Genomic DNA, 113,442 nt, shown 5'->3' on the forward strand with positions numbered 1-113,442 from the left:
GCGGGGGCGCCACGTGCTGCTGTCCAGTGACCGGACAGCGACAAGGCTGGCTGCGCTGGCTGCCGAACATGGGGCTGTCTGCGTGGGTTTTGCGGATGATCTGCCCGATGGGGAGCACCCGGCCCATATGCTGGTCCTGCCCCCGCCCGACGGTTCGGGGGTAGGCTGCCCAAAGAACCCCGCCATCGATGGCGAGCGGCTTGTCGCCATCGTGTTCACCTCGGGCAGTACGGGGCAGCCGGTTGCGCATACCAAGCGGTGGGGCGCACTGGTGGTGCGCAGCATCGTGGCGCGCGTGCTGCTCGACCCGGTGGAACAGGCCTCCACCCTGGTCGGCACGGTGCCGCCCTACCACATGTACGGTTTCGAGACCCTGGTGCTCCAGGCCATTCACACGCGGTGTGCTGTAGCGAGCGGGCCTGCCTTCTACCCGTCGGACTGGCGGAAAATGCTGGAATTCTCGCCCGCACCCCGCGTGCTGGTCACCACGCCGTTGCAGCTTCGCCTGCTGCTGGGTGCCGAACTGTCCTGCCCCGCCATTGCGCGGATCATTTCCGCGGCCGCCCCCTTGGGTGAGACCCTGGCCCGGCAGGCCGAAGACAGGCTTGGCGCACCGGTCATGGAAATTTATGGCGCGACCGAGATCGGCTCCGTCGCCATGCGCCGCACCACGGCGGGCCCCGGCTGGGAACTGTACGACACGGTCGAACTGGCGCAGGACGGGGACGACGCCACCATCGCTGCCCCGGGTGCCCCGGCCTATCCGCTTTCCGACCTGGTGGAAAAGGACGGGCCACGGCATTTCAGGCTGATCGGGCGACGCAACGACATGGTGAAGCTGGCCGCAAAACGGGCGTCGCTTTCCGCGCTGAACACGGCGCTGACAGCCCTGCCCGGGGTGGAGGACGGCGCGTTCCTGCCGCCCGAGGGCGATGCGGAAAGTGCCTTCGCCAGGATGCGGGTTTTTGTCGTCGCCCCTGCCCTGAGCGCGGAGGCGGTGATCGCGGGGCTGCGTGGTCGGATCGACCCGGCCTTTCTGCCCCGCGGCGTCGTTTTTGTGGACGCGCTGCCGCGCAACGGCGTGGGCAAGCTGACCGTTCAGGCCCTTCGCCAGTTCGCCGCCCGCCTTGCGCAGGGGAAGGAAATCGGCACGGCGGTCATTCCGGCCAGCCATCCCTGTCTTGCCGGGCATTTTCCCGGCCGGCCCGTGGTGCCGGGCGTCGTGCTGCTTGAAGAAGGCCTGGCCCTGGCGGGGCTCTGCCCCACGCGTATCGAGCAGGTGAAATTCCTCCGCCCCGTCTCCCCCGATGAAACGGTGACGTTCTTTGCAAAGCACGAGGCCGCGCGGATCCGGCTGAGCGCGTATGTACAGGGGCAGGTCGTCCTGCGCGCGGTCATAGGCCATGGCCCGCAGCCATGACCGCGCGGGGTGAGACCTGGCTCGCACCCGAGCGGGGGAACCATGCCGTCATGGCCATCATGCTGCGGCTTGCCGGGTTGCTGGGGCGGCGCAGGCTTTCGCGGCTGATCTGGCCCATCTCGCTCTATTACCTGCTGAGCGACGGCACAACCCGGCGGGGGTCGCGCACCTATCTGCGGCGCGTTCTGGGGCGGGAGCCGTCATGGCGCCTGATCTGGCGGCATATCCATTCCTATGCGCTGATGACGCTCGACCGGCTGTTCATCCTCGATGACAAGGTGGCCTCCCCGCCCATGTCGATCAGGGGGACCGATGCGGTCGTTGCCGCGCTGGACCAGGGGCGGGGCTGTATCCTGCTGGGGGCGCATATCGGCTCGTTCGATGCGCTGCGTTCGGTCGTCAGGGCATCGCCCCGCCAACTGTCGCTGAAAATTCTCATGTACCGGCAGCATACGGGGGACGCCACAAGGCTGATCGAAGCACTGGACCCCGGTTACGAGAGCATCCTGATCACGCTCGGCCAGCCCGACACCATGCTGCGCGTGGCCGAAAGCCTGCAGGCGGGGGATATCGTCGCCATTCTGGGCGATCGTGCACATGACATGGGGCGCAGCCTGCCCGTATCGGTCCTGGGCAGGGACGCGCCGCTGCCGACCGGCCCTTTTCGGATCGCGGCCATAACCGGTGCGCCGGTTGTCCTGTTCAGCGGGCTGCGCTGCGCGGACGGGCATTACGATATCCGGTTCGAAAGCCTGGTGGACCGGCTGGAACTGAAGGGCCCGCGCGCCGGCCAGGCGGGGGAGCTGCGCCTGTGGATGCAGCGTTATGCCGACTGGATGAGCGACCTTTGCCGCCGGCATCCTTTATCATGGTATAATCTTTACGATTTCTGGAAGGAAAGATCATGAAGCTCCGGCCCGTCATGCTGCCTTTGTGCCTGAGCGTCCTGTTCTTTCCGCTCCTCTGCGGTCCCGCCCGCGCACAGGACCTTGCCGATGCGATCGTGACCGGGCTGGGGCAGGTGCACCAGCGCCAGAATGTCTTTCATGAAGAACGTGTGATCGGCGCATTGACCCAGAAGCTGGAAAGTGCGGGCAACCTGTCTTATCGCGCGCCCGGGCATCTGGAAAAACTGACCCTGACACCCCGGCGCGAAGACCTGGTCATCGACGGCGACATGGTCACCATCGCGCGCGGTACTGCGGCCCCCCAGACGCTTGACGCCAGCCGCGAACCTGCACTCCAGCTTCTGGTCGATACGCTGCGGGCCCCCTTGGATGGGGACGTGGAACGGCTCAAACGCGCCTACCACCTGCATGCATCGGGGGATCTGGGTGGGGGTTGGACGCTGGAGATGACCCCGGCGAATGACGACGTGGCAAAACAGGTCCGCACCGTGACATTCACCGGCAGGAACAACGCCATTCTCGGCCTGCGTATCGTACAGGCCAATGGCGATACCCAGAGCCTGACGATCACGCCCTGATGCGTCGCAACCCCAAACGACTGGCCTTTGCCCTGCTTGTCTCGGCGCTGCTGGCGGCGGTTGTCTTTGCGTGCATTCCCCTGCGCGTCGACATGGCGGGCTTTCTGCCGCAAGGGCATGACGCGGGTTCGCGCTTCCTGTTCCGCGAAGTGCGTGGCGGGGTTGCAGCCTCCATCATCACAGTCGGGATCGATCGGGCCCCCCCGGCTGAACTGGGGCGCATCAGCCGAGCCATGCAGGGGGCGCTGTCGCAGGATACGCGTTTTTCCGTTGTCCTGAACGGGTCGTTCCCCATGGCGGATAACGCATCCCTGCGCGACGTGCTGTTCACATACCGCTACCTGCTGGCCCCGGACCCCGCGACGCGCGATTTCTCGTCCACCGCCCTTGCAGGCGCGTTTGCAAGGGCGCTTGACGGCCTGCAATCCGCGGCGGAACCGCTTTTTCTGGAACTGGCACTGCGCGATCCGACCGGGGCCCTGTTCGACGTGCTGCGCCATCTCCAGCCCGATGTGCATGCGCGCGTGCAGGATGGCGTGTGGTTCGCCCAGGACGGCAATCGCGCCCTCATGCTGCTGCGCACAAAGGCTGCGGGCATGAACCTGGCCGCCCAGCAGGCCGCGCAGGATGCCATTCGCACGGCCTTTGCCACGGCCCGCCCCGGCGGGGCGCGGTTGCTGCTTAGCGGTCCGGCCATTTTCGCGGTGCAGAGTGCGCATGACATGCGGGCCGATATCGAAAAAATATCCATCCTTTCGCTGTGTCTTGTCATTGGCGTGCTGTACTGGCGTTTTCGCTCCCTGTGGGTTCTGGCGGCTATCGGGGTACCGTTCCTGCTCTCGCTCGCGGTGGCCATGGTGGTGGTGCGCGTGTGTTTCGGCTCGGTCCACGGGATCGCCTTTGGCTTCGGGATGACCATGCTGGGCGTGTCGCTCGACTATCCCGTGCTGCTGATCGGCCATCGCGACGCAGGCGAGGGGCCACAGGCCACATTGCGGCGCATCGCACCCAGCCTGCGGCTTGCGGTCGCCACCGCCGTGCTGGGCCTGACCGGCATGATCCTGTGCGGCCTGCCCGGCATTGCCCAGCTTGGCACCTTTGCGGCAGCGGGCCTTGTCACGGCGGCTGTCGTGACCCTGTTCATCATGCCCCGCCTTATCGTTGCGGCCGATCTGGCGCCCTTTATCAGCGGCCCTTCGGCGCCACTGGCGCGGGCCGAACGGTTGCGGCGCTGGCGTGGCCTGTGCGTTCTGCCCGTGCTGGGGGCGTGCGCCATCTTCCTGATCCGGCCTTTGGTGATGGAAACCGACCTGACCGCACTCAGCCCCATCCCGCCATCTGCCCGGGCGCTGGATCAGGAATTGCGTCGCGGGCTGGGCGTGCCCGATTCCTCGCACCTGATCGTCGTGCGCGGTGACAGCCCCCAGGCCGTTCTGCGGCAGGAGGAAGATCTGGCCCCGGTTCTTGCCAGCCTGGCCGCGCACGGCGCGTTGGCGGGGGTGGAAGATGCGGCCCATATCCTGCCCTCCGCCGCCATGCAGGACCAGCGTCGTGCCCTTTTGCCCGATGATGCGACGCTGGCTGCGGCCATAAGCAGCGCGCAGGCGGGGCTGCCTTTCCGGCCGGGCAGTTTCGACCGGTTTCGCGCCGATGTGGCAGCCGCGCGGGCATTGCAGCCTTTGACACCCGCAGGTCTTGCCACCACTGCGCTGGCCCCGGCTCTCGAACCCCTGCTTTTCCAGCGTGACGATGGCTGGTGGGGCATTGTCCTGCCCGAAGCGGTCGCGGATTATGCGGCCATCAGGGGGGCGCTGGCGCCTGTCCCCGGTGTGATGGTGCTTGACCTGAACCAGGAAATTTCTGCCCTGACCGCGTACCACACCCGCCTGACCCTGCGCTGGACGGCAACGGGCATGGCTGCGGCCCTTCTGCTCCTGCTATGGGGGCTGCGGGATGTGGGGCGTCTGTGGCGGGTGCTTTCGGCCGTCGGGGCGGCCATGGTGGTGCTGCTGGCCATTCTTGCCGTGCGGGGCGTGCCCCTTTCGCTGATCCACCTGGTTTCGATGCAGTTCGTGCTGGGGGTTGGGCTGGACTACGCGCTGTTCTTCGCCCGCCCCCAGCTTGACGATGCGGAACGCGCCCGCACGATGCGCACATTGCTGACCTGCAATGTCATGACCGTGCTGACCTTCGCTCTGCTGTGCCTGTGCCACACGCCGCTTTTGCGCGAGATCGGCTGGACCGTTTCATGCGGCGCCCTGCTGTGCCTGATATTCGGCTTCATGCTGGCTGGACAGGCTGCGCCCAATTCGGCAACACACAGCCTATGACCCCGCTTGTCGTAACCGCAGGAACGGCGCTGAGCGCCATCGGGCCCGGGCTTGACGCAACCCGGCAGGCCCTGCTCGCACGCCGTTCAGGGCTGCAACCGTGCGATTTCGCGGGGGTCAGCAGCGGCTATGCGGGGCGCGTGGCCGGGGTCGAAACCCATGTCCTGCCCGCATCCTTGCGTATTTTCGACTGCCGCAACAATCGTCTGGCGGATATGGCCCTGCGTCTCGACGGCTTTGCGGACCATGTGGCCCAGGCCCGGGCGTTTTATGGGCCGACCCGCATGGCCGTGGTCATGGGCACATCGACTTCGGGCATTCTCACGACCGAAAACGCCTATGCCCGCCGGGATGTCGCGCACGGCACACTCCCCGCCGATTTCGACCAGGAACACACGCAGGACCTGTTTTCCCTGCCACGCCTTGTGGCCGGGGCACTGGGTCTGGGCGGGCCGGTTCTGAGCGTATCCAACGCCTGTGCGTCATCCTCACGCGCGTTCGTCGATGCCTGGCACATGATCGAGGCGGGCCTGTGCGATGCGGTCGTGGTCGGGGGGGTGGACAGCCTGTGCGGCATGACCCTGCGCGGGTTTGCGGCCCTGGGGCTGATCGCCGCAGGCCCCACCCGCCCCTGCGATGTGGCGCGCGACGGTATTTCCGTGGGGGAGGGGGCAGGGTTCGTGCTGCTGGAACGCCCCCATGCGCGGGTCGGGACCGGGCTGGCCCGGTTCCTGGGCTTCGGGGCCAGTAGTGACGGGCATCATATGTCGTCGCCCGATCCTGCCGGGCGGGGGGCCATTGCCGCCATGCGCCACGCTTTGGCCCGCGCACGGCTGAGCGCGGCCGATATCGATTATATCAACCTGCACGGCACCGGCAGCCAGGCGAACGACGCCATGGAAGACATGGCCGTGTACTCCGTCTTCGGGGATGGCGTGCCCTGTTCGTCCACCAAGGGCTGGACAGGCCATACGCTCGGGGCTTCCGGCACGGTGGAGGCTATCATTTCCATCCTGTGTCTCCAGCACGGGTTTTTGCCAGGCTGCCTGAATGTCGGGCAGGTCGATCCGGGCTTTCGCGCACGTGTTGTCACGACCAATGCAGCCGCGCCGCTGCGCCATGTGCTGAGCAACGCATTCGGTTTTGGCGGCACGAATTGCAGCCTTGTCTTCGGGGTGGCGTAATGCGCGTTGTCGTAAGATCGGCCTCCGTCTGGGGGCCGGGCCTGCCCGGCTGGGCGCGATCGGTGGCGGTCCTGCGCGATCCGTCCCTGTGGGATGGCACCGTTGTCGCTGCCCCCTCCGCTACCGCCCTGCCCCCTAATGAACGGCGGCGGGCGGGCCCCGTCACGCGCCTGGCCCTTGCCGTGGCGCAGGAGGCCTGTGCCCTGGCACGGGTGGAGCCGTCCGAAATAGCGGCCCTGTTTTCAAGCGCCAATGGAGATGGCGGTGTCATAGATGCGATCCTGAACGCCCTGTGCACGCCCGGGGCGGATGTTTCGCCCACCCAGTTCCATAATTCGGTGCATAACGCCCCGGCGGGGTACTGGACCATCAGCCATGGCTCCATCGCCCCCGCAACGGCTGTCAGCGGGTTTGACTGGTCGTTCGGGCAGGGGCTGCTCAAGGCCGCGGCGGAAGCGGTGGCGGAAGCACACCCCGTGCTGTTCGTAGCCTATGACCTGCCCATACCCGGCCCGATCGGCATGGTGCGCGTCACGCAGGAAGCCTTTGCCTGCGCCTTCGTGCTCGACCCCGATCCCGAAGCACCGGGGCTGGCCACCCTGAGCATGACCTACGACGCCACGACGAGTGAGGGGGACGCGCCGGACAGTGCGGCCTTCCGCCAACTGGCCCGGGGCAACCCTGCCGCCTGTGGCCTGAACCTGCTTAGCGCCCTTGCGCGGCGGGACGAGGGGTGCATACGTGTGGCGTGCTTTAACGGCCAGTTGAAAATTGAAGTGAGCCCATGCTTGACCGCGCCGCAATCCTGAACCTTGTTCCGCATCAGGGGGCAAGCTGTCTTCTCGACCATTGCGAGACATGGTCCGATCACGCGCTGCGCGCAGTCGTGCAGGACCCGTGCGACCCGCGTAATCCCCTGCGGCGCGATGGCAGGCTGGGGCCGGTCGTTGCGGCTGAAATCGCCATGCAGGCGGCGGCCCTGCATGGCGCGCTGACCGGCCGGGCGACAGGGCGGCCGGGTTATCTTGCGGCGCTGCGCGGTCTGGAAATTCTTTGCGACAGGCTGGATCATCCGCAATACGGCGCGCTTGTGGTCGATGTCGCGCGCGAACATGCAACGGCGGACGGACTTGTCTATACATTCCAGGTGGCCTGCGCGGCCGGGATGCGGCTTGCCAGTGGCGCAGGCACCGTGCTGTTTCCCGGCATGGACAGCACGGAAAGACCGGCATGAAGCGCGCGCTGGTCACGGGTGGTACCAGCCCCATCGGGGCGGCAATCTGCCGCAGGCTGGCGGCTTCTGGCCTGCATGTCATCATCCACGCCCATGCCTCGGTGGAGACGGCGCGCGCATTGGCGGCCGAATTGGGCGGGCAGGGCCATAGTGCCACAGCCTGGCAGTGCGACCTGTCCGATATCGCCGCGACACAGGCGGCGCTCGCCCCGCTGATCGAAGGGGGTGTGCCGCAGGTGGTCGTGCACAACGCCGGAACGCATGACGATGTGACAATGGCGGGCATGAACGCCGCGCAATGGCGTGACGTGATCGGTGTTTCGCTCGACGGGTTTTTTGCCGTGGTGCAGCCCCTGCTTTTGCCCATGACCCGGACCCGCTGGGGCCGGATTATCGCGCTGTCTTCCGTCACGGCGCGCATGGGCAATCGCGGGCAGGTCAATTACGCGGCGGCCAAGGCAGGGCTGGAAGGGGCCGTGCGCTCGCTTGCACGCGAAGTGGCAAGCCGGGGCATTACCGTCAATGCGGTCGCCCCCGGGGTGATTGATTCCCCCGCCACCGCCAGGGTCATGGACGCGGCACAGATCGCAGCCCTGGTGCCGGCGCGCCGTGCTGGCACGCCTTGCGAAGTGGCGGAGCTTGTCGGGTTTTTGGCATCGGAACAGGCCGGCTACATCACGGGCCAGACGATCGGGATCAATGGGGGCATGGTATGACTGTTCGCGACAAGGTGGTTCACGACATGGCTGTTCACGCATGCGACGTTCTGGTTATCGGGGGCGGTCCGGCGGGCAGCACGGCGGCAACCCTTCTGGCGCGCGACGGCTACGATGTTGTCATTGTGGAAAAGGACGTGCACCCGCGCTTTCACATCGGGGAATCCCTGCTGCCGTGCAACCTGCCGATCCTGCGCGACCTGGGCGTGCTGGAGCAGGTCGCGGCCATGGGGGTTTACAAGCCGGGCGCGGAATTTGTTTCCGATACGGATGAGCGCTGCGTTCCCTTTCCCTTCCGGTATGCCATCGGTGCGAAAACGGACCACGCCTATCAGGTGGTGCGGGCCGATTTCGACGCGCTTCTCTTCCGCAATGCGGGCCAGCATGGTGCAAAAACCTGTGAGAATACGCGGGTCTTGTCCGTGCAGTTCCAGCCGGGGCAGCGTGCGCGCGTGCTCACGTGCGATGGCGCGGGTGTCGAGCAGGCCTATGCCCCCCGCTTCGTGCTGGATGCGTCGGGGCGCGACGGGTTGCTGAGTGCCCAGACGGGGCGGAGACAGGCGAACAAGAAGAATTCGACCGCCGCGATATTCGGGCATTTCCGAAATGTCCCGCGCCGTGCTGGCGATATGGGGGGGTATATCTCCATTCATCTGGTCAAGGATGGCTGGTTCTGGATGATCCCCCTGCCTGACGGCGTGATGAGTGTCGGCTTTGTGGGCGACAAGGTGGCTTACCGCGAACACAAGGGCCCCGTGATCGACCTGTTCTGGAAAAAGGTCGCTCAGAGCCCAAGTGTTGCCCAGCGGATGCGTGACGCGCAGGCGCTCGCCCCGCTGTCCACCACCAGCAATTATTCCTACTGCGCGCAAAAGGTCTGGGGGGATGGATATTACCTGATCGGTGATGCTTATGCGTTCCTGGACCCGGTGTTTTCATCGGGCGTGCTGCTGGCCATGCGCAGTGCGTATCGTGGCGCCAATGTCGCGCGGGCATGGATGCGCGACCCGCTCGAAGGTGCGCGGGTCGCGGTGCGGGCCGAACGCCGGACCCAGCGGGAAATGCGGCGCATTGCCTGGCTGATCTATCGGATCAACACACCTGTCCTGCGCATGCTGTTTCTGAACCCGCGCAATATCCTGCGCATGCGCGATGCGATTATTTCCCTGCTTGCGGGCGATTTTGCAGCGGGCTGGCGTGTCATGGTGCCATTTGGCGCATTCAAGGCCATAGTCGGAATAACGTGGCTGAAGAAAAAACTCTTCACGAAATAGTCTGTAGATAAAAGTTTTTGGTGAAGCTTTTTTCAAAAAGCTTAGGGGAATGTCCTCTTTTTGAAAAAAGGCGATACCTCGATAATCTCCTGCCACGTGCCGCGGGTCATTGCGTGTGATTGGACAATTCCTGCCCCCGGTGCTGGAATGCAGGGTCTGGGTCGGGGGTTTGTTGAATTTTAACAAGGATTTTTTCATGTCGTTTTCCACGAAGACCGTACGGCTTTCCGCAGTCGCTACCGTTCTGGCACTGCCGCTGGTGGGCTGCGCCAGCCCCGAATGCCAGAGCAAGCATTATGAATGGGACGCCCCGCGCCGCCCGCTGAGTGCCGCGGTCGAGAATATCCGCCAGCGTACCGGCTGCACGGTAACGGTCGATCCGGACCTTCTGACCGGGAAGACGAGTGCTGAAATTCATGGCAACTATCGGCCCCTGCAGGCCACGCGGCATGTTCTGCGTGGTTCGGGGCTGAAGGTCGGGCGGACGGAAGGGGGGCTGATCATCGTGGCCCGCCACCCCCAGAAAAGCGGCACCGCCGCATCCCACGAAGACGAAGACTGATCCCACCCGTTCGCGCATGTCGCTCGACCGGCGATATGCGCGAAGTCGGCTGGACGTATTTCCCGCCCCCCGGTCCGGATGCCATTAAGGGCACGGGCAAACCCTGCCGCAAAAGACCCGCGCGCCGAGCGTTCGGACAGGCCGGGCGATGCCCCGTGCTAATCTCAAGCAGCGTTAAGACATAAAAACCTGCGGGTTGCGCAAGCAAACGCAGCGAGATGCCGGTTTGTTCTTTCTGGCCGAATGTGCGGAACGAGCGGCCGTGGCGTGTTCTGTCGTCCTGAAGTCCCGGATCACGGGTCCGAGCATACCGCATTCTTCCCCCCGAACACGTATTCGTCATGACAGTGGCCTTCGGGCAAATGGCGGCACGAAGCCTATGGGCAAGAGCTTGATTTATTTGTAATGAAAGCGGAACGATATGGGCTTGGGGCCAGTCCCGCATGGTGGGTGAGAGAAACGGCCCGCCATGCCCAATGGCGGGGCGCAGGCAGGGTGTGGCTTTGTGGATGAGCGGGAAAAAGGGGTGCAAGACAGTATGAAAAACCTGTCATGCCGGTGGTCTGGTGCCCAAGGCCCGTTTCGGTCGCGGACGCGGTCGATTTCGGAATAGTAATATAACTTTTTGTGGCAAGAAAAAAGACGCGTCTGAGAGACATTCTGTGCAAGATAAAGAATATTACGTTTCGTTAGAGAAATGGAATGGCAAAGGGCTCGCTTAGCTATTGGAAAGGGCAGGGCAGAATGATTTTTTCACTGTTTCGGCGTTCACTGTCCGGTTCGCGGTCATACCGGACATATGAACCGCTTTTTTGTGGCTTGATTCTGTGTTCGACGGCATCCTGGGTCGCGCCGGCCGCCTATGGCGCGACCGCGACAAAGGACGCGAGCACCGCGGAAACAGCCCACCCCGTTGCAGGGGCCCCGGCCAAGTCGACAAAGCGTGCGAAGGCGCCCCAGAGTATCAATGCCGGTGCCGCCGAGGAAATGAGGGTACGCGGCCGACGCGAAACCCATGCCGCCCAGACGATCGTGACCATGAAGACGTTTGCCAACGCGGTGCCCGGCACCAGTGTCATGAAGGCCCTGGAGCAGGTGCCCGGTGTCATGTTCGCAACCGATGACGCGCAGGGCCTGGACCCCTCGGGCACCCAGTTGATGATGCACGGGTTCGACCAGACCCAGATCGGCTTTACGCTCGACGGTGTTCCCCTGGGTGAGACGGGGTACCGCAACTATAACGGTCTGAACGTCTACCAGGCCGCGTCGTCGGAAAATATCTCGCAGATCGAAGTGTCGCAGGCGGCGGGCGCGCTTTCCATGCCCAGCACCAACAGCCTGGGTGGCGGTATCGAAATCCGCACGCGCGATCCGTCCCACAAGGCGGGGGGATATATCTCCCAGACCTTTGGCAGCTATAATATGTTCCACACCTTCATCCGCGCGGACAGTGGCGACCTGACGCCCTCGGGCACGCGGTTTTTCGTGTCCTACATGCGCAATGACGGTGACAAGTGGAAAGGCTATGGCGACCAGTTCGTGCAGCAGGTCAACGCCAAGTTCCTGCAACCGATCGGTGAAAACAGCAGTGTTTCCGTCTTTTTCGACTGGTCCAATCTTGCGCAATACGCCTATCAGGCTGAATCGCTGGAGATGATCAACAAGCTCGGCTCGCGGGTGGATTATTATTACCCGGACTATCATTCGGCCTATCTGGCCGCGCAGGGGGTTTATTCCCATCATGAAAACCTTGTCAGCGATGCCAAGGACGTTTCGTGGTATACCGGCACGACTGCCGAGACGGATTACCTGGGCGGGCTGAACCTGCATTTGCAGATGACGGATAATTTGCGGTGGAACACGGTCATTTACGGCCACGGCGAAAAATCCGCCACCGAATGGTCCGACCCTTATCTGGCGTCACCCGGTACGGGTGCGCCCCTGTCCGAAATCGTTAAGATGCCGCAGATCGAGCGTTTCGGCCTGACCAGCAACGTGGAATACGATATCGACAAACATCATATGCGTGCGGGCGTATGGTATGAAAACAACAAATATATCAGCAATATGTACGGCTACGACGATCCGGTATGGGCGCCGGGCGTGCAGCCCAACCCCTATCGGAGCTGGAAAAACCCGTTCGCGGAACTGTGGGGCCAGACCTACAACACCAACACGTTCGTCGGGTTTATCGAGGATTCCTGGCGGCCGGTGGATTCCCTGATCCTGCATGCCGGTTTCAAATCCATGCTCAGCACCACGCGCGTTTCCGCCACGGGGAACACCCCCTCCTATACGGGCACGGACCAGCTTGCCGGGGGTGTGGGCCTGACGGCGGAAGATGCCTTTTTGCCGCATTTCAGCGCCGAATGGCATTTCCTGACCTATAACAGCCTGTTCTTCGACGTTTCCAAGAACATGCGCAGCTACCCCGAAAGCGGCTACCATCTGGCAGCCTCCCCCTTCGCGGTCTCGCAGGAGGCGTTCGACAATGCCCGCAGCAGCATCAAACCTGAAAAGGACTGGGTGTATTCGGTCGGCTGGCGCTTCAATCATCCGATCGTTTCGGCGTCCGTGATCGGTTACCACGTCGACTTCTCAAACCGTCTGCAAGCCAGTGTCACGGGGTCTTCGATCGATCCGGTGACAACGGTCATGAACGTGGGTGGTGTGACGATGAACGGGGTGGATGCCGGTGTGACGGTGCGGCCGATCAAGGGGCTGAGCATTTTCAACTCGATCAGCTACAACCATTCGACATATGACAACAATCTCAACCAGGTCGGGACCATCTATCCCATCAAGGGCAAGAAGGTCATCGATTATCCGCAGCTTATGTACAAGACGAGTGCGACATACGAATACCGTCATGCCAGCGTGCACCTGGATGTCAATTATGTCGGTCGTCGGCCGCTCAGCTACCTGAACGATACCTCGGTACCGGGATATTGGCTGGCCACGCTTGGCGCCAAATATGACTTTGGCGACCTGTGGCATCTCAAGGGGTTGACCGCGTCCTTCAATATCAACAACCTGTTCAATACAACCTATGTTTCCATGATGGGCGGGCAGGGCGGCAGCCCGATGTCGGGCGATTACCAGACCCTGCTGATGGGTGCGCCGCGCATGTTCTTCGGAACCATCAGCACCGGTTTCTGAACATGATGCGCAAGGGGGCGGCCATGCAGGGTCCAACACGGCAGGCGGCAGCATGAACGGATCGCAGACAACGCAGGCCCCCGCCACAGGCCATGTCGGTGGTGGGGAAGACCTGGTCGAGCAGTACGGCATTCAGCCGATCCCGCTTGCGGACAGGGCTTCCACCCTTGGGGCCGTGGCTGTCATCTTCTTCAATATCTGCCTCAACCCCGGTGCCATCATGCGCGCCGGGCTTTCCGTGTGTGCGGGCCTGCCCTATCTGTGGGCTGTGGGCGTGCAGGTGCTCGGCACGTTCAGTGCGGCCATATTCTGCATTGTTCTTGCGCGGATCGGGTGCGACTATGGCATTCCCGGCCAGGTTGCGACCCGTTCGGCCTTTGGGGTCATGGGGGCGCGTTATTTCTGTTCCCTGACACGGGTTCTTGCCTCCATCTACAATTTCGCGTTTCAGAATCTGGTGGGCTGCCTGTCCATACAGGAATTCGTCCGGCTGACGACCGGGCACACCGTATCGCTGACGGTGTTCGCTGTCCTGTTCGGTTGTGCGCAGGCCCTTGTGGGTATTTTCGGTTTTCGGGTTCTCAAGAACCTGTCCGGCCTGGCCACGCCCATCAAGGTTGGCATCATATTTTTCCTGATGACCCGACTTCCCCTAGGGTCGCTGTCATTGACCGCCCAGCCCATGACGGGGGTTATCGTCTGGCCGTCCTGGCTGCTGATTGCAACCTGGGTCGATGTCTATGCCAGCGTGTGGATGACCCTTGCACCCGATGCCGCCGACTTTACCCGGCATATGAAAAGCCGACGCGGCCTGTACCTGACCATGACGCTGTCGATTATTGCCGGCAGCCTGCTGGCTTCGGCCTTCGGGGCGCTGGGCCCGGCGCTGAGTGCAGGCAAGGACGCCAACGTGTTGAGCGTGGTCATGGATGGCGGGGCGGGGTTTCGGACGAACTGCCTTGTCATATTGCTGGTCGTTTTCGACAACTGGACGATCAATGCACTTAATGTGTACACATCCGGCTTGTCGCTGTGCAACCTGCTGCCGCGTATCAGCCGGTTATTTGCGACCATTATCGTCGCCGTTCTGGGGCTGACCCTTTCCATGCTGGGCAATGCCCTTTCGGACCTGGTGCAGTTCCATGCCTGGATCGGCACGATCTTCGCGCCCGTGACGGGTGTGCTGATCGCGGATTACCTGGTCGTGCGTCGGCAGGCGCTGGACGTGCCGGCCCTGTACACGCGGCACGGCCAGTATTGGTACACTGTGGGGTTCAACCCCCGGGCCATCGCGGCTGTGGCGGTCGGGGTCGTGGTTTTTCGTTTCCTGCCTGAAAGCACATTGCGCCCCCTGGCCTGTTTCCTGATTGTCGCCCTGTGTTATCTGGCACTGTGCCTGGCGGCCCGCCGTGGGGCAGGGCAGGGCGGTCTTGCGGATGGTCTGCATGCCCCGCGATGAAAACAGGCTTTTCCAGGCCATCAACAGGCGTATCCTCCCGCCCCTTTTCGCGGCCTATCTGCTCAATTCCATAGATCGCGCCAATATCTCCTTCGCGTCATTGCGTATCCTGCACCATTATCGTCTGAGCGGGGCGGATTTCGGATGGATCGGCGGAATTTTCTTCATAGGCTACGTGCTGTTCCAGGTTCCGGCCTCGATTCTGGCCCTGCGTGTCGGCCTGCGTCCGTTTCTGGGCATTATCATGGTGGCCTGGGGGCTGTTTTCGGCCCTGATGTGCTGTGTTGACAGCAAGCTGGGCTTTTATACCTGCCGCTTCCTGCTGGGTGTGTGCGAAGCAGGGTTCGCGCCGTGCTGTTTCCATTATCTGTCCTGCTGGTATCCGCCGCATCGCATTACCCGGGCCCTGACTTTTCAGCAGATATCCGCCCCCCTTGCCGCCGTGATCGGCGGCCCGCTATCCGGGGCGATCATGTCCGGCATGGACGGTGTGTGGGGGCAGGCCGGGTGGCGGTGGATGTTCCTGCTCGAAGGGCTGCCCGCCGTCGTGCTGGGGGTGATCGTCATGGCAACACTGCCTGAAAACCCCGAAAGTGCCCAATGGCTCACCCCGGAGGAACGGCAGGCCCTTGCCGCACACCATGATGCGCCGGTGGTGCGGGGCGGTCGCGTTTCAGCGCGTGCGCTTGCCATTCCGGCGGTGTTCTATTTCAGCCTTATTACCGGCATGTACGCGGTCAATCTGTGGCTGCCACAGATTATCGCAGCGCATGACGGCGTTGGCCTGATGGCGACAGGCTGGCTCTATGCCGTGCCTTATGCGGCTGCCATGATCGCCATGCTGCTTTTCACGCATTCCCACGAGCGTATGCGGTGCGGTGCGTGGGGGCTTGCCGCCGCCCTGGCCCTTGCCTGTTCCACAACTGCGGGAGCGGGGCTTGCGATACAGATGGCAAGCCTAGCCTGCGCCATGGCGGCGCTGTATGTTGCCTACACCATGTTCTGGGCTGCAACGATCAACCAGGGGCGGTCCGGGCCGGGGGCGGTGGCGTTTGCCGCCGTCAACGCTTTTGGTCTGCTGGGCGGTGTCACGGGGCCGGTTATCGTGGGGCATCTCAAGGACATGACGGGCACCACCGGCACGGGCTTGCGGGCGATCGCGCTGCTGATTGTCCTAACCGCCCTGTTATATGCCCTGCTGCGCCCGGGCGCGCGTCGGGCCACTTTTTCCCCACAGGAGCCCTCCCCCTCATGACCGATGCTCTCTGGCGCTGGAGTGCCACCCGGCTTGCCACCGCCATTCGCGCGCGTGACGTGTCCTGCGTGGAGGTCATGACCTCCGTCCTGGGCCGGGTGCGGGCAGTCAATCCCCGCATCAACGCCTTGCCCGAGGTGCTGGCGGATGCGGCTCTTGAGGCAGCACGCCGGGCGGATGGCGCCGTCCTTTCCGGTATCGACCTGCCGCCGCTGCATGGCGTCCCGCTCAGCATCAAGCTCAATATCGATCAGCAGGGATGTGCGACCTCCAACGGAGCCGTCGCCCTGAAAGACCGCATCGCGGCCCATGACGCGCCGGTCGTGGCCCTGCTGCGCCGGGCCGGAGCCATTCCATTCGCGCGCGCCAATGTGGCCGAATTTTCAATGCGCTGGGACAGCGACTGCGCCCTGCATGGGCGTGTCGTCAATCCGTGGAACGCCGCCTATACCGCCGGTGGGTCCAGCAGCGGGTCGGCGGCGGCGGTCGCGTGCGGGCTGGGGCCTGCCAGTATCGGCAATGACAACGGTGGTTCGATCCGTTACCCCGCCCTTGCCTGCGGTGTCGTGGGGCTGCGGCCGACACCGGGGCTGGTTCCATTTTTCAACGACACCGACACCGCCGAACGCGGCATGATCGGGCAGATGACGAACGTCAACGGACCGATCGCGCGCGAGGTGGAGGATGCCCGGCTGATCTTCAGCGCGATCCGGCGCGAAACCCCCGAAGATCCGCTTGGCATTCCGGCAGGTCCGATCCCGTCCACCCCGCCGGCCCGGACACCGGTGGCACTGTTTACGGGTGAGGCGGCAGGCTTTACCCCCGCACCGCGGGTGCGCGCCGCCCTGCTGGCCGCGGCACGCCGTCTTGAAGCTGCGGGCTACGTGGTGGAGGAAGTAACACCCCCCTGTTTCGCGGAAGCGGCGGAACTGTGGTGCAACCTGACTTATGACGACCGGCACCGGGGTGGTTTCGATGCGCTGCTTCAGGCGGGCAGCCCTGCCGTGAAGACGCTGATCGGTTATATCCAGCAGCATTTTCCCCCGCGTGACGCGGCGGCAAGTCTGGCAGGCTTTGCCCGCAGGCTTGGCATATTAAGGGAATGGCGCGCCTTTCTTGCGCGTTGGCCGCTTCTTCTCATGCCCGTGTCCTGGGACGATCCCATCCATCCGGATGCGGATATCGTATCAGTCGATGGGCTGGCGGCACTTGTCCGCGCGCAAAGCCCTTTGCTGGCGACATCGCTTCTGGGCTTGCCCAGTGTCGCGGTTCCCGTCGCACTGGCACCTGACTATGGGGACGGCCTGCCGGCCGGGGTCCAGATCGTGGCCTGGCGGTACCGCGAAAACTGCTGCCTGGATGCGGCCACCCATGTGCGCGCACCCATCCACTTTCCCTTTGCCGATCCTTATGCCGCAGACATGCCATGAAACTGTTTATCGCGACCCTGCTGACGGAAACGAACACGTTTTCCCCCATTCCGACCGGCCTTTCCAGCTTTACGGATAACCCGACATGGTCCCGCCGGGACGGTAGCCGTGCCGCGCCGAACCTGGCCAATATTCCCCTTATCCGCTGGCGGCGGCAGGCGGAATCGCGCGGCATGGAGGTGGTCGAAAGCCTGTGCGCCTTCGCCCCCCCGGCGGGGACCACCACACGCGCGACCTACGAGACACTGCGGGGCTTCATTCTGGACGATCTGCGCGCGGCCGGGCCGGTCGATATGGTGCTTCTGTTCCTGCACGGCGCCATGGTGGCCGAGGGGTATGAGGATTGCGAGGGGGATATTCTGGCCCATGTGCGCCAGATCGTGGGGCCGGGCGTGACACTGGGCTGCGAACTTGACCTGCACGCCCATTTCACCCCCACGATGATGGAGAATGCGGATATTCTTGTCAGCTACAAGGAATATCCGCACACGGATGTCGATGCCATGGCCAGCGAGGTGTTCGACCTGTCCCTGCGTGTGGCCCAGGGGCAGGTCAGGCCATGCCGCGCGGTGTTCGATTGCGGCCTGCTGGGTGTCTGGCGTACGCCGGTCGAACCCGTGCGCGGCCTCGTCCAGGCCATGCGGACCATAGAAAGGCAGGCGGGCATCCTGTCCGTTTCCTTCATTCATGGTTTTCCCTGGGCGGATGTCGAACATGTCGGCGCGCAGGTGCTCGTGATTACCGATGGGGATGCGGTGCTGGCCCAGATGACGGCCCAGGATGTGGGCGAGCGCATTCGTGCGCTGGAAAGCCCCGAAGGTGCTGGATATACGCGCCTGGCCGATGCCCTTGCCCTGCGCGCGCGCACACCCGAAAGAACCATGGTCCTTGCCGATGTTTCGGACAATGCGGGCGGTGGCGCGCCATCGGACAGCACCTATATTCTGGAGCATCTGCTCAAGGCCGGGGTGCAAAACGCCGTTCTGGGCTGTGTGTGGGACCCCGTGGCCGTGGATATGTGTTTTCTGGCGGGCGTGGGTGCCACGCTGCCCCTGCGCCTGGGCGGCAAGAGCGGCGTGTGTTCGCATGTTCCGCTGGATGTGACGGCCCGGGTGCTGTCTCTTTCCCCCGAACTTGTCCAGCATGGCTATAGCGGTGATCGCACGGTCATGGGGCGGGCAGCGCGGATCGCGGTGGACGGGGTAGAGGTCGTTCTGGTCTCGGTCCGGCGGCAGACCTATACGCGCCAGGCGTTCCTGGACATGGGGTGCAAGCTGGAAGGGTGCCTTGTCGTCGTGAAATCGGCTCAGCATTTCTACAAGGATTTTTCGGTGCTGACCAACACCATCCTCTATGTTCCCGTCCCCGGTGCGGCAAGCCCCGATTTCGCGAAACTGGCCTTGTCCACCAGCCGCCGCGACAGGCTGGGCATTCCCGCGGGCCAGCGCCTTTAAAGCCTGTGTTCGGGCGGCCTGCGCGCTATTGCGTGGCGCTCAGCCCTTTCTGTTCAGCCGGGTCGAAAGAAGGATGGAGGATGTCGTGCGCCGCACGCCCTCCAGTTGCCCGATCCGGTCGATCACATCGTTGATCTTCTCGGTCGATGGGCCGGCGATGACCGCGATCAGGTCGATTTCGCCACTGACCGCATGAAGTTCACGAATTTCCCCGATCTGCTGCAACGCGGTTTCCACCATCCGTGACAGGCGCGGCACGACCGTGATCATGACATGGGCTTTGACGACCTCATCCGCTTCGGGGATCGTCTGTATCGTATATCCCAGGATGACACCGGCCTGTTCAAGCCGTTCGATGCGGCTTTGCACCGTGGTTCTCGACATGCCAACCCGTTGCGCCAGAGCAACAGTGCTGATGCGGGCGTTCTTGCGCAGGAGGGCGATCAGGGTCCGGTCGACAGTGTCAGGAGTCATAATGGCGATACTACCATGCATAATGCCGAAAGAAAGGGGCGCTCGCGCAGCAGACTGTCAATTGATTCCGGAAGCGTTTCCTTGTCCCATGTTTTCGGCGGGCACTGATGCTGGAAAGGTTCCGATGAAAAAGATACTCGTGATAGGCGCAGGCAAGATCGGCGCGACCATTGCCGCCTTCCTGTCTGGAACGGATGACTACGCTGTCACACTGGTCGATCACGATCAGGCCAGGCTGGATCGGGCAGAGGCTGCGGGCATTGCACGGTACCGTGCCGATATCGGCACGGATGGAGCTCTCGACACGGTCATCGAGGGTCATTACGCCGTGCTGTCCGCAGCCCCGTATGCCCTGACGACGCGGATCGCGAGTGCCGCCGCCAAGGCAGGCGTGCATTATCTCGACCTGACGGAGGACGTCGCCAGCACCCGCGCCGTGCGGGAACTGGCACGTGGCGCCACGACGGCGTTTATTCCGCAATGCGGTCTGGCACCCGGCTTCGTGTCCATTGTCGCCCACGACATTGCCCAGAAATTCGACAGGCTGGATACGATCCATCTGCGGGTGGGTGCGCTGCCGGAATTTCCGTCCAATGCGCTGGGATATAACCTGACCTGGAGCACGGACGGCGTCATCAACGAATATATCGAACCGTGCGAAGCCATTGTCGACGGGCAGCGCCGCCTTGTGCCTGCGCTGGAGGAGTGCGAGACACTGGGTGTCGATGGTGTAACGTATGAGGCCTTCAATACCTCGGGCGGTCTGGGGTCCCTGTGCGAAACATATGAAGGTGCGGTCAGGGAACTGAACTATCGCACTATCCGCTATCCGGGCCATGCCCAGATCATGAAAATTCTTTTGCAGGATCTCCGTCTGTCAGAACGGCGCGCGGTCCTGAAGGATATCATGGAACACGCCGTGCCCCTGACCAGCCAGGACATGGTGCTGATTTTCGTGTCCGTAACCGGCTGGAAGGGCGGGCAGCTTACGCAGGAAAGCTTCGTGCGGAGCGTTTATGCCGGTATCGTCCAGGGCCAGCCGCGCACGGCCATCCAGATCACCACCGCAGGGGCGATCTGCGCGGTTCTCGATCTGCTGGCGCAGGGTCAGATACCAGGCCGCGGCCTGATCCGGCAGGAGGATATTCCCCTGTCCCTGTTCTTGGAAAATCGTTTCGGCGGGTTTTACCAGGGGAACAGGGCAGGCCGTCTCAAAGCTGCCTGAACGGGACATGGGCCGCAATGGTCCGTGTTGGAATAATGCCATCACCAAAATTGACTGGAAAATTTCGTGTCTGACATGTCCATGCTCTGTCCATCGATTTTCACAGATACAGGACGCAACATGCCACGCATGGAACGGTGGGCGGAATTTTCGGCTGCCACCAAACTCGACGGGATCGGGGTTTCAGAAATCATCAGGATCGGCGCGCAGGCCCGGGCCCTTGTGGCAAAAGGGCATGACGTGATCATGCTCAACGCCGGGGAGCCGGATTTTCCGACCCCCGATAACATCAAGCTGGCGGGAATTAACGCCATCCTCACCAACCAGACCCGGTATACCGCACTGGATGGCACGCTGGCGTTGAAGGCGGCCATCAGGCGTAAATTCCTGCGCGAGAACGGGCTGGATTTTGCCGATGACGAGATCAGCGTGGGCGCCGGGGCGAAACAGGTTCTCTTCAATATCCTGATGGCGACCCTCAATCCGGGGGATGAGGTGATTGTTCCCCTTCCATGCTGGACCAGCTACCTGGACATGATCAAGCTGGCCGGTGGTGTGCCGGTCTGCGTATCCTGCCCGGAAGATGCGGGGTTTCGCCTTTCGGCTGACGCATTGCGCGCGGCCATTACTGAAAGAACACGCTGGCTTCTTCTGAATTCTCCATCCAATCCAACCGGCGCCATTTACAGCAGTGCCCATCTCCACGCCCTTGGCGCGGTCCTGCGCGATGCGTGTCGCGTTGGGGTGATCGCCGACGATATTTATGAACATGTCCGTTATAGTGACGTGCCGTTTGCAACAATGGCGGCTGTCTGTCCGGATCTACGGCCCCGGGTGGTGATCGTGAACGGCGTTTCCAAAGCCTATTCCATGACAGGCTGGCGGATCGGTTACGTGGCGGCCCCCGCCCAGATGATCGCCGCCATGGCTGTCGTGCAGAGCCAGTGCTCGTCCAACCCCTGTTCCATAAGCCAGGCGGCGGCGATCGAAGCGCTCGACGGACCGCAGGACAGCGTGCGGGCGCATTGCAGGGATTTTCAGCAACGACGCGATATGATCGTCGATCTTCTTAATTCAATTCCCGATATACGATGCACGCTTCCCGACGGCGCATTCTATGCCTTTGCTGATGTCAGAACACTTCTCGCACGACCCTCGGTCATCGGTCAGGGCATAACCGACGACATGGCGCTGTGCCAGTTTTTCCTGAACGAATGCCATGTCGCCGTTGTGCCGGGTTCCTGTTTCGGGGCACCGGGTTACATGCGGCTTTCCTATGCCTCATCCGAGAGCATGATCGCGCTCTCCCTCGCACGCATGAAGGCGGGCGTGGAACGCCTGCTCGCGCAATGAACGGATCACATCTGTGCCGAAACACCCAAAGAGAGGCTTTGCACGCCATGAGATAAGGTGAATGATCGTGTGATTCAAAGGGAAGGCGGGTCGCGCAGGCGGTGCTGCTGTCCAGTTCAGCGAAGGGAGTCATCATTCATGGATCTGCAACTTGCCGGTCATAAAGCTATTGTTTGCGGTGCCAGCCGGGGTATGGGGCGGGCGATTGCCATCCAACTGGCGGCGGAAGGCGTAAGCGTGACACTGGTCGCCCGCGATGCGGACAGGCTTGCGCAAACCGCGGCTTCCATAACCGCCATGTCCGGCGTGCCGGCCCAGTACGTGGTGGCGGACCTTACGGATGATGCGGCGCGGGCCAGGGTGTTCGAAGCCTGCCCCGAGCCCGATATTTTGGTGAATAATGGTGCCGGCATGCCACCGGGGGATTTCAGGGCATGGGACAGGGCCTGCTGGCTGGAAGCGCTGGATATGATGATGCTGGCGCCCATCGACATGATCCGCCGTGCGGTTGACGGCATGACGGCGCGCGGTTTTGGCCGTATTGTCAACCTTGTCTCACGCAGTGTCAAAAGCCCGCAGGCGGAAATGGGACTTTCCAATGGGGCGCGTTCTGGCCTTGTCGCGTTCTCATCCGGCCTGGCCCGCCAGGTCGTTGGAAAGAACGTGACAATCAATAACGTCCTGCCCGGTATTATCGATTCCGACGCCCAGCACGCCCATGTGCGCGAACTGGCACATCAGACCGGCCGGAGTTACGAATCCCTCTGGCAGGAAAGGGCCGCGGCCAATCCGGCCAAAAGATTCGGAAAGGCTGAAGAAGTGGCGGCAACTGTTTCCTTTCTCTGTTCCGTGCAGGCTGGCTTTATCACGGCCCAGAGTCTTCTTGTGGATGGTGGGGACTATCGTGGCGTGTTCTAGGGTTTTACGCCCTATTCTATATTGGAATGATTCCCCAACGGCTTTTCTCCCAAACGTCGCAACGGAGCGTGCATGATGGATACGAAAGGAACTAATCCTGTTCTTGAAAGGATTTTTCCTTTTTTATCTCACACAGTATGGAAAGAAAACATGACGTTTCTGTGGAGTGGCGATCAGCCCCGGGTTTGTGTCGCCCATGCTCATTACGACCTTAAGGGAGAACTGGAACGCAGGCCCAACCCGCCGCCATGCGTGCAGGTCCAGACACTGGACGAACTCGAAAAAGTTGCTGCTGATGCGGATGTTCTCGTAATTTCCATGCTCTGGAAGGATCGTATCCTTGACTGGGCGCCCAGGCTGAAACTGGTGCAGTCGGTCAGTGCGGGGGTCGACCATTATGGGCACGACCTGTTCCGCGCACGGGGTGTGCATCTTTGCAGCGCGCAGGGGGTGAATGCCAATGCTGTCTCCGACCATGCGCTCGGCCTGCTGCTGAGCCTGTCGCGCCGCCTGTACGAGGCCCGGGACGACCAGGCGAAGCCCTACTGGCGGCCGACAAGCAGCGACCCTGCAACCCGGCTTCAGGAACTGAGCGGGAAAACCGTCCTGGTCGTCGGGTATGGCGGCATTGGCGCGCGGGTGGCGCAGTTGTGCAAGGCCTTCGACATGAATGTCCTGGCCATGCGCCGTACGGTTTCTGCTGCTTCGGACGGGGGCATTCGCATGATCGGCAAGGATGACCTGCTGGCGACCCTGCCCGAGGTCGATGTGGTGATCCTGACATGTCCGCTCACCCCCGAGACCTTCGGCCTTATGGGCACGGAAGCATTTGCGGCGCTGCGGCCCGGTGCCGCACTGATCAATGTCGCGCGGGGCAAGGTGGTCGATCAGGCAGCCATGATCGCGGCGCTGAATTCCGGGCGGCTTGGTGCGGCGGCGCTGGACACGTTCGTGGAGGAACCCCTGCCCGCGTCTTCCCCGCTCTGGGGAATGGAAAACGTCGTGATCACACCCCACGCGGCGGGCGAGACGCAATTTTATGAACGCAATGTCATCGATATCCTGCTGCACAATATTCATGCGCTGGAACATGGTGGCAAGCTGAAGAACCAGATCGTCTAACCACGCTCTGGGTCGATAACGACCGAGGCGGGTTGTGGGGCACCCTGGAGGAAAGGAGGCGGACCGATGAGCGTTTTCCGGTTTTCCAGGGCGATGCCAGAAGGCAGATACGGGATTTTCCCGAACGTGTGGAACTGAAGAAGGCAGGATGATGGATCAGGTGGAAAGGATTGCCGCAGGTTCGCATGTTGTGGTTGTGGGCGCGGGTATTGTGGGCGTGACCGCTGCACTGGCGCTACGGCGGCGCGGTTATGAGGTCAGCGTTCTCACATCCGCCGAACCTGGGGCGGAGGAGGCTGCCAGCTACGGCAATGCGGGATGGCTCAACCCCGGTTCGGTCGTGCCGCATTCCATGCCCGGTATGTGGAAGAAGGTACCCGGCTACCTGCTGGATACGCATGGCCCGCTGCGGATCAGGCTTGCCGCCGTGCCGCAGGCCTGGTCCTGGCTGCTGAGATTTGTCACCTGCGGGGCGACGGAAGCCAGAGTGCGGCGGATCGCGCGGGCCTTGCGCCCGTTTTTAAGTGACTCCCTGGATCGGCATGCCGCACTGGCGGCCGAGGCAGGGGTGGCGGAACTGATCGAAGGGAAGGGGCTTCTGGTCGTCTATCCGGACGAACAGGCCTTTGCGGGGGATGCCCTGGGCTGGGAATTGCGCCGTGCGAACGGTGTGCGCTGGAAAACGCTCGATCGTGCGGGGTTGCTGGCATTATGTCCGGGACTGGGTGAGAATTACCGTTACGGCGCGCTGATCGAAGGGGGCGGTCACTGTACAGACCCCGGTGCGTACGTTGCGGCCCTTGGCCTCCATGCCGTGCGCCAGGGTGTGCATTTTCTGACGGCCCGTGCGGATGGTTTTGTTGTCAAACACGGGGTGCTGCATGGGGTCAGCCATGCAGGGGGTATCCTGCGCTGCGAAAAAGCCGTTATTGCCGCGGGGATCGCCACAAGGGAACTGGCTGCGCTACTGGGCGATCCTATCCCCCTTTTCAGTGAACGGGGGTACCACGTGCAGGTTCATACCACAGATCAGGCGCCGTCCGTGCCGCTTATGATGTCGGACATGAAATTCGGCATTACCCCCATGCGCGCGGGTGTGCGGGCCGCCGGGCAGGTGGAATTTGCACCCAAAGGCGCGCCACCGGACTGGCAAAGGGCGCGCATTCTTCTTGATTGCCTGCGCCGTGGCCTGCCGGGCATGACGATCGCCCATGGCGATGGGGTGCGGCGCTGGTGGGGGAACCGTCCGTCCACGCCGGACTGCCTGCCGGTTATCGGTCCTTCTCCATCCGTAAAGGGCGTGTTTTATGCCACGGGCCACGGTCATCTGGGCCTGGTCAGCGCACCCTGGACGGCGGAGCTTGTGGGGCGGATGGCAGACGGCGAAACCGTAGAGGAGGCCGCAGCCTATGCCCCGTCGCGTTTTGGAAAATTCAGGTTGTGACATGGTGTCACGTAAAAATGGCCCTGCATTGGCGGGCATGTCATCCAGGATCGAACCGGCACGAACCGGATTTTCGGATGTCCTGCCGGTCGGATATGAGGCCGATACAACCCGCATGTTGATATCGGCATGTGTTATGGAGAGGAGGATATGATGCTGCTACCCCGCCGTCTGATACCGTCCATACCCGAACTGGTTGCCTTCGAAGCGGTGGCGCGACACCAGAATTTCAGCGCTGCGGCGGAAGAACTCTGTCTGACGCAAGGTGCGATCAGCAAGCAGGTCCGTAATATGGAAATAACCCTGGGTGTTTCCCTGTTCGACAGGCGGCGCAAGCGCCTTGTGCTGACACGGCAGGCGCAGTCCATCCTGCCTTCGGTCACATCGATCCTGGAACAGATAGCGGGAACGACCTATCGCGTCCTGTCATATGGAAGTGGTGAAAACACGATAAACCTGCATATGTTTTCCAGCTTTTCTTCAAGGTGGCTTGTTCCCCGGCTGCCACGCCTTTTCAAGAAGCATCCAAAATTACGCATTAACGTCAAAACGGTTTTCGAATCCTTCAATTTTGAAGGAACGGGGTGTGACGTGGCCGTGCATTACGGTGCACCGGTCTGGCCTGGCGGATACCTGCACCACCTGTTCGATGAAACCCTCATTGCCGTATGCAGCCCGGCCTACAAGGCGGAAATGCGGCTGCAGAGTGCGGCTGACCTGCAACGCGCGCAACTGATCCAGCTTACGACGCGGCCCGCCTTGTGGGAATACTGGTTCGAGCATATGGAAATCGACATGGCATCCTCGTTCAAGGGGCATGTTTTCGATCAGTTCAATGCCGCGGTCGAAGCCGCTGTGGCAGGCGTGGGTGTGGCACTTGTCCCGGCCATATTTGTGGAACGCGAACTGGAGGATGGTTCACTCTGCATAGCCGTTCCGGGAAAAATCCGATCACGCGGATCATACTATGTTGTGACGCCAGTCGAAAAATCGCACGACCCGGTCGTTAACATGTTTATTCGGTGGATCTGTTCGGAATGTTCAGAATACAGCGATGAGATCATTCCCGTACATACGGCAGCCCATTTCAACGATTACGAGGCCCTGAGAAGCTGAAAACACCGCCCCCTGTCGGTCGTGCGGCCCTGTTGTTTTCGCTCTGGAGACCGCGTAGCCCCACGCTTGTCCTTCACCCCTGAGCGTCCGGCGTTTCGATATCGCCCCACACGGTGTGGAGCGGCATCCCGCCCACCCTGGAAGAAAATGATGGGCGAGCCGCCATGTGAGCGGTGACGTGATGCCGCGTTCCTTGCCAGCAGACAGCACGGCCCATAGTCCCGCGCCATGTCCGCGGGTGCCCGGGTTTCGTCGATGCGGACCAGCCGCGGGAGCGAGACCGGGCTGGGCATCGCATCGATCCTGGCGTCGCGGCTGAAGGTCCGGGCGGTTCTGCGCCACTGCGTGAGTGGTCTTTTTTCACATGACCGGTAAGCCTGCGTGGTTGGGTCGTCCTGTTCGGTTCGGGGGTTCGGTTGCGCGAACGGCCCTTCGTACGCCATTAAGGCGCCAGAATGTTCGTCATAACCCAACAGTCCAGCGCCACATGACCACCTATGCCCCTGCTATCATCGGTTACAGCACGGCTGTCACCTTTCTGATAGGGCTTGTTTTTCTCCTATCGGGGGGAACCCGCGGGAGGTTTTCCACGGCTCACTGGCTGGCGGCACCTTTCCTGATTGGTGGGGCGGCGGGCGCTCTTCTGACGGTGCCGTGGATCCTGCCCGGTGCGCTGGGAATACCGGCGGGTGGGTTCTTGCTGACTTTGGCCTATGGCTTTGGATGGCTGGCCATTCGCGTTACGGTCGGGCGACGCCCACGGATTGCGCCCACAGTTCTGGCCTGTTTAGGGCCGGTCGCCCTGTCCCTCGTTATTGAGCCGGGAAGAACCAGCGAGGTTGTTTGTTCGATCGCGCGTATCCTGGTGATTGGAAGCTTCAATGCCCTGGCCGCCCGTGACGTCTGGCAGGCACTGGGCAAGACGATCCCTGCGGCGAGACTGCTGGCCCGCCTGCTTGGCATTTACGCGGCGATCGAATGGGGGCGCATTCCCTTCGCCGCCTGGCTACCGAAGCCCCTTGGTGCCGAACCTACCACGTTTTGGGCGGTCGTTATATATAACGCGCAGGCGATGATCGAGGTCCTGCTGCTCACGGCTCTGCTGATCGCTCTCCCGCGTGAGCGTCAGGCGGTGGAACATCTCCGTCTTGCAAGGCGCGATCCGTTGACCGATCTGGGAAACAGACGCGCCCTGGACGAATGGCTGGCCCGCCGCGACGGCTGCCCAGGCGATATTGCAGTCCTGATCTTTGATCTGGACCGATTTAAATCAATCAACGATACGCACGGTCATGCGACCGGCGACCAGCTTCTCATGGTAGCTGCTGACGTCGCCCGCCGCGTGCTGCCGGACAGCGATACCATCTATCGTATCGGCGGTGACGAATTCCTGGGTATTTTCTCCGCGACGGCTGAAGAGGACGTCCGCCTGATTTCGAACCGCCTGAGGGCCGCTTTCCAACACGATGCACGCCTGCTGCCGGGAAAGCCTATCGATGCGACACTGAGCGTCGGCACGGCTCTATCCCGGGGGCGACCGGTCCCCTTGGAGGTGCTCCTGGAACGTGCTGATGCCTCGCTCTATGCGGCCAAACGGGCCAGGGGTGAAGCGGGGGTGTAAGCCCGCTCAGGTCCCGCGCATTTTTTGTCTCGACGCGTGGGGGCTTCTCCGCAAGGTTCAGCTTTGCTGATGGCGGAAGATCCTGAGGATCTGGGCTGCAATGTCCGCGCGGGAAAGACGGCCTTCGCGGAACCAGCCATCGGCCGAATTCAGCAGGCTGAGCAGCAGGATGCGGTAGAGATTCTTGTCGATATCCCCATCAAGCGGCAGGTCAGCGACCAGCTCGCGGAAAATCTTTTCAAAATCGTCGCGCTGCTGGATCAGGACATCGCGCACAGTGTCGGGCACGCTGCGCAGGTTGTTCATGATCGGCAAGGTCAATGACCCGGAATTGAGCTGGATTTCCAGCATTTCCAGACAGGCCGCCTGCAGGCGCGCCCATGGGTCCGTCAGCCCTTCCAGCGCGTTGGTGATACGCGTTGCCGCCGCGGCCAGCGCCGTGTTGTGGATCTCCACGAACAGGGCTTCCTTCGAGCGGATGTGATAGTAGAGCGATCCGGCCAGCAGGCCGGCCCGTTCCGCAATGTCGCGAATCGATGTGGCCCGGTAGCCCCGTTCCGCGAACAGCTCCGCCGCTATTTCCAGAATTTCATGCCGTCTGTCCGCCTGCTCCTCTTGCCCGGGGGGGCGGGGTTTTCCGCTTTCCGGCTGGGTTCGTGCGCGGGCGGGCGCGTCTTTTGCGTGTCTGGTGCGCGGGCTTTTGGGTGCGGCAGCGGGCAGGGCGGATCGTTTCATCGGCAACCGGAAGAAAAGGCGGATACGTGCCGCAGAAGAAGGCGGGAACGCGCCTGCTCATACAGCTGTGAACCATGTCTATGTGCATTTTCTCTCGACAGCACGCAAAAAATTGCCTTCCTTGCATTCTAACAAATGTTTGGTTGTGAATCGGGAACGCAATTCCCGGCTGGAAGGCGCTGGCAATGGACGAAGTGACGCAACGCGACCACGTGACCTGCGACGTGGTGATTGTAGGGGCAGGCCCCGCCGGGCTTGCGGCGGCCATCAGGCTGAAGCAGCGCGCGGCGGATATATCGGTCATTGTCGTGGAAAAAGGGGCCGAACCTGGGGCGCACAGCCTGTCCGGCATGGTCATGGATCCGTCCGCCCTGGATACGCTGGTGCCCGACTGGCGGAGCGACCCCGATCGCCCGCTGACGATAGAGGTCACGCAAGATCATTTTGCGTTCCTGACATCCGGGCGCGCCATTCCCCTGCCCGAAAAGCTGTTCCCCCCTTTGATGAGCAACAAGGGCTGCTTTATCGGCTCCCTGGGCACGGTGGTGACCTATCTTGCAAAAAAAGCCGAAGATCTTGGGGTCGATATCTACCCCGCCATTGCCGCGACGGAACTGCTGTTCGATGCCGCAGGGCGCGTCACCGGTATCGTGACGGGGGATATGGGCGTCAACAAGGATGGTACCCATTCTAAAAACTACACACCCGGCATGGAATTGCGTGCACGGCATACGCTGCTTGCCGAAGGGGCGCGCGGTTCGCTGAGCAAGATCGCCATCGCGCATTTCGGCCTGGATGCCCAGTCAGGATTCCAGAAATTCGGCACAGGGCTGAAGGAAGTCTGGGAACTGCCGCCCGGGCGGGTCGTGCCTGGCCGCATCGCGCATACGCTCGGCTGGCCCCTGGACCGCAAAACCGGTGGTGGTTCCTTTGTCTATCACGGGCAGGGCAATCTGCTGACCGTAGGATTTGTCGTGCATCTGGACTACCAGAACCCGACGCTCTCTCCCTTCGATGAATTCCAGCGTTTCAAGACCCATCCGAGCATGCGCGCTTTGCTCGACGGTGGCAGGCGGATCGCCTATGGCGCGCGCGCTTTGACGGAAGGCGGCTGGCAGGCCGTGCCGCGCCTGACTTTTCCCGGCGGGGCGCTGATCGGTTGTGCGGCTGGTTTCATGAACGTGCCCCGCATCAAGGGGTCGCACAATGCCATTGCCTCGGGCATGCAGGTGGCCGACGCCATCGTGGCCGATCCCGATGCGGTGGAACTGACCGCCTGGCGCGATGGCTGGCAGGACAGCCCCATCGGGCGGGATCTCTTTGCGGTGCGCAACGTCAAGCCGCTGTGGTCGCGCCACGGATTGCCGACGGGTGTGGCCCTCGGTGCAGCCGACATGTGGTGCCACACGCTTTTCGGAAAATCGCCTTTTGGTACGCTGCGCCATGACAAACCCGACTGGGCGTCGCTCAGGCCGCTGGCGGAGGTGACGCCCATCACCTATCCCAAGCCCGATCATGTCCTGACCTTCGACCGGCTGTCTTCGGTCTTTCTGTCCGGCACCACCCATGCGGAAAACCAGCCCTGCCATCTGAAACTGGCCGATCCTGCCGTTCCGTTGGCGCGCAACCTGCCGCTTTACGGCGAACCCGCCCGGCTCTATTGCCCGGCCGGCGTATACGAAATCGCAAAATTACCAGACGGAACGGACAGTTTCGTCATCAATGCGCAGAACTGTGTGCATTGCAAGACCTGCGACATCAAGGACCCGGACCAGAACATTACCTGGACCCCGCCCGAAGGTGGGGGTGGGCCGATCTATGCCGGCATGTAGGCCAGGGCTGAACACTCCATAACCCGCAAGGAACAGGACATGTCTTATCAAGGCGATAAATTTCGTAAATGTGGTGTTATCGGCGCCGGAACGATGGGTTCGGGCATTGCAGCCCATATGGCCAGTTGCGGTGTGGATGTGGTCCTGCTCGATCTGGACGGGCAGCTTGCGGCCGATGGTGTTGCGCGGCAGGTGAAATCGGGCGGGTTCATGATGCCCGAATTCGCCGCGCGGGTGGCGACCGGCAGCACCAGGACGGATCTGGGTCTTTTGCAGGATTGCGACTGGATCGTGGAAGCCGTGGCCGAACGGATCGACATCAAGCGCGCTCTGTTCGCCCAGATCGATACGGTGCGCAGGCCGGGCTGTATCGTGTCCTCCAACACTTCCACCATCCCGCTGGCCGAACTGGTCGCCCAGGCCTCGCCCGAACTGGCGGGCGACATGCTGATCACGCATTTCTTCAACCCGCCCCGTCATATGCGGCTTCTGGAACTGGTATCGGGGCCGCGCACGAAACATGAAACCGTGGAACGCGCCACCCATTTCATGGACCACGTCCTGGGCAAGACCATTGTCCCGTGCAAGGACACGCCGGGATTTATCGCCAACCGCATCGGCTGCTACTGGCTGGCTGCGGGCCTGGGCGAAGCGCTGAAGCTGGGCATTTCGCCCGAACTGGCCGATGCGGTCATGGGCCGGCCCTTCGGCTTTCCCAGTACCGGCATGTTCGGGTTGTGGGATTTGATCGGCATTGACCTCATGCCCGGGTTGATCCGCTCCTTGCAGCACGCCCTTCCCGCGGGGGATGCCGTGCAGGCGTACGAGGCCGAGCCCGAACTGGTGGCGGCCATGCTCGCCCAGGGGTTGAAAGGCAGGAAATCGGGTGGGGGGTTTTACCGCCAGAGTGTTGATCGGCGCGTAAAGGAAACATTCGACCCCGCAACCCGTACCTGGCGCCCGCGCGAAACCCCGGTCCTGCCGCAGACGGGCGCGGCGGCCCTGATCGCGTCCGACACGCTGGCGGGCCGCTACGCCTGGGCGGTGATGTCGCGCACGCTGGCCTATGCAGCCGCCCTGGTGCCCGACATCGCGGACCGCCCCGATCAGGTCGATACGGCCATGCGGCTGGGTTACGCCTGGCGGGCGGGTCCGTTCGAACTGATCGATCAACTGGGACCGGCGGCTTTCGTAACCCGTCTGGCCCAGGACGGGCAGGCCGTGCCCCCCTTGCTGGCGGCGGCCGGGGCAGATGGGTTCTACGGCCAGGCCCACGGCCAGCGCACGGTGCTGGTTCCGGTCGGGGCAGGGGCCATGCGCCAGCCGGTTGCCCAGCCCCCTGGCGTTATCGCGCTGCCCGCCCTGCGCCTGGCCGGGTCACCGGTTTTCAAGACGGAGGCCGCAGCCCTGTGGGACATTGGCGAGGGCGTGGGCCTGTTCGAATTCCGCACGCCGATGAATGTCTTTACACCTGCCCTGCTGGAAGGCCTGCGCCAGGCCCTTGTTGAAACGCCCAGGCATTTTCGTGCCCTTGTGGCGGGTAACGATGGGCGCGTGTTCAGTGCGGGGGCCGATCTCAAGGGCATGCTGGCCATGTCCGAGAAGAATGACAGGGCGGGTCTTGCGCATTTCATTACCGAGGGTGTGGACACCTTTACGTCCCTTGCCGCGGCACCATTCCCCATTGTCGGGGCGGCGGGTGCGATGGCGCTGGGTGGTGGCTGCGAATTCCTGCTGCATGTCGGCGCGGACGCGCTGCATGCGGAGGCCGGGATAGGCCTTGTCGAAAGCCGGGTGGGCCTGCTGCCGGGCTGGGGTGGTGTCGCGCGCTGGCTGCTGCGCCATCACGAGGCGGGATTCCCGCCCGATGAGGCTGCGAAACAGGTCTTTGCCGGGGTCATGCGTGGCGTGGCCGCTCCCTGCGGCTTTGCGGCCCAGGCCCAGCACCTGATCCGCCCGACCGATCGGGTGGTGATGAACGCCGACCGCCTGATCGCTACCGCGCGCGACTGGGCGATTGACCTTGCCGCCGGCTTTACCCCTGCCGCGCCGCCTGCCGTCATCCTGCCACACCGCACAGTATTGGCCGAGGTACTGGCGCAGCAGCAGGACAGCCTGCCCCCCCATGACCGGGTTCTGGGGGCCATGCTGGTGGAAATCCTCTCGGGCGATGCAAAGACGCCTGTCCCGCTGGCCGAGATAACGCGTCGTGTTACCGAGAGTTTTCTCGAAATCGTTTTGACCGGGCCCACGCGCGCGCGCATCGCGCACATGCTTGAGACCGGAAAACCCCTGAAAAACTGAACTTCCCGCTCGAACTGGATCCCAATCATGCCGCACTACAAAGCCCCCGTCGAGGACATGATGTTTCTCCTGCGCGACGTGTTCCGCGTGCAGGACATATTTGCCGAACTGCCCGAGCAGAAAGAGAACGATCTTGAAATCATAAGCAGTATTCTTGAAGAAGCAGGTAAATTCTGTTCGGAAATCCTCTACCCGCTGAATGCTGCGGGCGATATCGAAGGATGCCGTCTGGAAAACGGTATTGTCCGCACCCCCAAAGGGTTTGCCGAGGCCTGGAAAGCCTTTTCCGAGGCAGGGTGGGGTGGTTTGTCTGCGCCTACGGAATACGGGGGGCAGAACCTGCCGCGCACGGTGCAGATTCTGGTCGATGAAATGCTTTCGGGCTCCAACCTGTCCTTCGGCCTGTTCCCCGGCCTGACACGCGGCGCCTGCGAGGCGATCGAGGCGCATGCCAGCCAGGCGCTCAAGGATACCTATCTGCCCAACATGGTCAGCGGTGTCTGGACGGGGGCCATGGCGCTGACGGAAGGCAATGCGGGCTCCGACCTCGGGCTGCTCAAGGCCACGGCCACACCGCGTGCCGATGGGTCGTGGACCGTCACGGGATCGAAGATTTTCATCTCCTCGGGCGATCATGACATGGCGGAAAACGTCATTCACCTCGTGCTCGCCCGCATTCCCGATGCGCCTGCGGGCACAAAGGGCATCAGCCTGTTCCTGTGCCCGAAAATCCTCGTCAATGCCGACGGTACGCTCGGGGCGCGGAATGCGATTTCCGTCGGCGCGCTGGAACATAAGATGGGTATTCACGCCCAGCCGACCTGCGTGATGAATTATGACGGCTGCCAGGGCTGGATGGTGGGTGAGCCAAATCGCGGGCTTGCGGCCATGTTCACCATGATGAACGCCGAACGCCTGTTCGTGGGCGTGCAGGGGCTGGGTGTGGCCGATGCGTCCTGCCAGACGGCACTGGCCTATGCGCGCGAGCGCATGCAGGGCCGCTCCCCCGATCGCGCCGGCACTGTGCCCATCATCGCCCATGCGGATGTCCGCCGCACGCTCTTGTCCATGCAGTCCTTCATCGAAGCGGCCCGTGCCATGGTCGTCTACACGGCGCTGGAAATGGACCGCGAGAAATTCCACCCCGATGCAACAATCCGCCAGCGTGCGGGCGAAAACGTCGCCCTCCTGACCCCCGTCATCAAGGCGGCGCTGACCGATTTCGGGTTCGAAGCGGCAGTTGCGGGGCAACAGGTGCTGGGCGGGCATGGCTATATTCGCGAATGGGGGCAGGAACAGTATGTGCGCGATGCCCGCATCGCGATGATCTATGAAGGCACCAACGGTATCCAGGCGCAGGACCTTGTCATCCGCAAGCTGACCTTGGCCGAAGGCCTGCCGGTGCGCAGCTATTTCGCCCAGATCCGCCAGACACTCGCCGTTGCCGCAGCGCATAGCAATGCCGCCCCCCTGGCGGAACCGCTTGGTGCGGCGCTGGACCTGCTCGAAGGTGTGACGACACGGCTCATCAGCGGGGATCTTGCCGGGCCGGATGACCGTAACGCTGCCGCCGTCGATTACCTGCGGCTTTTCGCCCTGGTCAGCTTCGGCTGGATGTGGGTGCGCATGGTGCTGGCCTGCGCACCCGGCCAGCCATTGCCGGATGCGCTTGTGCAGCACAAGCGCGCGGCCGCGACCTTTTTCATGCAGCGCGTGCTGCCGCAGGCCACCGCGCTGAGCCAGCAGATCAGTGCCGGTGCCGGCTCCATCATGGCGCTGCCCGATGAGCTGTTCTGAACCGGATGCAACAAGACAGGACATAATGCCGTGAAAAAAATTCTTGTTCCTATAAAGATGGTTCTGGATGCCAATATGCGCCCGCGCGTGAAGGCGGATGGCACCGGCATCGATCTGTCGGGCATGAAGCTGTCGATCAACCCGTTCTGCGAAATCGCGGTCGAGGAAGCCGTGCGGCTGAAGGAAAAAGGCCTGGCTGAACAGGTGGTGGCGATCAGCATCGGCCCGGCCAAGGCGCAGGATAGTCTGCGCCAGGCCCTGGCGATGGGGGCGGATAGCGCGCGTCTGATCGAGACGGATGGGCCCATCGAACCGCTGGCCGTGGCAAAGCTGATCCGCATGGTGGTGGATGAGGAAAAGCCCGAACTGGTTATTCTGGGCAAGCAGGCCGTGGATGATGACTGCAACCAGACTGGTCAGATGCTGGCAGCGCTTCTGGACTGGCCGCAGGCGACCTTTGCTTCCGCCTTGCGCGTGGAAGGGACGGTCGTGCACGTCACGCGGGAGGTCGATGGCGGGCACCAGACGCTCTCCCTGCCGCTGCCTGCGGTCGTGACCACCGATCTGCGCCTGAACGAACCGCGCCATTGCTCCCTGCCCAATATCATGAAGGCGCGCAAGAAAGCGCTGGATGTCACGCCGGTTGCGGCCTGCGGGGTGGATACGGTGCCACGGCTGAAGGTGCTGGGCGTAAAGCCCCCCGAACCCCGCAAGGCCGGACGCCGCGTAGCAGATGTGAGCGAACTCGTCGGGGACCTGCGCGCCGCCGGAGCGATCTGAGCCCCCGCAGCCCGAACGGAAAGACCAATGACATGACACTTCTTCTTCTTGCAGACCATGACGGGCATACGCTCAGTGACGCTACAGCCCGCGCCGTCAGTGCCGCCCGCGACATGGGGGGTGCTCTCCACCTGCTGGTCGCGGGCGAGAACGTGGAGCCCGTGGCAAAGGCCGCGGCGGATCTGTCCGACGTGGACAAGGTTCTTATGGCCGATGACCCGGCACTGGCGCATATGCTGGCCGAACCGGTGGCGGAACTGCTGGTGGGGCTCAGTGCGGATTATACGGCCGTGATCGCCCCGGCCACCTCCATCGGCAAGGATATCCTGCCCCGTGTCGCGGCCCGGTGCGACGTGATGCAGGTTTCCGACATAACCCGGGTGATCGCGCAGGACACGTTCGAGCGGCCGATTTACGCAGGCAATGCTATCGAGACGGTGCAAAGCACGGACCGGCTCAAGGTCGTCACCATCCGTTCTTCCGCTTTCGACGCCGCACCACCTGGCAATGCCTCAGCCCCGATCGCGCGCGTCAGCCTGCCAGCGGGGGCGTGGAAAGCACGGTTTGAGAGCGAGGAACTGACCAAAAGCGAACGGCCCGAACTGACATCCGCGCGGATCGTCATCTCCGGCGGGCGGGGGCTGGGATCGGCCCAGGCCTTCCAGACAGTGCTGGCGCCCCTGGCGGAATGCCTGCACGCCGCCATCGGGGCATCCCGCGCGGCGGTGGATGCCGGCTACGCACCGAACGACCTGCAGGTGGGCCAGACAGGCAAGATCGTGGCCCCCGAACTTTACATCGCCATAGGCATTTCCGGCGCGATCCAGCATCTGGCGGGCATGAAGGATGCGAAAGTGATCGTGGCAATCAACAAGGATGCCGATGCCCCCATCTTCCAGGTCGCGGATTTCGGCCTTGTCGGCGACCTTTTCACCCTTGTTCCGGAACTGGTGCACGCACTGGGCTAAGCCCGCGGCACCCCGAGGAGTCCCTGAAAAATGACTGTTTCCGATCCTGTCGTCATCGTTTCGGCAGCCCGCACGCCCATTGGCTGGTTCCAGGGCGATTTTTCCACCATAGAGGCACCCCATCTGGGGGCGACCGCCATTCGCGCCGCTATCGCGCGCGGCGGCGTGGACCCGCTGCTGGTTGATGCCGTATTCATGGGCTGTGTGCTGAGTGCCGGCCTGCGCCAGAACCCGGCCCGCCAGGCCGCCCATTACGGTGGCCTGCCGTTCAGTGCCCCCACGCTCAGCGTCAACAAGCTGTGCGGTTCGGGCATGATGGCGATGGGCCTGGGGTATGACGCGCTGATCGCCGGTTCGGCCAGCCTTGTCGTGGCGGGCGGGCAGGAAAGCATGACCAACGCGCCCTATCTGCTGAAAAAGGCCCGCAGTGGCTACAGGCTGGGCCATGGCGAAATTTACGACCACATGTTCCATGACGGTCTGGAAGACGCTTACGAACCCGGCCAGCTTATGGGGCATTTCGCGGAACTGACAGTGCGCCAGTACGGCTTTACCCGCGCACAGCAGGACGATTACGCCATCCAGACCCTTGAGCGGGCCCGCAATGCGGTGCAAAGCGGTGCCTTCACGGCGGAAATCGCCCCGGTAACCGTCAAGACCCGCAAAGGCGATGTCCAGATCGATCATGATGAAAATCCGCCCAAGGCCGATCCGCAAAAAATTCCTACGCTGCGTCCTGCTTTCGGCAAGGACGGCACCATCACCCCGGCCAGTTCGTCGGGTATTTCAGACGGCGCGGCGGCCCTGGTCATGACCCGGCGGAGCCAGGCCGAAAAACTGGGCCTGCCGGTTCTTGCGACCGTCAGGGGGTATGGCGTGCATGCGATGGCACCGCGGGATTTTACGATAGCCCCAGTTCCCGCCATGGAAAAACTGCTCAGCCATGTTCAGTGGAGCGTGGCGGATGTCGACCTGTTCGAGGTGAACGAGGCGTTCGCCGTCACGGCCATGGTGGCGCAGAAAGAACTTAGCATTCCGCACGACCGGTTGAATGTCAATGGCGGGGCCTGTGCGCTCGGCCACCCCATTGGCGCGACCGGCGCGCGGCTGATCACGACACTGATCCATGCGCTGAAAGCCCGCGGCCAGCACAAGGGGGTGGCTTCGGCCTGTATCGGCGGTGGCGAGGCAATCGCCATGGCTGTGGAACTGCCCTGATACAACACGGAACGCTCCGGGTCCGGTCGGGCCCGCAGCCAGCGCGAAAGTCTGACAGAGAATGACAACAGAACGGATCGGATACCACGCGTTCCGCGACAAGGTGATGACCGCCGAGGAAGCCGCCCGGCTGATCGGTAATGAGAAGACCATCGCCACCAGCGGTTTCGGGGCAGGGGGCACGCCCAAGGCCGTCCCGCGCGCGATTGCCGCCATGGCGAAGGACCGCCACGCCCGGGGAGAGCCATTTTCGGTCAGGCTGTTCACCGGGGCCTCCACCATGACTGATGTCGATGGGGTGCTGGCGGATGCGGATGCCGTCAGCTTTCGCATGCCTTATATGAGCGATCCGGCCATGCGCAGGAAAATCAACGCGGGTAGCATTGCCTATGTCGATACGCATCTCAGCCGCATGGCGCCTTGGGCCCGGGCCGGTTTTTTCGGCAAGATCGACGTGGCGATCGTCGAAGTGGCCCTGATCCGGGGGGATGGCGGTCTTGTGCCCACTTTCGCGGTCGGCAATGCGCAGACCTGGCTCGACCTGGCCGAGACGGTGATTATCGAGGTCAATACATGGCACACGCCCCAGATCGAAGGGCTGCACGACATCTGGAACACCGCCACCCCGGCCGCTGCCGCCACCCTGGCGCAGATTACAACCCCGGACAGACGCGTGGGCCAGGAAGTCCTGCATGTCGATCCCCACAAGGTTGTGGCCGTCGTGCTTACGCATGAAGCCGAGCAGAGCATTGCGTTCCGCGCCGACCCGGACGCGGCCACCATTGCCGGGCATATCCTCGATTTTCTTCAAAACGAGGTCGCGCGCGGTCGCCTGCCGCGTGCCCTGCCCCCCCTGCAATCGGGCGTGGGCAATATTGCCAACGCGGTCATGGGTGGGTTGGCCGATGCCCCGTTCGATAACCTGACCGCCTATACCGAGGTGATTCAGGACGGCATGCTGGACATGCTGCGAAGCGGGAGGATGACAGCCATTTCAGGGGCGGCACTTTATCTCAGCCCTGCCTGCGCGGATTTTGTAAACACGCAGATGCACAGCCTGCGTGACAAGATCGTCCTGCGTTCCCAGGAGGTCAGTAACAACCCCTCCGTCGTGCGCGCCCTGGGTGCGATCGCCATGAATGCAGCCATCGAGGTCGATATTTACGGTAACGTGAATTCGACCCGTGTCGCGGGCTCACGCGTGCAGAACGGGATCGGTGGCTCGGGCGATTTTGCCAGAAGTGCGATGCTGTCGATTTTCATGACACCGTCCATTGCAAAAAATCGCGATATTTCTTCCATCGTTCCAATGGTGTCGCATGTCGATCATATCAGCCAGGATGTGCAGGTCGTGGTGACGGAACAGGGACTGGCCGATCTGCGCGGCCTGTGCGCGCGGGACCGGGCGCGGCAGATCATCACCCATTGCGCCCATCCTGATTACCGCCCATTGCTGCTGGATTACATGAGTCGCGCCGAGCGCCATCCGGGTGGGGACACACCGCATATCCTGTCCGAAGCGCTTTCGTGGCATCAACGCCTGATGGACACAGGTGCGATGATGCCGCGATAACCCTGCGCTATATTGCCACATGATAGACCTTTTCGCGTTGCCACAGACAAGGAATGCACCATGTCCAGTTCCTTTCCGCCCGACATCATTCCGACCCTGCGTGTGGTCGCCATGCCGATGGATACAAACCCGGCGGGGGACGTGTTCGGCGGATGGCTGATTTCCCAGATGGATCTCGCGGCCGGTACTACGGCTGCCTTTCGGGCGCGCGGGCGGTGCGTGACGGTGGCCATCGACAGCTTTACGTTTCACGAACCGGTGGTGGTGGGCGATGAGGTCAGCATTTACACGAAAATCGCCCGCATCGGCCGCACCTCGATCACCGTGCATGTCGAAACATGGCGTCGTGCGCGCAACACAACTGATCGCTACAAGGTCACGCAGGGCAAGTTCACCTTTGTCGCGCTGGACGACAGGCGCCAGCCCCGCCCCCTGCCACCCGAAGACGGGTTCAACACCCTTGCGGAATGGGACCAGGATAGCCTTGCCGGCCTGCCCGATAATGCAGTACCCCGTAAGTCGCTGCCGGGCAACGGCGGTTCAGGGCAAAAATTCAGCAAACCCTCGGGCGATCTGACGGTTCGGGTCATTGCCATGCCGAACAACATCAATGCGGCCGGAGATGTATTCGGCGGCTGGGTCATGTCGCAGATGGACCTGGCCGGGGGTTCGATGATGAGCATGCGGACCTGTACAAAGACCGTGACCGTCGCCATTGATCGCGTGTCTTTCCTGGCCCCCATGATGGTCGGGGATGAACTGTCCGTCTATACTGAAATCGTGAAAATAGGCCGCACGTCCGCGACCATTGCAGTCCAGGCCTGGCGCCGTCCACAACGCCAGCGTTGCCTGCAACTGGTCACGCACGGAACATTTGTTTTCGTCGCCCTCGATGATAATAACCGCCCCACACCCATTCCCGCGTTCCAGCAATGAAACACCGCATGGTGGGAGAAAATCGGCGCGCACGAAACATGTGGCGAGATTGCCCTTTCAAGAAGCAGGTCGGTAGCGCCGAGGGTCCCATCAGGTCGAGGACGGCGGAAGGTAAGGTATTTACGGTCATCCCGCCAAACTCCGTTCAGTGTGACGGGTTCTGGCGTTTCGGCATGGATGAAGTCCACGGCCTGTGATAAGCAGAAGGTCGGCATATCAGGCAAAGCATATACGGTTTTATCGTGATATTTTTGAGTTGTCGGTTCCAATATTCAAGCGGTTCTGTGCGTTTTCAGGGAAAACTTTATTTCCTGCTCGCCCTTTTCGCGGCGCAGTTGTCCCCGGCCTTTGCGCAGGCCAAGTCTGTCGAAACACCACCTGTTGCAACAGAGCAGCAAAACCTGCAGTTGTCCAGTAGCCAGGTTTATAAAAAAGCCCTTGAAAGCTGGATGAACAAAAGAATCTATCTACCGCCGGAATGCGCGTCTTCGGCTTGCCCGCCGGGCACGGCAGTCTTGTTGGTGACATTAAATAAAAACGGCCATACGCAGGCGACCTCGTTAAGGCAAACGAGCGACACCGTAGTTCTGGATTCTGCAGCGCTCGGAGAATTTTACCAAGCGACATTGCCCGTTTTACCGAAATCCTTTCCGGACGTGCTCTACACACTGAGAATAGAAGTGCGTTATTTTTACTCAACAGTCGTCCCCCATTTCCTGACAGCCCATTATGCTCTCCTAAAGCCTGAGACCAGCGACATAGAGCAGACCGACCCCACGTACAAGAAAACGCTGCAAGCCTGGATGGATAAGAAACTGCATTATCCCACAGGAACCCGGGCGCAGGGTTCGTGCTCTGTGCATGTGGTCATGGATCGCGCTGGCCATGTCAAAAGTGTTACTGTTATACATTCCTCGGGATCTTCCGATCTGGATGCTGCAACACGAGGCTTGTTCACCGATGCGCAGCTTCCGCCGGTCGAACACGGAACCAGAAAATATTATGATTTTGATACAACCATGACGTACGTTTTAAAATCAGACAAAGCAGTGCCCTCGCCGCATCCTTGATCCATAAAGAGGCATCAGGCGCTGAAATGGCGAAAGTCCTTGACGAGGAATAATCTCGTTGCGTTCAGATGAGTGGAGGCGTTTCGTCCGTAAGATGGGATGGCGCGTTAGCGCTGGTTTGCAATCTGCCCGCTATTATTGCAGATTAACGGCATGACCCGGATTTTTATTGATTCTGATGCCTGTCCCGTAAAAGACGAAGTGTATCGCGTGGCCGGACGTTATGGCCTGCATGTTTTTGTTGTCTCCAACCGGATGATCGCAGTGCCCGTTGGGCCGCTGATTGAACGGGTGGTGGTCGATGCAGGGCCTGACGTCGCGGATGACTGGATTGCAGAACGCGTGTCAGAGAGGAATATCGTCATCACGGCGGATATTCCTCTGGCGGCGCGCTGTGTGGGGAAAGGCGCATATGTCCTTGAACCAAAAGGGCGGCTGCTCGATGGTGACACAATTGGCATGGCGCTGGCGATGCGGAACCTGATGACCGATCTGCGTTCGGCAGGCGTCGTAACACCAGGCGCGGCAGGGTTTGGGAAAGCCGATCGGTCCCGTTTTCTCTCGGCGCTGGATACACTGGTTGTAAAAGCGCGAAAGTCACGCCCCTGATCACACCATGCAAGGGGCGCCGCATGCTCCTTGCATGCAACAGAGCAGCAGACGGGCTGGAAAGGGTCGTAGGAATAGCGCGCGTTAAGAAGGCGCGACCTGTTTTTCATCGCAGGCAGCCCAAGTTCAGCCGAACATTGCCAGAGCTTATAGAGTCCCTTGGTGTATTTCGGCTTGGGGAGCAAGGTGCTGAGGCTTTGAGTGGTTTGACCTTTTGTAGATATCAGCGGGACATAAGAAGCGAGCCATATATTCACGCACAAGATCGTTGGCTGGAATGTCACGGCTTTTTATCTGGTTTGTGATGCACCCATATTGTTTATCCGAGACCGGAGGTATTCGTCTGCGAATACGAATTACGCAAGGATTATGCTTCGTGCTCTAAGAGCATCCGGTTTTCGTTAAATTTCATCCGCAGGACCATTTCGGGGTAGGAGATGTCCCGTTATACAACCTGTCACACGACATTCTGCTGGACATACGTGCATATTCGGCAGTAACATTTGGCAATCAAATTCAAATAATTTCTTGGAATTCACTTTGGATTAATTATCCTGATGAAAAAACAACCTATAAAATTTACAAACATCCATAATAGACTGAAAATGTTAGGTGTCTGTATTTTCGTCTTCTTTCCGCTCTGGGTACGTGCCCAGCGCATAACGCCAGAGCAAAAAGTTCTAGAGTTTTATCAAAACTATATGACTGCATGTGCTCAGCCATTTCCGGGAAAATCAAAAGTTAATCTAGATGGTTTATTCTGCAACATGGATATAAAAAATTATGTTACGAAAACATTATACAAAAAAATAATCCACGCTTATAAATCTGGAATTTATGGCGATTTGACTGGAGATCGGGATTATTTCACACATACTCAGGATTTTGATGTCCAGTGGATTGCCGGTATGAAAGCGATGGAGACAGAGAAAAGCGGAAATAATTCAGTTATTCGACTTCTTATGAATTTTCCGAAAGGGACTGGTGAACCGCTTGCCGTATGCATCAGGTTACAGCGGGACGGGAATGATTGGAAGATTTATCAGGTAGACCCTTCTCTCTATAATGACTTGCCTGATTGCAAGGATAAATGAGTAATGATTAAGAGCGGGACGCATTTTTTAGAAATGGAGGCATAATCTCGTTTAAAGGAGAATGGTCACTATCTATGATGACCGGTGATATTTTTCTGTTGTCGTGATTTCCTGCGAAGCTCCCTGCTGCCAGCATCCTTGAATGCATAGGCATGGTTCGTGAGTTCTGTAAGGCTCTCGTCTTCGCTCAGATCTGTTTTTTGGTGTATTACGGAACGGAACAGCTTCACCCCCCGTTTGTTATTGCCCAGAAGAGCCATAGTCCTTTTTTGCCAACAATATCATGGATATGTGAAGTGGCGGCCCTACGGAAATGATACCTGGATTGGAGAGGAATCAACAGGCAGACGGCTCACTTTATAGAAGGTTCGACTTTTATGGTTACGGAAAGACCATAAAAGTACATTAAATTAATGTGTTATGAGTGGTGCGAACTGCGGAACTCGAACCGGCATGTGGCAGTTGACCATAGGCTTTTACCCAGGAAAATTCCCCGTTGTTTCGTATGGTCAAATGTCTACGCCACACCTTATGGGAAAGGCAAATGAGGGTTCAGGGCGAGGCCTATACTAAAGAAGTATTTTTATCAGTCTCCCTCTAAGAGCCTGAATCAGAAAGCGGCCTGATTTATTTTCCGTAGAATTCTGCGGATATGGGCGATTATCAGCCATGCGTGGGATGACGAGAGTGTTGCCTCGACATCCTTGGTGAGGCGGCGGCAGCGTCCGAGCCATGCAACGCTGCGTTCGACGATCCAGCGTTTCGGCACGACGACGAAGCCTTCGGCCTAGTCGCTGCGTTTGATGATCTCGATCGTCCATCGGCCGAGTTCAGCAGCGCAACACGCAACTTCTCGCCAGCATACCTTCTGTCACCGATTAGATGGCGAAACTAGGGGAACAATGAGCGTATCCTGATGGCGACCAGCGGCGCGCCGTCACGATCCTGAATGTCGGTAGGATGCACGACAGCCGCCACGATATGATCTAGCGTGTCGGTCGCGATATGCGAGGCCTGTTCGGACCAGAACGCGTCTTCCTTTTCGCCCATCACCTGATTCGTAACGGTTTTCAGCATCGTCGATAGTTCAAGTGGGGTCATGCCGGCGACGAGATTGACGCCGAATTGGCCAATGCCTGTGCCGAGGACGCGGATGTCGCCACGGGCCTGCACCTCGGGAAGTGCCAGGACGTCTTTATACAGGATGCCCTTGCCGTCAGTAATGTAAGAGGCAATTCAGTTCTTTGATTCTTCCAGTTTATCCGGCATGATACCGGGCAATTTTTTAGCGTCAACAGCTTCGTGGCAGTGATCAATAAATGCCCGGATCGTACGCGAAATATGGGCGGTACGTGACAGAACTATACCAAGCTTTAGCGGCTGGATATTGCTATGCAATGGAACAAACTTCAGTTCCCTGCCATCAAGCGAAATGCCCGATACCGTACGAATATTCGTAATGCCGAACCCATAGCCGTTAGTGATAAGAGCGCGTTGTATGTTAATCTCGGATGTGCGTTCCGCAACAGGGGGGCGGCGGTTGAGATGGCGGAAGAAAGACAGGAAATAATCGGAACTGTGAGGAAGGTCCAAAAGCACCATGGGTTCATCGAGCAGGTCTTCGGGAGTAAGAAAAGAGCGTTGTGTGAGAGGGTGATCCGCAGCCAGCATGACGTAAGGAGCAAGAATGGCCAGGGGCTCGAACCTGATATCTCCCGGAACGGATAGATCATAGGTCAAGGCAATATCGATACGTGAGGAACCAAGTTCGTTGAATATCTGTGCCTGATCCAACTCTACTTGAGTAAAATCGACATGAGGATATTTATTTTCAAAACTCCGGCGTAAGCTGGGAACCATGAGCTGGACAAATGTTCGCATTGCTCCAACGCGCAAGGATCCCCGGACGGCGTTGGTCATGATGTTGGCGAGGTCATTTAATTGCTCTGCTTCGGCAAGAACGGCTCGCGCCTGTTCCATGAAGCGTTCCCCCGCAGGTGTCAGCGTCGATCCCTGAGCATGTCGGCGGGTGAAAAGCTGCAATCCAAACCCGGCTTCAAGCTGCGAGATGGCCGAAGACATCGATGGAGCAGTAACATTGACCTTTTCCGCGGCAAGGGCAATGCTTCCAGCTTCTCCTGCGGCGACAAAATATTCCAGTTGTCGCAAGGTAAATCTCAGCGGCATATCAGCCCTATCCTGTTATCTTAGATCAATGGCGCACATTATCATCTATCATGCATGGCGTTCTTTTACATCTCTTCTGCTACTTCGCAGGAGGGAGCCATGCCGGGTGCGAGCGCGCGAGTCACATAATCTTCTATCTGTGGCTTGTAGATGTCCCAGGCTTCCTCCAGAGCTGCGATGGGGCAATGTTTTGTCCAGTCTATCCGAAGATCGACCAACGGCCATGACTGTTTATCCACAATCAGCAGGCCGGCGGAATGCAAGGGGTCTTTTTCGCCCCCGGCATCCAAGCCCGCCCGTAGGGCACGAACAAGTCTGTCCCCGATATGGCCACTGGCATTCCGGAATTGCAGAATCATAGTTTCCGGGACATTCACGTCTGCCAGAAGGTCACCCGCTGCTGCTGCGTCTTCACATTGTGCTTCGCTCCAGCAGCCAAGAACCTTCGTCCCGGAATAGATAGCGCTTTCGCCCGACGCCCCCAGGGCGAGTAATTGGCGAAACTCCATGTGAGAGCCCACGCGCTCCAGGATTGCTAGTGTCTCGCTTGCTGTCGCTCCGGATGCCATAATATCCAGCGCATGAGGTCCTAAGCGTGGGTCGGTAATGTTCTGGGTTGCCACAACGCCAACACCGGCGCGCGCAAAGGCGCAGCGCGCGGCAACAGCAGGCGATGACGAGGAAATGGCAAGACCGAACATGCCTGTCTGGGGACAATGGCCAAGAATGGAAAAAGTCATTGGCACCTATCATGAATATCAAGAACTATTCTGTAGTGCGGTCACGCTTCATCAATCAGGAATTACGGCGGTCGCGTCGATCTCGACCAGCCATTCCGGACGTGCCAGAGCAACAACAGTTAAACCGGTACAAACCGGATGCACATTTTTGATGTAGCTCCCCATTGTGCGATAAACTGCCTCGCGATGGCGAATATCGGTCAGATAGACCACGAGCTTGGTAACATGCTCCATTTTGCCGCCGCATTCTTCCACGAGCGTCTTGATATTCTGCATGACCAGGTGGGTCTGTTCAGTCGGATCGTGACTATCGATATTCCTGGCCGTGTCCAGATTCTGCGGACACTGTCCCCGCAGAAAAATTGTCGTACCTTTTTGCGCGACAACCGCCTGGGCAAGATCGTTATCCAGGTTCTGCTCCGGATAAGTTTCCCTGGTATTGAATTTGCGATGCCGGTAATGGGCCATGGCATTCACTTTCCTTGTCTTGAATTTTTAAAAATATGGTTAAAAAAAAGCGCAACAGGCTTATGACCTTGGGCGTGTTACGACCATTGCTGGCCGTGTTTCATAGGTAGCGTGCCAATCCGCCAATCCGCGGCGCTCTTTGGTCCAGTCAAGGTCCGGGAACCGAAAGCTCAGCCACCCCAAGGCGCACGCGTAGGCGATCGTTCCAATATCGACCTGCGTGTCCGCGGGCACGTCTTGCTGCATGGCATTGAGCGCGTCGTTGACTTTTTCGGCCTGTTTGTCGGTCCACGTCTCCCAGCGAAATTCCGCGGGACGAATCAGGTTTTCGTAGCGGATCAACAGCAACGCATCCAGAAGGCCATCGGCAAGCGCCTGACGCCGCAGTGCCTGCCATCGGCTGGGCCCGGGGGCGGGGAACAGGTTGCCATCTGCATGAGTGTCCAAATATTCACAGATAACCCGGCTATCATAAAGACACAGGCCATCGTCAAGTTTGGCAGCGGGCACCTTGCAGAGCGGATTGAAATCCCCGATACGATAATCACGCAGGACAGGGTTGGCCGCACTGTCGATGATTTCGATCCTGTCTTCCAACCCAAGTTCATGTGCAGTGGCCATGACCTTCCGCACAAAAGGGGAGGCCGATCCCCAGTAGAGGAACATCTTCATTTCCCTACCTCCTCCTGCACGACAAGCGCTATTTTTCCGAAATTGTTCCCGCTTTCCAGGAATTCATGCGCCTGACAGGCCTGTTCCAGTGGGAACGTCCGGCACAACACGCCCTGCGCTTTCTTTCGCGCAATCAGCGGTAAAAGCCGATGTTTTACCTGCGTGCAGATAAGGGCTTTTTCCTCATCGGATTTGGGGCGCATGGTCGAAGAGGACAGCCACAGCCCTTTGCGCATGACTAGACCGAGATCCACAGAGGCCATTGCGCCCTGCATGAAGGACAGGCCTATATGACGCCCCTCTGGCGCCATGCAAAACAGGTGCTGATTGACGGCGTCACCGCCCAGAATGTCCAGAACGACGTTGACACCCTGCCCCGCGGTTATGTCCATGACACGTGCGGCAATATCTTCCTGACGGTAATTCAGCGCGATGGCGCCCATTTGGGTCAGGCGCTTGCATTTTTCCGGTCCGCCCGCTGTCACGATGACACGGGCGCCAACGGCCTGCCCAAGCTGAAGGCCCAATGTGCCAATGCCGCTTGCGCCACCTTCGATCAGCACCCAGTCACCGCTGGCCAGACCGCCTCGGTCAAAAAGATTATGCCATAGCGTGAACAGTCCTTCGGGCAGAATGGCCGCCTGCGTCAGCGAAAGCCCATCGGGGACCGGCAGGCATTGCCCAGCCTTGGCGACAACGTATTGCGCATAGCCACCAGATTTCACCAACGCCATGATATCCTGGCCGATCAGATCGGGACTGACACCTTCTCCAACGTCGACAACACGCCCGGCAACTTCCAGCCCCAGAACGGGAGATGCATCGGCGGGAACCGGCAAAGCCCCTGTGCGCTGGCCGATATCAGGGCGGTTCACGCCTGAGGCGGCAACCTGGATCAGGACTTCCTGCGCGGCCGGACGAGGGATGTCGCATGTGATCGTACGAAGAACCTCGGGGCCACCTTTACCTTCGGCTATAACGGCCTGCATTTTTCCAGTTGTCATTAAAAAATTCTCGCATCCAGGCCGATCGGGGCGACCAATGTCTTATGTTGGTCCAGCCTTTTCCATAAGAGAGCCCGTGTGAAGCAAGCCTGCGGTCTATGGATACGACAGCTTCAAACGGGCTTGTGCCTTACGATTTTTTGTAGGCCATATAGTCGCGCTGGACGGAAATATGATCGGCAATGAACTTGGCGTCGTGCCAGGCGCCCCATATGAACGAGGATGAACGGTTCGTCAGATTGGGCAATCCGAGAAAATATATCCCGCTCTCTGGTGTTATACCGCGCTTGTGGAGCGGGGCTCCTTTTTCGTCGAAAGCGTTGACGTTCAGCCAACTGAAGTCGAACTTGAAACCCGTGGCCCAGATAATGGTTTTAATCCCTGCTTCGGCCAGATTCAGGCTGGAGAGGGGATTTTTCAGGCAGTCGGGGTCCTCAAGAAGATTCCAGGCTTCCGGTTCGGGGGGCAGGTCAAGGCCGTTACGGTCGATATAGGCATCTGCTTCGCGCAGGACTTCAAAATAGTCCGCATCGCCCTGGGCAATGTTTTTTGCCAGATCACCGGCGAAGTGCACAGCGCCATTGTCATAGCGTTCCGTGACACCGACAAGCGTAATACCGGCTTTTGCCAGGCGGCGAAAATCCATGGTCTTGCCGCCGTCGAACCCACTTACCGCGAATGCGACATGCTTTTTCTTCTCCTTGCCCACTTCGTCCCACATGCCGAGGGCGCCAAGCCACCAGCAATAGTCACGGTCGCGATACGCCCGTGGGGGGCGATAGTGCTCACCCACTGAAAGATAGACTGTCTTGCCCGCCCTGTTCAGCTCTTCTGCTATCTGTGCGCCAGACGAACCGGCGCCAACCACCAGCACCGCGCCATCCGTAAGCTGCTGCGGATTTTTATATGCGGATGAATGAAGTTGCTGAACACCTGTATCAGCCGGCACGATATCGGGAAAACTCGGAACCTGGAAAGGCCCGGTCGCCACGACGACATTGATGGCCTCGATATCGCCGTCAGATGTCTTGACGGTAAAACCCGGCCGCCCGTCGTTGCGTGTCACATGCTTGACAGTCACGCCCGTTCGCACGGGGGCGTCGATCATCCTGGCGTAATCCTCAAAGTATTTCGCCATGCGCTCCTTGGGCGGAAACGCCTCGGGGCTGATATCGTCAAATTTCAGGTTGGGGAAACGGTCATGCCATGCGGGGCCGTTTGCAACCAGCGCGTCCCAGCGTTCGGAACGCCAGCGTTCGGCAATCCGTTTACGCTCCAGAACGACATGTGGAATCTTCATGCTGCTGAGGTGTTCACTCATGGCGATGCCAGCCTGCCCAGCCCCCACGACCACTGTATCGACTACTTCAACTGACACTTGCTTACCCTTATTCAGGCCCGTTTCAGGACTTCAGCACGGAAATGCTGACAGAGCGGACTTTACTGAAGAATCGCATAATCGGCGACGCCGGTTGTGCGCAATGTAGGAATTATGGGTAATTCCGAGGTAATTAAAAAATTCAATTTTCAGATGCCGTGCTTAGGAAAAAACATTTAACAGCAATGGTGATTGACGAGAAGCATAAGTTCCCGCAATGTGGGTGAGCATCAAATTTTTGAACCGATCATGATGCTTATCAATAACGGCTTTTTCTGGAGCGTATAAAAGTCAATATCCCAGGTCTCTTCTTACATAATTATTTAATGGCGTTTCCGCTTGTACTGCGCGTATCGCGGCCGCTATTTCCGGAGCGGCTGAACGGGGCAGTGCTACTGACGCCAGGTGCGGCGTAATAAGGACATTCGGCAATTCCCAGAGCGGACTTTGGGGGGCGAGTGGTTCCTGTTCGAAGACATCGAGCGTAGCACCCGACAGATAGCCTGATCGCAGGGCTGCAATCAGGGCGGGTTCGTCAACCACCTCCCCACGGGAAAGGTTGATGAAGGCAGCACCCTGTTTCATGCTTTTAAAGGCGGACGCATCCAGCAAATGATACGTGTCGGGTGTCAGAGGTAGCATCGAGACCACAATATCGGCCTTTGCCAGCAGCTTGTGCAACTCGTTCTGCCCAGTCACTATATTGACCCCGGGCAGGTCTTTGGGCCGTGTCGCCCAGCCGTGCGTAACATAGCCTTGCCGTGCTATTTCCGTGGCTACGAGACCGCCCAACTGGCCCAGCCCTAGGACGGCCACATGAACTTCAGAGGCAGGGCGGGGGTGAATATAGGACCACTCGCGTCGGATCTTGGCATTTTCGAAGTGGGGGATGTCCCGCGCGTGACGGATGACCGCAAAAAGGGCGTAGCTTGCCATCATGCGCGCCATTTCCCGGTCCTGGAGCCGAACGATCGGGATATCGGGCAGGTCGTCCCGTTTGAGCAGTTTGTCGACCCCCGCACCGAGATTCACGACCAGTTGAAGGGATGGAAAATCCGTGAAAAACCCCGAAGGCGGGTTCCAGACCAGTGCGAAACGCACATGCTCTGGCTGCACGATGTCTTCTGCGCGTTTGATGTCGAGATCGGGCAGCAGCGGCTTCAGGGCGTCCGCCCAAGGCTCAAACGGGTCCGGCTTGGAATAAAAGACAAGCGTGGCTGTCATTTCACGGGCTTTGATAGAATCGTGTTGATCGCGCTTATGGCGAGTAGGTAACCATCGACCCCGAGCCCCGCGACCACGCCGGTTGCCGCCTTGGAGATATAGGATGTGTGCCGGAAGGGCTCACGTTTCCATATATTGCTCATATGGCATTCAATAATGGGACCATCGAATGCCAAAAGCGCGTCCAGAATGGCGATGGAGGTATAGGTCAGGCCTGCGGCATTTATCAGCAGGCCCTGGTGCATCAGCCGCGCTTCCTGGATCCAATCAATGATGATTCCTTCATGATTGGACTGCCTGAAATCAAGCTGCACGTTCAACTGCGTGGCGTGAGCCAGGCAGGCTTCTTTAATGGCAGGGAAGCCCTGATCGCCATAAACGCCTCCCGGAGCAAGTCCATAGAGGTTTGCATTCGGCCCATTAATGAACATCACATGTGAGATGGTACTGCTCCTGACTGATGCTTCTTGCGGAGTTTAGAATCCACAAGATGGGTGTAATATAAGATTTTCGCTAACCTGCGATAAGGTTTCGTTTACTCAGTGAAATGCGCCGGGGTTTCCGCCGTTTTTCAACACGTTGCGGAACCGGATATAACTCTGGTCGATGTCTGTGCAGTTGGTCAGCCCCAGCATGGCCATGTTCCTATCCACTTCGGCTTTCAGCAGGGCGATGGCGCGGGCAACGCCTGGCTGGCCGGCGATTACCGCGGCATAATTGAACGGCCGCCCGACAAAAACGAAGCACGCCCCTAGAGCAAGCGCCTTGAGGATATGGCTCCCGCGCCGGAAGCCGCTGTCGATCATGACCGGCAATGTTGTCGCCGCGATGACTTCGGGCAAAATACGCAGGGGCGCAATGGCGCCGTCAAGCTGGCGCCCCCCGTGATTGGAAAGGATGAGACCGTCAACGCCCACATCCTGCGCGATGCGCGCATCGGCCGGGTGCATGATCCCCTTGATGACGAGGGGGCCTTTCCAGGCCCGCCGGAGATGTCTGATATGGTCCCACGTGAAATGATCGTGGTCCGCGAAATCACGCAGGGTCTCGGGGGCCAGGATCGGCAGGCCGCGCTCGGCAAATGCGTTCTCGAAATGCGGCATACCGTAACGCCAGAGTGTCCTGAGAAAAGTCTTTAGCAGCCATTTGGGCCGGGTAAGCCCATCCATCGCCAGACGGACGCTGGGACGCAGCGGAAGGGAGAAACCATTGCGGATGTTATTTTCGCGATTGGCGCCCACAGGCAGGTCGACAGTCACCACTAGCGTTTCAAAACCTGCTGTTTTTGCACGACTTATGAGCGCATCGATATGCTGCATGTCCCGTGGCAGATAAGCCTGGAACCACGTATGGGGTGCTATGGCGCGCACATCTTCCATACGAATTAGCGACGCTCCGCTGAGAATCATGGGGATCGAGGCCTCTGCCGCCGCCCGAGCCTGCACAATATCGCCGCGATAAGCCGTCATGGCCGATATTCCCATAGGGGCGATACCGAACGGGGCGGAATAGGTGCGCCCAAAGAGGGTCACATTCTGGCTACGGGCCGATACATCGACCAGAACCCGGGGCACGAGATCGACATCGTTGAACGCATCGGCATTGGCATTGAGGGTCGTATTGTCTTCAGCCGCACCGCTGACATAACCGAAGAGCGGGCGCGGAAGGCGCTTTCGGGCCGGTTGTTCGAAATCCTTCAGGGCAAGAAATGTGTCCAGGTTGCGTGAAGACTGCATGATGGCGCTCCAGACGCAGGGTATTCGGCCGTCCTTGCCGCCTGCTGCTCTGCTTTATAAATGGTGACGAATCTTCGTGAAAACGGGCCGAGAAATAACGGTTTCTTTCGAGTGTCCTCTCTCGGTGCCGGAGAAGCGTATTGGAGCTCTTATAATCATAAATCCCAGATATTTCTATATATGACGAATTTGGAAAGATTGAATTTTCCGATGCAAAGGTATGGAAATATATTATTGCGACCTAGGAATTATTTTGTTTCTGTCCTCGCTGTAACACGCCCTGATGTCGTGCCAACTAACCGTGCCCTGAACCCCAGATAGCATAGGTTTTTCTGGAAGAGCTGGCCAGTAAAGCGCAACTGCCCGCCCCAATAGGAAGATTGTAAGCATGTTGACGCCCTTCATCCCCCGCTATCGTAATTTCTATAAGGTCCGATTCCCTACACGCCGCCAGGCTGGCGGAAAAAGCCTGCTGTTGACGACGGCCCTTGCGGGACTTGTGCTGCCGAATATCGCATCTGCCGAATCCACTGCCAGCGCCCCCCATCGTCACGCCGATGCAACGGTGGGGCATGTCGAGGCGAAGCCGAGCAGGAAAGCTGAGGCTCTGCGCCCCGTGAAGGCAGCAGCGGGCGAGGATATCCTGGTGTCGGTCGCGCGGCGGGCGCACGGCACGATGATTTCAGTGGGCGAGGCGCAGATCCAGCGCGCAGTCCCCGGCACCAACCCCCTGAAGGTTCTTGGTCAGGCTCCCGGCGTCATGTTTCAGTCGGCGGACCCACAGGGGCTCGATGTCTGGTCGACGCAAATCTACATGCATGGGTTCATGCAAAACCAGATCAGCACCACCTTGGATGACGTGCCGTTGGGTGAGTTGACCTATCGTAACTATAACGGCCTGAACCCCATCCAGGCGATCTCTTCGGAGAACGTCCAGCGTGTTGACGTCTCGACCGGCGCAGGCGCTGAGTCTGTAGCCAGCACGAACAATCTCGGCGGATCGCTGGAATATCAATCGTCCTCGCCCAAGGATAAAGTCGGCGGTCAGGTTGTCCAGACGTTCGGAAGCTACGACCTGTTCCATACCTTCATTCGCGCCGATTCGGGGAAGCTGAACGAAAGCGGCACGAAGTTCTTTGTGTCCTACATGCGAAACGATACCCAGAAATGGAAGGGTGGCGGCAACCAGTTCTCGCAGCAGGTCAATGCCAAGCTCGTTCAGCCAGTCGGGGAAGAGAGCAAGATCACGGCCTATTTTGACTGGTCCGATCTGCATGAATATCTGTACCAGGACTATTCGCTCGATATCATGAATAATGGCGGATATAATATCGACAATTACTATAATGGCCGCTATAGTGGGTATGTAAACGCCTATAATGCAGCGCTTGGCCACTATCCAGCGAATTTTTCAGGTATTTCAGATAAGGCAGACGCCGCCTATTACGATGGTGCCGCCAATATCAACGACTATCTTGGTTACCTGCAGGGTGACTTCAAGATCACCGATCGGCTGCGCTGGAAGACGACGGTCTACGGCCACGGCCAGACAAATGCGCTGACATGGACAAATCCGTTCTATGCATCACCAACCGGTTCGCCCATGTTCGAACAGGTGAAGCAGCCTTCGATTCAGCGCTTTGGTATCCTGTCCGCAGCTCATTACGATATTGCGCATAACCATATCGAAGCCGGGGTGTGGTACGAGAATAACCAGTTCAATTCGACAATGTACGGCTATGCGGAGCCTGCTCTGGGGCAGGGCGCGCCCCTGAACGCCGTAGACAGCTTCCATACGCGCGATGCCTTCATGCAGCTTTTCGGCCAGCATATCAGCACGAATACGTTTACGGCCTATGCGCAGGACACCTACAATATCATGCCGAACCTGGCATTGCATTTCGGGTTCAAATCGCTTCTGAACACGTCCAATGCCGGTAATGGCTATTATAACAACGCGTATTATGGCGATGGGGAGATGATGCACGGGTCGCTGACCACGTTCCGCGCCTTTCTGCCGCATATCAGCGGGGACTGGCACTTCCTGAAGCATCACGAGCTTTATTTTGATATCGCGGAAAACGTTCACGCCTATCCGCAGGCGCAGTTCAAGACGGCGGCGTCCCCTTATGCCCAGACGGAGGCTTCTTATCTTGCCTCATCCGCAAGCCTGAAGCCGGAGAGCGACTGGGCCTATGCGATCGGGTATCGTTACAGTTCTCGTATTTTTGATGCATCAGTTCATGCTTATCGCATAAACTTCTTTAATCGCCTGCAGCAGATTACGACCGGCAATATTGTAAACCCGGTTGCGACAGTGATGAATGTTGGAAACATCACGACCAACGGTGTCGATGCGGCCATCACCCTGCGCCCCGTCAATGGTTTGTCCTGGACAAACAGCATCAGTTACAACCACAGTACATATGACAATAATCTGAACAGCCAGGGCGTGACCTATCACACCAAAGGGCAGCAGGTCGTAGCGTATCCCCGTATCATGTACAAAACCAGCGCCATATATGATTACGGCCCGATGGAAGCGACGATTGACGCGTCATGGACGTCCCAGCGTAATCTCAGCTACACAGGGGATGCGAAAGTGCCGTCCTACTGGATGAGCAATTTTGGCCTACGGTATCGCTTCGGCAATCTGGGCAAGTATGCGCACGCTCTCAATCGTGTGGAGAATCTTGATCTTTCCTTTAATATTTACAACCTGAATGGCGCCAAATATGTATCGACCATGGGGGAAAATGGTTTCCCCTTAAGCGGAGATTTCCAGTCCTTTCTGGTGGGTGCCCCTCGTATGTTCTTCGGGTCGATCAAGGTCAGTTTCTGAATTGACAGCCCACATCCTTGCGGTCACTCCATGCCGCAAGGGGCACAATCTCCATCGTGTGGAAACAAAGACTTATGGCATTGTCCTGTAAACGAGGCCGACAGCACAATCGGAGGCAAGACAAAAAAATATCTGGCATAACGTCTTGTTTCCCGGAGAAAATTTCTGCCAGCAGGACGGTGCACAGGATTGCGTTCGTCCTTGCGGGGGTAGTGAGCCTGTCCGTCACGCAGGCTTCGGCAGAAACACTTGCCGTAAGTACGTGGGGAGGGAGCTTCCGTGATCTTATCGATCAGACCATTGCGAAAAAGTTCACGGAGGAAACCGGCGTAAAAGTTGAATATGTGACAGGTGGGACGATTGATCGTCTCAATGACGCACGACTGGACGAAGGTGAGCCATCGAGCGATGTTACTTTCACCACATCGCATATTGGCTGGCTTTATGCCGATAATGGCCTGTTCGAAAAGCTGGATTTCTCAAAAATCCCCAATGCCCAACATCTGGTCGCGCAGGCCAGGATCAGTCCTTATCATATAGGGGTATGGGCCTATGTTTATTCCATAGCCTATCGGCCCTCCATGATTCCTCCCGGCTTTCATTTCGAGAGTTGGAACGATCTCTGGTCGCCAAAACTCAAGGGGCTGGTCTCAGCCCCTGATTTTGATCCGTCACATTTAATCGCCGTGGCCTGCAAGCTTGAAGGAGTCAATATTGCGGACTGGACGCGGGCAACGCCCAAATTGTTGGCCTTACTGCCCAATTTCAAGGCCTTTTATACCAACGATGCTAACGGAGAGCAGATGCTTTCAACCGGCGAAAGCCCGGTTGCAATCATGCTCTCCATGAACGCCTATCACATGAAGGCGGAAGGAGCGTCGATCGAGTTCGTGATCCCCAAAGAGGGGGCTGTACTGGGCGTTGATACCATTGCCATCAATAAAGGATCCCGGAAGGTCGATCTCGCGTACAAGTTTATCAATATAGCACTCGATGTTTTGGTGCAGACAAAAATTACGGAAATAAAAAAGAGCAGCCCTGTTGTCGAAGGCGTTGTCTTGCCGGAAGAACTGAAATCCGTACCCGGTATCTTTACCTCTCCACAAGAATGGCTGCAGCAAACCATCATCGTTCCAGACAGATTACGTGCTCGTGATCTCGCCGAATGGCGGGCGTGGTTTGCCGAGAATATGATCTCCCGATGAGTTCCGCTGGCCCGTCCTGTCCGGCCGCCTCATGTGGTGGTCTGTCGATCTTTTTGTGGTGAAAACTATGTCAAAGCGCCCTTTTCTCGGATTGTTCGCCAGTCCGGCCACCCTTGTCGCAATTAGTATTGTCGCTGCGCTGCTGGCAATTTTTCAATACAGTCTGCGCGCGTATGTTCCCGGTTCCCTGCGGCCTGGCGGTTTTACGATCGAAAATTTTGCGGTTCTGTGGAAACCCATGTTCCGCAAGGCCTTCCTGACAACGTTTCTCCTGTGCTTCTGGACCGCACTTCTAACCCTCCTTGCGGGTTTCCCGCTTGCCTATGCCATGGTTCGGAGCAAATCCTCGCTTGTGCGCGGGGGCATTCTTATTACATCCTTGACCCCGATGTTTCTGGGCGAGGTTATCAGAACTTATTCATGGATGATCGTCCTTGGTAAGCAGGGCATCATCAATGTATGTCTCTTGCGGCTGGGGGTGATTTCAGAACCGATCAGCCTCATGTTTACAACAACGGGGGTGGTGATCGCGCTCGTTCATTTTACCCTGCCCATAGTGATTATCATGATCGCCGCTGCTCTTTCCCACATTGACTGGAATCTTGAAAAAGCGGCTGCCTCTTTGGGTGCTGGACGTGTCAGGATCTTTTTTACCGTCACGCTGCCGCTTGCGACACCGGGTCTGGTTGCGGCGACGTCCACGGCTTTTTCCTGGACTTTTTCTGCGTTTGCAACGCCACAGATGATTGGCGGGGGCAAAGTTCAGACAATCTCCACTCTTGTTTACCAAGTCGGGTTTAGCTCCTTCAACATGCCGTTGGCTGCGTCATTATCGTTGGCGGGTTTGCTGTTCACAATTGCAGTTTTGACTCTTTTCAACGTGGGGATGCGTAAAATCGAAAAGCTTGGAGACTGCTGAAATGAAGAAAGCTTTTTCAGATCACCTTCTGGACTGGAGCGGACGGCTGCTGGTTCTGCTTATTCTGATCTTTATTGCTCTGCCGTTTATTGTGGTTTTCATCGTTTCGTTCAATGACAGTTCAGTTGTAGAATTCCCGCCCAAACACTGGTCGCTTCGATGGTATTTTAACGCCTTCTCTTATGAGGATTTCGTAAAAGGGCTCAGGAACTCGCTTATGGTCGCGGCTGTGGGGTCGGCAATTTCGCTTATTGTGGGAGCAATGTTCGCTTTTGTCTTTAATCGCTACGAATTTTCCATACGCAGGCCTCTCCATGCCATTCTCATGTCTCCCCTGATTGTACCGAATTTTACAATCGGCCTCGGAGCACTTCTTTTGGCCAAAGGAATATTTGTACCACGCTCCTTCGGGTTGCTGGTCCTTGTTCATGTAATGGTGACACTTCCTTTTGTCGTGCGGGGTGTGTCCGTATCGCTGCAGAACTTCAATCAGGCTTATGAGCGCGCCGCAGAAAGCCTGGGGGCGTCACCGTGGTATATTCTGATAACTTTAACCATGCCTCTCCTGCTGCCTGGCCTTATTTCCGGCTGGCTGTTTGCCGCAGTGTTGTCCTTTAACGAATTTTCAGCGTCTCTCTTTGTTGCCAATCTGCGGAATCAGACCCTCCCAATTGCAATGTATAACTATGTTCGGGAATATGCAGACCCGACATTAGCTGCGCTGGCTGTTCTTTACGTCGTCACGAGTGCGGCAGTCTTGACTGTGCTCCATGTCTTCTTTCGTCTCGAAAAGGTGCTAAATGTCGAGTGACCATCAATCTTCAGAAAATGTCAGTGCGCGTCCGGCGGTCCAGATTGATGGTGTCACCAAATCATTTGGAAACACCCCCGCCCTTGAACCATGCTGGATGAAGATCAAACGGGGAGAATTCCTGACTCTCCTCGGACCATCGGGGTGCGGTAAGACGACCCTGCTCAATCTTATCGCTGGGTTTCTGGAGGCCGATAACGGTGAGCTTTTCCTTGGGGAGGATCTCGTTACCCAGGTGCCCCCGCATAAACGCGAAATCGGGATTGTTTTTCAGAATTATGCGTTATTCCCGCATAAGACTGTCGCACAGAATGTGGAATATGGACTGCGTACACGCGGCGTTCCCAAAGAAGAATCCCGCGCACGGGTAAAAGAGGCGCTTTCTCTTGTAAAGCTTGAGAATTTCGCGGACAGAAAGCCCCGGCAAATGTCGGGAGGACAGCAGCAGCGGGTCGCTCTTGCGCGCGCGCTTGTCATACGTCCCCGCGTCTTGCTGCTTGATGAGCCCTTTTCCGCCCTGGATCGCAACCTGAGAGTCTCGATGCAAATCGAGCTCAAGGAAATCCAGACGAAACTGGGCCTGACGACAATATTTGTCACGCATGATCAGAATGAAGCCCTTTCAATGTCTGATCGAATTGCGGTAATGTCGCGCGGCCGCGTCCGCCATGTTGGCTCACCCCAGGAAATTTATGAGCATCCGAAAGACCTCTTTGTCGCGACATTTGTCGGGGATACAAATCTTTTCCGTGCACGAATTGAGTCTTCTGAAGGTCGAACACGGCTTGATATAGGTGGTCGGAAAGTCGAGATTTCCTCGGAACAGAAAGAACCCCGGGATTTGCCCTCCGCCGTGATTGTTGCTGCCCGTCCCGAACAGTGCAGCCTGACATCCGTCGAAAGCCCGGATGCCATTCCAGCGACGGTTGCTGTAGTTGTTTACCAAGGCAGCTATGTCGAACTATATCTGGAGTGCGAAGCCGCAGTGCATGGAAGGATCATGATGCGCGACGTCTCTAAGTCATTCTTTCATATTGGGGATAAAGTAGGCATCCGCCTTGCTACGAAAGGTCTTAATATTTTTGGTTCTGAGCAGGAGATCGGCTAGCACTACTTTGACAGAATATATTGGGAGGAGCTTCCCCTGGGGGCTAATCGCTGATTCATAGGAGACCGGTTGTGACGAGGGCTGGTGATGGACAGCGATTGGCGAACGGATCTGGAGGGGTGGCTTGGGCCGTTTGTTGCGACGGTCGGGTACAGGGCGCGGATGTGTCCAGCCTATACCGCGGGACTGACCGGTCCGGGAGATCGCAAGAGCATTCAGCCGATGGCAACGCGCGCTGATGAGATATGAATAGCCCCTAGATTTCTGGACGCCCTGGCTCCTAAAAATGCGGACAGGAGGCGTTGATGGGGAAGCCCAATTTCAGTGATGAGTTCAAGCGTGATGCGGTGGCGCAGATTACCGAGCAGGGATATCCGGTAGCGGAAGTTTCGCTGCGGCTCGGGGTCAGCACACATTCGCTGTATGCGTGGAAGCGGCAATTCGCGAAGGTGGCATCAGGCGATACCGGCAAGGATGCCGAGATCCGGCAACTGAAGCGCGAACTGGTCCGGGTGACCGAGGAGCGCGACATCCTAAAAAAGTCACCGCGTATTTCGCCAGGGATGCAAAGTGAGATACGCCTTCATTGCCGAGCATCGCGATCATTTTGGAATTCGGGCGATATGCCGCTGTCTGGCTGTGCAGCCCAGTGGCTATTATGCCTGGCGGAAGGAGCCGCTGAGCCGACGGGCTTGCGAGGATGCCCGACAGACCACGTTGATCTGTCAGGCCTGGAACGACAGTAGCAGGTTTTATGGCTACCGTAAGCTGCACGATGATCTGCTCGATCAGGGCGAGACCTGCTGTCCGAACCGCGTGGCACGGCTGACAAAACTGGCGGGTATCAAGGCACAGATTGGCTACAGGCGGCGGCCAGGCAGCCATAGTGGCAGGCCATCCCTCGTAATCGACAACACGCTGGCCCGGCAGTTTGATGTCGAGGCGCCCGACAGGGTATGGGTCACAGACATCACCTACATCCGCACCATGGAAGGGTTTGCCTACCTTGCAGTCGTGCTCGACCTCAATTCGCGTCGTGTGGTGGGCTGGTCGATGCAGTTCTCTTCGAGGGTGACGGGTAGCTTGTCGATGCCATTCATGAGCCTGGCCATGCCAGCGTTAATGGTCGCCAGAAAATCCGTCAGGCGCTTGGCCTGCTCATATTTATCAAACAGGAACTCGGCACGCTCGGAGGCACGCTCGGAGGCATGCTCCGCTTTCTCGCGCTCTGTATCAAGCTCCATGACCCTGTCGGTGCCCTTGATGATGTCCTCGTAGACAGTGATCAACTTTTTGAGGTCATCAGGGGAGGCGTCGTCATACATGGCGCTGGCTTTGCTGAAGAACTGTCCGGTTCTGGCATAAAGCGCCGCCGCCCGTTCTCGTGCAACCCGTTTGCTGTCGGTTTGCAGGGAGAGTGAAATTTCCGTGCGTCCAAACAAAGGGCGAAGCGCGTGGGGAATGGTGCGTCGGAAGTGGTAGTGTGAGCCGAGAAGGCGGAGCATGTCTTTTCCCATTATGGGAAGGTGAACGGGACACGGTCCTTTTCCCCATCATTTTGGGAAATTTCTTTGCAATTTCAATAGGTTAGTGGTGCGAACTGCGGGACTCGAACCCGCACGCCCGTACGGGCTGGAGATTTTAAGTCTCCTGCGTCTACCATTCCGCCAAGTTCGCGCAGGCTGGTGGCGTGTGTGCCGGGCCGCGTGGATGACGCGCTTTTAGCAATGCTTTGGGGGCGGGGCAACTCCTGCTTTGCGGACGGTTCGTTATCCGGCGCGTAGCAGAAGCGGGCCGTGGTAACGCAGCCAGGCTTCGGCCTGCTGCCTGTAGGGTGTCAGGCTGGCGACCTGTTTCCAGAATTGTGGGCCGTGGTTCATGTGCACCAGGTGGCTCAGCTCGTGCGCGATCAGGTAATGGCGCACCGGGTGGGGGGCCATGACCAGACGCCAGGACAGCATGATGCGGCCCGTGCTGGAGCAGCTTCCCCAACGGCTGCTCGTGTCGCGGATATCCAGCCGGGTGGGGCGCAGCTTTGCTGCCTGCGCCATCTCCCGCACTTCCTCCCCCAGCACGCGGGCTGCATGGGCGCGCAGGAAATCCGTTACGCGGCGGCTGATGAAACTGGCATCTCCGCTGACGACAAGCTGGTCTTTTTCAATCCATGCACCGCCGCGGCGTGTCGGGTCGTGGGTGATGCGGTGGGGCGTGCCTTCAATGGGGATGATACTGCCATCGGTAAAGGACGGGGTTTTTTCAAGACGTTGCAGGCGCGATGCGATCCATCCGCCATGCTGGCGCACAAAGGCATGGGCATGGGCGGGCGGGCATTTGGGGGGCAGGGTGACGGTAACGGAATTTGCCCGTGGGGCAATGCGCAGGGCCAGCCGCCGCGCGCGGGGTGAAACACGCCATTCGACGTGAACCTTGCCGAAACCTTCTACAGTTATTTCATCGGGTAACACCTGCGCGCACTCCCGCTGGGGTGGGCCCGGGCCTGGCGGCTTCGGGCGTTGTGTCCGGCGTTGCGGGTTCGCCAGGCCAGGTGACGATGTAATCTTCCAAAGCGCCTGCGCGGCGTTCGCTGATACAGCGACCGGCGGCCGATGCGCCAGAGGTGATGACGGTCTCGGGCGTTCCGCTCAGCAACGGGTGCCAGTCGGGCAGGGACTGCCCGTTGGCCAGCCGACGATAGGCGCAGTCAGGTGGCAGCCAGTCCAGTTCGGGGATCATTTCCGCGGTCAGGGTCACGCAGTCCTGCACCTTGCGCAGCCGGTTCGGATAATCCGTGCATTGGCAGGTCCGCACGTCCAGCAACCGGCACGCCACGGACGTATAGTGCAGTTCCTCCGTGTCGTCATCGCGGAGCTTGTGCAGGCAGCACCGTCCGCAGCCATCGCACAGCGATTCCCACTGCGTGCGTGTCATGTCCGCCAGGGGCGTGGTTTCCCAGAAGGGGCGGGGGGCTGGGGGAGGATTCATTGCAGGGCTCCGCAGGCCAGGGCCAGGACAAGGCTGGTCAGAAAAGGTTTTTTAAGCAGCGGCCACCATAGCAAGCGCAGGCGCATGGGGCGCGACGTGGCGCCAAGTTCCCGCGCAGTCGCGGTCCAGTTGTCCTGCACGCTGCGCAAGGGTAGCACAAGGGGCAGGCTCAGCAGCGGGGCCAGCATCATACCTTGCAGCACGGGAACGCCAGGACCACGCACGCCCAGCGGTAGCAGGACTGCGCCTGCCGTTGCGGGAATGACCGTCAGCAACGCTAGCGTATAGGCAGCCCCACTCAGGCGTGTTGCAATGACCAGGGCCGTAACAAGACACGCCACCCCAAGTCCGATCGCGGCCATGACCAGTCCCGAGGCCAGAAGCGGGTAAGGGGGTGGGACAGCGCCCATCAGCGGGATCACGCGTGGTCGATCCAGTGGGCGAAACGTTCCGCGATGGGGGCCAGGTTGCGGCTCCAGAACAGGTCGTCAACCGGGATGGCGGGCGGCAGGCGCGCCAGCCTGCCGCCGGAAGCATCGATATCCTGCATGGATGGCAATGACGGCCACGCATTGGCGAAGGCCTGCTGCTGGGCGGGTTGTTCCAGCCAGGATGCAAGGGCCAGGTTGGCGCTATCGCCTGCGGCACTTCGGGGCACGCCCCAGCCGTATTGAACAAGCAGGCGTTGGTTCCAGTTCAGGCTGAAGCGCTGGCGGTCCGCCTCCTTCGCGCCCAGAATTTCGCCCGTGGGCACGAAGCCGGTCAGCGCGCCGCCGGAGGTGAGGATACGCGCAGCCTCCTCCGGGGTGGACCACCAGATAAGGTACGGGCGGATCTGCTCCAGTTTCAAGAAGGCGCGGTTCTGGCCATCGGGCGTGGCCAGAACGCGGTACACCACATCGGCGGGAACACCGTCTGCCAGCAGGGCGATTTCAAGCGTCGTGCGTGGGTCGCGCCGTAAGCTGCGGCGGCCGGGATGGCGCGCGACATCCCAGAAATCCGTCCAGCTCGGGGGGGCATCAAAACGGGCGCGGTCCCAGGCCATGGCATAGTCGATCGCAGCGGACATGGGGCCGCATGCATTGGCGGAGGTATCGCCCTCGTCCCGGGCAAGCAGGCCCAGCCCGCAGCAGATCTGGAGCATGCTGCCTTCCATCATCACGGCGGCCCAGTGGCCGGCCGCGTGCTGTTCCTGCTGTTGCAGGCTTTCGGTCGTGCCGTCCCAGCCATGGGGGGTGACCGTGCGATGTGTCAGGCGTTCATAGGGGGTGAACAGCACCCGGCGCTGGATGTCCGTGATCTTGCCCGCAAAGGTCAGGACATTCAGGCGGGGTGGGGTGGGGGCATGGCCGCGCTTGCGGGGGGCGGCTTGTGGCTTTCCCGCTTCCGCCACCGCAGGCAGCAGCGCACCCAGCCCGGCCAGCAGGAGCGTGCGGCGCGCCAGCGGGGAAACGACCGGGGGTGAAAGGGAGGACGCGCGGTGTAATCCGGCAGGCACAGGCGCTGCTTTTGGGCGAGCCTTACGAAGAAAAGGAAGGGGAAGCAGGGGAAACCTCGCGCGCGTCTGTCTATGGCCTGGGATGCCGGGCGGCAGTTTAGCCTATTTTTTGATCCATCGGAAAGGCAATGGCGTTCTGGGCCTGCCACGCCAGTAATCCCTCCCGCCCGGGTGCCAGATCCCGCCCGGCATGAACCGGCGGGCGGCGGGCGATTATTTCGGTTCCATCACGCGCGCGCAGCCGCATGAGAACGCTCTGGCCAAGATGGTGGGCGCTGACAAGCGTGCAGGCAATGTCGCCGGGTTCCGGGGGTTCGCCCCCGCCCTGGCGCATGAACATTACGGAAAGCCGGTCAGGCGGAATGCAGATGCTGGCCAGGTCATCGGCATGCAGGCCCGGTGCCGCCTGCGCCTGCACCGTCTCGCCCGAAGGCAGGCGCAGGGTGGCGAGATCGTCTTCGCAGTCCAGCACCTTGCCGGTCAGCACATTGGCATCCCCCATAGCTACGGCCACACCGCGGCTGGCGGGGCGGTTCAGCAGGATGGGGGCCTGGGCGAGTTGCAGCAGCACGCCGTTTTCCATGATACCGATCCGGTCCGCGGCCATCAGGGCTTCGGGGCGCTGGCGTGTCAGCAGCAGAAGGCTCAGCCCCATGGCGTGGCGCAGCCGGTCAAGCATGGCGAGCATGCGGTCCTTTGCCGTCTGCTTCATGGTATCGAAAGGCTGCATCAGCACAACGACCGCCGGCATGCCCACAAGGGCGCGGGCGAGCCCTGCGCGAAAAACCTGTTCTGCCGACAGGTCGCGCGGGTATCGGGCGCGCACGCCGTCCAGCCCGGTCAGGGCTAGGACCTCGCTCGCCCTGCGCTGCATTTCATTCGCACCCAGGGTGCGTGCGGCCCGCAGGGGAAAGAGAATATTGTCCATAACCGACAGATGCGCGAAGAGCGGCGCATGCGCCCCCACGGAGGCCACGCCCCGCTGGCCCGGCCTGTGCGCGCTGACATCCATCCCGTCGATGCGCATGGCGCCCTGGCATGTCGCCCGCCCGGTCAGGGCGGCTGTCAGGCTGGGCATGTCGTCTTCGTCCGGGCCGATTCCCAGCAGGGCCACGCAGTCCTGCCTGCGCAAAATCAGGTCCAGCGGCGGTGTTCCCGCCCGGAAAACGAAATTGTGCAGTGCCAGGGCAGGGGGCGAGCCATGCGTAAGCTGCATGCAACCGGACTCCTTGTCTGCGGGTTTAATGGAAGGTGTGCATCCCAGTACACGATATAGACGAGGTTTGGTGCATGTCTTACGACAAAATCAAGGAAGTCAAAGCCGCTGGCGAAGCGGCGACCGATACGGCGCGTGAAGAGCTGGAGGCCGTCAAGGCCCATCTCGAACGCCTGATCACCCAGCACATGGTGCCTGCCCTGGGCAGGGCGGGGGACAAAGCCGGCAGCCTGACCGAGCAGGCAGTTGCCAATGCGCGCGAACTGGCGGATCATACGCGCCAAGATCTCGCAAAGCGAACGCGGGGCCAGACGTCCTGGCTGTCTATTGCCATTTCCGGGGTGGTGGGCTTTATCCTGGGGCGGTTGTCTCGCTGACGCCTATGCGTCACCCGAACGTAAGGTAGCCGCAAAGCCCATGCATATTTTTGACCTTGGTAAATCCGCCCTGAACGCCCAGTCCAGCGTGATGCAGCAGATGGCCATACGATATGGCCGTCAGGTCGCGTTCCTGATCATGGCGGCCCTCTTCGGTTTTTTCGCCCTTATCACGGGGCATGGGCTTGTGTGGATCCTGCTGGTTTTTGCCGCTCACATGGGGCCGGTCGGCGCGTCGTTCACGGTTTTCGGCCTTGACGTGCTGGCGGCCCTTGTCTGCATCCTGTTCGGTCGGCGCACCTACCTGACCGTGGCCGAAGTGGATGCCCGCATCGCGCGGGACCGCTACCTGAACCAGATGCGCGACTCCATGACCATGGCCGCCGTGACCGCGACCGTCGCTTCGGCCATGGGGCGTGGCAGCGCTGGCAAGGTGTGGGATATCGTACGGCGCAAAAAGGGCTGAAAAAGCGTTCAAAGCGCTTGCACGGAGCCAGCCCATAGGTTCCATTCCAAATTTGCATTGGCGTGCGCCATTGTTTCTGTAAATGATGGCGCAGTCATTTAATGAGCGTGTAAATTGTTTGCATGCTTTCAGGCGTTGTGCAGTGAATGGACTTTGAACATAACTTTGTTATGGCAAGTGAGACGCGCCGGTTTTTCGGGTACCGGCTGGCTCGGCTTGCAGCGGTATGGCGGCGCGAGATTGATGCCGACCTGCGCGCTTTCGGTCTGACCGACGCAACATGGCGCCCTATCTATTATCTCAATTTCTCATCCACCCCCATGCGGCAGACGGATCTGGCGCGCTCCCTCCTGCTGGAAGCGCCGTCCCTGGTCCGCTTGCTGGATGTACTCGAAAAGCGTGGCTATGTCGTACGCGAAACGGATGAGGAAGACCGCCGTTCCAAGCTGGTCAGCATTACGGATGAAGGGCGCCAGGTGGCGGCCCTGGTCAACCGGGTGGCCGATACCGTGACCGCACGGCTGACCGATACGGTCACGGATCACGAGCTTGAGGAGTGCTGCGGCGTGCTGGACCGGGTGGAGCAGGCTGCACTGACGCACCGCGACACGCCGCGCCCGCCTTCAAGGGATGCGGCCAGCCCGACCGGGACGGCATCTGCCAAAAAGAGCACACAAAAAAAAGGCGAGCGGCCATGAAGGGCCCGGCACTCGTTACCAGGACCGTGCAATGCTGACGGAATTCAATCTCTTTGGCGTCTTCATGGCGCCGATTGTCGTCTACGCGCTGGCGGCCCTGCCGCTGACCATGTGCGTACGCTTCGTGCTGTGGTGGAGCGGCCTGCTGGGCTGGTTCTGGCACATCGCGCTGTTCGAAGTATCCCTTTACGTTTGTATTCTTTGCCTGCTGATTCTCTATATCTGACCTGAAAAGGCTTTTGAGTCGTCGCGATGCCCCTCCTGCGCACCCTGATACGAATTGTCCTGACCCTGGCGGTCGTGTCCCTGGCGATTATCCTGGGGATCACCTTGTGGAACGTCTATATGATCGCACCCTGGACCCGTGACGGGCGCGTGCGCGTGTACGTTGTGGATGTCGCCCCCGAAGTCTCGGGCACCGTGGTGCAGATCCCCGTCGTGGACAACCAGTTCGTCCATAAGGGCGACCCGCTGTTCGTTCTCGACCCGGTCCGCTTCCGCCTGGCGATCCGCGAGGCACAGGCCCGCCTGGACGGCGCGATGGAAGACCTTAAGCTCAAGCAGAACGACGCCAAGCGCCGTATGGGCCTGGGCGGGATCGTCTCGGCCGAAGAACAGGAAGTGTTCAACTCGAACGTGGCGACCCAGATCGCCTCGGTCGATGCGGCACGTGCGGCCCTTGATGTCGCCAAGCTGAACCTCCAGCGTTCGGTTCTGTATTCGCCGGTCAACGGATATGTGACCAACCTCAACCTGCGGGTGGGGGACTATGCCTCGGCCGGACAGGCGCGCATGGCCGTGATCGACTCCGATTCCTACTGGGTCTACGGCTACTTTGAAGAAACCAAGATGTGGGGCGTGCATGTGGGTGATGAAGCCCGCGTGAAGCTCATGGGCTACAAGCCCATCCTGCTGGGCCATGTCATCAGCATCGCCCGTGGTATCGACGATACCAACGGCTCCCCCGACAAGCTGGGGCTGCAGGCGGTCAATCCGATCTTTACCTGGGTGCGTCTGGCCCAGCGTATTCCCGTGCGCATTCATCTCGACCATGTGCCCGACAGCGTGACCCTGGCCGCGGGCATGACCGCTACCGTCAGCGTCGGCCCCGAGCCGACGGGGCGCAGGGGCAAGCTGACGACCTGGTTGCAAGACCATCTCTGAGCGTGGGCAGAGGATGAAAGTCATGAAGGTTCATCGCCGCCTCGCGCTTGGCCTGGCAACGTCATTGTTGCTGTCGGCCTGCACTGTCGGGCCGAATTACCAGCCCGACCGGATGAAGCTGCCCGCGCAGTTCAAGGAAGCCGCGGAGGAACACACCGCAACGCCCGAGGAAATCGAGCGTACCAACAAGGAAATGACGGAATGGTGGGCCCTTTTCAAGGATCCCATCCTGTCACGCCTGGTTGAGCAGGCCATCAAGGGCAATTACGACCTGCAGATCGCAGGGGAGCGTATCCTGGCCGAACGCGCGGTCCGTGACCGTTCGGCGGCGCAGTGGTACCCGCAGGTTGACGCCAATATGGGCGGGGGCGATGTCCGCTATTCGCTGAATATCGACAACTGGCCGCTCCGCCCCGGCAACCCCGCCAACCGCCCCGAAGCCTCCATGCTGACCTACGGGGCCACCGCGTCGTGGGAGCTGGACATGTTCGGGCGCATCCGGCGTGATGTGCAGGCGCATGAACACCAGGTGGAAGCCACGATCGAGGCGCGGCGGGCCGTGCTGATGGGGCTTTTGTCGGAACTGGCATCCGACTACATGCTGCTGCGTGTCACGCAGTTGCAGATCAAGATCGCGACCGACAACATCCGCGTAGCCCAGGACGCGCTGAACCTGACCAACCAGCTTTACCTTGAAGGCGTGGGCAACAGCTTGCAGATCGCCCAGGCGCAGGCGGAACTGGATGCCCAGGTCGCTGCGCGCGAGCCGCTCAGAACCCGTGTCTCGCAGGTCACGCACGCCATTGCGGTTCTGTTGGGCCAGATGCCCGGCACGCTGGAAGACGAGCTCAAGCAGCCCAAGCCCCTGCCGGTGGTGCCGGAATTCCCCGCGACGCTGCCCTCCATCGTGATCGCCAACCGGCCCGATATCCGCATGGCGGAGCGGCAATATGCCGTGGCCACGGCCCAGATCGGTGTGGCGGTGGCCAATCTTTACCCGCATTTCGTGGTACCGCTGACCTTCAACCCCAATGCGTCGGCCATGTACCAGGCCTTTCAGGTCAATGGCATGAGCTGGCAGTTCTTGCTGATGGCCAGCCTGCCGCTGATGCATGGCGGCAAGATGACGGCGGAAATCCGCGCCGCCCAGGCCTCGGCCGAGGCCGCACGGCTGAGCTACCGCCAGACCGTGCTGACAGCGTTCAAGGAAGTTGAAGATTCCATGGCCGCCTGGCATGACGATATCGAATATGCCGAGCAATTGCACAAGGCTGCCGAAGACAGTGCGACCGCCAGCGAGCGGGCCCGCAAGTTGTACAGCGCCGGTCTGGTCGGCTTTCTGGAAGTGCTGACAACCGAACGCACGACCCTGAACGCCCAGAACATGGAAGCACTGGCAAGGCTCGAGCGCCTGCGTGACGCAGTGAACCTCTACACCGCCCTTGGTGCGGGGTGGAAGGGTGTTGCCCTTACCAATTCCACGCTGCCGGTCTCGCTGGAAACGCAGAATATTCTGGCCCGCGCGTTCAAGCAGTAATGGCGTAGCCCCGTGGCAGGGTAGCGCCTGTCGGGCGCTGTCGCAGGCCGTGACGGTGTGCGTGGGAACGGGCATACCGTCCGGTCTGAAGCCGGACTGGTCGACTTTTCTATAAAAAGAATAGAAGTTTTTGGGTGCCGCCTTTTTTCAAAAAGGCGGTATTCTTTGAGGCTTTTTGCAAAAAGCTTCACCAAAAACTTCCTTCATGGTCGATACGATGGCGCGTGGGCAGGTGTTGAAGCTGCCTTTCGGGCAGTCAGTCTCTCACGCGGCCAGGCGCTGAAAGGCAGGCCGGTCTTTCTGGGCGCGCAGGAAGTTCAGCATGGCCTTGCGCGCCATGCCCGCATCCTGGCCGAGGCGGATCAGACCACCAATCTGGCCCGGGTGGCGCAGCAGGGAGCGCAGCAGCGTTCCAACCTGTAGCCCGCCATCGGGCGAGAGCACGCTTGCCGCCACCGGGGGCAGGGACCGGCTGGCCGGGTCACAGATCACGCGCAGCACTGCAAAGGGCAGCCCTGCCTCCTCCGCCGCACGGGCGAGAAACGCGCTTTCCATATCCAAGGCCGCGCAGTGCGAAGCCGCGAACAGTTCCGCCTTGTGCGCGGCGTCCAGCACGACATCGTCGCTATGCAGAAGGGCCCCCCCAATCGTGCCCGGCTGCTCACCCCCCAGAATGTGGCGCAGTGTCGCATCGCATGTCCAGGTGGATTGCCAGCCCTTGACCGTTGCGGGCACGACAATGGTTCCGGCGGGCAAACTGGGGTCCAGTCCCGCCGCAAGCCCGAAGGAGAGCAGGCAGTTCACCCCGCAGGCAGCCAGGCGTGCCGCCTCGCGCTGCGCACCGGTCCGCGTGGCCCCGCTTGCGGCAATGGCCGCGTGCGGGAAGACCGAACGGATCAGGCCTGCCTCGGCCTTCAACCCGACCAGAATGCCAGGTCGGGACAGGGAGAACGGAACAGCGGCCAGCGCCATGGCGCCTAGAACCCGAACGCCACGCGGCGCGTGTTGCTGCTTTCGAGATTGCGGTAACGCGCAAGCGCCATAAGCGGGAAGAACTGCTTGTAGCCATGGTAGCGCAGGTAGAACACCTTGGGGAACCCTACGGCGTTGTAGGGGTCTTCATGCCATTCGCCGTTTTCGTCCTGCTGGCTGGCCAGCCAGGACATGGCGCGCGCCACGGCCGGGTCGTCCCGCCGTCCGGCGGCCATCAGGGCCAGCGCACCCCACGCGGTCTGCGACGGCAGGCTTTCCTTGTAGGTGCCATGCGGCCCACCTTCGTAGGACTCGCAGCCTTCACCCCAGCCCCCGTCGGGGCGCTGCACGGAGCGCAGCCATTCCACAGCGCGGACAACGGCCGGATCGTCATGCGACACCCCGGCGGCGTTGAACGCGCACAGAACCGACCATGTGCCATACACATAATTGGTGCCCCAGCGGCCGAACCACGACCCGTCGGCTTCCTGGTCGCGGCGCAGGTATTCCAGGCCGCGCTGGATGACGGGTTCATCCGCCGGATTGCCAAGCTGTGCCAGGAAGGAAATGCAGCGTGCGGTCACGTCGGCGGTCGGCGGGTCCAGCAGCGCGCCATGATCGGCGAAGGGAATGTGGTTGAGAATCTCCTTGTTGTTGTCGATATCGAACGCACCCCAGCCGCCATTGCTGCTTTGCATGCCGACAATCCATACGCGTGCGCGCTCGATGGCTTCGGCATTGGCGGGGTCGCCTTCGCGGTGGAGCAGCATGCCCACCACGGCGGTATCGTCCACGTCGGGGTAATAGTCATTGCCGTACTGGAACGCCCAGCCGCCGGGGGCCAGGCCGGGGTTGCGCACGGCCCAGTCACCCTTGACGTCCAGGATCTGCTTGCTGCGCAGCCAGGCACTGGTTTTCTTCAGCGCTGCCAATGTGGCTTCGGGGGCGATCCCGTTCGGGCCGGACGCGGCTTCGATCATGGCATGGCCCGACAGCCCCGTATCCCAGATGGGGGAAACGCAGGGCTGGCAGTAGGCTTCGTCATCCTTGGTGACGACCAGCCTCTGCACAGCCTCCCATGCGGTGGCGGCACGCGGGTCGGTGTCCGGCACGCCCAGCGTGCGGTACATCATGACCGTATTGGCCATGGCGGGGTAAATGGCGCCGATCCCGTCCTTGCCGTTCAGGCGCGGTTCAATGAAGTCGATCGCGGCCTTGATGGCTTTCTGGTGCGTCCTGGCGGGAACCAGCGGCAGCAGGGGGCGCATGGCCATGTCCAGCCCCTTGAACACATAACCCCAGGCTGAGCGGTACGGGCCGCGAATCCAGTCCTTGACCTTTTCGGGCGGGGTCACGAACAGTTCGCGCACATGCACGCGTCGCGGGTTGACGGCAACCGGGCGCAGGGCCGCCAGCACCAGCAGTGGTGCAATTACCGTGCGCGACCAGTAGGACATGTTCCATACGGAAAAGAAGGCCGAAGGCGGCAGCAGCATGATCTCGACCGGCATGACCGGCGTGGCGCGCCAGGGCACATCGCCGAACAGGGCAAGCTGGAAGCGGGTGAACACGTTGGTGCGCTCCGCCCCGCCATGGTCCAGAATGGCCTCGCGCGCGCGCTTCATGTGCGGGGCGTTGATGTCGTCGCCTGCCGCCTTGAGCGCGAAATACGCCTTGACCGAGGCCGAGATATTGAAATCCCCATCATGGTAAAGCGGCCAGCCGCCGTGATCCTCGCTCTGGATCCGGCGCAGATACACGGCCATTTTCTGTTCCAGTTCATCATCGATCCGGTCCAGGAAATGTTCGAGAAGGATATATTCGGCCGGAATGGTCGCGTCGGCTTCAAGCTCGTACACCCAATGCCCGTCATCGCGCTGGGCACCCCCAAGCGCTGTATGGGCAGCGGTGACCACGCGGTCCAGTTCAGCCCCGGAAAGTTGGGTATCGGAAAGAGCGCTGCCGTCGGCGGCCATGTCGAGTGTTCCTCTATGCTTGGCTGGCGTGGGGGTGCGGGTAGGCCCGCCACGCATCAGGATGGGTGTCAGGTCGGTATTCAGCCGGGTGTCTTCAGGCCAAGTGCATGCACGGCGCTGACACCCGATCTCATTGCTCCTTCAAGCGTAGCGGGCAAACCTGTGTTGGTCCAGTCTCCGGCCATGGCCAGGTTGACCAGGGCGGTGGCGGGACCGGGGCGCAGGCGGTTCTGTGCAGGTGTTGCCGCGAAGGTCGCGCGTTTTTCCCACACGATACGCTGGGCCGCCGGGGCTTCGGGCAGCGGGCGGGTCAGGGTTGCATCGCATGCGCGGCGCACGTCCAGCCATATGGCGCGGGCCAGGTCTTCGGGGTCGTGCTTGGCCAGGCGGTTGGCGGCACTCACCGTGACGGAAAGGATGTTCCCGCGCAGAAACACCCATTCCGCAACGCCGCCGATAACCCCCATGAACCCGCAGTGCGCGAAGGACCCCACGGGCACGGGTGCCTCGTCCAGGCGGAAATGCAGGTTGAGAATGCTCTCGAATTCCGTGGGCGTGCTCAGCCCCGCCAGCTTGTCGCCCAGCAGGTCGCGCGCCACGGGGGCGGGGGCTGCCAGAATGACGCGGTCCTGCTCGCCCAGGGGAATGACGCCATCGGCCGTATTCAGGGCGGCCACGCGGTTATGGGCCACATCCAGGCCTGTCACGCGGCTCTGGGTCCTGACTTCGGCGGTCATGGCGCGCAGATGGGCGACGGCCGGATCGACCAGGGATTCGGATAATCCCTCCCGCGCGAACCAGGGAATGCAGGCCTCCCCCCCAAGGGAGAGGGATTCGCGAATGACAGCCCCCAGCAGGGCGGCACTGCCGCTTTCGCAGTCGGTATTCAGCGCGGAGATGGAAAAAGGCGCCAGCAGCCGGCGCGAAAACGCACCCGGTGCAAGACATTGCGCAACCGTGGTCGCACCCTTTGCCTGCATGAGGCTGTACAGGCTGCGCAGTTCGGGCAGGCGCATGTCGGGCACGCGGCGGTGGGGCTGGAACACCCACCACGGTGCGCGCCCGCGCGAGAGGTCGAGCGTCCAGCGATTGTCCTCGGCCAGGTCCACGAACGGGAAAAGCGGGGCCTTCGGGCCGGTCAGCGTATCGAGCGCGCCCGTCAGGCCCAGATAGCGGAATACCGTCTTGTTGGCCGAAAGCAGAAGGTGGTTGCCATTGTCGATCCGGCAGCCAAGCTGGCGGTCCTCGTAGGAGCGCGCGCGCCCCCCGCAGGCCCGGCCCGCTTCATGCACGATCACATGCGTGCCGGACCCGGCCACTTCCACCGCTGCGGCAAGACCTGCCATGCCGCCGCCGATAATGTGCAATACACCCGCCATAGGCCTGATCTTCCGGCTTATGGGAGGTAGGAGCAGGCAAGTCCCGCGACTTTGCCCAGCAGGGTGGAACGCGGGCGGTCGCGCAGGACGGCGGGTGCCCAGCCGCGCTTGCACAGCTTGAGCAGGATCGCGCGATAGCCCGCCCCCATGATGCGCGCTGGCATGATGGTGCGGCCCCGGCAGGCTTTCATGATGGTGAAGGCCGCACGGAAATGATCCTCCGCCCGGGTGGCCAGGACACGGCAGACCCCTTCCAGCCCGGGTGCGTCCATCGCCTTGATCGGGTCGTGCGGCACCTTGAAGCGGGTCAGCAGGTCCGCGGGCAGGTAAAGGCGGCCGCGTGCCGCATCCTCGGGGATGTCGCGCAGGATGTTGGTCAGTTGCAGGGCGCGGCCCAGATGGTAGGCGATGTCATCGCCGTTTTTCGAGCTTTCCCCGAAAATCCGCACCGAAAGGCGGCCCACGGCGGAGGCGACACGGTCGCAGTACTGATCGAGGGTTTTTTCGTCCGGCGCGACAATGACGGTCTGCGTGTCCATGATCATGCCATCGATCACGGCGGTAAAATCTTCCTGCCTGAGCGAGAAGAAATGCACCGCGGCCAGCAGCACGCGGTCCAGCGGTTCATGCAGCGGGGCGGACTGGTCACCGTAGAGCGCTGCAATCCGCCCATGCCAGTCTTCCAGGGCCTGCGTGCGTTCGGCCAGGGGGGCATGGCCGTCGGCTATGTCGTCCACCACGCGGCAGAAGGCGTAGATGGCATACATGCCGTAGCGGCGCATGGGGGGCAGAATGCGCATGCCCGCCGCAAAAGAAGTGCCCGCCTGTTTTACGGTGCTTTCCACCCATGCAAGATCGGCGGGGTCGCACCCCAGGGGGGTCGGCTCGTCATGCGTTTGGATGCTGTCAGATGTCACGCGCGTTTACCTGTTCGTTCAGTCACAAGGGTACCAAGCCATGGTAGGGGCCATGCAGGGGGGCCGTGCAGGCACCCCGGACCGGCCTCTTTTTACAGAAGTTTCATGGTTCGGGAAGGTCAGCGCCATGTGCGCAGGGCCGCAAAGGCCGCATGCATGGCGTCTGTCCGGCGCAGGGCAACCCGGCCGGCCAGGGGGTCTTCACGCCGCAGGCGCAGGGTCAGGCGTTCGGCCAGGGTGACGATGGCCGCGCATTCCATGCGAAAACGGCGGTCATGCACATGGGCGGGCAGGGCGGCGGCCTGCCGGTTCAGCGCGTCTACCCCATCAAGCATGGTGTTGAACACGCGGCGCATGGCGGGGGAGAGGCGGCCAGCCAGCAGGTCGTCCTGCGTGGCGCCTGCCGCGCGCATCAGCCCTGCGGGAATATAGCACCGGTGCAACTGCGCCAGATCGCCGGCGCAATCCTGCATGTGGTTGAGAATTTGCAGGGAGGTGCACAGCGCATCCGACGGGCCGAAGGCGGTCGGGCTTTCGCCGTGCAGGCAGATCAGGTAGCGCCCCACCGGGTTGGCGGAATAGCGGCAGTAATGCAGCAGGTCTTCCCAGCTTTCGTAGACGTGCCCGCGGGAATCGTCACGAAAGGCGATCAGCAGGTCGGTCGCGGTCTCGAACGGCACGCCGGTTTGCAGCAGGGAGGTACGCAGGCGTGCGGCACTGAGCGCATCGGCCCGGTCTATGGGCTGGCGCTGGCCGTGCAGCACCTCTTCCATCGCGTCCAGGCGGGCGATCTTGTCGGTGGGGGACAGTGCGGTGCTGTCCGCTATGTCATCGATGACGCGGGCATAGGCGTAATAGGCATGCACATGCGGCCGCAACTGCTTGCTGATCAGCACGGAGCCGACCGGAAAATTCTCGTCGGACTTGCCCTTGCCGGAGGAAACGTCGGCAATACCCCATACGCTTGTGTCTTCAGTCATGCCCTGGCTCAATATAATACGCACCCTAACGGCAGCCAGTGGTTTACACGACGCCGCCGTAACTGCCTACCCTTCGTGCCGGAGAACGGGGCCGCGTTGCGCTGGCCGGAACCCCGGGCCAGGGCCCGGTTGAGCCCGGATTGCGCATCGCCCGCTTTGGGGGGCGCGCCCCGCGACTTGATAGCCCCGGCTTTGGGTCCGGCTTTAGGCGCGTTCGCGCGTCTGCGATCCGGCGGGGGGTGCTGGCTGAGCCAGTCCGGCCGGGTTCGCGCGGCCGTCATGGGGGATGGCGTCGGTATAGGCGCGGTTTTTCCACACCACGCCACGACCGAGATGGTGGTTGACGGCCGAACCGATGGTGGCGGCGGTATAGAACACCGCGATCAGCGGCAGGGCGAGCGCCCAGAGCGGGGAAAGCCGGAAACGCCGCAAGGTCGGCAGGAACGAGCAGATGGAGGCAAGCCACGTCGCCGCCCCGATCCACTGCGCGGGACCATGGGCGAACACCGCCAGCAGGGCCGGCGCCAGCCAGACCAGCACCATGCCCAGCACGGTCAGGACCAGCAGGGCGGGTGAGAAACGCAGTTGCACATAGGCCGTGCGGGCGATCATGCGCCAGATATCGCCAGGGCCGGGATAGGGGCGGATGGACGTGGCCAGGCAGGAATGGCCCAGATACAGCAGCCCGCCCGCCTGCTTGACGCAGCTTGCCAAGGTGCAGTCATCGATCAGCGCACCCTTGAGGGCGGCTATCCCGCCAATCTTGCGCAGCATGTCGCGGCGCAGCAGGATCGTGCCGCCAGCCGCCCCGGCCGTGCTGCTTTTGGGGTCGTTGACCCGGGCAAAGGGGTAAAGCAGCGTAAAGAAGAACACGAAGGCGGGCACCAGGGCGCGTTCGGCCAGGCTTTTGCACTGAAGCTCCACCATTTCGGAGACCATGTGCAGCCGGTCGGTCTGCGCCTTGGCGACCAGTGTCGCCACATGGGCCGGTGCGTGAATGATGTCCGCATCCGTGAGCAGGATATAGCCGCTGCCTTCGGGGTTTTGCCGTTCCGCTTCCGCCACCCCCTGCGATACCGCCCAGAGCTTGCCGCTCCAGCCCGGTTCGGGGTTGACCCCGTCCAGCACGCTCAGGCGGTGCTGGGGGTCGGGCAGGGCGCGGGCCAGGCATGCCGTATCGTCGGTGCTGCGATCATTGATCAGGATGACCGAGAGCTTGCCCGGATAGGCCTGTTCCAGCAGCGATGCCAGCGCTGCCTGGATCGATTCGGCCTCGTCCCGGGCGGGGACCACAACCGTGACATCGGGGGCGATTTCGGCCGGTCGCATGTCTGCTGTACCAGCAAGGCTGTCCTGCATCTGGGGCAGGGGCCGCAGAATCGGGCCAGCCTGCCAGAACCTGCCATGGCAGAAAATCAGGCCTATCCAGATCAGGGCGCACAGAACGGCCAAGGCCAGAGCCATCATGACGTCTTATCCCTTGCTTATTTCAGCATGCCGCTGGCCCGGAACCAGGCAATGGCGTCTTCCACCGCCTGGCTTGCGGGACGCGGAGCATAGCCCAGTTCCTGCGTGGCCTTGTCCGAGGAAAAAAACATTTTCTTGCGCGACATCGCGAGCATTTCGCGTGTGACGCGCGGAGAAAACCCAAAAGAGCGTGACAGCCATTCCGAGACGACGGCAACCGGCCAGATCACTTCCTGCGGCAGGCTGATCCTGGGCGGGGGGACCTGGGCCATGTCCGACACCATGGCGAACAGGTCGCGCAGGAGGAAATTCTGTCCGCCAAGAATGTATTTTTCCCCGATCGTCCCGCGTTCGAGAGCCAGAACATGGCCTTCGGCCACATCGTCCACATGCACGATGTTCACGCCCGTATCCACATAGGCGGGCATGCGCCCGGCCGCGCAGTCCAGGATCATCTGCCCGGTGGGCGTGGGCTTGATGTCGCGCGGCCCCACGGGGGTCGACGGGTTGACGATCACGGCGGGCAGGCCGCGTTCGCGCACCAGTTGCAGCACTTCCTGTTCAGCGCGGTATTTCGAACGCTTGTAGATGCCGATCACGGCGTGTTCCTCGATCGGCGTGGTTTCATCGGCGGTGGTGCCATCGCCGATCAGCCCCAGCGCCGCAACCGACGAACAATAGACGATCCGTTCCACCCCGGCGGCCTGGGCCGCCAGCATCAGCAGGCGCGTGCCTTCGACATTGGCTGTCATCATGGGCGCGGGGTCCGGCACCCAGAGCCGGTAATCCGCTGCGACATGAAAGACATAGCGGCAGCCTTCCACCGCGCGGGCGAATGTGTCGGGGCGTGACAGGTCGCCTTCGACCAGTTCGGCGGGGATATCGGCAATATTGCTCCGGTCACTGCCTTCACGCACCATGAGCCGGAGTGAATGGCCCCGTTCGAGCAATGTGCGGGCTACGGCGGAACCGACAAAACCTGTGGCGCCGGTCACAAGCGTATGACCTGTCATAATGGCGAGCTCTCCCGGAAGAAGGCTGAAGGGAAAGGAAAGGGCGCATGCCCCAAAGGAGGTGGTCTGCTTCTTTATCCTGCCCCCCGAGGTGGCGCCAGACCCCGTGGTGGTGTAAGGGGGCGGTTCATTCACACGCGCGCCCATATGGGCCCTCTGTCGTGCCCTGGCACGGCAGGGCTATCCCGCGTGCGGGCAGACAGAGCTTTGGTTTTGAAGAAATTTACGGTTTTTCTCACCTTTTTAGGGCTTGTTGCCATCACCGGGGCCATGGCCTGGAGCGGGTTCGATTCCGTTCTGCGGGCCGTCATGCGCATAGGTATGGGCGGCTTCCTGGCTGTGGTATGCGCTCAGCTTGCCGTGAACGGGGTGCTGGCGCTGGCCTGGAAGGCCGCTTTTCCTGAAATCGGGTATCTGCGTCTGCTGGGCGCGCGCATGATAAGGGATGCCGCGGCCACATGCCTGCCTTTCTCGCAGGTCGGGGGTATGGTGGCGGGTATCCGGGCCACCTGTTCGGGCCACGGGCTGGATATCGGCGACAGGCGCGAGGTGGGCCTGCCCGAGGCGACCTGCGCCAATCTCGTGGATATCACTACCGAGGTGATGGGCCAGGTGGGGTTTGTCCTGCTGGGTGTTGTCTGCCTGGTGGCGCATACCCGTTCCAGCCCGCTGGTGGTGCCGGTCATCTGCGGCGTCGGGTTCCTGGTGGTGGGCGTTGCGGGGTTCATCTGGACCCAGCGCAGGGGCGGCTCGCTGTTTCGCAGGTTCGGCGGCGCGATCACCCGCAACATTGCCGGGCAATGGAGCGACAGCCTGCAGCAGGGTGCCGACAATATGCAGGAACTGCTGGAGGCCGCATGGAGTCGCCCCTGGAATATCGTGCGTTCGGCCCTGTACCACCTGCTGGCCTGGCTGGGCAGCGCGGGGCTGCTGTGGCTGACGGCATGGTTCCTGGGCGCGCGGCTGACCCTGCCCGACGCGGTGGCGGTCGAGGGCGTGACCTGTGCGATCATGTCGGTCGGCTTTCTGGTGCCCGGCAGCCTGGGTGTGCAGGAAGGGGCCTACATGGCGCTGGGGCATGCCTTCGGGATCGAACCTTCCGTCGCGCTGGGCCTGTCGCTGCTGCGGCGCGGGCGTGAGATCACGATCGGTATTCCCGTTCTGCTGGCGTGGCAGCTTACGGAAATGCGCGCCCTGCGCCAGCGCGGCGCCCGCAGCCAGGACGTGCGCGCCAATGCGGTTGGCGTGGGAGAGAGTAGTAAAACACGCGACGGCCGGGTGCCCCCCGCCCCGATGGTGAAGGATGGGCAGGTTGGCTGAAGATCTCCCTTCCTCCGTGGGCGCGGATATGCCGGTCTTCGGCACGCTCGTCGTGGTGGGGCCGGGGCTGATCGGCTCGTCCGTGCTGCGGCGCGCGAAGGCCCGCGGCGATCTGGCGCAAAGGCTGATCGCCGTGGACAGCAGCGAACAGGTCTGCGCGCGCGTGCGCGAGCTTGGCATTGCCGATGAAGCCACGACCGATATCACGACGGCGGTGGCCCAGGCGGATTGCGTCATGCTGTGCGTGCCGGTGGGGGCGATGGGGGCCGTGGCCGCAACGGTCGTGCCCGCCATGAAAAGCGGCGCAGTGCTGACGGATGTGGGCTCGACCAAGGTATCCGTGATCGAGGCCATAACCCCCAGCCTGCGGGCGGACATTGCCTATGTCCCGGCCCACCCCATGGCAGGCACGGAATTTTCCGGCCCCGATGCGGGGCTTGCCAACCTGTTCGAGGACAGGTGGTGCCTGCTGACCCCGCTGGCCTGCACGACCGCGCAAAGCCTGCACGACATTCGCAGCCTGTGGGAACGATGCGGCGCACGCCTGCGGGAAATGACGCCCTCGCACCATGACCGCGTCTGCGCCATTGTCAGCCACCTGCCGCATCTGCTGGCCTTCACCATCTGCGGGACGGCCGATCACCTGGCGGCGGAAACCCGGTCCGAAGTGCTGGATTTCGCGGCCTCCGGCTTCCGCGATTTTACCCGAATCGCTGCGTCCGATCCGATCATGTGGCGCGATATCTTCCTGGCCAACAAGACAGCCCTGCTGGAAATGCTGGGGCGCTTCATGGAAGACGCCAAGGCCATGGGTCGTGCGATCGAAGAAGACGATACGGCCTATATCGTCAGCCGTATCGAAGAAGGGCGGGCCATTCGCAAGAGCCTGCAGGAAAACCGCCAGGCCTGAGCGGCGTAACGCTTCCCTTCCGCGTGGATGCAATCACGCCCCGTTCCGTTGTGGCGCGGGCAGAACTCATGGTGAAGAACCGGGCGGCCTGACGGTGGATTTGCGGGCACGCTCCCCCCTGCAGGGTTGGGCGGGGCCTTATGTAGGCTGGCCGAACGCCTTGATCTTGAGCTGGTCCAGCCGCTTGTGGGTCGGGTCCAGCATGGGGTTCAGCCCCAGGGCCTTCTGCCAGGCCTGAAGGGCTGCCGCACCGTCGTTGCGGCGTTCCTCAACACTGCTCAGTAAAGACCAGCTCTGGGCGTCGAGCGGATCACGGGCGAGGGCCTGGCCCAGATCGGTCACGGCACCATACAGGTTGCCCGCGACAAAGCGCATCTGCCCCCGCCCACGCCACAGTACCGCCTGGTCGGGCTGGAGGGCGAGCGCGTCGCCCATGTCTTCCACCGCATCATCGGGTTTTTGTGCCGCCAGGTCGCTTTCGGCCCGGTGCATCAGCAACCGCGTGGTGGGGGAGAGATGCTGCGTGCGCAGGGCCTCGAGCTTGTCCTCGATCGTATGCGCGTCCTGCGGAGTCTTGGCATGGGCAAGCTGGTCCGCCAGCATTGCCAGCAGCGCAGCCTGGGCGGCGGAACGGGACTGGGGGGCAGAAGCTGCGTGGGATTGCGGCGCTGGATCGGGTTTGGGGCCGGGCTTGGGTGCGGCTGGGGTGGCGGTTCCCTGCCCGTAGGGGGTCCAGGCCCCCCGGGGTGCCAGGGGTGACGCTGGCGCGTTCTGCGGCGTTGCCGCCGGCATATCCTGCGCACAGGCGGGGGTGTGGAGCGTGGCTACCCCCACCCAGGCTGCCAGCAGGGGTACAAACAAAAACCCGTTTCCCCGGCATGCGGGAAAACGGGTCATGTACATGGCAGGCATGCGGAGCCAGCCATTCAGGGCTGGTTCGGCCATAGGCTCAGCCCTGGCGTGCCTTCATGCGGGGGTTCTTTTTGTTGATGACGTAAACCCGGCCACGACGGCGAACCACACGGCAGTCCTTATCGCGTACCTTGGCTGACTTCAGGCTGTTTCTGATCTTCATGGCCCGTATTCTCCGCCGGAACTGGTTACTCTTTAAACAAGTTGGTTCGGCACATACCCACCCTGCGAGGGTGAGTCAATATTTCCCCGGCTTTGAAGGCATTTTTATTGCCCGCCCGCATGCTTTGCGAAGGCGCCCGCGCCGGTCCCGCAGGTATAAAGGCCGCTGTGCAGGCCAGCCGGTCCTGTCTGGCCGATTGCTCAGCCATCCGGGAGCCGGTTATTGCGATTGTCGCAGACGGTCTCAGCTATGGGCAATCGCGTCCTGGCGGTTGCGGTCGGCGGGGTGTGGGGGCGGGGCCAGGGTGGCCAGCGTGCTGGTCAGGGTCTGGAAATCCGTCGTCCGGGGCGAGCGGGGGCGCCATGCCAGGCCAATGGTGCGCCATGCGGGCCCACCCGTCAGCGGGCGCGCCACGATCCGCCGGCCGTCCAGGACGCCGCCATCGATGGCCAGGGCCGGCATGATGGCGATGCCAAGCCCAAGTTCCACCATTTCCGCCATGCTGTGCAGGGACATGGCGGTGAAGGTTGCGTCACTTTCCCCTTCCGAGCCGTTGCGGTTCGGCCCCTGGCGGCAGATGGCCAGGGTCTGTTCGCGCAGGCAATGGCCGTCTTCCATCATCACCAGTCTCTGTTCCGACAGCCGGTCGACCGGCACGGTCTTCATGGCCGCGAAAGGATGGTCCTGCGGCATGATGACGCGGAACGGGTCCTGCCAGAGCGGGCGGGTTTCCGTGCCGTCGCACAGGCAGGGCATGGCCAGGATGAGCATGTCCAACTGGCCGAGTGCCAGTTTTTCCAAAAGATGTTCGGTCGTGTCCTCGGTAATGGAGAGCAGGAGCCGCGGAAAATGCTCGCGCAGGGTGCCGACGGCCTGCGGAATGAAAAACGGGCCGATGGTGGGAATAATGCCGAGTCGCATCGGCCCGGTCAGGGGCGCGCGGGCGGCGGCGGCCATTTGCGGCACGGCTTCAAGTGCGGCCAGCGCCTGCCGGGCCTTGAGGGCGATTTCATGCCCCAGCGGGGTGAACACTACTTTCTTGCCCACGGTGCGATCGAGCAGGGTGGCGTCCAACTGGCGTTCAAGCGCCATGATCCCGGCCGAAAGGGTGGATTGCGTGACCGCACAGGCCGCCGCCGCCCGCCCGAAATGCCGCAGTTCCGAAAGGGCGATCAGGTAGCGCAGTTGTTGGGCGGAAGGCAGCGGCAGCATGGCGGAGTCCCTGATCGAAAGGCGAGAACGCATAGGCGGGCGTTCAATCGACGCGTTCAATCATTCTTATATAAAATATTCATTGGCTTAAATGAAAAAGCCGCGCCATACATAAACCCGCAGCCGACACTGCCGGGTTATTCCAGCCGGGCGCTGACGGCACGAAGCCTTTGATGCAAGGAGCAAGATAATGCTGACTGTTGGCGATAAGTTCCCAAGTTTCGACCTGACCGCAGTACCGGGCGGCCCCGAAGGGCTGAAGGGTGAGTTCGTCCAGATTTCCGACAAGACGGATGCTGGCAAGTGGAAGATCGTGTTCTTCTGGCCCAAGGACTTCACCTTTGTCTGCCCGACCGAAATCGTGGCTTTCGGCAAGCTGGCGAAGGACTTTGCCGACCGTGACGCCGTTGTGTACGGTGTGTCGATCGACAGCGAATTCGTGCATCTGAACTGGCGTCTTCACCATGACGACCTGAAGGACCTGCCGATTCCGATGCTGGCCGACATCAAGCGCGAGCTGACCGAAGGCACCGGTGTCATGGCCAAGGACGCGGGCGTTGCCCTGCGCGCCACCTTCGTTGTCGACCCCCATGGCGTGATCCGTCATGTGTCCGTCAACGACCTGTCGGTTGGCCGTAACCCGCAGGAAGTCCTGCGTATCCTCGACGGCCTGCAGAGCGACGAGCTGTGCCCGTGCAACTGGAAGAAGGGCGAAGCCTTCCTCAAGCCCTGAGCCGGGTTTTTCACCCTGGTCCGATATCGGACCAGGGTGCCGCAGGGGTGGTCCAGTCACCCCCTGTGGCCCTCTCCCGCATGCCAGGCGGCCTGCACGCACCTGCAAGCCGCCGACGGGCCGCCCGGCATGCGGGATACGGTTTGCCCGCCCCCAGCCTTCTGCCCCGCTATGCCGCCTGTGGCGGGCATGGTGCATCGCCCCGGTGGTTTACCCGGTGTGGTTTTTTGGCCCGCAGTCGACCTCGCTGGTCCTGCCGCCCGAACATTACTCAGCTACGGAAAAAACCTATGTCCCTCGATATCCTTAAAGATCGTATTCCCGATTACGCCAAGGACCTGCGGCTCAATCTGGGCACGCTGTCCAACGACATCACCCTTACACCCCAGCAGCTTGCAGGCACGTTCGTGGCCTGTGCCATTGCCTCGCGCAATGATGCCGTCACGCGCGAGACCGTGGCTCATTTCAAGAGTGTTCTCTCGGCCCCGGCCCTGGCGGCCGCGCAGTCTGCTGCTGCCATCATGGGCATGAACAACATCTATTACCGCTTCGTGCATATGGCAGGTGGCGAATATTCCAAGATGCCGGCCCAACTGCGCATGAGCGTGATTGGCAACCCGGGTGTGGACAAGGTCGATTTCGAACTGTGGTGCCTGGCCGTATCGGCCATCAATGGGTGCGACCTGTGTGTGACCAGCCACGAGAAAATCGTGCGCGAAGCCCTGGGCACGGCGGCCGTGCAGACGGCGGCCCGTATCGCGGCCGTAATCCACGCGGTTGCGGTAACCTTGCAGTCCGCCACCGCGCTGGAAGGCTGAAGAGCGTTTCAAAACAACGCTTTGGTAAAGAATGAAGGTTTTTGGGCGTCGCCTTTTTTTTAAAAGGTGACGTTCCCTGAAGCTTTTTGAAAAACGCTTCACTAAAAACTTTTATCAGGACATGTCCCGGGCAGCTTGAGCGATCAAGGCGTATCTGCGCAAGGGCAGGGACGGCGTGTTGCTGATGCGAAGGCACGGTAACTCAAGCGCTGCGTGCTGCATGCGCTGCCTGATCCGCTGAAATTTTCAAGGGAAAGTGGCGCGAGTGACGGGGCTCGAACCCGCGACCTCCGGCGTGACAGGCCGGCGCTCTAACCAACTGAGCTACACCCGCAATCTTGACGCTCACTCTCGTGTGCGTCGGTATGTGCCGCTTTATACTGATGTTTTTTTGTTTGGCAACAGGGTTCTGAGAAAAAAATGAGCCATCGGGTTTTTCCGGCAGGCAGGGGCCATAAACCCGCCATGGCCGGGGGGTGCGACCGGGCGGCGGGGGCCGGAACTGGCCCGCCTGCCGCCCTGCCGTAGCCGTTTACTTGCCTTTGGCGGCTTCAAGCGCCTTGAGAATGAAGGCGCCCGCTTCTTCCTTGGTGCCCCAGCCCGTCACCTTCACCCATTTGCCGGCTTCAAGATCCTTGTAGCGGGTAAAGAAGTGCTCGATCGCCTTGACGGTGATCTCGGGCAGGTCGGCCACCGTCTGCACCTTGGTGTATTCGGGGTGGACCTTGTCATGCGGCACGCAGATGATCTTTTCGTCCTGGCCGGATTCGTCTTCCATCTTCAGCACGCCGATGGGCCGCGCGCGGATCACGCAGCCGGGCACCACGTTGGTGGGGGTCAGCACCAGGGCATCCGTCGGGTCGCCATCGGCGGCCAGCGTGTTGGGAATGAAGCCATACGCGGTCGGGTAGGCCATGGGCGTGAACAGGAAACGGTCCACGACCAGCGCGCCGCTCTCCTTGTCGATTTCATATTTGACCGAAGAACCCTGCGGAATTTCAATCACGACATTGATGTCAGAGGGCACATCCTTGCCGGGGGAGATTTTCGAGACGTCCATGAATGCGGTTCCGTGCATGAGAATTGCAATGCAGCCGACCCTATCGGGCTGTCCGCCACTTGCCAAGAGCGAGAGCAGGGGCCACATTCAGGCAACTGCGCAAAGCGGGCCAAGGCGGATTTTCCTGCTCAAGGCCCTTGCCAAACGGCGCTGGTTGCGTAATCAGGAAACCGCCTGCGCGCCCGTAGCTCAATTGGTTAGAGCGGGCCGCTCATAACGGCTTGGTTGCGGGTTCAAGTCCTGCCGGGCGCAGGCGCTCCTGTCGCATCGCGCGGCGGTTCTCATGTTCATCTGCATACGGGGCTCATCATCATGGCATCCTATCAATACGTCTATGTGATGAAGGACGTGACCAAGTCCTATCCCGGCGGGCGCGAACTCTTCAAAGGCATTACGCTGTCCTTCCTGCCCGGGGCCAAGATCGGCATCCTGGGTGTGAACGGTGCGGGTAAATCCACCCTGCTCAAGATCATGGCGGGGCTGGACAAGGAATACGGGGGCGAAGCCTGGGCCGCGGAAGGCGTGCGTGTGGGCTACCTGGAGCAGGAACCCAAGCTCGACCCCAAGCTGACCGTGGGCGAGAACGTCGCCCTGGGCTTTGGCGAACTGAAGAAGGCCGTGGATCGTTTCAACGAAATTTCCGCGCGTTTCGCTGAACCCATGGACGATGACGAAATGAACGCCCTGCTGGCCGAACAGGCCGAATTGCAGGAAAAGATCGACGCGGGCGACGGCTGGGAACTGGACCGCAAGCTCGAGATCGCGCTGGACGCCCTGCGCTGCCCGCCGGCCGACAGCCCCGTGGACAAGCTTTCGGGCGGGGAACGCCGCCGGGTGGCCCTGTGCCGCCTGCTGCTGGAAAAGCCCGACCTGCTGCTGCTTGACGAACCGACCAACCATCTCGATGCGGAAAGTGTCGCCTGGCTGGAAAAGACTCTGCACGACTACAATGGCACCGTCATGGTCATTACCCATGACCGCTACTTCCTCGACAACGTGACCAACTGGATTCTTGAAATCGAGCGCGGGCGCGGTATTCCGTTCGAAGGCAATTATTCCGCCTGGCTGGAACAGAAGCGCAAGCGTCTTGCCCAGGAGGAAAAGGAAGAGAGCGCACGCCAGCGCGCCCTTGCCGCCGAGCAGGAATGGATCCAGGCCAGCCCCAAGGCCCGCCAGACCAAGAGCAAGGCCCGTATCGCCAAATACGAGGAAATGCTGGCCGCCAGTGCCGACAGGGCGGGCGGTGTGGCCGATATCGTCATTCCGCCCGGCCCACGCCTGGGTGGCACCGTGATCGAGGCCGATCATCTGACCAAGGGTTTTGGCGACCACCTGCTGATCGACAACCTGAACTTCAAGCTGCCGCCGGGCGGCATCGTGGGTGTGATCGGGCCGAATGGTGCCGGTAAATCCACGCTGTTCAAGATGATCATCGGCCAGGAAAAGCCCGATGCCGGTGAACTCAAGATCGGCGAGACCGTCAAGCTTGGCTATGTCGATCAGTCGCGTGACGATCTGGACCCCGACAAGACCGTGTGGGAAGAAATTTCCGGCGGCACGGATGTCATCTATCTGGGCAAGCGGGCCGTGCCCTCACGCGCCTATGTGGGGGCGTTCAACTTCAAGGGGTCCGACCAGCAGAAAAAGGTCGGACTGTTGTCGGGCGGTGAGCGCAACCGCGTGCACCTGGCCAAGATGCTGCGCCAGGAAAGCAATGTGATCCTGCTTGACGAACCGACCAACGACCTGGACGTGGACACGCTGCGCGCCCTTGAAGACGCCTTGGCCGAATTCGCGGGCTGCGCTGTCGTGATCTCGCATGACCGCTGGTTCCTCGACCGTCTGGCAACGCATATCCTTGCCTTTGAAGGTGATTCCCACGTCGAGTGGTTTGAGGGTAACTTCCAGGCCTATGAGGAAGACAAGCGCCGCCGCCTTGGCCCCGACGCCACGGAGCCCAGCCGCATCCACTACAAGCCGCTCGCCCGCTAACACGCGCAAGGCCGGGGCTGCATCTGCCGCCCTTGGTCCCGGGGGCTGATGGTGGACCTGCGTTCCCTGCGAACCCCGCGGCTTGTGCTCCAGCCCGTCACCTGGCGGGATATGGAGGACATGGTCCGGCTCAAGGCCGATAGCGGGGCCTTCGGGCGCATGCTGGGCGGGGTCTGCACCCGCCAGCAGGCCGAACGCGACATGGCCGATGACATCGCTTTCTGGGCGTGCCACCGGGTGGGTATTTTTACCATCCGGGAAAATGGCCGGTTCGTCGGCATGACCGGCATTCATGACCGGCCGGACGGGCGGGGCTTTGCGCTACGCTTCGCGCTGTTCCCCTGGGCCAGCGGGCGTGGCCTGGCGCGCGAGGCGGCCAGTGCGGCACTCAATTTCGCGCATGATGCGGGGCTGCGCAAGGTGCTGGCGGTGGCGGCGGAAAACAACATGGCTTCGCGCACCATTCTGGGTGGCATTGGCATGCATGTCAGCGACACCTTCATACGCAACGGCCAGACCATGATGGTCTATGAAAGCGACCGCCCCTAGCCTGCACTCTGCCCGTCCAGCGCGGGGGCGCGTCACACCCCGAACACGCGGCCGATCCCGCTTGTGACAAGCATGGCGATGACACCCCAGAACGTCACCCGCACCGCGGGCCGTAAAGGTGGCGCACCACCGGCAATGGCCCCCACGACGCCCAGAATGCAAAGGGCTGCGACGGATGTCAGGGAAACAGCCCACGAAACCCAGGCCTCGGGCGTGAGAACCGCCGCCATCACGGGCAGCAGCGCGCCGGATGAAAAGGCCGTGGCCGAGGCAAACGCCGCCTGAAGGGGCCTTGCCTCCATCGCCTCGGACAGGCCCAGTTCGTCACGGGCATGCGCACCCAGGGCGTCATGGTTCATGAGTTCGATCGCGACCTTGTGGGCCAGATCTTCGCTCAACCCTCTCTGGCGGTAAATTCCCGCCAGTTCGGCTACCTCGCCATCCCAATGCGTGGCCAGTTCCTGTTTTTCGCGGGCAAGATCGGCCTTTTCTGAATCGGCCTGGGAACTGACGGAAACATATTCGCCCGCCGCCATCGACAGGGCCCCGGCCACCAAGGCCGACAGACCCGCGATCAGGATACTGCCACGCGTCGCATGTGAACTGGCGACCCCGACAATAAGACTGCCGGTGGACAGCGTGCCGTCATTGGCACCCAGAACAGCCGCGCGCAGCCACCCCAGTTTTTCGACGACATGGCGTTCGGCCAGAGGGTGAAGGCGTGACATAAATAACCCATTCCTTTCGATAACTATACCGCAGGACTAGGGGCTGGCGCATTCTGCTACAATAGATATTTTTATTTCGAAATTGAGAATTATTTTCATTATTACTACTGCTATCATACCTTCTGTTCTGTTCAGCTTCGTGTCAGGAAAGCATGATACGCAATCAGATTGCCCTGCTGCGTTTTGGCCCAAGCAGGCAGGCCCGCCCACCAACGCGCACGACCGGCAGCCCCACCCCGACAGGGCAGTTCTTCATCCGCTCCGGGGTAACGGGCATGCTTGCGGCAGTCCCGCCAGCTACGGCTGCGTAGCGGAGAAAAGACATTCATTATCATAGGGTTGTTGGACCTCTGCCAGCCGGAAGTCCGCACGCCGCAGTCAGGATATGTCCTGATATCCGCCGCCCGGCCAACAGCCGGGGATTTCGCATTTCCTGTTTTTATGGTCCGCAGGTGTCGCAGAGGGCGGCGCTATGGTGATCCCGTCGTTACGTGGCCAGAACGCATGGCTGGCACCCGCAAGCACGACGGCTCATGCCGCCGCCGCTGACTTTGCAAGCGGCGGCCAGGCCGATTCGGAATGTCGGGATAAAATGCCGCACGGATTATTCCCTGCACGCCGCCACGGGCAGGCCGGATTACATGCCCGGGATCACAGGGCGGGGAAAGGCACCCGGACGAACCCTGCTCCTGTTTTTGTTGCTGCCTGGCTGTCGTCGTCTGGGGCGTTCAGTCAGTGGAGGTAGCGGCTGCCGTATGGGCTGCGACCTGCTTTTTCAGCGCCTTGATCAGGCTTGCCACATCGCCCCCATTGCGCCCCACATAGGCTTCGTAATCGCCGCGCTGGGTCATGCGCAGGCTGGCACCTTCCCCGACCATGTCCACCACCTTGGGCGCGCCGCTTTCATAGCTGACGATCCATTTCACGTCGGCGGGGGGCTGCTGCGGCAGCACAAGTGTCGTCTGCACCGCGTCCAGATCCCCTGACTTGCTGACATCGCCGATCGTGAAGGTGACGCCGCGATAGGCACCCAGCTTGTCGATGATGGTGTTGACCAGCACGTCATGGAACAGGGAAAGATAGGTCTGGCGCTGTTCGGGGGTGGCCAGTTTCCAGTAACGGCCCATGCAGAAGCGACCGATGGCGTCGATATCCACGTTCTGCTGCACCAAAGGCAGGATTTTCACCTTTTTCTCACCCAGGGGAATGGGGCTGTTCACGATGCTGACCAGCGTGTTCCCGAAGGTCTGGATAAAGGTCCTGGGGTCTTGTGCGGCGCGCGCCGGCATGGAAACCAGCAAGCCCGCGCATGCCAGGGCCAGGGAACCCAGAACGATACGTCGGCCAGCTTGAAAAATCATGGTGCGCTACCTTGTCTTGTTGTTGTTACTGGTACCAGGCGGGCACGGTGGCGCGATGGTCGTTCTTCAGGGCTTCGGCCTGTGCCTTGCGCTGCTGCTGGTACGCACTGCGGATGGTGGCATAAGGATCAAGGGCGTCGCGCTCCAGCGCGTCCAGGTCGTCAAGGTGTTCGGACCGGCCATGCACGACGCCGAACATGTTATACGCCCAGTTGAAGCTGATCAAACCATAGCCGCGTGGCACATAGTTCCACGGCGACAATCCCTGATCAATCCCGTAGCCGATTCCATCCCGGAAGGAAGACGGCCCCATGGGCAGGAACAGGTACGGGCCGGAGGAAATGCCCCAGTTGGCCAGGGTCAGCCCCGCATCGTTGTCGTGGTGCGGGTAGCCCGCCATCTTGGCTACATCGATCAGCCCGCCAATGCCCACGGTCATGTTCAGGCACCAGCGCACGAACGCATCCCCCGCGCGGCGCGGCTTACCGGCCCCCACGTCGTTAAAGAACACGGAAGGTTCGTTCATGGTGGTGATCATGTTGCCCAGCGAATTGCGCACAGGGCGCGGCACGGTCCACACATAGGCCTTGGCCACGGGGCGCAGCGCCCATTTGTCGAACTTCATGGTCAGGTTGAAGGTCTTGCGGTTCAGCGGCTCATACGGATCGTTCGCGGCCTTGTATTCAGCCAGCGAGTCCGGGTCCGTGGGAACAGGGGCCTTGATCCCGCTGCATCCCGCGACGCTGAGAAAGACCAGGGCGAGGCCCGCTTTGCCCATACGGAAGCGGCATGATGCCGAGGAACCCTCCCGCGTCTGACCGCGAGGGCGGAGCCGCGAGCCGTTCCGTCCTGAAATCATAGTCACCGTCGCCTTTGTTCTGTGCGCTTGCATGGTCCGTTCCTGCCGGACGGGCCTGTTTCAACTTTCTTGTGTAGCATGAGACGCGTGGCACGCAATGGCAGGGCTTCCCTGCATGAAAGGCAACGGCGGAAAACCGGGGCTGCAAGGGTGGTTTCATGCGCCCGGGGCAGGATTTTTGTCAGTCCTGTTGCCTGAAAGTCGCTTTTGGTGGCGGCGTGGGCCGGGTGCGCGAGACTCCACAAGCCGCCTGCGCGCCATCCGGCCCTGGGCGGGGCTGCACTAAAACCCGCAAGGCAGGAGGGGTTCAGCCCTTCGTCCCCACGCTCCCGTGTAAGGGCCGCTACAGGCCGCGATCGCGCTTGATGATATCCCACGCGGCGTTGATGCGGGAGATGCGGATGGAAGCGGTGCGGATTTCCTCCGCACTGGCCGCGCGGGCGGCCATGACATCGGGGTGGTACTGGCGCACGAGCTTTTTCCAGTGCGTGCGCAGTTCCTCGTTGGTGAGCGTGGCGCTCACGCCCAGGATGGAATAGGCGTCTTCTTCCCCCATGGCGGGGCGGGCGCGGCCCTGTTCCACCCGTTCCCACGCCCCGCGCCCCAGCCCGAACAGCGCATGCACGCGTTTGAGAAAACGCAGCTCTTCCGGGGCAAGGGGTTCATCCCCCGCCAGGTCGGCGCGGGCGATGGCGAAAAGAATACCCATCAGTTCTTCAAGCGGCTGCTTGTCATCGCCATAGGCCTTGCCCAGTTCGCGGGCGAAGGCTTCGTAATCGTCCGTGCGCTGGCGGGCCATGTCGAACAGGCGGCCGATATCGCGCATGTTCTCCTGCGGAACCTGCACACGCGCCTTGAACACGTTGATTTCGCGCCGGTTGACCGGGGCGTCGCACTTGGCCAGCTTCGCACTCAGGATCACGCAGCTCAGCCCGTAGAGCTGCTCTTTCTTCCCGAAGGCCGCCGCCAGCTTGGCTGCCACGAACGTGGCCGCGCCGTTGGGGTCGGGCCTTGCACGGGCCGACCACCGGTCGCTCCACCCGCCGGTAGGGGGCTGGAGCAGCTTGCCCGTATCGGCCGCGTGCCCCAGTGCGGTGCCCATGACAGCGCCGATCGGGCCGCCCATGGCAAAACCGCTTACCCCGCCAAAAATCTTGCCCCAGATCGCCATACGATCCTTCTACCATGTTCCGCCCGCCACCCCCAAGAGGGCAGTGCGTCAGGCCAGGGTATCGGTGCGGGTCTGCTCCGCTTTCCGGCCCGTATTCTGCGCATGCGCCGGGCTGCCATCCGGGCCTGCTGGCCGGGGGGCCGTCGCCTGTTCCCCGATCTGGGCGCGCAGCCATTCCAGCGCATGCACCCGCAGGGCCGAAGCCAGGGATTGTTCAGGCGCGCGCCGTGCATCGACCTGCGTGACAATCTGCGCCAGGGGCAGGGCGCTGCGGGCCGCCAGCAGTTCCAGCACGGACCAGAACTCCCGCTCCAGGGCGACACTGGTGTCATGCCCGGCCAGGACAAGGCTGCGTTTTTTCAGATGCGCGCTCACGCGTTGTGTCCCATGCCTTTGGCGTTATTCCCGCTCATGCCCATTCGGGCCCCAAACATGTCAGGGGGCTGTTCATGGGGGCAAGTATGGCGGCGTTTGGCGCAGGCGTGCAACGGCCCAGCGCGCGGCGTCGGCCACCACCGCGTCCGGGTCGGCCAGCAGGGGGATGGCATGGGGCAGGAGATGGGGCAGGCCGGAATTGCCCATGGCGATCAGCACATTGCGCACGAAGCGGTTGCGCCCGATCCGCTTGATGGGAGAGCCCGAGAACAGGGTACGAAACCCTGCGTCATCAAGGGCTGCCAGCATGGCAAGGTCGGGGGCGACCAGTTCCGGCCGGGGCTGGAGCTTAACTTCGCGCGCGCTGTGTGCGAATCGGTTCCACGGGCAGACGGCCAGGCAGTCGTCGCACCCGTAGATACGCGTGCCAATGGCCGGGCGCAGGTCTTCGGGAATGGGGCCTGCATGCTCGATGGTCAGGTAGGAAATGCAGCGCCGCGCATCCATGCGGTAGGGGGCGGGGAAGGCCCCCGTGGGGCAGGCCTCCAGGCAGCGGGTGCAACTGCCGCACCCCCCGCCTGACGGGGGTGATGGAGCAAGGTCGAGCGTGGTATAGATCTCGCCCAGGAACAGCCAGCTTCCCTGCTGGCGTGACACCAGGTTGGTGTGCTTGCCCTGCCAGCCAAGCCCCGCCTGGGCCGCCAAAGGTTTTTCCGCCACCGGGGCGGTATCCACGAACACCTTGACATCGGGCGGGGTGTCCCCGGCAGCACCTGCGCGCGGGCGGCCTTCGCGCACCATGAACTGGGCCAGATGCTTGAGCATGCCCTTGAGCACATCGTGGTAGTCCCGGTTGCGGGCATAGACCGAGATATTGCCGCAATCGGGGCGCGCAAGCGTTGCCAGCGCATCGCCTTGCGGGGCGTAGGACAGGCCGAGTGCCACCACGCTGCGTGCCTGTGGCCACAGGGCCGTAGGCTGGCTGCGTTGATCTGCGCGTTCAGCCAGCCAGCCCATATCGCCGTGATAGCCGCGGGCCAGGAAATCGGCCAGGCGCATGCGGGTATCCGGTCCCAGATGGGCCGCGCAGAAGCCCACCGCGTCAAACCCGAGTGCCAAGGCCTTGTCGCGGATTTTCTGCGTCAGCCGGGCCGCGGGGTGGGGTGTTACGCCTGCCGCTGGCGCAAGACCGGTCACGGCCGGAGGCCCGATGGGAGAGCGCGGCGCCCGGTGCCGGAAAGTCCAGTCGCTCCTGGCCCCGTGCCGGCCGAACTGGCGGCAGGTGAGCGCGTAACGGCAGGCCCGCCAGCCCCGCCAGCCCCGTGAACAGGCTGGTGGTCCAGGTCAGGCAACGGGGGGAATGGCGGGTTGCTCCATTTCATCTTCTGTCCAGTCACTGGCCTGCCATTGCGCGCGCAGCGTGTCGGCCAGCGCGTTCAACCGGCCCTGGCCGATGGCGTCGCGGATCTGGCGCATGAGGCGTTGGTAATAGGCAATATTATGCCATGTCAGCAGCATGGGGCCGAGAATTTCATTGGCCCGGAACAGATGGTGCAGATAAGCGCGGCTGTGGCGCGTGCAGGCCAGGCAGTCGCAATGGGGGGAAATGGGGCGCGCATCGGTCGCGTGGCGGGCGTTGCGCAGGTTCAGCGTGCCGCGTTCGGTATAGGCACGGGCGGTGCGGCCCGCGCGCGTGGGCATGACGCAGTCGAACATGTCCACCCCGCGCTGCACGCTGCCCAGCAGGTCGTCTGGCGTGCCGACACCCATCAGGTAACGGGGGCTGTCCTGGGGCATCAGCGGGGTTGTAGCGTCCAGGGTCGCGAACATCAGTTCCTGCCCTTCGCCCACCGCCAGACCGCCTATGGCATAGCCCTCGAAACCGATTTCGGTCAGGGCGCGCACGCTTTCGGCCCGCAATTCGGGCTCCGTCCCGCCCTGCACGATGCCGAACTGGCCATAGCCTTCGCGCGCAACGTAAGCCTGGCGCGACCGCGCGGCCCAGCGCATGGACAGGCGCATGGACGCGGCAATGGCCTCGGGCGGGGCGGGCAGGGCCGGGCATTCGTCGAAACACATGGTGATGGTGGCATCGAGCATGTGCTGGATTTCGGTCGAGCTTTCGGGTGTGAGCCGATGTTCCGACCCGTCGATATGCGAGCGGAAGGTGACGCCATCCTGGTCCAGCCGGCGCAAAGCCCCCAGCGACATGACCTGGAACCCGCCCGAATCGGTCAGGATCGGGCCCGGCCAGTCCATGAAGCGGTGCAGCCCGCCCAGGGCGCGCACCCGTTCCGCGCCGGGGCGCAGCATCAGGTGGTAGGTATTGCCCAGCACAATGCCCGCCCCCGTGGCGCGCACCGCGTCCATGGTCATGGCCTTGACGGTGCCAACCGTGCCCACGGGCATGAAGGTGGGGGTGGGCACGGGGCCGTGGGCGGTATGCAGCATGCCCGCGCGGGCCGCGCCATCCGTGCTTTCGCAGGTCCAGGCAAAACGGGTCATGGGGTGGCTTTCGCGTGGGGGACAAGGGGGGCGGCGCAGCGCAGCAGGCAGGCATCCCCGTAGGAATAGAAACGGTAGCCATGCGTTACGGCATGGGCATAGACCGCGCGCGCGCGCTCCACCCCGGCAAAGGCCGAAACCAGCATGAACAGGGTGGAGCGGGGCAGGTGGAAGTTGGTCATGAGCAGGTCCACCGCCCGGAACCGGTAGCCCGGGCGGATGAAAATGGCGGTGCTGCCATCGAACGGGTGAACGATGCCGTGCTCGTCCGCCGCACTTTCCAAAAGCCGCAACGTGGTGGTGCCAATGGCGATGATACGCCCCCCCGCCCGGCGCACAGCATTGATGCGCTCAGCCGTTTCGGCGGTGATGATACCGCGTTCGGAATGCATGCGGTGGCGGCTGATATCCTCTTCCCGTACGGGCAGGAACGTGCCTGCCCCTACATGCAGGGTCAGCGTGCAGCGCGCAGTCCCCGTAGCGTCTATGGCCTCAAGCAGCGCGGGGGTGAAATGCAGCCCGGCGGTGGGGGCTGCCACAGCGCCCTTGGTGTGTTCGAAAATGGTCGCGTAATCGCGGCTGTCCTGCGCCGTGGGGCCTTGCGGGCGATGAATGTAAGGGGGCAGGGCCAGCACGCCCGCATCCTGCAGGAACGTATCGAAGGCATCGCCCTCGGCACTGAAGCAGAGCACGCCAGCCCCCCCTTCTTCCAGCGCCTGTACCTGTGCGGTCTGGGCGGTGTTGAGGAAGGTCAGCGTATCTCCCACCTTCAGCCGGCGGGCGTTGCGGATGAGCACATGCCACGATCCGTCGGGGCGGATCTGGTCCAGCGTGATCCCTATTCTGGCCTCGCCCCGCATGGCGTGAAGCTGCGCGCGCAGGACGGCGGTGTTGTTGGCCACCAGCAGGTCCCCCTTGCCCAGCAGGGCGGGCAGGTCGCCCACATGGCGGTCCGTCAGGCGGGCGGGATCTGTCGCATCGAGCAGGCGGGCGGATTCGCGCGGGCGGGCCGGTTCCTGGGCGATCAGGTTTTCGGGCAGGTGAAAATCGAAATCTTCTGTGCGGTCGCTCATGATGGGGCCGGGTTTACGCAATCGCCCGCGCGAACGCCAGAGGAAAGCCAAGGCGCGAGGCCCATGCGCCCCAAGGTGCTACCGTGCGATTTCAAACGGGTAGCCCGATGCGGGCATAGGGAGCACAGGACAGGGGCCCCCTGACAGGCCCCCCAAAAAGGGAATGCAGGACAGGGCACGCAAGACAGGGGTTGAAGAGTGCGGCCGCCCGCGCCAGTCTGCCCCGGAACAGGCCGCGTTATTGCGTGGTGCAAAGATAATGACTGACCAGCAAGGAGATCATCCATGTCCTACGCCCTGCTTGATGCGGCCCGTGTGGCCAAAGCCGCCGGTGTTTCCCTGAGTGTGCTTAAAACATCGGGTGAAACGTCTGAAGCGCATGTGCGTAAGGTTGTCATGATCGAACGGATCGAAGCCCTGGCCAAGGCAGCCGCTGATTCCACCCAGGGTGTGACCCTGACATCGGAGGAATTCTGGCTGATAAGCCGCAACTGGTAAGGAACCACGCGTCATGGCGTTTACGCTGACAAGCCCCGCTTTCATCACGGGCGATGTCCTGCCCCAGGCCCAGGTCTATAACGGCATGGGCCAGAGCGGGCAGAACCTTTCACCCGCCCTGACGTGGAAAGGTGCGCCCGAGGGCACCAAAAGCTTTGTCGTGACTGTATACGACCCCGACGCGCCCACGGGGTCGGGCTGGTGGCACTGGGTGGTGGTGAATATTCCCCCCAACGTTACCACCCTGCCAGAAGGAGCGGGCTCGGGCCGGGGCGGAATGCCCGAAGGGGCCTTGCAGATCCGCACCGATTTCGGCGTGCCGGGCTATGGCGGGGCTGCACCTCCACCGGGCCGGGTGCATCGCTATGTGTTCACGGTCTATGCGCTGGATGTGCCCAAGCTTGAAGCGAGTGCGGATTCCAGCCCGGCTCTGGTCGGTTTCATGGTGCATCACCACCAACTGGCCGCAGCCAGCCTGACAGCACTTTATGGTGGCCCCGCGAAGTAAGTGATATAAATCAGGGGGGCGGCAGGCCGGTTTTTCCAGTCCCCGAATCCCGCCCGCCCTGATTGAATAACGAACGGTTTTCCAAAGGGCGACCGCCCTTTGATGGGTCAAGGGCAAAGCCCTTGATAGCCCCTTCTCCCCTGCCCGATGCGGCCGATCAGCCCAGAAGTTCAGCCAGGGCCGGCAGGTAGTGTTCAAGCTTGATGCGCACGGGCATGAGATACGCACTGCCCCCATCCTTGCCGAGTTCGCGCAGGACGGTTGCGGCAAAGGTGATGTTGGCTGCAAGCGTGGGCGAGAAATCGCGCGGGAAGACGACATGGTTCGTCGTTTCCCAATAGGAGCGTGAACGTGGGCCGATCACGGGGGAAAGTCCCCAGAACACGGTTTCCCCCGCCAGCCATTCGCGGCACAGGTCGAACAGCTTGAGATCGAAGACCGGCTGGGTGAAAAACCCTGTGGCTCCGGCCTCCTTTTTACGGGCGACGTCTTCAAGCTCCTGCCAGGGGGCGCGGCGATAGGGGTCGAAGGCCGCGTAAATGCGCAGATGCGGTGCTTCCCGCCGGTAGCGGCGGATAATGCTTTCCGTGCTGTTGGGGTAGGTGCGGCGCGACAGATCGGCCGGGGGGTCCCCATGCACGATCAGGATTTCGCTCAGCCCCGGCTGCTCGGCGCCGGGCAGCGGCGCATCGGGGGCGATGTCGATTGCGCGGATATGGGGAATGACCTGGCCGAACAGCGGTCGGGTCAGGGCTGCCGCATCCCAACTGCGCAGGGGAAAGCGCATGAGATCGGGAATGTTGAGCGTATCGGCAAGGGGGAAATGCGCTTTGACAAGGGCGACATCCTCCACCAGCGCTTCGGCCGAGCGGGGGATAAGCTCGACGGAAAGGCGTGCGATGCTCACGCGCCTGCGCCTTCCACCTGCATGCGGGCGGCGGCCAGGGTGTTGTTGAGCAGGCAGGCAATGGTCATGGGCCCGACACCGCCGGGCACGGGGGTAATGCGGCCGGCCACCTTCACGGCCTCGTCGAACGCCACGTCGCCCACCAGCCGGCTCTTGCCCTCCGGCGTCTGCATGCGGGTAATGCCGACATCGATCACCGTGGCCCCGGGTTTGATCCAGTCGCCCCGCACCAGTTCGCGGCTGCCTGTCGCCACTACAAGAATATCCGCCTCCCGCGCCAGGGCGGCGGTGTCGCGCGTGTGGATATGGGCGATGGAGACCGTGCAGCCTTCGGCCAGCAGCAGCAGGGCCAGCGGCTTGCCCACAAGGTTGGAACAGCCGATGACCACCGCGTGCAGGCCGGTCATGTCGCCAAGCTGGTCGCGCAGCAGCATCAGGCAGCCCAGCGGCGTGCAGGGCACGATTCCGGGCTGGTTCACGGCCAGCCGCCCGGCATTGACCACGCCCAGCCCGTCCACGTCCTTTTCGGGCAGGATAGCGTTGGTCACGCGGCCCGCATCCAGCCCGCCGGGCAGGGGAAGCTGCACAAGGATGCCGTGAATTTCGGGGTCCTTGTTCAGGCGTTCGACCAGGTTCAGCAGTTCCTGTTCCGACGTGCTTTCAGGCAGCATGTGCATGAAGGAGCGCATGCCCGCATGGTGGGTCTGGATGGCCTTGTTGCGCACATAGACCTCGCTCGCCGGATCGTTGCCGACCAGAACCACCGCAAGCCCCGGGGTTATGCCGTGCCGGGCGCGGAAATCCTGCACGTCCTGGCGGATTGTCTGGCGCAGGGCGGTGGCGAAGGCCTTGCCGTCGATCAGGCTGGCCCTGTGGTCGGATGGGAGGGGGGAGGGGGTGCTGCTCATCGGTCCTGTCATGCGTCGCGTATGGGGTTACGCCGTAATGGGGTGGGGCATACGCAAAAAAACGGCATACGGCAATGACAGGTGCGGCTTGCCGCCATTTTTCGGCCCCAGGCGGGGGTAGGGTCAGCCCTTATCATCGTCCTGGGCATGTCGGTAAGGAGAAAGTTCGGCCAGGGCCTGGGCTTCGGCCATGATCGCGGTGCGTTCGGCGTTCAGGAAGTCCGCCACGGCGCTGCGCAGGCCGGGGTTTTCCAGCCAGTGGGCGGAATGGGTCAGCACCGGCAGGTAGCCGCGCTGGATCTTGTGCTCGCCCTGGGCCCCGGCCTCCACCCGCTTGAGGCCACGGGCAATGGCGAAGTCGATGGCGCGGTAGTAGCACAGTTCAAAATGCAGGAAGGGCCAGTCGCCGCGGCAGCCCCAGTTCCGGCCGAAAAGCGTGTCGCGGCCCAGAAAGTTCAGCGCGGCGGCCACGGGGGTTTCGCCGTCGCGGGCCAGCATCAGCACCACCTTGTCCCCCAGCCGTTCGGACAGCAGGGGAAAGAAGTCCGGGCTCAGATAGGCGCTGCCCCATTTGCGGTCGATCGTATCCTGGTAGAAGCTGTAGAACGCCTGCCAGTCCGCCGGGGTGATCTCTGCCCCGCAGAGCGTGTGAAAGGTCAGGCCCTGGGCGTTGGCGTCGCGCCGTTCGCGCCGCACGCTCTTGCGCTTGCGCGAAGACAGGGCGGCCAGGAAGTCGTCGAACGTGGCGTAGCCCTGGTTTTCCCAATGATATTGCAGGCCAAGGCGGGGCAGCCAGCCCTGTTCGGCCAGCAAGGTGCTCTCGCTTTCGGGGCAGAAGGTCACATGGGCCGATGAAAGCCCCGTATCGGCACAGATCTGGCGCAGCCCCTGGGCCAGGACCGCACCGGCTTCAGGCGGGGCGTTGGGGTGGACCAGCAGGCGCGGCCCCGTGGCGGGGGTGAACGGGACAGCAACCTGGAGCTTGGGGTAATACCGCCCGCCCGCTGCCTCGTAAGCGCGGGCCCAGCCATGGTCGAACACATATTCGCCCCAGGAATGGCCCTTGATATAGGCCGGGCAGACGGCGGCCAGGCTGCCATCGGGGGCTTGCAGGCGCACATGCCGGGGCAGCCAGCCGGTTTTCTGGCTGACCGACTGGCTGTCTTCCAGCGCGCTGAGGAAATCATGGCTGACGAAGGGGTTGTCATCTCCCGCACAGGCCGCCCATTCCGCCGCGGGAATGGCGTGGATCGTGTCGTGGAGCGTTACGGACCAGTCAGCCATGCGGGTTTTCTCCCCAGGTCAGGAGTCTGGGTCAGGACTCTGGCGGGATTGCGGTGTTCAGGCGATTTCGAAAAGCCCTTCCACTTCCACAGGCGCGTCCAGCGGCAGGGACGGCACGCCCACGGTCGAGCGCGCGTGGCGTCCCGCATCACCGAATATGGCCACCGACAGGTCCGAGGCCCCGTTCATGACCGCGGCATGGGCGGTAAAGTCGGGCGTGCAGGCAATGAACCCGCCCAGACGCACGACGCGCCTGACCCGGGACAGGTCACCCACGGCGGCTTTGACCTGGGCCACGAGGTTGATCATGCTGTAGCGCGCGGCCTCCGTCGCCACATCGACCGCGACATCGGCCCCCAGCTTGCCGGTGGCGAACAGCTTGCCCGCCACAAGCGGCAACTGGCCGGACACGACCAGCGTGTTGCCGGTCTGCACGCAGGCCACGTAATTGGCCACGGGCGATGCGGGCGTGGGCAGTTCGATACCAAGGGCCGCCAGGCGGGATTCAGGGGTGCTCATCAGGCTGTCTTTCCTTTTTGCTCATGCGCCCCATGCGGCGGGCCGCAACCCCCGGTGTCCCTGGTACTAGCTGACAAGCCGCAGGGCGCGTCTCTTGCGTTCCGAAGGGGTATCATCCTCACCGGGCAGGTCAAGCGGCAGAAGCGGGTCCGGGTCGGTCTGCGGGTCCTGGCTGGGGCCGTCGGGCAGGCGCTTGCCCAGATACGCATCCGACAGGGCGCGAAACGCGTAATCCAGCATGGACGTGGCGTAGGAGGCCACGGGGTCGCCCTCTACCGTGCCGGCGGGGCCGAAGCAGGAATAGGCGAAGTTTTCCACAAAGGCATCCAGGGGTGCCCCGTATTGCAGGCCGATGCTTACCGCCTCGCCCAGGCTTTCCATCAGCCCGCGTACCATGGGGCTTTCACGCGTGGGGGTCAGGGACAGTTCACCCAGCGTGCCATCTTCATATTCACCCGTGCGCATGAACAGCCGGTGGCCGCCGATGGTGGTTTTCTGGGTAAAGCCGCCATGCCGCGCGGGCAGGGTGCGGCGCATGCCGCGTTCCAGCCTGTGGCGCGCCGGGGCTGCCATGGTTTCGGGCCGGGCGGGCATGCGATCCACAAAGCCGGTCAGCGCCCGGTACATGGCCAGATGCGCGCCCGGTCCGGGCTGGGGCAGCACATCTTCGCCCGCCAGGGCTGCCGCCAGGGCCGCATCCACCGTAAAGCCGCGTATTTCCAGCCGCTGGCGGGTGCTGGCGGCCAGACGGCCATCGGGGCGCAGCAGGGAAAATACCGGAGCCAGGCCGCAGGCTTCCACGCCCAGCAGCCCATCGACCGGGTTGGGGGTTGAAAAACCGGTCTCGATCGGGGCCACGGGAGTTTCGGTTTCCACCGCCGCTTCGTTCCAGACGGCGCGCAGGGTCTCCCCCAGGCCGGGCAGGACGGTGCGCACGGGCGGCAAAGGCAGGGCTTCGGGCCCGCGTCCAGCATGGGCGCTCAGCGTGGCCAGGGCCGCTATGGCGCAGGCGGCGGCGCGCCCGTCTTCGCTGTCGTAATCCAGCCCTACGCCAGCCAGGCAAGCGTCCAGATTGGTCAGCAGGATATGGCCCGCTACGGCCTGCGCTGGCATGGTGCCCTCAGCACCCGGGGCATTGTCCGCGGGGGCGAACAGGTCGGGCAAAGGCAGTTCACCATTGCGCTGGCTGGCCATGGTCAGGGCGGCTTCACGCAGGACCGAGCAGATCAGCTTGAGTGCCGCAACAAAAGTGCGCGCGGCGAACCCTTCCCCCGGCGAGACAAAGGCCGCAAGGTTGAGGACAAAGCCCGGCGGGCGGTCATACGCACCATGCCACACGGCCTCTGTCGGGGCGGCCTGGCTGCTCAGCAGCAGCCAGACGAGCGAGCGCGCGGTCGCGTTGTCGGGGGCGAGGGTCGCGATCCATTCGCCTGCCAGGGTGGGCAGGTCTATGGGGCCCTCTCCCGGCACGAGCTGGGCAAGGGCGGAGGCCGCCCCCGCGTCCCATTCCGCAGGCAGGGTGACGGCGCGCGCAGGCGCGTCGGGGTCGGCCGTGGTGTCCAGTGTGCTCATCAGCACACCGTCCCAATGGTGTCTGGCTGTTGTCATAAAGGCATGTTACCGCGCCGCTTCGGGCTGGCGGAACCCGTTTTCAGGCCCCGCAAGCCCGGTTATCACCCTGCATAATGAGGATATGGGGGATAACTTTTCCAACCCCCCTCTCGCGCACAGGTGATAGGGGCGCGCGCCATAAAACAATCGACGCCGGGCAGTGCGGAGTCCTATCATGAAGCCATGGCAAATTTCGGAACATGGCTGCATACGCGCCGCAAGGGACGGCTGATCGGCAAGGACGCCGATGGTCGCTGCTATTACGAGTCGACCGGCCCGGCCCGCCTTGGCGGCGGGGTGAAGCGGGCCGAGCGCTGGGTGATCTACCACAAGGGGGAAGATGCCTCCGCCGTGCCGCCGGAATGGTGGGGCTGGCTGCACCACACGCTGGATGCCCCGATCCCCGCCGAGGAACGCAAGCCCTGGCAGATCGCGCACCAGCCGAACATGACCGGAACGCCCCAGGCCTATCGCCCGCAGGGCAGCCTGTATGAAAAGGGCGAACACCCGCCCGCAACCGGGGATTACGAAGCCTGGACGCCGCAGACGTGATTTAGCGCGCATTCCCTGCTAGAAGACCTTATCTGACAGGGAGTACACGCAGCCCATGGCTTCAGCAATGGCGGAAAAATCACGGCGCAGTCTGGCGGAACTCCTGACCGGGGGTGCCGTCCTGTGCGGCCTGGCTGCCATGCTGGCCGCAACCGTTCTGAACGAAGGCCGCAAAAGCGATTCGGCTGGGTATCAGCTCAATGCCGATTTCGCGCATATAGACGGGCTCGATATCGGCTCCGATGTCCGGCTGGCCGGTGTGACTGTGGGCACGGTGGTGGCCGAGACCGTCAACCCCACGACATACAAGGCCCATGTCACCTTCACGGTCCGGCCCGATATCAAGCTGACGACGGATACGGCTGCGATCATTACCAGCGACAGCCTGCTGGGCGGCAAATATATCGCCCTCTCCCCCGGCGGGGATGACAAGATGCTCTCGCCCGGGGCCACGGTCACGCAGACCCAGGGTGCGATCAGCCTGGAACAGTTGCTGAGCAAGTTCATCTTCTCCGTAACGGATACGCTGACCCGCGCCAACAAATCCGCCCCGGATGGCAAGGCGGCTCCCGGTGGGGCTCCCGGCGGGGCGGACCTGCCCTGAAACAGACATAAACCTGCAACATCAGGTGTAGTCGGGTTGGATCAGTGTGGCGGGTTGGGCTATTTTGGTAAGGCAGAAGATGGAAACAGTGCGTATCTGGCCGCAGGACGATGGGCAGCCTGTCGCGTGCCAGGAAAAACTCCGTGTCCTGGAAGAAAACTGGCAGGAGTTGTCCGAGGTGCTGACAGACGCGTTCGACGACGCGATTCTGATGGGGGTGAACGAACAGGCCATGCGTGAACGGCTTGTGGCCCTTGTCCATTCCCTCCGTTCCCCGAAAGCCGACGCATGAAGGCCGGGCTGTTGCTGTCCCGGGGGTGCCGGGTTGGGGCGGTACTGGTCGGGCTGGGTGCCTCTGCCGGGGTATGGGCTGCCGACCTGCCGGGCGGGGTTCCCCCCGCGCCAAGTGGCGCTGCCCCTTCGGGGCCGGTCCTTGCCCCGCCGGCCAGCGTGGCACCCGGCAGCGCGCCCTATGCCGCGCCGGACAGCGCGGCCAGCATGTCGGGCTCCGTTTCCACCGGGGCTTCGGGCGGCACGCCGGTCGCACCCCCCGCCGCCTATCCCGCGCAGACATGGCAGGGCAAGACCGTGGCGGTGGTGCGCGTGCTCGACAAGCTGGACGCGCACGTGGATGTGCTGTCCGTCCCCCTCGGCACGCCGCTGCATTACAAGGCGCTCGATATTACCGCGCGCCGCTGCCTGCTGCGCCCGCCCACCCTGTCGCCCGACGCCGCCGCCTGGCTGGAGGTGCAGGACACCCACCCCAACGGCGTGGTGTTCAAGGGCTGGATGCTGGCTGCCGAACCCAGCTTGGGCGTATTCGAAAGCCCGGTTTACGACGTACGCATGGTGCGGTGCGAAGGGGCTGACACAGCCCCCGCCCTGCCGGAACTGCCCAAGCCGGTCGTCCCTGTTCTGGCACCGAGTTCGGCGCAGCCTATGCCGGGGGGCGGGCAGACCCTTCCCGCTCAGGCATTGCCCCTGCAGCCCCCTGTGCAGCCCTCTTCGGGGCAGGCCCCTTTCACCCAGCCGCCATCCACGCAGCTTCCCCCGGCGCAGGCACGCCCCCCGCAGGCACCTCCCTCGCAGGTGCTTTCCCCGCCGGGTTCGGCGCGCGGCGTTCCCGCCTTGCCGCCGCCTGTTCCCTATTCATCCCCCGGCCGCGCGCCCGCACAGGATGGTTCCAGCACGCCCGAAGCGGGGGGAGATTACTAACCCGCTCATGCCGTCTGTCAGGCGGGTGTCGTGGGGGGCTTGTGCGCGTGGCGTTACAGGCACTGACTTTGCGGGGAGCACGGTTTGCGCGGCCTCCACCCCTATCCGGGAGGGGGCCGGGGCCTGTGTGGGCCGGTAGCGGCCCGGTGCGCGATTGCACTTGTCGCGCCGGGGGGATAGGCGCATCGTCCCTGTATTGGAGAGGGCGCAGGCGACCGGGTTTTTCAGGCGTGGCGGCACATGCACAAGCCCGCGCTGCGGTCGCGAATGGCGCATGGCCATGGCAGGCCAGTATAAAGGCAGGAGAGTAAGGCGTGTTCGGTTTCCTTGAGGCAGAGAATTCCCGGTTTCAGAGCCCGCCGCTTAGCGAAGCGGCCTTTTTGCTGGATTTTGACGGCACTCTGGTCGATGCCACGCCCCTTTCGGATTCGGTAAGCGTTCCGCCCGACCTGCCGGGTGTTCTCACCCGCCTGCGCGCCGCCTGCGGGGATGCGCTGGCCGTGATCTCGCGCCGCCCCATCGCGCAGATCGACCAGTTTCTGGGCGATGCCCCTTTTGCCGTCGCGGGGGAGCACGGTGTGACCATCCGCCACAGGCCCGGCGGACCGGTGGAACACGCGGCCCTGCCGGTTCTGCCGCAGGTCTGGCTGACTCAGGCGCGCGATCTGGTGGCGACATTGCCCGGCACCCGCCTTGAACATGTGGCGGGTGGGCTGGTCCTGCATTACCGCGCCGCCCCTGAGGCCGCGCAGGCCCTGCATGCGGTGGCGTCGGGCTGGGTCAAGGATTCGAAAGGCGCTTTCCGTCTGGTGGCCGATAAAATGGCGTGGGAAATCCGCCCCAATGGCGTGGACAAGGGCTACGCCGTTGCCCTGCTGATGGAAAACGCGCCGTTTCTGGGCCGCAAGCCGGTCTATGTGGGGGATGACGCCACGGATGAAGACGGTGTGGAGGCCGCGCGCCGGCTGGGCGGCATGGGGCTTCGGATCGGGGCCGATTTCCCCACCCCGGCAGTTTTTCGGGCCTGGCTGGCTTACCTGGCCGACGGGCACTGAACCATGCGGCAACTGGCTGTTTTCATGGTTCTGGCGGCATGTGCCGCACTGGGTGTCGCCTGGTGGACGGAGCATGAACTGGGTATCATGCCGTGCGAACTCTGCCTGTGGGAACGCTGGCCCTGGCGCGGTGTGCTGGCCGTAGGGGCGGTGGCCGCCTTCCTGCCCGTGCGGTGGGGCAGGCGCGCGCTGTGGCTGTGTGCGCCCCTGCTGGTAGCCGGGATCGGCCTGTCCATCTGCCATGGCGGGGTGGAATGGGGGTGGTGGCCCAGCCCGCTGCCTGCCTGCCATGCCCCGCATATTTCCGGGCAGACCCTGGCCGAACGCCTGGCGTCCATGCCGCTCCTGCCGTCCAAGCCTTGTGACGCGCCAACCTATCTTATCCCCGGCCTGCCGGTTTCCATGACGGTCATGGGCGGTGTCTACGCCCTGTTCGTGCTGGTGATGCTAATACTCTCCCTTTACCGGCAGCAAAAGGAAAAGCGGCGTATTTTTCATTAGATCGTCGCGGATTGTTAGAGCCTGTTTCGAAAGCCACCAGCGGAGGGTTGGCGATGGATTTTCTGGTCTGAAAAGACCCGCTCAGACCGACCCGGCTGACTTTCGAAACAGTCTCTTAAGAGTCTTGTGCCATTTTCCATCCTTGAAAACACTGCGTGGCAGTACGGCCCGGCGGTAGCGCATCCCGCGCGCAGGGCCGAAGCCTTCGGGCATGACCGCCGCGGTCGGGGTGGTCTTTCAGGGTCTTGGCATGTCTGGTGGGATGACGAACGAAACAAGGGACTGGGCGGCGTTCGACCGGGACTGGTACGGTGCCAGGTATGGGGAAATACTGCGCCGCCTGGGTGTTGACGACCCTGCGGCGTATCACGGTTTTTATAAAGACCATGGTGTTGCGCTGCGGCATTCTCCCAACCCGTATTTTGACGAAGCCTGGTACCTGAGCCGCTACCCCGCCGTGGCCCGCGCGGTGGAGGACGGAAAATTCTGCTCCGGCTTCGATCATTACTGCCGCGCGGGGCTGGCCACCCATAACCCGCACTGGCTGTACAATGAAAATTTCTACCGCGCACGCCTGCGCGCCGCCACCGCGTCGGGGGCCACCAGCGCGGATGCCGACGGGTTCAGGAACGGCTACGATCATTATCTGCGGGTGGGCGATGCACAGTTTCTGAGCGGGTCATGGTTTTTCGACCCCATGGCCTATCTGGCAGGTGCGGGTGTGGCGCAGCGCGGCAGCACCCCATACGATCAGGCCCTGCGGACCGCCCCCGTGCCCGGTGCCAGCCAGCACCGGTTATCATGGTATTTCGACCCGGAATGGTACCTGCAAACCTACCCGGACGTGAAAGCCGCACTCCTGGCCGGGGAATGGCGTTCGGCGCTGCACCATTACCAGACCAATGACAATCCCGGCCAGTACAACCCCAATCCCTTTTTTTCCGAAGAATTCTACAGCCGCGTCAACCATGACGTGGTCGATGCGGTGGAGGACGGACGATTTCGGAATTTCTATGAACATTTCCTGATATTTGGCATGCATGAATTGCGCAGGCCCTGTGCCGACATCGACCTGGAGGTATATTACCGCAACGCCCATGTGCAGCACGAGGTCGAACGGGGGGACTACCATGATGCCTTCGCGCATTTTATCGCCCATGCGCGCAAGCCGGGGGCAGAGGTCTCGTTCCTGAAGGATAGCGAGCCCCTGGCCAAGAAAATCCATCTGGACATGTGCCGGATCAGGCTGCCGCTCCTGCTGGGGGGGGAGATCGATTTTTCCTGCGACAGTCCGGATCTGAGCGTGATCATGGTCGTGCATAATCTCTTTGCCATGACGCTGAACGCCCTGGCCTCGCTGCGGGCCAATTATAACGGTCCGTTGCAGGTCATTGTGGTGGATTCCGGCTCCACCGACAGTATCCGCCAGATCGAGCGGCATGTGCGCGGGCTGGACGTGGTGCGTTTTCCCGCCAATGTCGGCTTTCTTCTGGGGGCCAATGCGGGGCTTGAGAAAGTGCGCGCGGCTTTCACGCTTTATCTGAACAACGATACGGAGCTGATGCCCGGCGCCATAGGCCACGCGCTGGCCCGGCTGCGTAACGCCTGCACAACAGGTGCTGTAGGCGCAAAGCTTGTGCGCACGAACGGACTTTTGCAGGAGGCGGGCAGCATTATCTGGCGCGACGGGTCCGTGCAGGGTTATCTGCGCGACCAGTCCCCCGATACGCCGGAGGCAAATTTCGTGCGCTCGGTTGACTACTGTTCCGGCGCGTTCCTGATGGTGCGCACCGCCCCCTTGCGCCAGTTGGGGGGCTTCGACCCCGCCTATGCCCCTGCCTATTTCGAGGAAACGGATCTGTGCGTGCGCCTGCGCGAAGCGGGGTGGGACGTTGTGTACGATCCTGCGGTGGTGGTGCTGCATTATGAATATGGCACGTCAAGCTTTGTCAGCGGCGCGTCCATGATCGCGCGCAACAACGCACTGTTCCGCAGCCGGCACGCGGATTACCTGCGCAACAAGGCGTTCGCGAATACGCTTTTGCTGGCCCAGGCGCGTTCGGCAGACCGGCGGCAGAAGCATGTTCTGTTCATCGAGGACCGGCTGCCCTATCGTTTTCTGGGCTCGGGCTTTCCCCGCGCGAACGATATCGTGCATGCGCTGGCAGCCCTTGGGCACCATGTGACCCTCTACCCCGTTTTCCGCCCTACGGAAGGGCGCGAGGACATGCACGGCCATTTTCCCGACACGGTGGAGGTGATCTGGGATCGTGAATTGCCCGAGCTTGAAGAGTTCATAAAATCCCGCCCGGGTTATTATGACGCGGTATGGATTGCCCGCACCCATAATGCCGACCGGGTCGCACCCGTGCTGGTATCCTGTGCGCAGGCCCTGGCGGGCAGCCAGCTTGTGGTGGATACGGAAGCCGTGGCCGCCCCGCGCACGCATATGCACCGCGTGCTGAAGGGTGAGGGCGGGGAAAACACCGTGGCCGATATGCTGGAACAGGAATTCCGCCACCTGTTCATGGCGGAGAAAATCATTGCCGTAAACGAGAAGGAAGCCAGCATCATCCGCGCGCATGGTTTCGGGAATGTCTCTGTCCTTGGGCATATGCAGGCCCCGGCGGCAACGTCACCCGGGTGGGAGGAGCGGCGTGACCTGCTGTTCGTGGGGGCGGTGCATGACCCGCACGCGCCCAATCTGGACTCGCTGCTGTGGTTTGCTGAACATGTGCTGCCTTTGCTCGATGCCAGTCTGCCGCCCGATGTGCGTTTTACGATCTGCGGTTATCTGGACCGGCGGGTCGATCTGTCGGGGCTTGTGGCCCATCCGCGTGTGTCCCTGCTGGGGCGGGTGGAGGATATCGGCCCTGTTTACGCACGTCACCGGGTTTTTGTCGCCCCCACGCGCTTTGCCGCGGGCATTCCCTACAAGCTGCACGAAGCCGCAGCCCACGGCCTGCCCTGCGTTGCCTCCGCCCTGTTATGCGAGCAGATGGGCTGGAGAGCAGGGCAGGACATGCTCTGCGCCAGCGTGGCCGACCCCCAGGCCTTCGCGGATGCCATCACGCACCTGTATACCGGACAGGAACTGTGGGAGCATATCCGCAGCAACGCCCTGGCCCGGATCGCGCGTGAAAACGGGCCCGATCTCTACCGTGAAACAATAGCCGCCATACTGGGCTTTTCATAAACCTTGTGCGGGCGTACCATCGGGCCCGGGTTTTTCCTCCGTCATGATACGCTCCACCAGTTCCAGCAGGCGCGCACTGGCCTTGCTGCCCATCTGGCGGATGGCGTCATGGGTAAACCATTGTGCCTCCAGCGCGTCGTCCCCGGCCCGGAGCGTGGCCTGCCCGGTCTGCGGTTCGGCACAGCGTATGACGACAATCACGTAATGAAACGCCAGCGTCCCGTCGGGCGTGTGGTGCAGGCTGTCGAATACGCTGACGATGCGCGTGGCCCGGGCATGCAGCGCCGTTTCTTCCAGCAGTTCGCGCTGGGCGGCCGCGAACAGGGTCTCCCCTGCCTCCACCTTGCCGCCGGGAAACCCCCATAGCCCCGCATCCGGCGCCTTGGCCCGCCGGACCAGCAGAAAACTGTCATCGCGCCGCACGACGCTCAGCACGCCCAGACGCGGGGCGGGCGGTGGTGTTATCGGTGTCATGGCGCGCAGGATGCAGCGTGGCCAGGGGCGGGTCAATGGCGGGTCAATGGTGGGGCAATGGTGGGGCAATGGGATGGGTCAATCTGGGCGCGCAGCCCCATCCTGCGCCGTTGCCGTTTGCCACAAGGGGCTTGCGGCGTGTTTAATGCGTTATGTTCCCCAGTCGCGGTGCTGGGGGGCGATGCGTTTACAGTTAAGGAGAACCGCTGACATGACGGCTGAAACACTCATGATCCCGGGTATTGCCATGCCCGCGTCCCGTATTGCCCTGGGCACCTGGGCCATTGGCGGGTCCATGTGGGGTGGGGCGGATGATGTCAACGCGGCCAAAACGGTGGAAGAAGCGCTGGCCGTGGGGATCAACGTGATCGACACGGCCCCGGTCTACGGGTTCGGCCATTCCGAGGAAGTCATAGGTCGCGCGCTTGAAGCCCATCGCGACCGGGTGATCCTGGCCACCAAGGTCGGGCTGGACTGGAAAGACGGCAAGGTATTCCGCGACAGCCGTGCGTCGCGTATTGCGGATGAGATCGAGGCATCCCTGCGCAGGCTCAGGACCGATCGGATCGATCTGTACCAGGTGCATTGGCCCGATCCCCAAACCCCGATCGAGGAAACGGCAAGGGCGCTGGAAAAACTGGTGCGCGACGGCAAGGTCCGCGCTCTGGGGCTGAGCAATTTCTCGCCCGAACAGATGGATGAATTCCGCAAGTTCGCACCCGTGGCCGCCATCCAGCCGCCCTACAACCTGTTCGAGCGTGAGATCGAAGGCACCGTCCTGCCCTATGCGAAAGATAACGGGCTTGTCGTGCTGGCCTATGGCCCGCTGTGCCGCGGCTTGCTGAGCGGTAAAATGACGGCGCAGACCACCTTCACCGGTGATGACCTGCGCAAGGTGGACCCCAAGTTCCAGCCGCCGCGCTTTGCGCATTATCTCCAGGCGGTGGCGGACCTCAAGGCCATTGCGGACAGGCACGGCAAGAGCATGCTGGCACTGGCCGTGCGCTGGGTGCTGGACCGTGGCCCCACCATCGCCCTGTGGGGGGCCAGAAAGCCCGAGCAGATCAGCGGCGTGCAGGACGTTTTCGGCTGGAGCCTTTCCCCCCAGGACATGGCGGAGATCGACGCCATTCTGGCGCGCGACATCCCCGACCCCGTGGGGCCGGAATTCATGGCCCCACCCCCACGGGCCTGAAGCCCGGCCTGCCTGGCCCCGGCCATGCAGCCCCGAGAGGCGGGGGCCGATACGGGGCCAGGCAAGAGGGTTCGGGTCACAAGTGCGGGGTCATGGCTGGGGGGCGAAGGCAAGCATTGACTTGCCCCATGCTTTTTTCCCAATCTGGTTGGCCATGACCTATCCTGACGACCATTCGCAAGCCGTATTGGACCGGACGACCGTTCATCCCTTTCCGCTCCAGCAGGTGCTGGGGCGGAAACAGGCGGCAACGTATCTGGGCATACCGGTGCGGCGGCTGTGGTTGCTGGAAATGCTGGGCGGCGGCCCCCGCCCGGTCAGGCAGAGCACGGCCACCTTCCAGTTCCGCAAGGAAGATCTCGATCGTTACAGTGCGGAACTGTTCAGCCGTGCGGGGTTCGCAGCCGACGTGCTGGCGCGCTATCGCCGGCAGCGGCAGCGGCAGGGGGATGAACCGCTAGGGCTGGACCCGTTCATGGACATGGCCACGCGTGACGAACTGCGCGAAGTCTGCACCTATCTGGGCAGCCGGGCGATCATCCTGCTGGGGCTTGTGGTGATTGTCCTGTCCCACACGCCGCTTTCTCGCATGCTGTTCCACGTCCTGCGCTGACACACGCATGTCTTTGACACGGCGGCACACCCGGCACGCATAAAGCCCGCCTGCTGCTGCTGGCCGGTCGTGCAAACGCCCGCCCGGCCCGTGCGGGGGAGGGGACGGGTTTGCGCAGCAGGGCGTTGAGCGGGCCTGCGCATATGCAAGAACCCTTGCGTGGGGCGGGGGCATGGCCCATCTTTGCAGCATGGCTGCTTCACCGACATTGTCCTCCACCCTTGCGCGCGGCAAGAAACGTGCCTCCCTGAGCGAGCGGGCCGCGAGCCTGCCCGCCGTCACCTTCGTGCCCGAACGCCAGGCCCCGCGCCCGCGCCTGCGCAGGATGGAGGTCGTGTCGGAATACGAACCCGCGGGCGATCAGCCCCAGGCCATTGCCGAACTGGTCAAGGGTGTAGAAGAGGGCGAGCGCGACCAGGTGCTGCTGGGTGTGACCGGGTCGGGCAAGACCTTCACCATGGCCAAGATTATCGAAGCCACCCAGAAACCGACCCTGATCCTGGCCCCCAACAAGACGCTGGCCGCCCAGTTGTACGGGGAAATGAAACAGTTTTTCCCCAATAACGCGGTCGAATATTTTGTCAGCTACTACGATTACTATCAGCCTGAAGCGTATGTGCCGCGCTCGGACACGTATATCGAAAAAGACAGCCAGATCAACGAACAGATCGATCGTATGCGCCATGCCGCAACGCAGGCGCTGCTGGAACGTAACGATGTCATTATCGTCGCCTCGGTGTCGTGCATCTACGGTATCGGGTCGGTCGAGACCTATTCGCGCATGGTGGTCAAGCTCGAACTCGGCGGGCAGATCGATCGGGACAAGCTGGTCAAGAGCCTGGTCGAACTGCAATACCGCCGTAACGACGCCGCTTTCGCGCGCGGGGCGTTCCGTGTCCGGGGCGAGAGCGTCGATATCTTTCCCGTCCAGAACGAGGACAGGGCGTGGCGTGTCTCCCTTTTCGGGGATGAGGTGGACGGAATTATCGAATTCGATCCGCTGACGGGCGAAAAAACGGCTGATCTGCAGGAAATCACCATCTACGCCAACAGCCATTACGTGACCCCGCGCCCGACGCTGAACCAGGCCAATACGGGGATCAAGCAGGAACTCCGCGAAAGGCTGGCCGAATTCACCAGGGCGGGCAAGCTGCTGGAAGCTGAACGGCTGGACCAGCGCACGACCTTCGATCTTGAAATGCTCGAGACCACGGGCGTGTGCAAGGGGATCGAGAACTACTCGCGCTATCTGTCGGGCCGCAAGCCGGGCGATCCGCCGCCGACCCTGTTCGAATACCTGCCCGAAGACGCGCTGCTGATCGTGGATGAAAGCCACGTGACCGTGCCCCAGATCGGCGGCATGGAACGCGGAGACCATGCGCGCAAGTCCATCCTGTCGGAATTCGGCTTTCGCCTGCCTTCGTGCCTGGATAACCGCCCGCTCAATTTTGCCGAATGGGACAAGTTCCGCCCGCAGAGCATATTCGTCAGCGCTACCCCCGGCCCGTGGGAAATGGAGCGCACGGGCGGGGTGTTTGCCGAACAGGTGATCCGGCCCACGGGGCTGATCGACCCGGTAACCGATATCCGCCCGGTCGAACACCAGGTCGATGACCTTCTGGCCGAATGCCGCACTACCATTGCCAAGGGTGGGCGCGTGCTGGTCACGACCCTGACCAAGCGCATGGCCGAAGACCTGACCGATTACATGAACGAGGCCGGGATAAGGGTGCGGTACCTGCATTCCGATGTGGATACGCTTGAGCGGATCGAGATCATCCGTGACCTGCGGATCGGGGCGTTCGATGTGCTGATCGGCATCAACCTGCTGCGCGAAGGGCTGGATATTCCCGAATGTTCGCTGGTGGCCATACTGGATGCCGACAAGGAAGGTTTCCTGCGTTCGCGCACATCGTTGATCCAGACCATAGGGCGTGCCGCGCGTAATGTGGATGGCCGTGTCCTGCTCTATG

Annotated in this window: 104 protein-coding genes, 3 tRNA genes and 5 pseudogenes (2 of these 112 running past the window's edge); 67 read left to right on the plus strand and 45 right to left on the minus strand. The window is 61.8% G+C overall.

Annotated features, from left to right (window positions below):
• The 15 genes from J2D77_RS06455 to J2D77_RS06525 form a co-directional block, all read left to right on the plus strand.
• Positions 1-1,420, plus strand: the 3' portion of a protein-coding gene (locus tag J2D77_RS06455; protein ID WP_207845439.1) for an AMP-binding protein. It extends 200 nt beyond the left edge of the window; 1,420 of the gene's 1,620 nt are visible here — the last part of the coding sequence; its start codon lies beyond the left edge, outside the window; the stop codon is at positions 1,418-1,420.
• Positions 1,417-2,328, plus strand: a complete 912-nt coding sequence (locus tag J2D77_RS06460; protein ID WP_207845440.1) for an LpxL/LpxP family acyltransferase — start codon at positions 1,417-1,419, stop codon at positions 2,326-2,328. The genes J2D77_RS06455 and J2D77_RS06460 overlap by 4 nt, the downstream gene beginning before the upstream one ends.
• Positions 2,325-2,906, plus strand: a complete 582-nt coding sequence (locus J2D77_RS06465) for a LolA-related protein (RefSeq protein WP_207845441.1) — start codon at positions 2,325-2,327, stop codon at positions 2,904-2,906. Before J2D77_RS06460 ends, J2D77_RS06465 begins: the two co-directional genes overlap by 4 nt.
• Positions 2,906-5,236 carry an MMPL family transporter gene (locus J2D77_RS06470; protein ID WP_207845442.1) on the plus strand — a complete coding sequence of 777 codons (2,331 nt, stop codon included), beginning with the start codon at positions 2,906-2,908 and terminating at the stop codon, positions 5,234-5,236. The genes J2D77_RS06465 and J2D77_RS06470 overlap by 1 nt, the downstream gene beginning before the upstream one ends.
• Positions 5,233-6,420 (plus strand): beta-ketoacyl-[acyl-carrier-protein] synthase family protein, encoded by a 1,188-nt coding sequence (locus J2D77_RS06475; RefSeq protein ID WP_207845443.1) that lies wholly within the window; start codon positions 5,233-5,235, stop codon positions 6,418-6,420. The genes J2D77_RS06470 and J2D77_RS06475 overlap by 4 nt, the downstream gene beginning before the upstream one ends.
• Positions 6,420-7,229: a beta-ketoacyl synthase chain length factor gene (locus J2D77_RS06480; RefSeq protein ID WP_207845444.1), complete on the plus strand. Its 810-nt coding sequence runs from the start codon at positions 6,420-6,422 to the stop codon at positions 7,227-7,229. Before J2D77_RS06475 ends, J2D77_RS06480 begins: the two co-directional genes overlap by 1 nt.
• On the plus strand, positions 7,205-7,654 hold the full coding sequence (locus J2D77_RS06485; protein WP_207845445.1) for a hotdog family protein: 450 nt from the start codon (positions 7,205-7,207) through the stop codon (positions 7,652-7,654). Before J2D77_RS06480 ends, J2D77_RS06485 begins: the two co-directional genes overlap by 25 nt.
• The gene (gene fabG, locus J2D77_RS06490; RefSeq protein ID WP_207845446.1) at positions 7,651-8,370 is read left to right on the plus strand and encodes a 3-oxoacyl-ACP reductase FabG; all 720 of its coding nucleotides are present in this window, start codon (positions 7,651-7,653) and stop codon (positions 8,368-8,370) included. The genes J2D77_RS06485 and fabG overlap by 4 nt, the downstream gene beginning before the upstream one ends.
• A gap of 26 nt (positions 8,371-8,396) precedes the next feature.
• Positions 8,397-9,644: a tryptophan 7-halogenase gene (locus J2D77_RS06495; protein ID WP_207845447.1), complete on the plus strand. Its 1,248-nt coding sequence runs from the start codon at positions 8,397-8,399 to the stop codon at positions 9,642-9,644.
• A gap of 196 nt (positions 9,645-9,840) precedes the next feature.
• Positions 9,841-10,206: an STN domain-containing protein gene (locus J2D77_RS06500; RefSeq protein ID WP_207845448.1), complete on the plus strand. Its 366-nt coding sequence runs from the start codon at positions 9,841-9,843 to the stop codon at positions 10,204-10,206.
• A gap of 819 nt (positions 10,207-11,025) precedes the next feature.
• On the plus strand, positions 11,026-13,365 hold the full coding sequence (locus J2D77_RS06505; RefSeq protein ID WP_207845449.1) for a TonB-dependent receptor: 2,340 nt from the start codon (positions 11,026-11,028) through the stop codon (positions 13,363-13,365).
• A gap of 52 nt (positions 13,366-13,417) precedes the next feature.
• On the plus strand, positions 13,418-14,824 hold the full coding sequence (locus tag J2D77_RS06510) for a purine-cytosine permease family protein (RefSeq protein WP_207845450.1): 1,407 nt from the start codon (positions 13,418-13,420) through the stop codon (positions 14,822-14,824).
• Positions 14,811-16,079, plus strand: coding sequence for an MFS transporter (locus J2D77_RS06515; protein ID WP_207845451.1), 1,269 nt, complete (start codon positions 14,811-14,813; stop codon positions 16,077-16,079). The genes J2D77_RS06510 and J2D77_RS06515 overlap by 14 nt, the downstream gene beginning before the upstream one ends.
• Entirely contained in the window at positions 16,076-17,509 is a 1,434-nt protein-coding gene (locus tag J2D77_RS06520; RefSeq protein ID WP_207845452.1) for an amidase, read from the plus strand. The genes J2D77_RS06515 and J2D77_RS06520 overlap by 4 nt, the downstream gene beginning before the upstream one ends.
• Positions 17,506-18,963, plus strand: coding sequence for a M81 family metallopeptidase (locus J2D77_RS06525; protein WP_207845453.1), 1,458 nt, complete (start codon positions 17,506-17,508; stop codon positions 18,961-18,963). Before J2D77_RS06520 ends, J2D77_RS06525 begins: the two co-directional genes overlap by 4 nt.
• Positions 18,964-19,002: 39 nt before the next feature.
• Here the strand turns inward: J2D77_RS06525 and J2D77_RS06530 are convergent, their stop codons facing one another.
• Positions 19,003-19,437 (minus strand): Lrp/AsnC family transcriptional regulator, encoded by a 435-nt coding sequence (locus J2D77_RS06530; RefSeq protein ID WP_207845454.1) that lies wholly within the window; start codon positions 19,435-19,437, stop codon positions 19,003-19,005.
• Between the two features lie 124 nt (positions 19,438-19,561).
• Here J2D77_RS06530 and J2D77_RS06535 point away from each other — a divergent pair, with 124 nt between their 5' ends.
• From J2D77_RS06535 to J2D77_RS06565, 7 genes are all read left to right on the plus strand, one after another.
• Complete coding sequence (locus J2D77_RS06535; protein ID WP_207845455.1) at positions 19,562-20,662, plus strand: saccharopine dehydrogenase family protein; 1,101 nt, start codon at positions 19,562-19,564, stop codon at positions 20,660-20,662.
• 120 nt (positions 20,663-20,782) lie between these two features.
• Complete coding sequence (locus J2D77_RS06540; RefSeq protein WP_230975555.1) at positions 20,783-22,015, plus strand: pyridoxal phosphate-dependent aminotransferase; 1,233 nt, start codon at positions 20,783-20,785, stop codon at positions 22,013-22,015.
• Between the two features lie 138 nt (positions 22,016-22,153).
• Positions 22,154-22,933, plus strand: coding sequence for an SDR family oxidoreductase (locus J2D77_RS06545; protein ID WP_207845456.1), 780 nt, complete (start codon positions 22,154-22,156; stop codon positions 22,931-22,933).
• A gap of 150 nt (positions 22,934-23,083) precedes the next feature.
• Positions 23,084-24,055 carry a D-2-hydroxyacid dehydrogenase gene (locus J2D77_RS06550; RefSeq protein ID WP_207845457.1) on the plus strand — a complete coding sequence of 324 codons (972 nt, stop codon included), beginning with the start codon at positions 23,084-23,086 and terminating at the stop codon, positions 24,053-24,055.
• A 160-nt stretch (positions 24,056-24,215) separates the two neighbouring features.
• Positions 24,216-25,499, plus strand: a complete 1,284-nt coding sequence (locus J2D77_RS06555; protein ID WP_207845458.1) for an NAD(P)/FAD-dependent oxidoreductase — start codon at positions 24,216-24,218, stop codon at positions 25,497-25,499.
• 150 nt (positions 25,500-25,649) lie between these two features.
• Positions 25,650-26,615 (plus strand): LysR substrate-binding domain-containing protein, encoded by a 966-nt coding sequence (locus tag J2D77_RS06560; protein ID WP_207845459.1) that lies wholly within the window; start codon positions 25,650-25,652, stop codon positions 26,613-26,615.
• A gap of 487 nt (positions 26,616-27,102) precedes the next feature.
• Complete coding sequence (locus J2D77_RS06565) at positions 27,103-28,236, plus strand: GGDEF domain-containing protein (RefSeq protein WP_207845460.1); 1,134 nt, start codon at positions 27,103-27,105, stop codon at positions 28,234-28,236.
• A 57-nt stretch (positions 28,237-28,293) separates the two neighbouring features.
• Here J2D77_RS06565 and J2D77_RS06570 read toward each other — a convergent pair whose 3' ends face one another.
• Positions 28,294-28,971: a TetR/AcrR family transcriptional regulator gene (locus J2D77_RS06570; RefSeq protein WP_207845461.1), complete on the minus strand. Its 678-nt coding sequence runs from the start codon at positions 28,969-28,971 to the stop codon at positions 28,294-28,296.
• Positions 28,972-29,156: 185 nt separating this feature from the next.
• Between J2D77_RS06570 and J2D77_RS06575 the strand changes: the two genes are divergently transcribed.
• From J2D77_RS06575 to J2D77_RS06630, 12 genes and pseudogenes are all read left to right on the plus strand, one after another.
• A complete protein-coding gene (locus J2D77_RS06575; RefSeq protein WP_207845462.1) occupies positions 29,157-30,803 on the plus strand; it encodes an electron transfer flavoprotein-ubiquinone oxidoreductase in 1,647 nt (548 codons plus the stop codon).
• Between the two features lie 39 nt (positions 30,804-30,842).
• Positions 30,843-33,107 (plus strand): 3-hydroxyacyl-CoA dehydrogenase/enoyl-CoA hydratase family protein, encoded by a 2,265-nt coding sequence (locus J2D77_RS06580; protein WP_207845463.1) that lies wholly within the window; start codon positions 30,843-30,845, stop codon positions 33,105-33,107.
• 27 nt (positions 33,108-33,134) lie between these two features.
• A complete protein-coding gene (locus J2D77_RS06585) occupies positions 33,135-34,904 on the plus strand; it encodes an acyl-CoA dehydrogenase C-terminal domain-containing protein (protein ID WP_207845464.1) in 1,770 nt (589 codons plus the stop codon).
• A gap of 57 nt (positions 34,905-34,961) precedes the next feature.
• The gene (locus J2D77_RS06590; protein WP_207845694.1) at positions 34,962-35,684 is read left to right on the plus strand and encodes an electron transfer flavoprotein subunit beta/FixA family protein; all 723 of its coding nucleotides are present in this window, start codon (positions 34,962-34,964) and stop codon (positions 35,682-35,684) included.
• Positions 35,685-35,716: 32 nt separating this feature from the next.
• Positions 35,717-36,652: an electron transfer flavoprotein subunit alpha/FixB family protein gene (locus J2D77_RS06595; RefSeq protein WP_207845465.1), complete on the plus strand. Its 936-nt coding sequence runs from the start codon at positions 35,717-35,719 to the stop codon at positions 36,650-36,652.
• Positions 36,653-36,682: 30 nt separating this feature from the next.
• Positions 36,683-37,870 carry an acetyl-CoA C-acyltransferase gene (locus J2D77_RS06600; RefSeq protein ID WP_207845466.1) on the plus strand — a complete coding sequence of 396 codons (1,188 nt, stop codon included), beginning with the start codon at positions 36,683-36,685 and terminating at the stop codon, positions 37,868-37,870.
• A gap of 61 nt (positions 37,871-37,931) precedes the next feature.
• Positions 37,932-39,443: a succinate CoA transferase gene (locus J2D77_RS06605; protein WP_207845467.1), complete on the plus strand. Its 1,512-nt coding sequence runs from the start codon at positions 37,932-37,934 to the stop codon at positions 39,441-39,443.
• Positions 39,444-39,503: 60 nt separating this feature from the next.
• A pseudogene (locus J2D77_RS06610) lies at positions 39,504-39,911 on the plus strand (acyl-CoA thioesterase); the annotation flags it as partial.
• A gap of 156 nt (positions 39,912-40,067) precedes the next feature.
• Positions 40,068-40,379: pseudogene (locus tag J2D77_RS06615) on the plus strand (acyl-CoA thioesterase); the annotation flags it as partial.
• Positions 40,380-40,663: 284 nt separating this feature from the next.
• Complete coding sequence (locus tag J2D77_RS17505) at positions 40,664-41,449, plus strand: energy transducer TonB (protein ID WP_331000075.1); 786 nt, start codon at positions 40,664-40,666, stop codon at positions 41,447-41,449.
• 153 nt (positions 41,450-41,602) lie between these two features.
• Positions 41,603-42,058 (plus strand): YaiI/YqxD family protein, encoded by a 456-nt coding sequence (locus J2D77_RS06625; RefSeq protein ID WP_207845468.1) that lies wholly within the window; start codon positions 41,603-41,605, stop codon positions 42,056-42,058.
• 557 nt (positions 42,059-42,615) lie between these two features.
• On the plus strand, positions 42,616-43,152 hold the full coding sequence (locus J2D77_RS06630) for a DUF3828 domain-containing protein (RefSeq protein ID WP_207845469.1): 537 nt from the start codon (positions 42,616-42,618) through the stop codon (positions 43,150-43,152).
• 610 nt (positions 43,153-43,762) lie between these two features.
• Here J2D77_RS06630 and J2D77_RS06635 read toward each other — a convergent pair.
• The 10 genes and pseudogenes from J2D77_RS06635 to J2D77_RS06680 all read right to left on the minus strand — a co-directional run.
• A pseudogene (locus tag J2D77_RS06635) lies at positions 43,763-44,160 on the minus strand (transposase); the annotation flags it as partial.
• Positions 44,161-44,388: 228 nt separating this feature from the next.
• Complete coding sequence (locus J2D77_RS06640) at positions 44,389-45,339, minus strand: LysR family transcriptional regulator (RefSeq protein ID WP_207845470.1); 951 nt, start codon at positions 45,337-45,339, stop codon at positions 44,389-44,391.
• Between the two features lie 65 nt (positions 45,340-45,404).
• Entirely contained in the window at positions 45,405-46,079 is a 675-nt protein-coding gene (locus tag J2D77_RS06645) for a DUF1028 domain-containing protein (RefSeq protein ID WP_207845471.1), read from the minus strand.
• Between the two features lie 51 nt (positions 46,080-46,130).
• Positions 46,131-46,547 carry a RidA family protein gene (locus J2D77_RS06650; protein ID WP_207845472.1) on the minus strand — a complete coding sequence of 139 codons (417 nt, stop codon included), beginning with the start codon at positions 46,545-46,547 and terminating at the stop codon, positions 46,131-46,133.
• A 60-nt stretch (positions 46,548-46,607) separates the two neighbouring features.
• Positions 46,608-47,219, minus strand: a complete 612-nt coding sequence (locus J2D77_RS06655) for a glutathione S-transferase (protein ID WP_207845473.1) — start codon at positions 47,217-47,219, stop codon at positions 46,608-46,610.
• The gene (locus J2D77_RS06660) at positions 47,216-48,223 is read right to left on the minus strand and encodes an NAD(P)H-quinone oxidoreductase (protein ID WP_207845474.1); all 1,008 of its coding nucleotides are present in this window, start codon (positions 48,221-48,223) and stop codon (positions 47,216-47,218) included. The genes J2D77_RS06655 and J2D77_RS06660 overlap by 4 nt, the downstream gene beginning before the upstream one ends.
• Positions 48,224-48,353: 130 nt before the next feature.
• A complete protein-coding gene (locus tag J2D77_RS06665) occupies positions 48,354-49,601 on the minus strand; it encodes a flavin-containing monooxygenase (protein ID WP_207845475.1) in 1,248 nt (415 codons plus the stop codon).
• Between the two features lie 291 nt (positions 49,602-49,892).
• The gene (locus tag J2D77_RS06670) at positions 49,893-50,825 is read right to left on the minus strand and encodes a 2-hydroxyacid dehydrogenase (protein WP_207845476.1); all 933 of its coding nucleotides are present in this window, start codon (positions 50,823-50,825) and stop codon (positions 49,893-49,895) included.
• Positions 50,822-51,256 carry a type II 3-dehydroquinate dehydratase gene (locus tag J2D77_RS06675; RefSeq protein ID WP_207845697.1) on the minus strand — a complete coding sequence of 145 codons (435 nt, stop codon included), beginning with the start codon at positions 51,254-51,256 and terminating at the stop codon, positions 50,822-50,824. Before J2D77_RS06675 ends, J2D77_RS06670 begins: the two co-directional genes overlap by 4 nt.
• A gap of 108 nt (positions 51,257-51,364) precedes the next feature.
• On the minus strand, positions 51,365-52,561 hold the full coding sequence (locus J2D77_RS06680) for an alpha-hydroxy acid oxidase (RefSeq protein ID WP_207845477.1): 1,197 nt from the start codon (positions 52,559-52,561) through the stop codon (positions 51,365-51,367).
• 388 nt (positions 52,562-52,949) lie between these two features.
• Here J2D77_RS06680 and J2D77_RS06685 point away from each other — a divergent pair, with 388 nt between their 5' ends.
• From J2D77_RS06685 to J2D77_RS06710, 7 genes and pseudogenes are all read left to right on the plus strand, one after another.
• A complete protein-coding gene (locus J2D77_RS06685; RefSeq protein ID WP_207845478.1) occupies positions 52,950-55,403 on the plus strand; it encodes a TonB-dependent receptor in 2,454 nt (817 codons plus the stop codon).
• Positions 55,404-55,615: 212 nt separating this feature from the next.
• Entirely contained in the window at positions 55,616-56,608 is a 993-nt protein-coding gene (locus tag J2D77_RS06690; protein ID WP_207845479.1) for an ABC transporter substrate-binding protein, read from the plus strand.
• Between the two features lie 67 nt (positions 56,609-56,675).
• The gene (locus J2D77_RS06695; RefSeq protein WP_207845480.1) at positions 56,676-57,527 is read left to right on the plus strand and encodes an ABC transporter permease; all 852 of its coding nucleotides are present in this window, start codon (positions 56,676-56,678) and stop codon (positions 57,525-57,527) included.
• A 1-nt stretch (position 57,528) separates the two neighbouring features.
• Positions 57,529-58,338: an ABC transporter permease gene (locus tag J2D77_RS06700; RefSeq protein ID WP_207845481.1), complete on the plus strand. Its 810-nt coding sequence runs from the start codon at positions 57,529-57,531 to the stop codon at positions 58,336-58,338.
• A complete protein-coding gene (locus J2D77_RS06705; protein ID WP_207845482.1) occupies positions 58,328-59,446 on the plus strand; it encodes an ABC transporter ATP-binding protein in 1,119 nt (372 codons plus the stop codon). Before J2D77_RS06700 ends, J2D77_RS06705 begins: the two co-directional genes overlap by 11 nt.
• A gap of 87 nt (positions 59,447-59,533) precedes the next feature.
• Positions 59,534-59,680 (plus strand): annotated as a pseudogene (locus tag J2D77_RS17230) (IS701 family transposase); the annotation flags it as partial.
• Positions 59,681-59,751: 71 nt separating this feature from the next.
• Positions 59,752-60,556: pseudogene (locus J2D77_RS06710) on the plus strand (IS3 family transposase); the annotation flags it as partial.
• Here J2D77_RS06710 and J2D77_RS06715 read toward each other — a convergent pair.
• From J2D77_RS06715 to J2D77_RS06745, 7 genes are all read right to left on the minus strand, one after another.
• Positions 60,448-60,963, minus strand: coding sequence for a DUF6538 domain-containing protein (locus J2D77_RS06715; RefSeq protein ID WP_331000076.1), 516 nt, complete (start codon positions 60,961-60,963; stop codon positions 60,448-60,450). The pseudogene J2D77_RS06710 and the gene J2D77_RS06715 overlap by 109 nt on opposite strands.
• 74 nt (positions 60,964-61,037) lie before the next feature.
• Positions 61,038-61,123: transfer RNA gene (locus J2D77_RS06720), tRNA-Leu, on the minus strand.
• Positions 61,124-61,215: 92 nt separating this feature from the next.
• Positions 61,216-61,911 (minus strand): M48 family metallopeptidase, encoded by a 696-nt coding sequence (locus J2D77_RS06725; RefSeq protein WP_207845483.1) that lies wholly within the window; start codon positions 61,909-61,911, stop codon positions 61,216-61,218.
• Positions 61,898-62,428: a YcgN family cysteine cluster protein gene (locus J2D77_RS06730; protein WP_207845484.1), complete on the minus strand. Its 531-nt coding sequence runs from the start codon at positions 62,426-62,428 to the stop codon at positions 61,898-61,900. Before J2D77_RS06730 ends, J2D77_RS06725 begins: the two co-directional genes overlap by 14 nt.
• A complete protein-coding gene (locus J2D77_RS06735; RefSeq protein ID WP_207845485.1) occupies positions 62,425-62,850 on the minus strand; it encodes a hypothetical protein in 426 nt (141 codons plus the stop codon). The genes J2D77_RS06730 and J2D77_RS06735 overlap by 4 nt, the downstream gene beginning before the upstream one ends.
• A complete protein-coding gene (locus J2D77_RS17510) occupies positions 62,847-63,926 on the minus strand; it encodes an extracellular solute-binding protein (protein WP_207845486.1) in 1,080 nt (359 codons plus the stop codon). Before J2D77_RS17510 ends, J2D77_RS06735 begins: the two co-directional genes overlap by 4 nt.
• 97 nt (positions 63,927-64,023) lie before the next feature.
• Positions 64,024-65,142, minus strand: a complete 1,119-nt coding sequence (locus J2D77_RS06745; protein ID WP_207845487.1) for an ABC transporter ATP-binding protein — start codon at positions 65,140-65,142, stop codon at positions 64,024-64,026.
• 74 nt (positions 65,143-65,216) lie between these two features.
• On the opposite strand from J2D77_RS06745, the gene J2D77_RS06750 reads away from it, so the two are divergent.
• The 6 genes from J2D77_RS06750 (at position 65,217) to J2D77_RS06775 (ending at position 69,384) form a co-directional block, all read left to right on the plus strand.
• Positions 65,217-65,519: a hypothetical protein gene (locus tag J2D77_RS06750; RefSeq protein ID WP_207845488.1), complete on the plus strand. Its 303-nt coding sequence runs from the start codon at positions 65,217-65,219 to the stop codon at positions 65,517-65,519.
• 40 nt (positions 65,520-65,559) lie between these two features.
• A complete protein-coding gene (locus tag J2D77_RS06755; RefSeq protein ID WP_207845489.1) occupies positions 65,560-65,985 on the plus strand; it encodes a phage holin family protein in 426 nt (141 codons plus the stop codon).
• 146 nt (positions 65,986-66,131) lie between these two features.
• The gene (locus tag J2D77_RS06760) at positions 66,132-66,683 is read left to right on the plus strand and encodes a MarR family winged helix-turn-helix transcriptional regulator (protein ID WP_207845490.1); all 552 of its coding nucleotides are present in this window, start codon (positions 66,132-66,134) and stop codon (positions 66,681-66,683) included.
• Positions 66,684-66,714: 31 nt separating this feature from the next.
• On the plus strand, positions 66,715-66,909 hold the full coding sequence (locus tag J2D77_RS06765; RefSeq protein ID WP_207845491.1) for a DUF1656 domain-containing protein: 195 nt from the start codon (positions 66,715-66,717) through the stop codon (positions 66,907-66,909).
• A gap of 26 nt (positions 66,910-66,935) precedes the next feature.
• Positions 66,936-67,847, plus strand: a complete 912-nt coding sequence (locus J2D77_RS06770) for a biotin/lipoyl-binding protein (protein ID WP_207845492.1) — start codon at positions 66,936-66,938, stop codon at positions 67,845-67,847.
• A gap of 22 nt (positions 67,848-67,869) precedes the next feature.
• Positions 67,870-69,384 (plus strand): efflux transporter outer membrane subunit, encoded by a 1,515-nt coding sequence (locus J2D77_RS06775; RefSeq protein WP_407927083.1) that lies wholly within the window; start codon positions 67,870-67,872, stop codon positions 69,382-69,384.
• A gap of 264 nt (positions 69,385-69,648) precedes the next feature.
• Here J2D77_RS06775 and J2D77_RS06780 read toward each other — a convergent pair whose 3' ends face one another.
• From J2D77_RS06780 to hpnA, 7 genes are all read right to left on the minus strand, one after another.
• A complete protein-coding gene (locus tag J2D77_RS06780; protein WP_207845494.1) occupies positions 69,649-70,356 on the minus strand; it encodes a phosphorylase family protein in 708 nt (235 codons plus the stop codon).
• A gap of 5 nt (positions 70,357-70,361) precedes the next feature.
• The gene (gene shc / locus J2D77_RS06785) at positions 70,362-72,332 is read right to left on the minus strand and encodes a squalene--hopene cyclase (RefSeq protein ID WP_207845495.1); all 1,971 of its coding nucleotides are present in this window, start codon (positions 72,330-72,332) and stop codon (positions 70,362-70,364) included.
• A gap of 80 nt (positions 72,333-72,412) precedes the next feature.
• Positions 72,413-73,711, minus strand: a complete 1,299-nt coding sequence (gene hpnE / locus J2D77_RS06790; RefSeq protein ID WP_207845496.1) for a hydroxysqualene dehydroxylase HpnE — start codon at positions 73,709-73,711, stop codon at positions 72,413-72,415.
• 17 nt (positions 73,712-73,728) lie between these two features.
• Positions 73,729-74,628 (minus strand): presqualene diphosphate synthase HpnD, encoded by a 900-nt coding sequence (hpnD, locus tag J2D77_RS06795; RefSeq protein ID WP_207845497.1) that lies wholly within the window; start codon positions 74,626-74,628, stop codon positions 73,729-73,731.
• Between the two features lie 119 nt (positions 74,629-74,747).
• Positions 74,748-75,608: a squalene synthase HpnC gene (hpnC, locus tag J2D77_RS06800; RefSeq protein ID WP_207845498.1), complete on the minus strand. Its 861-nt coding sequence runs from the start codon at positions 75,606-75,608 to the stop codon at positions 74,748-74,750.
• 204 nt (positions 75,609-75,812) lie between these two features.
• Complete coding sequence (locus J2D77_RS06805) at positions 75,813-77,072, minus strand: glycosyltransferase (protein ID WP_207845699.1); 1,260 nt, start codon at positions 77,070-77,072, stop codon at positions 75,813-75,815.
• A gap of 20 nt (positions 77,073-77,092) precedes the next feature.
• A complete protein-coding gene (gene hpnA / locus J2D77_RS06810) occupies positions 77,093-78,088 on the minus strand; it encodes a hopanoid-associated sugar epimerase (protein ID WP_207845499.1) in 996 nt (331 codons plus the stop codon).
• Positions 78,089-78,235: 147 nt separating this feature from the next.
• Between hpnA and J2D77_RS06815 the strand changes: the two genes are divergently transcribed.
• Positions 78,236-79,408 carry a lysylphosphatidylglycerol synthase domain-containing protein gene (locus J2D77_RS06815; protein ID WP_207845500.1) on the plus strand — a complete coding sequence of 391 codons (1,173 nt, stop codon included), beginning with the start codon at positions 78,236-78,238 and terminating at the stop codon, positions 79,406-79,408.
• A 28-nt stretch (positions 79,409-79,436) separates the two neighbouring features.
• Positions 79,437-80,318, plus strand: coding sequence for a prephenate dehydrogenase/arogenate dehydrogenase family protein (locus tag J2D77_RS06820; RefSeq protein ID WP_207845700.1), 882 nt, complete (start codon positions 79,437-79,439; stop codon positions 80,316-80,318).
• Between the two features lie 138 nt (positions 80,319-80,456).
• Here J2D77_RS06820 and J2D77_RS06825 read toward each other — a convergent pair whose 3' ends face one another.
• From J2D77_RS06825 to J2D77_RS06835, 3 genes are all read right to left on the minus strand, one after another.
• Complete coding sequence (locus J2D77_RS06825; protein ID WP_207845501.1) at positions 80,457-81,263, minus strand: tetratricopeptide repeat protein; 807 nt, start codon at positions 81,261-81,263, stop codon at positions 80,457-80,459.
• A gap of 4 nt (positions 81,264-81,267) precedes the next feature.
• A complete protein-coding gene (ykgO, locus tag J2D77_RS06830) occupies positions 81,268-81,393 on the minus strand; it encodes a type B 50S ribosomal protein L36 (protein WP_003625637.1) in 126 nt (41 codons plus the stop codon).
• A 243-nt stretch (positions 81,394-81,636) separates the two neighbouring features.
• Positions 81,637-82,605 (minus strand): hydrogen peroxide-inducible genes activator, encoded by a 969-nt coding sequence (locus tag J2D77_RS06835; RefSeq protein ID WP_207845701.1) that lies wholly within the window; start codon positions 82,603-82,605, stop codon positions 81,637-81,639.
• 190 nt (positions 82,606-82,795) lie between these two features.
• Between J2D77_RS06835 and J2D77_RS06840 the strand changes: the two genes are divergently transcribed.
• Entirely contained in the window at positions 82,796-83,338 is a 543-nt protein-coding gene (locus tag J2D77_RS06840; protein WP_207845502.1) for a peroxiredoxin, read from the plus strand.
• A gap of 290 nt (positions 83,339-83,628) precedes the next feature.
• Positions 83,629-84,156, plus strand: a complete 528-nt coding sequence (locus tag J2D77_RS06845; protein WP_207845503.1) for a carboxymuconolactone decarboxylase family protein — start codon at positions 83,629-83,631, stop codon at positions 84,154-84,156.
• A gap of 257 nt (positions 84,157-84,413) precedes the next feature.
• Here the strand turns inward: J2D77_RS06845 and J2D77_RS06850 are convergent.
• Both J2D77_RS06850 and ppa read right to left on the minus strand, forming a co-directional pair.
• Positions 84,414-84,490 (minus strand) — tRNA-Asp (locus J2D77_RS06850).
• Between the two features lie 198 nt (positions 84,491-84,688).
• Positions 84,689-85,216 carry an inorganic diphosphatase gene (ppa, locus tag J2D77_RS06855; RefSeq protein ID WP_207845504.1) on the minus strand — a complete coding sequence of 176 codons (528 nt, stop codon included), beginning with the start codon at positions 85,214-85,216 and terminating at the stop codon, positions 84,689-84,691.
• A 178-nt stretch (positions 85,217-85,394) separates the two neighbouring features.
• Between ppa and J2D77_RS06860 the strand changes: the two genes are divergently transcribed.
• The 3 genes from J2D77_RS06860 (at position 85,395) to J2D77_RS06870 (ending at position 87,757) form a co-directional block, all read left to right on the plus strand.
• Positions 85,395-85,468 (plus strand) — tRNA-Ile (locus J2D77_RS06860).
• Positions 85,469-85,528: 60 nt separating this feature from the next.
• A complete protein-coding gene (gene ettA / locus J2D77_RS06865; protein WP_207845505.1) occupies positions 85,529-87,208 on the plus strand; it encodes an energy-dependent translational throttle protein EttA in 1,680 nt (559 codons plus the stop codon).
• A gap of 51 nt (positions 87,209-87,259) precedes the next feature.
• On the plus strand, positions 87,260-87,757 hold the full coding sequence (locus J2D77_RS06870) for a GNAT family N-acetyltransferase (protein ID WP_207845702.1): 498 nt from the start codon (positions 87,260-87,262) through the stop codon (positions 87,755-87,757).
• A gap of 32 nt (positions 87,758-87,789) precedes the next feature.
• Here J2D77_RS06870 and J2D77_RS06875 read toward each other — a convergent pair whose 3' ends face one another.
• Positions 87,790-88,485 carry a VIT1/CCC1 transporter family protein gene (locus J2D77_RS06875; RefSeq protein ID WP_207845506.1) on the minus strand — a complete coding sequence of 232 codons (696 nt, stop codon included), beginning with the start codon at positions 88,483-88,485 and terminating at the stop codon, positions 87,790-87,792.
• Between the two features lie 152 nt (positions 88,486-88,637).
• Between J2D77_RS06875 and J2D77_RS06880 the strand changes: the two genes are divergently transcribed.
• On the plus strand, positions 88,638-88,796 hold the full coding sequence (locus J2D77_RS06880) for a hypothetical protein (RefSeq protein WP_207845507.1): 159 nt from the start codon (positions 88,638-88,640) through the stop codon (positions 88,794-88,796).
• A 417-nt stretch (positions 88,797-89,213) separates the two neighbouring features.
• Here J2D77_RS06880 and J2D77_RS06885 read toward each other — a convergent pair whose 3' ends face one another.
• The 7 genes from J2D77_RS06885 to queA form a co-directional block, all read right to left on the minus strand.
• Entirely contained in the window at positions 89,214-89,846 is a 633-nt protein-coding gene (locus J2D77_RS06885) for an MlaC/ttg2D family ABC transporter substrate-binding protein (protein ID WP_207845508.1), read from the minus strand.
• A gap of 25 nt (positions 89,847-89,871) precedes the next feature.
• On the minus strand, positions 89,872-90,705 hold the full coding sequence (locus J2D77_RS06890; protein WP_207845509.1) for an MlaA family lipoprotein: 834 nt from the start codon (positions 90,703-90,705) through the stop codon (positions 89,872-89,874).
• Between the two features lie 343 nt (positions 90,706-91,048).
• Positions 91,049-91,876, minus strand: a complete 828-nt coding sequence (locus J2D77_RS06895; protein ID WP_207845510.1) for a TerB family tellurite resistance protein — start codon at positions 91,874-91,876, stop codon at positions 91,049-91,051.
• Between the two features lie 48 nt (positions 91,877-91,924).
• The gene (locus J2D77_RS17240; protein ID WP_207845511.1) at positions 91,925-92,251 is read right to left on the minus strand and encodes a ribbon-helix-helix domain-containing protein; all 327 of its coding nucleotides are present in this window, start codon (positions 92,249-92,251) and stop codon (positions 91,925-91,927) included.
• A 72-nt stretch (positions 92,252-92,323) separates the two neighbouring features.
• Positions 92,324-93,448 (minus strand): tRNA epoxyqueuosine(34) reductase QueG, encoded by a 1,125-nt coding sequence (queG, locus tag J2D77_RS06905; RefSeq protein ID WP_207845512.1) that lies wholly within the window; start codon positions 93,446-93,448, stop codon positions 92,324-92,326.
• Between the two features lie 147 nt (positions 93,449-93,595).
• The gene (gene tgt / locus J2D77_RS06910) at positions 93,596-94,756 is read right to left on the minus strand and encodes a tRNA guanosine(34) transglycosylase Tgt (protein WP_207845513.1); all 1,161 of its coding nucleotides are present in this window, start codon (positions 94,754-94,756) and stop codon (positions 93,596-93,598) included.
• The gene (queA, locus tag J2D77_RS06915; RefSeq protein ID WP_207845514.1) at positions 94,753-95,829 is read right to left on the minus strand and encodes a tRNA preQ1(34) S-adenosylmethionine ribosyltransferase-isomerase QueA; all 1,077 of its coding nucleotides are present in this window, start codon (positions 95,827-95,829) and stop codon (positions 94,753-94,755) included. The genes tgt and queA overlap by 4 nt, the downstream gene beginning before the upstream one ends.
• A 285-nt stretch (positions 95,830-96,114) precedes the next feature.
• On the opposite strand from queA, the gene J2D77_RS06920 reads away from it, so the two are divergent.
• Entirely contained in the window at positions 96,115-96,327 is a 213-nt protein-coding gene (locus tag J2D77_RS06920; RefSeq protein WP_207845515.1) for a hypothetical protein, read from the plus strand.
• Between the two features lie 13 nt (positions 96,328-96,340).
• Positions 96,341-96,835, plus strand: a complete 495-nt coding sequence (locus J2D77_RS06925; RefSeq protein ID WP_207845516.1) for a kinase inhibitor — start codon at positions 96,341-96,343, stop codon at positions 96,833-96,835.
• A 157-nt stretch (positions 96,836-96,992) separates the two neighbouring features.
• On the opposite strand, the gene J2D77_RS06930 is transcribed toward J2D77_RS06925, so the two are convergent.
• From J2D77_RS06930 to J2D77_RS06950, 5 genes are all read right to left on the minus strand, one after another.
• Entirely contained in the window at positions 96,993-97,742 is a 750-nt protein-coding gene (locus J2D77_RS06930; protein WP_207845517.1) for a methylenetetrahydrofolate reductase, read from the minus strand.
• Complete coding sequence (locus J2D77_RS06935; protein WP_207845518.1) at positions 97,739-98,662, minus strand: bifunctional methylenetetrahydrofolate dehydrogenase/methenyltetrahydrofolate cyclohydrolase; 924 nt, start codon at positions 98,660-98,662, stop codon at positions 97,739-97,741. Before J2D77_RS06935 ends, J2D77_RS06930 begins: the two co-directional genes overlap by 4 nt.
• A 111-nt stretch (positions 98,663-98,773) precedes the next feature.
• Complete coding sequence (locus J2D77_RS06940; protein WP_207845519.1) at positions 98,774-99,934, minus strand: GNAT family N-acetyltransferase; 1,161 nt, start codon at positions 99,932-99,934, stop codon at positions 98,774-98,776.
• A gap of 57 nt (positions 99,935-99,991) precedes the next feature.
• Positions 99,992-100,456, minus strand: coding sequence for a RidA family protein (locus tag J2D77_RS06945; RefSeq protein ID WP_207845703.1), 465 nt, complete (start codon positions 100,454-100,456; stop codon positions 99,992-99,994).
• A gap of 63 nt (positions 100,457-100,519) precedes the next feature.
• Positions 100,520-102,061: a TSCPD domain-containing protein gene (locus J2D77_RS06950; protein ID WP_207845520.1), complete on the minus strand. Its 1,542-nt coding sequence runs from the start codon at positions 102,059-102,061 to the stop codon at positions 100,520-100,522.
• A 186-nt stretch (positions 102,062-102,247) separates the two neighbouring features.
• Between J2D77_RS06950 and J2D77_RS06955 the strand changes: the two genes are divergently transcribed.
• The 7 genes from J2D77_RS06955 (at position 102,248) to J2D77_RS06985 (ending at position 109,187) form a co-directional block, all read left to right on the plus strand.
• A complete protein-coding gene (locus tag J2D77_RS06955; RefSeq protein ID WP_207845521.1) occupies positions 102,248-102,616 on the plus strand; it encodes an NADH:ubiquinone oxidoreductase subunit NDUFA12 in 369 nt (122 codons plus the stop codon).
• 55 nt (positions 102,617-102,671) lie between these two features.
• A complete protein-coding gene (gene mlaD / locus J2D77_RS06960) occupies positions 102,672-103,220 on the plus strand; it encodes an outer membrane lipid asymmetry maintenance protein MlaD (RefSeq protein WP_207845522.1) in 549 nt (182 codons plus the stop codon).
• 79 nt (positions 103,221-103,299) lie between these two features.
• Entirely contained in the window at positions 103,300-103,512 is a 213-nt protein-coding gene (locus J2D77_RS06965) for a hypothetical protein (protein ID WP_207845523.1), read from the plus strand.
• Positions 103,509-104,435: a DUF2155 domain-containing protein gene (locus J2D77_RS06970; protein WP_230975558.1), complete on the plus strand. Its 927-nt coding sequence runs from the start codon at positions 103,509-103,511 to the stop codon at positions 104,433-104,435. The genes J2D77_RS06965 and J2D77_RS06970 overlap by 4 nt, the downstream gene beginning before the upstream one ends.
• Before the next feature lie 314 nt (positions 104,436-104,749).
• Entirely contained in the window at positions 104,750-105,490 is a 741-nt protein-coding gene (gene otsB / locus J2D77_RS06975) for a trehalose-phosphatase (protein WP_207845524.1), read from the plus strand.
• A 3-nt stretch (positions 105,491-105,493) separates the two neighbouring features.
• A complete protein-coding gene (locus J2D77_RS06980; RefSeq protein WP_207845525.1) occupies positions 105,494-105,991 on the plus strand; it encodes a disulfide bond formation protein B in 498 nt (165 codons plus the stop codon).
• Positions 105,992-106,202: 211 nt separating this feature from the next.
• The gene (locus tag J2D77_RS06985) at positions 106,203-109,187 is read left to right on the plus strand and encodes a glycosyltransferase (RefSeq protein ID WP_407927084.1); all 2,985 of its coding nucleotides are present in this window, start codon (positions 106,203-106,205) and stop codon (positions 109,185-109,187) included.
• On the opposite strand, the gene J2D77_RS06990 is transcribed toward J2D77_RS06985, so the two are convergent.
• On the minus strand, positions 109,182-109,697 hold the full coding sequence (locus J2D77_RS06990; RefSeq protein ID WP_230975559.1) for an NUDIX hydrolase: 516 nt from the start codon (positions 109,695-109,697) through the stop codon (positions 109,182-109,184). The two genes, J2D77_RS06985 and J2D77_RS06990, sit on opposite strands and share 6 nt — an antisense overlap.
• Before the next feature lie 175 nt (positions 109,698-109,872).
• On the opposite strand from J2D77_RS06990, the gene J2D77_RS06995 reads away from it, so the two are divergent.
• From J2D77_RS06995 to uvrB, 3 genes are all read left to right on the plus strand, one after another.
• Complete coding sequence (locus J2D77_RS06995) at positions 109,873-110,856, plus strand: aldo/keto reductase (RefSeq protein WP_207845526.1); 984 nt, start codon at positions 109,873-109,875, stop codon at positions 110,854-110,856.
• A gap of 154 nt (positions 110,857-111,010) precedes the next feature.
• Positions 111,011-111,469, plus strand: a complete 459-nt coding sequence (locus J2D77_RS07000) for a hypothetical protein (RefSeq protein ID WP_207845527.1) — start codon at positions 111,011-111,013, stop codon at positions 111,467-111,469.
• 190 nt (positions 111,470-111,659) lie between these two features.
• Positions 111,660-113,442, plus strand: partial view of an excinuclease ABC subunit UvrB gene (gene uvrB, locus J2D77_RS07005; protein WP_207845528.1) — the 5' portion only. 494 nt of this gene lie beyond the right edge of the window; the window shows 1,783 of its 2,277 coding nt (coding positions 1-1,783); it begins with the start codon at positions 111,660-111,662; its stop codon lies beyond the right edge, outside the window.

It is taken from the genome of Acetobacter garciniae, assembly GCF_017377735.1.
Lineage (GTDB): Bacteria > Pseudomonadota > Alphaproteobacteria > Acetobacterales > Acetobacteraceae > Acetobacter > Acetobacter garciniae.

What these genes read in the sequence shown, in the direction of transcription:
- J2D77_RS06760 (WP_207845490.1), top strand. Translation starts at nt 66,132, where the DNA reads ATGGACTTTGAACATAACTTTGTTATGGCAAGTGAGACGCGCCGGTTT.
- J2D77_RS06530 (WP_207845454.1), bottom strand. Translation starts at nt 19,437, where the DNA reads ATGACTCCTGACACTGTCGACCGGACCCTGATCGCCCTCCTGCGCAAG.
- ettA (WP_207845505.1), top strand. Translation starts at nt 85,529, where the DNA reads ATGGCATCCTATCAATACGTCTATGTGATGAAGGACGTGACCAAGTCC.
- ppa (WP_207845504.1), bottom strand. Translation starts at nt 85,216, where the DNA reads ATGGACGTCTCGAAAATCTCCCCCGGCAAGGATGTGCCCTCTGACATC.
- J2D77_RS06525 (WP_207845453.1), top strand. Translation starts at nt 17,506, where the DNA reads ATGAAACTGTTTATCGCGACCCTGCTGACGGAAACGAACACGTTTTCC.
- J2D77_RS06885 (WP_207845508.1), bottom strand. Translation starts at nt 89,846, where the DNA reads ATGATTTTTCAAGCTGGCCGACGTATCGTTCTGGGTTCCCTGGCCCTG.
- J2D77_RS06520 (WP_207845452.1), top strand. Translation starts at nt 16,076, where the DNA reads ATGACCGATGCTCTCTGGCGCTGGAGTGCCACCCGGCTTGCCACCGCC.
- J2D77_RS06985 (WP_407927084.1), top strand. Translation starts at nt 106,203, where the DNA reads ATGACCGCCGCGGTCGGGGTGGTCTTTCAGGGTCTTGGCATGTCTGGT.
- J2D77_RS06600 (WP_207845466.1), top strand. Translation starts at nt 36,683, where the DNA reads ATGACTGTTTCCGATCCTGTCGTCATCGTTTCGGCAGCCCGCACGCCC.
- J2D77_RS06970 (WP_230975558.1), top strand. Translation starts at nt 103,509, where the DNA reads ATGAAGGCCGGGCTGTTGCTGTCCCGGGGGTGCCGGGTTGGGGCGGTA.
- J2D77_RS06480 (WP_207845444.1), top strand. Translation starts at nt 6,420, where the DNA reads ATGCGCGTTGTCGTAAGATCGGCCTCCGTCTGGGGGCCGGGCCTGCCC.
- J2D77_RS07000 (WP_207845527.1), top strand. Translation starts at nt 111,011, where the DNA reads ATGACCTATCCTGACGACCATTCGCAAGCCGTATTGGACCGGACGACC.
- J2D77_RS06545 (WP_207845456.1), top strand. Translation starts at nt 22,154, where the DNA reads ATGGATCTGCAACTTGCCGGTCATAAAGCTATTGTTTGCGGTGCCAGC.
- J2D77_RS06460 (WP_207845440.1), top strand. Translation starts at nt 1,417, where the DNA reads ATGACCGCGCGGGGTGAGACCTGGCTCGCACCCGAGCGGGGGAACCAT.
- J2D77_RS06500 (WP_207845448.1), top strand. Translation starts at nt 9,841, where the DNA reads ATGTCGTTTTCCACGAAGACCGTACGGCTTTCCGCAGTCGCTACCGTT.
- J2D77_RS06660 (WP_207845474.1), bottom strand. Translation starts at nt 48,223, where the DNA reads ATGACAACTGGAAAAATGCAGGCCGTTATAGCCGAAGGTAAAGGTGGC.
- J2D77_RS06685 (WP_207845478.1), top strand. Translation starts at nt 52,950, where the DNA reads ATGTTGACGCCCTTCATCCCCCGCTATCGTAATTTCTATAAGGTCCGA.
- J2D77_RS06835 (WP_207845701.1), bottom strand. Translation starts at nt 82,605, where the DNA reads ATGCTGCCGCTGCCTTCCGCCCAACAACTGCGCTACCTGATCGCCCTT.
- J2D77_RS06640 (WP_207845470.1), bottom strand. Translation starts at nt 45,339, where the DNA reads ATGCCGCTGAGATTTACCTTGCGACAACTGGAATATTTTGTCGCCGCA.
- J2D77_RS06560 (WP_207845459.1), top strand. Translation starts at nt 25,650, where the DNA reads ATGATGCTGCTACCCCGCCGTCTGATACCGTCCATACCCGAACTGGTT.
- J2D77_RS06695 (WP_207845480.1), top strand. Translation starts at nt 56,676, where the DNA reads ATGTCAAAGCGCCCTTTTCTCGGATTGTTCGCCAGTCCGGCCACCCTT.
- J2D77_RS06965 (WP_207845523.1), top strand. Translation starts at nt 103,300, where the DNA reads ATGGAAACAGTGCGTATCTGGCCGCAGGACGATGGGCAGCCTGTCGCG.
- shc (WP_207845495.1), bottom strand. Translation starts at nt 72,332, where the DNA reads ATGGCCGCCGACGGCAGCGCTCTTTCCGATACCCAACTTTCCGGGGCT.
- J2D77_RS06750 (WP_207845488.1), top strand. Translation starts at nt 65,217, where the DNA reads ATGTCTTACGACAAAATCAAGGAAGTCAAAGCCGCTGGCGAAGCGGCG.
- J2D77_RS06485 (WP_207845445.1), top strand. Translation starts at nt 7,205, where the DNA reads ATGCTTGACCGCGCCGCAATCCTGAACCTTGTTCCGCATCAGGGGGCA.
- J2D77_RS06630 (WP_207845469.1), top strand. Translation starts at nt 42,616, where the DNA reads ATGAAAAAACAACCTATAAAATTTACAAACATCCATAATAGACTGAAA.
- hpnA (WP_207845499.1), bottom strand. Translation starts at nt 78,088, where the DNA reads ATGACAGGTCATACGCTTGTGACCGGCGCCACAGGTTTTGTCGGTTCC.
- J2D77_RS06645 (WP_207845471.1), bottom strand. Translation starts at nt 46,079, where the DNA reads ATGACTTTTTCCATTCTTGGCCATTGTCCCCAGACAGGCATGTTCGGT.
- J2D77_RS06575 (WP_207845462.1), top strand. Translation starts at nt 29,157, where the DNA reads ATGGACGAAGTGACGCAACGCGACCACGTGACCTGCGACGTGGTGATT.
- J2D77_RS06980 (WP_207845525.1), top strand. Translation starts at nt 105,494, where the DNA reads ATGCGGCAACTGGCTGTTTTCATGGTTCTGGCGGCATGTGCCGCACTG.
- J2D77_RS06890 (WP_207845509.1), bottom strand. Translation starts at nt 90,705, where the DNA reads ATGATTTCAGGACGGAACGGCTCGCGGCTCCGCCCTCGCGGTCAGACG.
- J2D77_RS06540 (WP_230975555.1), top strand. Translation starts at nt 20,783, where the DNA reads ATGCCACGCATGGAACGGTGGGCGGAATTTTCGGCTGCCACCAAACTC.
- J2D77_RS06940 (WP_207845519.1), bottom strand. Translation starts at nt 99,934, where the DNA reads ATGGCTGACTGGTCCGTAACGCTCCACGACACGATCCACGCCATTCCC.
- J2D77_RS06570 (WP_207845461.1), bottom strand. Translation starts at nt 28,971, where the DNA reads ATGAAACGATCCGCCCTGCCCGCTGCCGCACCCAAAAGCCCGCGCACC.
- J2D77_RS06820 (WP_207845700.1), top strand. Translation starts at nt 79,437, where the DNA reads ATGCCGGTCTTCGGCACGCTCGTCGTGGTGGGGCCGGGGCTGATCGGC.
- J2D77_RS06880 (WP_207845507.1), top strand. Translation starts at nt 88,638, where the DNA reads ATGATACGCAATCAGATTGCCCTGCTGCGTTTTGGCCCAAGCAGGCAG.
- fabG (WP_207845446.1), top strand. Translation starts at nt 7,651, where the DNA reads ATGAAGCGCGCGCTGGTCACGGGTGGTACCAGCCCCATCGGGGCGGCA.
- tgt (WP_207845513.1), bottom strand. Translation starts at nt 94,756, where the DNA reads ATGACCCGTTTTGCCTGGACCTGCGAAAGCACGGATGGCGCGGCCCGC.
- J2D77_RS06755 (WP_207845489.1), top strand. Translation starts at nt 65,560, where the DNA reads ATGCATATTTTTGACCTTGGTAAATCCGCCCTGAACGCCCAGTCCAGC.
- J2D77_RS06745 (WP_207845487.1), bottom strand. Translation starts at nt 65,142, where the DNA reads ATGCAGCTTACGCATGGCTCGCCCCCTGCCCTGGCACTGCACAATTTC.
- J2D77_RS06550 (WP_207845457.1), top strand. Translation starts at nt 23,084, where the DNA reads ATGACGTTTCTGTGGAGTGGCGATCAGCCCCGGGTTTGTGTCGCCCAT.
- J2D77_RS06805 (WP_207845699.1), bottom strand. Translation starts at nt 77,072, where the DNA reads ATGGCTCTGGCCTTGGCCGTTCTGTGCGCCCTGATCTGGATAGGCCTG.
- J2D77_RS06535 (WP_207845455.1), top strand. Translation starts at nt 19,562, where the DNA reads ATGAAAAAGATACTCGTGATAGGCGCAGGCAAGATCGGCGCGACCATT.
- J2D77_RS06470 (WP_207845442.1), top strand. Translation starts at nt 2,906, where the DNA reads ATGCGTCGCAACCCCAAACGACTGGCCTTTGCCCTGCTTGTCTCGGCG.
- J2D77_RS06995 (WP_207845526.1), top strand. Translation starts at nt 109,873, where the DNA reads ATGACGGCTGAAACACTCATGATCCCGGGTATTGCCATGCCCGCGTCC.
- J2D77_RS06650 (WP_207845472.1), bottom strand. Translation starts at nt 46,547, where the DNA reads ATGGCCCATTACCGGCATCGCAAATTCAATACCAGGGAAACTTATCCG.
- J2D77_RS06565 (WP_207845460.1), top strand. Translation starts at nt 27,103, where the DNA reads ATGACCACCTATGCCCCTGCTATCATCGGTTACAGCACGGCTGTCACC.
- J2D77_RS06625 (WP_207845468.1), top strand. Translation starts at nt 41,603, where the DNA reads ATGACCCGGATTTTTATTGATTCTGATGCCTGTCCCGTAAAAGACGAA.
- J2D77_RS06895 (WP_207845510.1), bottom strand. Translation starts at nt 91,876, where the DNA reads ATGGCGATCTGGGGCAAGATTTTTGGCGGGGTAAGCGGTTTTGCCATG.
- J2D77_RS06715 (WP_331000076.1), bottom strand. Translation starts at nt 60,963, where the DNA reads ATGGGAAAAGACATGCTCCGCCTTCTCGGCTCACACTACCACTTCCGA.
- J2D77_RS06475 (WP_207845443.1), top strand. Translation starts at nt 5,233, where the DNA reads ATGACCCCGCTTGTCGTAACCGCAGGAACGGCGCTGAGCGCCATCGGG.
- J2D77_RS06765 (WP_207845491.1), top strand. Translation starts at nt 66,715, where the DNA reads ATGCTGACGGAATTCAATCTCTTTGGCGTCTTCATGGCGCCGATTGTC.
- J2D77_RS06775 (WP_407927083.1), top strand. Translation starts at nt 67,870, where the DNA reads ATGAAGGTTCATCGCCGCCTCGCGCTTGGCCTGGCAACGTCATTGTTG.
- J2D77_RS06920 (WP_207845515.1), top strand. Translation starts at nt 96,115, where the DNA reads ATGTCCTACGCCCTGCTTGATGCGGCCCGTGTGGCCAAAGCCGCCGGT.
- hpnC (WP_207845498.1), bottom strand. Translation starts at nt 75,608, where the DNA reads ATGACTGAAGACACAAGCGTATGGGGTATTGCCGACGTTTCCTCCGGC.
- mlaD (WP_207845522.1), top strand. Translation starts at nt 102,672, where the DNA reads ATGGCTTCAGCAATGGCGGAAAAATCACGGCGCAGTCTGGCGGAACTC.
- J2D77_RS06495 (WP_207845447.1), top strand. Translation starts at nt 8,397, where the DNA reads ATGGCTGTTCACGCATGCGACGTTCTGGTTATCGGGGGCGGTCCGGCG.
- J2D77_RS06675 (WP_207845697.1), bottom strand. Translation starts at nt 51,256, where the DNA reads ATGTTCATTAATGGGCCGAATGCAAACCTCTATGGACTTGCTCCGGGA.
- J2D77_RS06580 (WP_207845463.1), top strand. Translation starts at nt 30,843, where the DNA reads ATGTCTTATCAAGGCGATAAATTTCGTAAATGTGGTGTTATCGGCGCC.
- J2D77_RS06605 (WP_207845467.1), top strand. Translation starts at nt 37,932, where the DNA reads ATGACAACAGAACGGATCGGATACCACGCGTTCCGCGACAAGGTGATG.
- J2D77_RS06705 (WP_207845482.1), top strand. Translation starts at nt 58,328, where the DNA reads ATGTCGAGTGACCATCAATCTTCAGAAAATGTCAGTGCGCGTCCGGCG.
- J2D77_RS06680 (WP_207845477.1), bottom strand. Translation starts at nt 52,561, where the DNA reads ATGCAGTCTTCACGCAACCTGGACACATTTCTTGCCCTGAAGGATTTC.
- J2D77_RS06655 (WP_207845473.1), bottom strand. Translation starts at nt 47,219, where the DNA reads ATGAAGATGTTCCTCTACTGGGGATCGGCCTCCCCTTTTGTGCGGAAG.
- hpnE (WP_207845496.1), bottom strand. Translation starts at nt 73,711, where the DNA reads ATGGCGGGTGTATTGCACATTATCGGCGGCGGCATGGCAGGTCTTGCC.
- J2D77_RS06875 (WP_207845506.1), bottom strand. Translation starts at nt 88,485, where the DNA reads ATGTCACGCCTTCACCCTCTGGCCGAACGCCATGTCGTCGAAAAACTG.
- J2D77_RS06465 (WP_207845441.1), top strand. Translation starts at nt 2,325, where the DNA reads ATGAAGCTCCGGCCCGTCATGCTGCCTTTGTGCCTGAGCGTCCTGTTC.
- J2D77_RS06955 (WP_207845521.1), top strand. Translation starts at nt 102,248, where the DNA reads ATGGCAAATTTCGGAACATGGCTGCATACGCGCCGCAAGGGACGGCTG.
- J2D77_RS06840 (WP_207845502.1), top strand. Translation starts at nt 82,796, where the DNA reads ATGCTGACTGTTGGCGATAAGTTCCCAAGTTTCGACCTGACCGCAGTA.
- queA (WP_207845514.1), bottom strand. Translation starts at nt 95,829, where the DNA reads ATGAGCGACCGCACAGAAGATTTCGATTTTCACCTGCCCGAAAACCTG.
- J2D77_RS06780 (WP_207845494.1), bottom strand. Translation starts at nt 70,356, where the DNA reads ATGGCGCTGGCCGCTGTTCCGTTCTCCCTGTCCCGACCTGGCATTCTG.
- J2D77_RS06845 (WP_207845503.1), top strand. Translation starts at nt 83,629, where the DNA reads ATGTCCCTCGATATCCTTAAAGATCGTATTCCCGATTACGCCAAGGAC.
- J2D77_RS06510 (WP_207845450.1), top strand. Translation starts at nt 13,418, where the DNA reads ATGAACGGATCGCAGACAACGCAGGCCCCCGCCACAGGCCATGTCGGT.
- J2D77_RS06670 (WP_207845476.1), bottom strand. Translation starts at nt 50,825, where the DNA reads ATGACAGCCACGCTTGTCTTTTATTCCAAGCCGGACCCGTTTGAGCCT.
- J2D77_RS06590 (WP_207845694.1), top strand. Translation starts at nt 34,962, where the DNA reads ATGGTTCTGGATGCCAATATGCGCCCGCGCGTGAAGGCGGATGGCACC.
- J2D77_RS06815 (WP_207845500.1), top strand. Translation starts at nt 78,236, where the DNA reads ATGGGCCCTCTGTCGTGCCCTGGCACGGCAGGGCTATCCCGCGTGCGG.
- J2D77_RS06585 (WP_207845464.1), top strand. Translation starts at nt 33,135, where the DNA reads ATGCCGCACTACAAAGCCCCCGTCGAGGACATGATGTTTCTCCTGCGC.
- J2D77_RS06950 (WP_207845520.1), bottom strand. Translation starts at nt 102,061, where the DNA reads ATGACAACAGCCAGACACCATTGGGACGGTGTGCTGATGAGCACACTG.
- J2D77_RS06700 (WP_207845481.1), top strand. Translation starts at nt 57,529, where the DNA reads ATGAAGAAAGCTTTTTCAGATCACCTTCTGGACTGGAGCGGACGGCTG.
- ykgO (WP_003625637.1), bottom strand. Translation starts at nt 81,393, where the DNA reads ATGAAGATCAGAAACAGCCTGAAGTCAGCCAAGGTACGCGATAAGGAC.
- J2D77_RS06595 (WP_207845465.1), top strand. Translation starts at nt 35,717, where the DNA reads ATGACACTTCTTCTTCTTGCAGACCATGACGGGCATACGCTCAGTGAC.
- J2D77_RS06825 (WP_207845501.1), bottom strand. Translation starts at nt 81,263, where the DNA reads ATGGCCGAACCAGCCCTGAATGGCTGGCTCCGCATGCCTGCCATGTAC.
- J2D77_RS06730 (WP_207845484.1), bottom strand. Translation starts at nt 62,428, where the DNA reads ATGAATCCTCCCCCAGCCCCCCGCCCCTTCTGGGAAACCACGCCCCTG.
- J2D77_RS06925 (WP_207845516.1), top strand. Translation starts at nt 96,341, where the DNA reads ATGGCGTTTACGCTGACAAGCCCCGCTTTCATCACGGGCGATGTCCTG.
- J2D77_RS06935 (WP_207845518.1), bottom strand. Translation starts at nt 98,662, where the DNA reads ATGACAGGACCGATGAGCAGCACCCCCTCCCCCCTCCCATCCGACCAC.
- J2D77_RS06770 (WP_207845492.1), top strand. Translation starts at nt 66,936, where the DNA reads ATGCCCCTCCTGCGCACCCTGATACGAATTGTCCTGACCCTGGCGGTC.
- J2D77_RS06515 (WP_207845451.1), top strand. Translation starts at nt 14,811, where the DNA reads ATGCCCCGCGATGAAAACAGGCTTTTCCAGGCCATCAACAGGCGTATC.